Genomic DNA, 99,140 nt, shown 5'->3' on the forward strand with positions numbered 1-99,140 from the left:
CCTGAGGCGCCCGCCTAGGTCCAGGCTTTTCTTTGGTCGCCTTCGCTGTCGTGCTGACTGATGAAGTTACGCCGTTTCGGCTGCGGTGGGTCACCGCCTGTCGGTCCTGAATCTGTAAATCATTGCTGCCCCTCACGGTCGAGGTCAGCCTAAAACCGAAAACTTACTATTGCAAGTTGCGTTGGGCAGCGGGACTTGCCAGTATTGGAAATTGAACATTGGACCAGTGCGCCCATTCAGCACGGCGATTGAGGACGGAGGGACGAACGATGAGCACATTCGCAGAACGGCTCCGACATCTCTTCGACACGGTGCACCCGAGAGATCGTGGTCCGTACACGCAAACAGAAGTTGTGGACATAATCCGGTTCGGCGGCGGCAAGATGACTACCGGGTACATGTCTCAACTGCTGAGTGGTAAGCGTCAGTCGCCAGGCATAGAAACAGTTCGCGATATCTGCAATGTTTTTCATGTTCCGATGGACTACTTCAGTGACGAAGAAACGTATGAGTTGGTCAAGCACACCATCGCCTGGATCCAGGATGTTCGCGATAGTGAAGGTCAGCAGGTTGCAGCACGTGCCTACAACCCGTTTCGGAAGATGATGCAGTCTGACGATGACTAGTTTCTAAGCGATCAACGCATATGCAATCCCCGTTGTGACCGCTCCGGCGATAGCTCCGACGATCACCTGGCCCTTGGTGTGATCTCCCAGGTGAACCCGTGACCATCCGATTAACGGAGTCAATGCGAGAGCAAGTAGCCACCAGGGTGACAGCGCAAGCGCCAAAACTATGGTGACGCCGGCTGAAACTCCAGTGTGCACACTGACTTTCCAGTGGAGAACGCTAGTGATCAATGCAGCCACCACAAGCGCCGATAAGCCGGCAGTCATGAACGCGATCATTTGAATGGGTGCGCTCGCGATAATCTGAATGATCAACCCACCCAAGGCAACTGCGAGCAGTATGACAATGAGAAGGTGTCGTTCGCTGATGCTGGTGACGTGGTGATCGCCGATTTTCGACTTTCGCATCCCGTAGAGGATGACGCCCATCGGGACCACACCTGTGCAGATCGCGACGAAGATTCCCCATCCTGGCGCCCCGATGGAACACCCGAGGATCAATGAGGTCACGATGTTGATGACCCAGGGTGCGCCAATCTCGGTGAGCAACCGCGCGATCCGGTCGTGTCCTGAGGCTTTTCCCTGTACTCGTGTTTCTGTCATTGCTCAAGGACCAACTTTCGCTCGATTTCACGGGCGTACGCATCACCCAGTTCTCGAGCCCAACGGACATCTGAAGTAGCTGCCCGTGCTCGGAGATTGTCCGATCCCAATCCCTCCGGAATCCGATCAGTAATAATCCATTCCGCAACAGCATGTGCCACCTCTGTCCGGCTCAAGGCTGCACCTTGGTTCGGTAGAGCCTGTCTCTTGGCCTCCAAGCTCAGCGCGTCCAGCAGTTCCGCTGCGCGATCGGCGGCCCGATCAGCGGCGCCGCTTCCGGCCTCGGATGGCCGTAGGGCACCAGGCCAACGGGCAAGTAGCTCGGAGCGAAGGTCGTCAAAGGCCCGAAGTTGCGCTCGTGAGACGAGCGTAGTTCCCATCGCTGTAACCAAGACTCCCGCTGCGACAAAGAGAACGCCGACAACGGCCAGGAAGCGCGAGATCGCAAAGGGTGTCGGGGTCGGATCGATCAGTCCCCACCGTGCCGACCCCAGGTAGCCAATTCGGAGTGCGGCGTATGCGCTGAGTGCAGCGGCTCCGGGGGAAATGATGATGAGCCCCCAGCCGGTTGCCGTCCGCCGGTCTGCTTGCCGAATAGCGACGATTGTCACCATCAAGCACAACAGAAACGGATAGGCCATGCCCAGCATCAGGCCCTCTGCGTACCCCGGAAGAAATGCGTATTGGTTGTCGAAAGTCCGGTTGTCGGGGTTCGATGCCGGCCACGGAGTCTTGAAGAAGAAGTAGAACGAGAGCGCTGCGGTGGCAACTGAGAGTGAAATATGTAGCCAAAGTAGCTTTTTGAGATGCCGGGAGCTGGTGACGGTTGTGAACACAATGGCGGTGCCTACGCAGATTCCGCAGACGAGCAGCATTTTGATTGTGCCGGGCATTCCAGCCCCGAGTGTGACTCTGACAGCGCTCTCGACCGTTTTCACGTTGAGCGCCATATGAATCGACATGCACAGTAGAACAATGACTGCGCCTGCCAGAGTCCACGACCTGGAAAACCACCAACGCTGGATCCGGGTGGCCGCTGCAATGGCGAGTACTGCCGCCGCGAGAGCAGTGATCAACCGAGTGCCTCATCCAGTCGTGAACGAACCGAAGGATTCTGCGCGCGACGTGTGACGTGAAGCCGCCGCAGAAGCAGACTCCCGAATGCTTCAGCCTCGGCTTCTTCCGTCGAGACGGTGTCCACACAATCGCGTCGAAGCATCAGAGTTCCAAGATCACGCAACGCGGGTGGGAGGAAGTCGGTGGCCAAATCGATGGCCGGTCTGCCGGAGTGGTTCAACGCGATATGTCCCAACTCATGAGCAATCGTTCGGTCGCGAGCATGAACCCACCCTGCACAGGACACTTCATCGCGGTCGTGGTGTCGGACCCATTGACCAAATACACCGGGCGGGAGGACTGCGTCGTCCAGCACGGACAGTGGGCGTCCGCGGTCGCGCGACAATGCTTCGGCCATACCTTCAAGGGTTCGCGCTTCGTCGCCTACGGCAATGCGGAACAGGCGCTCGACTGCTCGAGCGACGGTTTTGTCTGCCACTTCGGGGCACCTCCTCACCGAGTATCCCCTACGGCCCCAACCGAACACCGTAGTCGTTGTTGTTGGTATCGCTCAACTGGGCGCTCAAGACTAGCGCAGTCACGGGCTCGCGCAGTCGAGCACAAGACACGCTAAGGTCGTCCGAATGTCGCCTAACTTGCGCCCCTCACGTCGACGCGCTGCCTGCGTGGCTATTGCGGCGGCAGGTTTTCTGCTGACAATGAGTGCGTTGGCGCCCACCTATGCCAAGGGTCAGCTGGTGAAAATTCCGTTGAGCATCGATGCGGCAACAGTGTCGACGGGTACTGCAGTATTGCTCGATGCTGCAGCGTTAGCGAAGGGCAAATTGGTTGTGGACAGCAATGTTCCGATCACGGTCCAGCAGCGCGTCACTGCCGAAGATCCGTCGGGATCCGACGTGGTGACCCTGCAGTCGGCGGTTCAGATGGTGCGGGACGATAGGGTCGGTTCGGCAGCGATTGTGAATGCGAGCATCGATCGTTCCACTGTCGACAGGATCTCGGCGATCCCGGTCGAGGAGCCGATAGGCTCGATCCAGACCGTGATGGACAAACCGGCGGAAGTTGTTGCGCATGAGGGACTTCAATTCAAATTTCCGTTCGACACTCAGAAACGAACTTATCCGTATTTTGACTCGACACTGCGGGATAGTTATGACGCGAACTTCATCGCGGAGGGTGAAATTGAAGGCGTTGACGTCTACAACTTCCGTCAGGAAATCGCGCCCGTGGAGATTGGTACGGAGATCACATTGCCCGCCTCCAGTTGGGGGAAACCAGGAACAAGCCCAGTCAGCATGAAGCGTTTCTATGGCATCACGCGCGAACTGTCAGTCGAACCCATTTCCGGCGCCATAGTCCAAGTGCAGCAACACTATAGGCAATATCTTGCGACATCCGCTTTAGCCCCTGAAACCATCACGATCATCGATGTAGCCCCCGAACTCGATTCCCAGACACAGCACGAACAGATCGAACGAGCCGTCATGTATCGAGACCAAATCCGGTGGGGTACGGACTACGGACCGGCAATCGGGGGCTCGGTCGGGCTGTTGCTTCTTCTTGGTGGGATATATCTCGGATGGATATCAACGAGACCCGGACCACAATCTCTGATAGTCCAAAATGAGAAGTCCGGCGATCTTGTGGCTCGATAGGTGCCGGAACTGATCGCGTCGGACCGCACTTTCGCTGTTGCTATTGAGAGCTGCAATCGACATGCATGGCGAGGTTAACCTTTTCGGCTGATTTGATCACCCAGTGTGGGGGTGTTCGCTCGTTGAGTTGGATTTCCACGTCACCTGTTTGGGGGACGTCCCAGGTCACACCCGATAGATACTGCTTGTTGCTGCCGAACTTGTTGTTCCATCCGATGTCGTAGTCGAGCGAGCTCTGCGGAGTGGTGAATTCTTGCGCGGCATAGTTCAGTTGACTGTTTTCGATGGTGACGGTTTGGGATCCGTGGGTGAGGACTGCATGCCAGCCGTTGGGTGCGGTGATGTCGACGGTGAGGTTGTCGCCTTCGCCTGTGCACTGCGCTTGGACCTGGTTGGCGGCGGGGAGGGTGATCTTGTCGTTGGCTTGCTGGTCGCCGACTCCGATTACCAGGTTTCCTCGCCAGGAGGAGGTTTCAGCTGGTGTGACGGTGCCGGCGCGACCGTTGCTTGCGCTGGTGGTGGAGCTGCCGTCCTTGTCGTTGGTGGGTGTCGAGTCCGAGCATGCGGTCAGTATCAGGAGTGCGGCAAGGACCCCGGTGACTGCGATGGCGGTGGTGCGTTTCATGTGTGTTCCCCTCCAATGTGGGTCGCGGGCCTGTTCGGGTCCGCTGACCCTGAAACCTTCTGTGCCTGTGTCTCGTTCGGCGCCCTGTTGGTTACGAACCTAGTCGATCGGTGCGAATCCTTTGTCGTGCAGTCACGGTGGGGATTGGTGGTCAGTAGTGGATGGTGTCGAGTAGCCACTGGTCACCACCTTTCGTGAGGGTCACCCAGACCGTGGTATCGGGTGTGACAGTGCTGGTTTCGTTTTCGGTGATTGCGGTTTGGTGGATGCTGGCGACTCGCTGGATGAGGGCGTCGGTGTCAGGTGGGCAGCCGGAGCATCCCAGGGTCACGTCGGCGACCACTTTGGCGTTGTTGGAGGCCCATTGGTTCCACTGTGCTCCTGGTCCTCGTTCGGTGTGCGTGTCGACGAGCAGGGTCTGTGCCAGGGTGTCGGTGAACCATTCCCGGGCGCGTGCGTATCCGTCGGTGGGGCTGCGGTCCGTTGCCGGGTACCAGGTGAACGCCACGGAAAGTGCCTGGCGAGCAGTGTTTTCGGCCACCTCCGTATCCGGATCCTCGGTGACGTCGATTGTTGTCGGAGCCGGCGAAGTCGAGATGGTCAGCGGCGCCGGTGCTGGGGCGGTCTGTTCGGCTGTCGCGGTTCCGGTCTCGTTGCCCCGGCCGGAGAGGAAGTACACCAGCCCGCCGACGAGGACGACAGTGACGGCGAGCAGAACCAGCTTGCGTGCGTTGCTCACAGAACCCTCCTGGCTTTCATATCGCTCTGCAGTGGAGCGTGTTTGACGACGTCCCCGGTGGTGGGGGCGTGGATCATCTGGCCTCCGCCGATCGCGATGCCGACGTGGCCAGGACCTGTTCCGGCCCACGAACCGAACACCAGATCCCCGGCTTGTGCTTGGTCGATCGGGATCTCGACTCCGACGTTCCACTGCTGTTCGGACGTCCGGGGCAGGGTGATCTTGTTTCCGCTGCCCTTGTAGATGGCGTAGCTGGTCAGTCCGGAGCAGTCGAATCCACCGCCGGTCGTGCCGTTGATGTTGCCGCCGCCCCAGACGTACGGGGTGCCGAGGAATTGGCGGGCAGCTTCGACGACCTGCGATCCGGACGCCGAACTGGGCGAGACCACGAGTTCGCCGCTACCGCCGGGGGACGCGAACTCTGCTTCGTATGCAAGGACTTTCGCAACGTAGGGCTGTGTCTGGGTGGTGTAGTCGCCGCCGCTGGGCATTCCGCGCGCATCCTTCACTGCGCCTTCGCCCGCGTTGTAGGAAGCGATGTAGAGCGATTTGGGATCGCCTTTGACTGATCCGTCGGCGATCCATCCGTCGACCTGGGCCGCGATGGCGCAGAAGTATCGGCCTTGAGCCATGATCGCATCCCCGTCGTCCCAGATCGAGATCTTGCCGTTGCCGTCGTCATCCTGGCCGTAAGAACCAAATGTTCTCGGCATGAACTGCGTGATACCTTGCGCTCCGCTGTCGGAGGCCAGTCCACGGACCAGGCCGGATTCGGCTTTCGCGTCTGCCGCCAGCAGCGAGGGCTTGATCTGGGGGCAGATCGATCCGGCTTTGCGGAACCACGGCTCCATTTCCGGAGGAACGGAACCGGCTTTGAGATCGCCACCACCTGCCACGCCGAAGCCGCCGCAGTCGATCGACGATGACGAGGCGGCCAGCTCGATGGCAGGAGAATCACTGCCCGCTTCGCCGGCGGGGGAGGGCACTCCGCCGAGCTTGGTCATCGGATCGACGGCGGTTCCGCCCTGCAGTCGTCCCCCGTCCCAGTATTCGAAATGCAAGTGTGCGCCGGTGGATTGGCCGTTGTTTCCGATGTTCGCGATGTGGTCGCCGGCCTTGACCTGCTGGCCTTCCGTGACGAGGACACCGTCGTCGAACATGTGGCCGTAGACGGTGCTCACAGGTTTGCCGTTGACGAGCGAGTCGAGCACGATCCAGTTCCCGAACCCGGATGCGGGCCCGGCCTTGACCGCGACGCCGTCGAGTGCCGCGTAGATCGGTGTCCCGACGGGGCCAGCGAAGTCGACGCCTTTGTGTTCGGTTCCCCAGCGAGGCCCGAACGGGGACGTGAACGTCGTCGTTCCGTCCTTGGTTGGCTGGGTGATCGGCCCCGATGCTTTCAGTTCGGTGTTGCCGGGCGCCGAGGTGGCTTTGTCGTCCCCCTCGCTCGACGAGTTTCCGCCGCAACGGTTGTGGGGGATCACCGGCTGCTGGGTGCATCCGGACAGCACCAGGATCGCAGCGGTGGCAGCGGTGAAGATCAGGGCCACCGCCTCACAGCGGCGACTCACAGCGTTCCTGGGAGCGGTGTGTCGAGGTCGGGAATCGGGATGGGGCCGGGAACAGGAACAGGTGCCGGTTCGAGGTCCGCCGAGGGAACAGCGACCGAGGTGGTCGCGGTCGGCGTCGTGGTCGAGGTAGCGCTCGGCGAGGTCGTCGACTTCGGAGCCGTGGTGGTTGTGGGGGCTTCCGAGGTCGGTGCGCTCGCGAGGGAAGGTGCGCCTAGCTTGTCGATCTCGCTGCGGTCCAGGGTGGGCAATGGATTCTGGACCTGCCATGTCGAACCCTTGTCGGTGCCCGACACTTTGAGCGTGATCCGCAGATTCCCCGCCTGCGTCGGGACGATGACCTGCACGGCGCTCTCACCGCCGGTGCCGGCCACGATCTCACTGCGCGTCGGGCCGGTGATCGCGACCGGTACGAGCGGGCGGGCATTGACCACCGTCACTCCGGGCGCTTCTGCGGTGTGCACGCCCAGCTTGGTCTTCCATTCGCTGTTCGAGAGTGACTGATCGATGTAGACGTGCGCGTAGGCCATCGCTGTCGCCGGTGCGCTCTCGGCTACCGAAGCGATCGACTTGCCGGCAATGGAGGATTCGGTCACTTCGATCAACTCGTAGCTCAGATCACCCGGGGTCGCGGACGCTGCTCCTGTCGTTGATGCGGTGGAGGCTGGGATCTTCGAGGCAGTGTTCGACGGGGTCGGGGATTGGCCGAACACTGCTCCCGCCACGAACAGCACACCGAACGCAGAGACGATCGTGATCGTCAGGTTGGTGCGCGAGTACAGCACCCACCGTCGGATCGGTGCGAGTACGGGATTGGCTGCGCTGGAGGGCATCAGCTGAACCTGTCGGTCGAATCGGGCGAAGCACCTGCGGAGGTCAACGACGGTGTCCACAGTCGGGCGGTGGACCGTGGAGGCGTCGACGCGTTCGAGCGCGTCGCACCCGAACGGGGTGTCGTCGACCCGGTGGAGACATCCCGCGAGGTCGGTGTGAACACCTTCATCGGCGCGATACTCGACCGCGGACCTCCGTCCCATGTCTCACTCACCGACGAAGAGCCGCGCGGCGAACCGGCTTCGGTTCCGACCAACTGGCGAGCGAGTGCCTGGCCTCGATTGGCGGCGGTACCTGCGGTTTGCGGCTGATCGGCGACGGGCCGCTTGAGGCCCGTAGAACTCTTCGCGGTACCGGCGAGGCTTCGGCGGCGCACATCGTTTTTGCGTGAATCCGTCAGACGCTGTTGACGATCCATCGTCTTACGCGCATCGACGCGCGACTTGTCGACCTCGTGGCGACGTCGCTGATTCAACTCACGTCCTTCTGGACGCACTGGTGTCACCGAATCCTTGTCGAGGTCACCACCGCGTTTGGTCGCCTTCCGAAGCGCCCCGACACCTTCCTCGACCATCGACGCCGCGGGACCGCCCACAACGGCGCTCCCGGCCTTGAAGAACTTCTGCTTCATCGACGTCTGCGCGTGACGAGCCTTGCGATTGAGTGCGCCCGCCTGGTTCTGGGTGAAGGTCTGAGTCATCCGCTTGAACGGACGCATGATGAACCAGCACACCGCAGTCAAGATGACCATGAACCACAGCCGCCACGTACCGTCGACGAGACCGTTGTCGGTGTCGTACAGCTTGACCAGCGCCATCAGATACAGCGCGATGATGACCGCGCCAGCCACGCCCCACATGTAGGCGGTGGCGATCATGCGGCACACGCGAGAGAGGGTGCCGCCGTGTGCGGCGGCGATCGGAACCCAGATCGGTGCGAAGAGAATTGCGAGTCGAATAGCCAGTAGCGCAGTGAGTTTGAGTATGGATGCGCCGATCCAAAGGATGGAAGGCATGGCGAGTTTGATCATCGCCATGAACCCTGTGCCGGTGCGTCCGGAGTCCTTGCCCTGGAACTGGCAGTACGAGAGGTTCAATCCGTCGAGTTTATCGATGATCTCGTCGTCGAACTTGGCTGCTTTCTCTTCGGCAAGCTTGCTCGCGGCTTCGTTGTCGCCGGCCACTTCTCGCTGCTCCGCGTACGAAAACGCGAGGGTATCGCGGAGCTTTGGTCCGAGTTGCAGTTCCTGGTCGTTGAAGTTCGTCCCGAACCATCCTTTGCGCCAGTCGTCGAGGAAGATCTTGTCGATCAGCACATTGCGGGGGTCTCCGGTGTTTCCGGACACGGACAACATCTGACCTTGTGTGTCGGTGATGACCGAACCGAAGGTGTCGTCGGCGACCTGGATGGCTTTTTGCGGTGCGCCGACGAACAGTGCTCCGATGGCCATTGCAGCGCCGGCGATCGCGACGGTGCGGGTCACGGCCGCGGCATTCGATTTGAGGGCGTTCCAGATGATGATCGTCGCGACCACCATCAATGCCACACCCAGCCACGTTCCGTAGACACCGAGCATTCCGTTGGAGATCGAGGCGACGATCTGATCGAACTGCACCATCGCCGGGGCGATCCCGGCCTCTTCGGCAGCTGCACCGGTCTTCGTCTGGTCGTCGAGCCAGAACGCGGCAGCTGCGAATCCCTTGCCGATTGCGAGGAATGTGTTGCCTAGGGTGGTGTCCGCGACTGCGTCGGGTGCGCGGACCAGGTCGTTGCCGCAGCCGAGGTCGTAGGTGTACCAGCGCAATCCGGCCCATCCGTAGGTTTCGTAGCCGGTGCCGCCCTGTTTTGGTTCGCGGTCTTTGCTCGAGGAATCGAACTCGGCAGCCATGACCGAGTTCGGGAACTCGGGGGAGGGGACGTCTTTGCAGTCGAATCCGCCGGCAGATGCGATCGGCCCACCCGGGGCGACGAGGGGCACCAGCACCAACGCTAGAACAGCGAGAACCCGCGCCAGATTGACGGTCAGCGCCCGAACGCGCGATCGGTGAGGGATTGCCTCATCCAGCTCTGCCGAGGGCGCTCTGAGCCCTCCGCGGGTATTCATGCGGCGCCGCCGAGCGCGTTCTTCGCCGACGAGGAATTCAGCGCCGCGAACACATGCGCGAGATGCACGTAGTGAATCCAGCTCGAACGCACCAGCTCCACGTCGTCGGCCATCCGGATCATCCAGCGCCGCGCTTCGTCCTGATAGGAGGTGTCGGTGTCCTCGTCGAGTGTGTCCTCGCCGCCGCTGCCCAGTTCAGCGAGGAACTGCTCGAACCCTTGCCCGGTGGGAAGTTTGAGCAGTTTCAGGGCACCTTCGATTGCATGCGGATCACCGCCGACGTCACCGACGAACACCTCGTAGGTCAGGGCGGTCTTGTCGTCGCTGCCGTCCAATCCGAGGAAATCATCCGGGAGCTGTGAGCAGACCAGCGCACGGACCTTGAATTTGCGTGAGTCGCGCGCGATTCGGAGGTTGAGGGTGCGGCCGGCACCTGTGGATTCGAGGTATTTGTTTTCGTCGAGGAAGAGCACCTTGCGCACGTGGCGAGGCTTTTCGTAGACGAGTCTGTTCGCCAGCCACGCGGCCATGTGCATCAACGGCGCCGTCATCCGTTGCTGCGGTGTCCACTGTGAGGACGGTGTGCCTTCGGGCGGTAGCTGCAGGCCCGGCATCGTCAGGATCGTCAGTCGGATGTCGGCGTCGAATGCATCCGCTCCACTGCCGATCGTGCCCGCTTCCGGGAACAGCACACGCGCTTCGGTGAGCTCCGACATCAAACTGAGCTGCTGGTACAACCCGTTCGCGCAGGTTTTGACGGCTTGGTCCGGATCGCTCACTCCGATGGATTGGATCGCGGCCAACACTTCTCGGAGGTTGTGGTTGCTGTCGCCGCCTACCATGTTCGCGGCCATGTGCAGCACGGGTTCGGTGTGTTCGAGATGCAGATGCCGTTCGGTGAGCATCATCTTGAGCACCGAGACGGCGACCTCGACACGCTCGGCGGAGGCTGCACGCATATCCGCATCGAACTTCGACTGCGCCGCCGCGAACGGATCTGCATCCCGGGCGTACTCGACGTTGCGGGCGTCGTACTCGGGATCGTCGCGACGTGGATCGGTGATCACGCGGTACGGGTTCAAGGCGCCAGCGCGTGAATCGCGACCGGTGAGGGCGTAGACGCGGGCGATGTCACGAAACTCCGGTAGACCGGCCAACGCAGCGAGCGGACCGGAGGGGTCGAGGACGACGCCGTACGCGCCGGCCCTCACGGCTTGGTAGACGATCATGCCGGCCAGGAACGTCTTACCCGAACCGGGTACCGCGACGATCGGCGTCAGCCCGGACTTGTGCTTGATCTCGTGCGCGGCGAACAGGTCCCAGATCACCGGGCGCGGCGAGATGGATCCGGTCTCGCCCAGTACGACACCGCGGCGGTCACCGATCCGGTCACTGACGGTCGCCATCCCGGCGGCGACTGCTTCGACATCCATGTGCCGTTTGTTGGCGATGTTGGCTTGCGGCTCACCCGGTATGAACTCGCGCAGCAACTGGTATTGACCGTGCTCTTGTTCGAGCGCGATGTGCGGGGAGTACATCTCCTGCAGATCGGAGACTTTCTGCCGCGCATCGTCGGGGTCGGTGCCGACCACCGCGAGGCGGTACCACCCGGTGGTTCGAGTCGAGAGTCCGGAATGGTCTTCTTCGACGTCGGAGATCACGTCCTGTGCGCGGGCGTGCTGCTCCGCCAACTCTTTCGGCGGGACCTGATCGTGTTCGACGGTGTAGTGGTCGAACTGCGATTCGATCTTGCCGGTCAGGGAGCGCATGGTGCGGATCGTTTTCGCTTTGTCGTGCAGCTCGATGCGATCGGACCATTCGAGAGGTTCACCGGACGGATCGCCGATGATCTGCCACGGCAGCATTCGTTCCGGAATCGGTAGGGGAGCCATGCGGCCGATCGTCAGCACGATCACCACGCCGGTGTACTTGCGGCCGTCGACGACGCCGGAGACGGTGGTGTACCCGTCGCCTGGGGTGAGGGAGAGGTCGGTGAGATCTTCCAGGGCGGCGACGTCGGTTTCTTCCCAGTCTCCGGCGCCGGCGATCGCACGGCCTGCTTCCAGTGGTAGACCGATGGTCGCTGATCGGCGTAGCAAGTAGTCGATCGCGGCCGGTGTGGCCGGTGTTGCTTTCACTCCGCGGCCGGACATGATTCGTTCGAGTGTGGCGAGGTGATCGGCAAGGGCCTTCTGCTCGCGTTCGAATGCGTCGTCGGCCCAGTTGTTCACCCCGGTGCACACTCTGCCCAGAAGTGGCCAGTGGGCGAGGTGGCGCAGCATTCGGGCGGTCCAGTCCAAACCTTGGCCGAGTGAGGAGCGTTGCGGCAGTTCGATACCCCAGTAGCGGCCTTTGATCGTCGCGTTGGACCACAACATCGCATGCTGCTGCCCGCGCAGGTAGTCCGCCCATGACAGTGCGCCGGGAACATCGGGAATCGGGGTTGCCCACTTGTCGTGATCGACTGCCCACTGTGCGACGGGGAACGGGGTGCGCACGAGGCGGCGATGCACCTTGTTGACGCCGGCCTTCTGCAGGTTGGTCAGGATGATCGCTTCGTCCTGGATGAAGCGGCGCTGCTTTCCGGTGGTGCGGAAATTCCACGGCCCCTGGCGTTGGACGAACCATGCGGTGGAGGTGATCGCGGTGCGGGTGATGTTCGCTGATGTGCCGGTCAGTTTCAGGCGTACCGCTTTTCGTTCGCGGTCTGCACGTTTCTTCGCTGCGGCCTTTTCGCGATCTGTCGCCGACTTTGCCCGCTTCTTGCCTGTGCGGCGACGCTGACGGCCGAGTACTTTGTCTGCGACGTGCTCCGGATCGGCCACTGGGGAGGTGTGGCCGTCGGTGTCGTCCTCGCCGTGGTCGTATTCAGAACTATCCGGAGTGTGTGCGGGTTCGGCTTTGGACCACGCACGCACCGGATGCGGAGCATACGACTGCACTGCAGCCCACGACGGCGGGAGCGCACCGGGAGGAATGACCGGAACCGGGTCGTCGAGCTTCGGATCGAACAGAGCCGCAATGTCGTTCTCGGGAGAGGTCATCGGTGATCCTCACCGTCGAGGCGAACAGGTACGACGGCACGTTCTCCTGTAGTCAACCGCTCAGGTAGCGAGATGAATACGGGTGCACCGCGCTTCGGTGGGCGCGGTGCAACGAGGTCGTTGAGGGCGGCCTTGAGAACCGACCGCAGTGGGCGGTCCGGGGTGACGAACTTCGCGATCCGGGTCGTAAGCCACACCGTGATCACGGCCATCACCATCAGCGATTTGAACCCGAGCGGGACGTGCAGAATTCCGCGGCCGATCACGAACACCACCACGAAAGCAACCACGCCGACGATGCCGGCCGTGTAGCGGATCCGCACGGGCAGTGGATAACCGGTCGGACCGAGGTAGTGCCGGTCCACGCGGTACATCAGGTCGTCGTTGTCGATCACCGAGCATCCCCTTCGAATGTTCTCTGCGCAGGCATCAGCGGTCAGGTCGAGATACCGACGAGCCCGAGAATCCAATTGCCAATCCCCGTGGCCGCCGATTCCGATGTCGCGATACCGAGGTAGGCAAGCCCGAACAACCCGAGTCCGCCGACGGTGAAGACCCGCGACAAATTGCCCTTGAGCCCGCCGACGAGAACCACACACGCGAGGGCGATGAGGATGGTGAAGACGATGTTGTCCTTGATCCACGCGCGCAGACCACCGGTATTGACGTCCGTCGACTGCGCGAAGGTCACCGCATCTGCGGCGAGCGGTGGATGCGTCGCCGGGATCGACACGTCGATCACGGTGGAAGCAAGAGAAAACATGAGCACTCTCCAACACAGTGGTGGAACCAGACCCCACGAATGTGGTTGTGCGGAAACGTAGAAGAGTGGTGGTAGGAATTTCAATGCGACCTGTGGATAACTTTTCGGCCCCGCGATTGGCGGGTTTGTCGATCAGCGCTGGTGCGTGTCGTCGTGTGGAGTGTGTTCGGTGTCGCGATTCACCCCGTCGGGGATCTTTCGGCGATCGCGGGAACGACCTCGAATGCAGGGGGAGCGCGGCCACGGCATGGTCTTCGCTGCGGGTGTCCGCGGGAGACTTCCTAGGCCTCGACGGGAGCGTTCCTTCAGTAGAGCGGCAGAGAGCTGCGAACGGGCATTGTCGACGGACCCGCCGCAGACCGTGGTGATCGACACGTGTCTCCCTCGTTGTGCTTCGTGGTCTTCGTCCGCCTGAAGAACCTGGCGCAGAACCTTTTTCGGAACGTGTCCGCCAGCTGTGCGGGTGACCCCTGCTAGAGCCTGCTCGAGGCACCCCGGCGTGGCCATGATCTGAAGTTCGAGGAACCGTTCGTCGCCACTGCCTGCGTGGTGTGCATGCTCTGCACGCACAGCGTGTTCAGCACGCATGTGTGGCGGGCTGCGCACCCCGTGCTCGAACAGTCCCGCATTGAGGGTGCCTGCAGAGGGTGTGGACAGCGGTGGAATTCAGAGGTCCGATTCACTCTTCCCCTTCGGGGTCACTCCCCCGGCCCTTCGGGCCTAGGGGGAGTGTACTGCTCAAAATTGCTTCGCGCCAACATATTTCAATTGACTGCTGGTCAGAATTCTGTACGGGGTATCGCCGGATCATCGTGGCGTGGCGCCTGCCGCGGTGTCGTCGACACCGTTCTCGGCTGTTCGTACACCGGGTTCTGTACCTCACGAAGCGAGACGTTCGATGGCCTGAAAGGGGTCCGCGAACAGGGGCGCGGGAAGACACAAACCACCCGAGATGTACATCGTCATCGGGGCCGTGGCGTAGGTCGTTGAACAAGTCTCCAAACGGTGCATCAACGATGCCGTCGCGGGTCCTGCGATCGGTAATGCGCAGCGCCACAAACAGAACCAGCCGCGGGTAGAGGCGATGGGTGTCTATCGCGCCCCGGTATCACCGTTCGGGCATGTGACGCACGCTCCAGCCGCGCGCCCGCGAAAGAAGTTATCCACAGGCGGGTTGAGATTGCTTCCCACGCTCTGTGACAGTGCACCCCACACGCCCCGGCGACGACCGTCGTTGACTGGATTCGAGTGAGAGGAGCGGACGGTGAGCAGAAGCCAGCAGGACCCGCTCAAAGACTTTCTCGTCGACCTCTTCGGCTCCGGCAAACCCCACGCGCGAACAGGCCATGCGGGGGAGTCCGCTATCCGCCCGTACAGGGCGTGGGCGCCTTTCGCCGTCGTCGCAACAACACTCGCGTTTCTCGCGCCGCGACTCCTCGAACTCGCCGAACAATTCTCGAACCCTCAAATGGACAGCGCAGTCTCTGTAGTCCACGAGTATCGGTGGCCACTCGCAGCCCTCACTGTCTGCCTGCTCGCCTGCGATATCGCACGGTTCCTCACCCACCGTCACCGCGCCGGACTCGACGCCCAAATCCGGCAAAGCACCCGCCACACACCGGTCAAGATCACCGTCGGTTACCCGCCCGGCATCACCACCCTGCGCAGCGCCACCATCACACTGGCACGCGGCGCCATCATCCGTCCGAAAGAGCTGGACGAATTCACCACCGCAGTACGGGGTTCCGCGAGCAGGCACACCAGCAAGTGGACCTACGCCGTCGTCCACGACGCCCACCGCGACCGAATACGCATCACCCGCACGCTGACTCAACCCGACCTCCGATCACCGCGGCACAAGGCACTGGCGAACTCCCTCAAAGACGGACCGCTGAAAGAGCCTGCCGTGAGCGTCGCCTCGCTCGACGGCGACGTCGAAACCGCCTTCAAGATCACCTTCACACCCACCCTCTCCAGCGGAGCACGCGGATTCCAGAAGAAGGTCGAGGAAGCCCTCGCCGCCCTCGCCGGCGAGCACGAATCCGGCCGCACCTGGGCCACCGACTGGTTTCCCTCCGAGGGCTACCTCCTGATGAGCCTGCGCGCCCCACTACCCACCCGCGTCGATCACCCTCTCGAACTCGTCGACGAGAACCTGCGCCACCTGCCCTACGCGACGGCAGCATCGGAGGTGAACATGTTCTGGGACATCTCCACCAAGTCGAACAAACCTCACTGCCTGATCGTCGGACCCACCGGCGGCGGCAAGACATCAGTGATCCGCACCCTACTCACCGAAGCATCGCGACGAGGAATCCCGTTCCTGGGCGTCGACCCGAAAATGATCGAACTCGACGGACTCGAGGGCTACCCCGGGTGCGCCGCCATCGTCTACGACGCCGTCCGCTCCGCGATGCTCGTGCGAGCCCTGCACAGCGAAATGATGGCCCGCAACCACTACGTCCACGTGAAGAAGATCGAGCCGTCCCAACTTCCGCTCCTGATCGCCGTCCTCGACGAGTTCTTCATCCTCTCCGGCAAATGGCAGCGCCTCGCCAAGACCGGCGACGACGAAACCCGCGAACTCCTCAAAGAACTCGACCCACTCGGGGCATGGGCAGATCTCGCCGTCCTCGCCCGCTCGGCCGGTATCCGGCTCCTACTCGGTGTGCAACGACCCGACGCGTCCCTCTTCGGCGGCGCCTCGGGCAACGCGCGCGACAACTTCGGCACCCGCATCTCCCTCGGCAACCTCTCGCAGGACGGCGCGATGATGCTGTGGGGCGACTCGCAGATCGGCCGCGAGATCGACACCTCCGTCCCCGGCCGCGGAGTCGCCCTCGGAAACGACGGAGTACCCATCGATGCGCAGATGTGGTGGACGCCGAACGTCGACCCGCACCCCAACAAATGGAATCAACTCTCGACCTCGGAGAAGAAGATCATCGACGGGCTGCGGCCCCAGCAGGAACCGCACATCGCGTTCTACTCGACCGAACTGCGCCACTTCATCGAATCCGAACGCTCCGTCGCCACAGCGGCCCGCGCCTACGGCCGAGCTCCCGAGCCCACCGTCCTCGGCCACCACGACGACAAACCTGCCGCCGACCCAGGGGACGATTTCGCCGACGCGATACCCGCCGCCGCGGTCACCGAAGGAATGACCGTCCTCGCCGACGACAGTCGCGGCAACGAACACCCGGCCACCGTCGCCGCGGTCACCGTCATCCGAGACAAAGACAGCGGCGCCGTCACCGAAACCACCCTGACCTTCCACGGCACCGGACGAATCAAGAACCACATCACCTACGGACCACACGAAGTCGTCCTGCTCCCCGAACCCGACACCACCGCACCCGCGCCCTGACCCCGCGGCCCCCGACTTCGCTGACACACCTGCACAACCCTCACCCGAAAGGTCCACCCATGAGCCGCCGCATCTCCCAATCGATCACCCCCACCGCCGACGACATCACCGTGCTGCGCAACCCCTTCGCAGCCCCCAAAGGCGGCGGCGACCCCGTCATCACCGAACTACGCCGCGTCCTCAAAAACGCCATCCCCACATGGCTACCGAAACTCAGCGAAGACCAGGAACTGACCGCTCCGCGACTCGACGAAATCAAAAGAGCCGTCGCCACCCGCCGTCAGATCATCGAAGTACTCCCCGACGGCAAAGCCCGCGACGACGCTCTGGCCGCCCTCGACAAGGCCGACACCATCGTCCTCGAAATGGACACCGAACTCTCCGGCGTCGGAGCCTTCACCGGAACCACCGCGTGATGTCGACCCTTGCCATCGAAATCACCTCCGAGCGAACCGCACTCGTGAGCGGGGCAGGGGACGAGAAGGTGGAACTGTCCGCCGAAAACGGGCAGTCGATCCACGCGGTGATCGCACAGTTCAGCCGACAGCACTCCGCCGACGCAGGCTCACCCGTCGAGGTCACCGTGCAGGAAGCGGGCCGCTCCCGCCAACTGACCGTCGCACCGGACGGGAAGGTGGCGCAATCGCTGCCCACCGGACCCATCCCTGCACCCTCCGACGCACCACGGACGCGGCCGGATCATCATGTGGACGAACCGGTCACGATGGCGGTGACACCCCTCGGCGACTCACCGCCACCCGGGGGAGTAGACACCCATGCCCGGCCAGTCCCCGCTGCGAGCACACCAACGTCGACATCAGTGCTCGCAGCACCCGAGATCGCGGCCGGCTCGCACGAACCCGCCCGCACCGGACTACGCGGGCGACTCAACACCCTCCTCAACCTCCGAATCGCCCCGAAACCCGAGTCCGCCGAAATGCGCCACCGCGCCGCCATCGCAGCCATCACCGGCCCCCTCCCGAGATTCTCGATCGTGACCATCGCCAACCCGAAAGGCGGCGTCGGCAAAACCCCACTCGCGGTAGGGCTCAACGCGATCATCGCCGAACACCGCGGAGCCGCAACCACGGTCTGCGTCGACGTCGCCGACGTCGGCGGCAGCCTCGCCGACCGAGTCAGCATCCCACCCCGCGACGGACACGACGTGCTCTCACTGATCGCCGCCGAGGCAGCCGAGCCCGGCAGGATCCGACCCTCGGCGCTCTCACAGCATCTCACCCGCCAACCAGGCGGGGACGACATCGTCGCCGGCAACAACGGCGCCCACGGATCCAGTCTCGGCTACGACGACGCCCGCGCGGCGGCGCAGATCTTGTCCCAGCACCGCGAGATCCTCGTCGCCGACACCGGCAACAACCGCCTCGCCGGCAGCTGGCACTGGGCAACCACCCACGCGGACGTCCTCCTCGTGCCCGTCCCGCTCCGCCGCGACGCCGCCGCAGCCGCGCACCGCATGCTCCTCGACCTCGCCACCGCCGCCGGCCCGGCGATGATGGCTCGCACCATCGTCGTCATCACCGACGGACCCGGGGACGCACCGATGGTCGAAATCGACGCTGTCGACGCCTTTCTCGACGCCGGCGTCCATTCGGTCGCCCGGATGCCGTTCGAGCCACTCTTCGCCTCCGGTGAGCGCATCGCGCCCTCGAAGCTCCGGCGCAGCACCACCGAAGCCCTGACCGTCGTTGCCTCGACCGTCATCGATCTCATCGCCCACGCCGCTGACTGACCCCGTATCAGCCGGCGCCGCACACCAGACCCCCGTCCCTGCATCCATCCGTACCCTCCTGAACGAAAGGCGCCACATGAGCATCGACACCACCGCAGGAAACCGAGCCGCCCGCCGCGCACACCGACACGGCCGGCACCGCAGCCCCACCCTCGCCCCCAAGAGCGCCATCGCCATCGCCGTCGTCGCAGCGGCAGCAATGGCCGCCGGAATCACGCTCGCACCACCGGCACTCGCAGCGCCCGGGCAAGCCGGCATCACCGATGGAGTAGGACAAGCAGGCATCACCGACGGCGGCGGACAGTCCGGCGTGACCACCGAACCCACCCCGCCGCCGGCCACGGAACCGCCGGCCCCCACCGAACCCATCTACTGGGTCGACCCACCCGCGCAATACCAGAACATCGAGTACCAGCCGCTACCGAACTGGGACTACGACACCAACACCTACACACCACCCACCTACACCGACACCACCCCGACCGACTACACCCAGCTCCATCTCCCCGGCCCCGTCGATGTCGTCGCACCGATCATCGCCCCCCGTGACACCCTCCGCATCGGAACATTCCACATCGCGCAACCGAACTGGGTCTCCGACGTCGACCTCGAACGGACCAACAACACCACCGCCATCATCGAATCCGGAGTCGCCACCGGCTGGAACTCCTTCGGCGTCCCTGTCGACAAAGCCAGCCGCGACGCAGCCACTCAGGTCGGCGGTGCCGCAGCCGGGGCCCTCGCCGGAGGAATTGGCCTCGCGACCCCGTTCGCCATCGGAGGAGCGCTGATCGGTGGCACCGTCGGCGGAAACATCGGCCGCGGACTGGGCAACGTCTTCGTCCCCGGAATCGGCTGGGTAGCGGGCGGTCTCGCCGGAACCGCCGTCGGCGCCGGTACGGGCGCCCTCCTCGCCGGAGCCCCCGCATTCGTTCTCGGCGGTCTGGGCGGAGGAATAGCTGGATTCACCGCCGCCGTCGCGTACGGCGCAGGTGAACTCGGCGAACCCGTCGAAATCACGGTCCCCGACGTCGACCAACCCGCCGTCACCGCCCAGACCCAGGACACGCTCACCGACTGGGCGAACTCCGGCCCCATCGGTGAGGCCGTGGCCACCACCGTCCGCGATACCGTCGCCGCTGCCCCTGCGATCGACCAGCATGCCCGCGACTTCGTCGCAGCACAGCCCGGAGGCGAGCAGATCATCGAACACGTCGACACCGCACTCACGGAATTCCTCACCAACGCGACCCCTGGCCTGGCGTCCACGCTGATCAGCGACGCAGTCGGAGCGGGTATTCCGGCGTAAAGCTCGCATGATCAGAGCCGTTCAGGGCGGGTGGCAACGCGCCGCCTGTCCTGAACTTATTCATGCGCCACTGCAGAACCAGGCGTGAGCACCGAAAGGACGACAGCGATGAAGAACACGAAAAGGCACCCCGCAGTGATCGACCTACTCGGCGGCACGCCCCACGGCGCAGCCGCCGACACGACTACAACAGTTACTGCACCCACGCCTCCGCCAGCGCCGAAGTTGCCGCGCACGAAGGTTTCTCGATCGTCCCGCCTGCGTTACGTGGCTGCCCTGATTGTCGTGGTCGCGCTGCTCGGTTGGTTCGTCCTGCGTCTTCTCTCCGGCAACGACGAGCGCGCACAGGAAAGAATCGCCGACGAGACAGACACCTCGGAAACGGCACCTACCCTCGCCGTCACCCCGCCAGCACTCGCCACTGCACCCACGACTGAAACCGATCCGACCGCATGCCGCACCGACCCCGGCGACCAGAAAAGCGGCCCCGGAGTCATCGCAGCGTTCGAGCACGCCTACTACGTCACCCGCTCCGGAACAGCCGTCCGTGCACTCACCACCCCCGACACCTCCCTGCCAACGCAGGAGAAGATCCAAGCCGGAATCGACACCGTCCCAACAGGAACCACTCACTGCGTGCTCATTACACCGATCTCGGCCGGTATCTACTCCGTCGCTCTCACCGAAATGCGTCCCGGCCAGCCGCCCACACAGTTCCCACAGACCATCACCACCGAAGAATTCGACGGTCGCTGGTTCGTCGACGTCATCAACTGAAACCGGCACCAGTTCCACACTTGCCAAGGAGATTTCGTGAACACGAGAACACTGATCGCGGGCGATGCATCCTCGCCCGTCATCTTGCACGTCCCGCACGCCTCGCGCGTCATTCCACCCGAGATCCGCCCGTCACTGACCGTCACCGACGATCAACTCGCCGCCGAACTCGACGAGATCACCGACGCACACACCGACGTGATCGCACAGCACGCCGCGCAATCAGTGACACCCCAGCCGTGGACACTGCGCAACGACCTCTCACGGCTGGTGATCGATCCCGAACGATTCCCCGACAAGCGCGAACAACTCAACGCCGTCGGCCGCGGCGCAGTCTACTCCCGAACCTGCAACGGAGACGTCCTGCGCAACACCGACAACACCACACGAGACGCACTGCTCGATAACTACTTCCACCCCTACGCCGACGCGATGTCCGACCTGGTGACGGACCGCATCGCCGCCACTGGCCGCGCCGTGATCATCGACGTCCACTCCTACCCGACATCGCCGTCGGCGTACGAGCTGCACCCAGATGGCCAGCGTCCCGCGCTATGTATCGGCACCGACCCACACCACACGCCGCCTTGGCTTATAGAGGCCGCCTACGCCGCGTTCTCCCCGCTCGAAGACATCGGCACGGATACCCCATTTTCCGGCACGTACGTACCACTCGACCACTACAACACCGATACCCACGTGTACTCGGTGATGATCGAACTGCGCCGTGACCAATACCTCACCGAGAAAGGCGAACTCGTCGACATCGCCGCCGAAAACCTCGGCGCCATGCTCGGCCGCCTCGTCGACGCGGCAGATCGGGGGAGCCGATAGATGTGCCAGAAGTACCCCGGCCCCCGCTGCACCCCGCACGTGCGAGCACGCCTCGACAGCGCCCGCCGACGGCACGAATCCGCCCAGGCAGTGTTCGGCGCGAACCCGGCGATCACCCGTAACCGGCAACGATTGGACACTGCGAAAACAAACCTCGACGCCAGATCCGCCGAATACGACGCCACTCCCGGTGGACAAACCGAGTTGCGCAATCAGCTCGCCGCGGAGGACGATCCAGGTAAGCGAGAAAAGCTGCAGCATCGCCTCGAAACAGGCAAAGCGCTACGGCAACAGCAGATCAGATCAGTCTCAGGATTCACCCACGACGACTCGAAGGACAATAGCCATGACCGAGAACGAGACACCGACCCTGACACAGGAGCAACGCGAAGCGTTCTGGCGTCGCAGAGGATGGACGCCGGAACTGCCGGACAACGCACGGGCGACGATCGAACAGGAATGGGACGACCTGGCGATCGAGGAAGCCGAAGCCCACGGCTTCTGATCGGTGACCGCGAGGTTGTTCCCACGCGGGTCCACACGCTCGATACCGTTCGGGCCAAGCAGCTTCGACGCAGAGGAGACAGCACTCCGGACCTGTACGAGTTGGCGTCCTCCGACGCCGATCTCTACCGACAGCAAATGGAACAGCTCAAAGTCAGCAACCGCTTCGCCTCATCCGTACACATATACAGCGACGACGAGTACGCAAATATGCGGCTGTTCGTGACCGACGACGGCCGTTCCGGCATCGCACTCAACGACGACGAAATCGTCTCTGCTTTCTCACATCGAGACAGCAAATATCCAAGCGCCGCGAAATCCATGCTCGCCGTTGCCGTCCAGCAAGGCGGACGACGACTGGACTGTTTCGACACGGCACTACCGAGGATCTACTCCGAGGCTGGATTCGTCCCTGTGGCCCGCCTGAAGTGGAACGACGATTACGCACCCGACGACTGGAACTACGCCGTCTACAGCCGGTACAACGGGGGACGTCCCGACGTTGTGTTCATGGCCCACGACCCGACATCCGTGGATTTGCGCTACCAGTACGGGTCCGGACGCTACGTCGAATCGTACGACGATGGAATCGATGCGGTCCGTGCCCGACTCAGACGGTGAGAGATCGGCGGCCTCGAAACCGCCAGTCGACTCGACGGTCGGCAAACCATCATGACACCTGAACGAACCGAGCTTGCTGTTGTACTGTGCGAGCAACGAACAGCGTAGACGCCTTTAGGTGCCTATCAGCTAGTCGCGCACATAGAACGGCTGCTCAATAGATCGAATTCTTGCGGCCGTATGTAACCAGCGTCATCGAGCCTTTTCGGTCGATCAGTCTAGACGCGACGCCTACCGAACTATTGCCCTCAGTGCGTGCTCACGAAGCGGCGCCGAATCGTGCGAGATGGCAGCGAGCACGCGAGTGTCCGGGCGGGCGCCGTGGTCTGGTCTGATTACGTCGGCGTTGGCCAGGTTGGAGGCGTTGCCGGCGCCGACCCAAAACACCGACGAATCTTCTTGGTAGGAGCGGAAGAACACCTCTGGAATGTGGAATCCGGCAGCATCCCGACTGCACCTGGGTTGCCCTGCCGCGCCCCGATACCGATCAGGCCGGCAGAGGCCTCTCATGAAAGATTGAGGCTAGTTACGCCCAGGATTGGATCGGTACCCAAACTACCGGGAACTGTAACGAACCTCGGTCATTCCTGGCTCTGATCCATCTGCGCTGCGCGAGCACTACGAAGCTTCTGTTCGGTTCTGGTGATCGATTTCCGGTCAGCGCCGAATGGTTGGCGGATAAATCTCCGTTGATCCGCTCAGCTGGTGTTGTAGTTGATTACCGTCCCCGGAGGAAAGGGGTTGGCGAGGCAAGAACGGGAACGTCGTAGCCGTTGTCGTCGAGGAATCGTGCAGTGGCATTGAGGTCTTCGGCCAGCTCGGTCGGGCTGTTCCGTGGCCCGATGCGTACCGCCATGATCGGTAGGCGGGGAACAGGTTGGTCCGCAGCCAAGATAGCGGCCACTGGCGAGATGGGGTCAGCAGCGACGAGTTCGACGTATTCGATCGTGCGAGGCCCGTATGCACTTTGACGTGTGCGGCGCGTGGTAGATGGTGGATCCTGTGCGGCGATACGGATCTCTTCCTCACTCTCGTAACCTGTGTGTTTGTGCCAGCACAGTTGCCGGAGCGCTTGGTCGAGCGCGTACCGGTGGCCTTGCTGTTCATCGACTGCGCCGTCGCGGCGGCCAACGGCGGCCCGAATAATCTCCTCCATCGCGCGACCGCTCGACGTAGCAAGTGGTCGGGAGAAGGACGGCTCGAACTTCGCGTAGTCGACCTGCTGCCACCTCAGGAACGGGCTAGTGGGTTCGAGCTCCTTGGCAGGCGTCTCGTCGTAGCTGCGCAGACGCCACGTGGAGCTGTCTTGGAAGCAGATCGAATATCCCTGATCGCTCCCGTAGCCCTTCCAGTGCTCGAGCTTGTCGCCGTTCATCGAGCCGGAGGTGAAGAACAGGTCGACCGACTCGATCTCGCTGGCCAGGCGGTCGATGAGATCATCTACCGCCTGGCGGGGGACATCGGCCGCCAATTTTGACGAATCACGGTAGTGCTGCCAGGTGCGCCGCATCTCCTCAAGTGCGTATGTGACTTCGAGTGGATCATTCAGTCCGGCCCTCGCCGTCGACCACAGGCAATGGTTCTTCACGATCCCTTGCAGACCAGCAAGATTGGTGTAGTGCCACGCACCACCTTTCTCGAATCCGTCGAGGACCATCCAATTACGTTTACCGCTCATTCTCACCGCACCTTGCTGACCGCCGGACCTCTGCCTGTGTACTGTAGTTTGTTGCTGCAGTTTCTAACTGGACGAGTATCTGCCATATCACGTAAGTGGCTCGCGGATTCGGACCGAGTCGAGAGCGCGGTGAATTTCGGTGAGATACTTGCAGTCGATGGGTTAAGCCCATGGAGCGGTGCCGTGGAGCCACCTCACGCGGTTGTTTTCGGCATCGTGGAGGGCAACTGCTCGGAGTTGGTGCGGCGTCCATCGGTCAAGAGGGGCAGGATCGTCGAACAGTGCATCCGCGAACAATCTTGTGGACGGGAAATGCATTCCTTCCCGAGTGTTGGCCCCAACGGTGAGGACAAGGACTTCCGATCGTGCGTCGTCGTGTTGCTCGATGATTCGTCTCAACTCGGCGCGGAGCGTAGATCGGGTGTAGGTCTCGTGGTACGCAAGCGCGATGTCGAAACCGATTGCTCGACGGAGCCCGCTTTGGTACTCGTCGGGCAGACCCGCCCACGTGCATCCCACACTTCCCTGTTCGTTATGAGTCATAGCGGTGCCTGTTGGAATGGTTTCAGGTGCTCCTTGAAAGCGGAGTGGATCGAAGAATTCCGGACCCGGTGGCTGGGTGGCCTTCAGGTGATCGACAATCTCTGCGATCTCCCTCCCACGGGGAGGGAGTCGGTTCTCGGTATCGAGGTTGAACCATACGGCGACCATGTATCCGCGATGCTGGCGAAGGCGCGCTTGCAACCTGCCCGATTCCCGAAAAAGTTGATCTCTGAGTTGCTCGAAGAGCTTCCATCGGCCGACTGAGTTTGGTTTCCCGTTGCGCGCCGGAAGCATGAGCTGTGCGGTTTCGATCGTGTATTGACGATTTCGTATGTGGGCAAGGCAATCGGGTGGGTCGTTCTTGTGGTGGCCGGGGATGACTGTGCCGACATCGGATACAGGGACGCATGCTGTCAGGAAGGCGCGGACATCGTCTGTTTCCTGCTGATGTTTGGTGCGTGGTGATTGCTGAGAGGTGGGAGTTTCGGTCGTCAGTATGAATCCGGGTTCATCTGTGTCCGTAGTGATGCCTGCTACGGCGTTGAGGTCGAGGAGGCCCGGAATCATCTGCCTGACGATGACAGATCGAATTGTCATGGGGGTTTCGATCTTCATCGGAAGTAGGGCCATGGAATCGCCGGTCATTAAACGAACTTAGAGCAGAAGCATCGATGGCTGGGAACGATCGTCGAAAACATCGTCGCACGGGCTTTGTTGATAGCGTCTCCGTCTTGGTCTCGGTCGAAAATGAGCGATCCGCTTTCCTGGATCTGTCGACACCTGTCCCCAGCATCTGGGGTCGCGCTCGACTCCAGATCAAAAGGCGAACCGAATGTTGCCGGAGAGTCGAACTGGAGTTGTCTCGCAGTTCGGCCAGATCGCTAACAGCTCTTCAACCACTGAAAGCGCCACATACGTGGGCCGAAACCAATTTTCAGCCTTCGCTAGCATGCGGTAATCCGGTGATGGCATCATTCCTTGGAAAGCGTCGACCCGCTGTGGAGAACTTGTGCCGAAGTATCAAGGAAGATCATGGCTCGCTCACCGAATAAGTGCGTGTTGGAACTGGGACGGAAGTCATGAGTGAGGACCAGAGCCCCGACGGGCAGAAACCTCAAAAGGAATGGCTGTGGAATGAGCAGACCAAGGGGTGGGACAAAAATCCTGCCTATCTCGCTCAGAATGTCCCGCAACCCCCGCCTGCCCAGAAGGTCAACTGGCATGGGCTCGTGTGGCTGGCCGCCGCGGTATTGGTTGCTGTGTACCTGATAAATGCTTGGTCTCCTGCTCGGAACGAGGATCGACACAGTCAGGAGAATTCGTCTTCGCCAACGACTTGGGCAAACGATGACGGTACTGTGCTCGCGGCGCTGGAGCGTGCCGCAGTGACACCGGAGATGGTGACAGCCCTCGGTATCGTCGGTGACGAAACCGGGTACGGAATCAGCAAGTCGACTCCGACGAATCAGGACCAACGGGAGAATTTCGCGTACGCGATCGTGCTGCTGTGTCGTGAAATCAGCGCCGGTGAAACATCGTGGGAAGAATCCGTCAGCAAGGACGTGTTCAGTGGCGCAACAGCATCCGATGCGCAGCGTCTTAACGACTATGCCCGCACCGAGTTCTGCTCACGTGTCCGAGACGAGGTGCCGGCGCGCGCTGTCGAGAAACCTGCAGCGGCTGCCGGCGCTCAACCTGTTGTGTTGACTGCCGATGTCGCTGTGGAGGGACAAACGGTGACCGTATCCGGTGCCGTTCTGCTACCCGACGGAGCGCGGCTGGCGATAGCACTGTCCCGAGTCGAGTACTTCGGCTTGAGTGACGAGAAGCACTACGGGCCTTCTGCATCCGGCAGCGCGGTGGTTACCGGTGGACGGTTCACTGCCGCTCTCGTAGATGACCAACGAAAAGCCCGAGAATTCGCCAATGCCTACAATGTGGGTGAACCCGCGCAACGCCAAATCCGGGTATCCGATCTCGTCCAAGTCCGGATTGTGTTCGATCCGCGTGACAGCCAATCCGCGGCAATAGTTACTGCGGTCGGCGGCGAGGATGCTGCGATGTTGGCGAGTAGTCCGCAAGGCGTTGAATTTGGGACGCGTACTGATGATCCGTACTGGAAATTGGAACTCGAATCCGAACATTTACTGCCGTTCGAGCCCTAAATTTCTCCGGATCAGTTCACACCGGTCGTCACGATGGCGGCAGTTGTTGGTCTGACATGGTTTTGCAGGTGCTTTCTGTTCTCGGACCTGAGGACCCCGCCATTCCTCAGTCGCCAGCCCGACCTGGGCGTAGATCTAGACCCGGAGTTGATGAGCAAAGCTGGCAGATTACTCTGTGTATGTGAACCAACCGAGAAACCGACTACGTTTCGCAGTCGTAGACAAAGGCGTAGCTCCGCCGCTACTGCCCTTCCCGAACGTAGTTCTCACAGCGGATCTCTGGGATGACTTCAAGTTTAAGACGCTGTTCTCGGTGACGTTGTGGATGAGTAAGACCGAAGTGGTCGAGTTGGGCGGAGTCAAAATCCTTGAATACGGTCAAGCGTCTGGCCGACCAAACGTCCCCATGGTATTCGACGAATTGCCCGAGGATTTCTGTTCCCTCGGGCAGGACATTGAATACTATGAAAACCTGAATAACTTACCAAAGGAAATTCGCCAGAACTACTTGCACGCTCTCCGTGACGTCGTACAAAACCCGGCGATCGAAGAGAAATTTGAAGGGCAGTTTGGGTGGAATACATCCTTACTTCGGTTTGGTGAGGCTGCGAATGCCCTGAATGCGGGCAGGAAGCTGCTATCTGGAAACGCGCTCTCTCCCGACAAACTCAGCTTTGAGTTCGATTGGGCGAATACCGACTATGTCACTCAGGTTCCCTTCAGATTCAACGACTCTGGCCAACTTCCAGGAAGATGCCATGTGCTGATCGGCTACAACGGTGTCGGGAAAACGACCATGCTCGCTGATCTCGCGCTGGCCGCGAGCAGCGGAGGCCGTAAGCGAGCCGGTTCGAAGAGCCGGTCGAAAATCTCTGGGAACGATACGACTTTCGGTGCCGTGGTATCCATTTCGTACAGCCCCTTTGATACTTTCTTACTTCCCGAATTTGGGCAGGAAACCGAATTTGGTAGCCAGACGGCCGAATTCGGCTATACATACTGCGGGCTTCGTCGCCGATCAACGAAAATGTCGGGGAAGGCCGATTTGGGCAATAAGAAGTTCGAGTTGAAATCGATTGACGAAATCGAATTCGAATTCGCTGAGGCCCTGGATACTGCCGTGGAGCGAGGGTCCGGCGGGCATCTTCGTGACGCATTCGACGCACTTGGTCGCGAGCCGTCTTTCGGGCGGGCAGGTATCGATCTGGCTGCTCTGAGGTTGAGCGGTAAGAGCATGGTCGACGCATTCAGTCGGCTCAGCACTGGGCACAAGATCGTTCTCAACATCGTCACGCAACTTGCGGCGCACCTTCGCACTCGGTCGCTGGTACTCATCGATGAGCCGGAGACACATTTGCACCCACCACTCGTCGCGGCACTTCTTCGATCAATTCAGTTGCTTCTCAATGCACACAGCTCTTTCGCTGTCATTGCAACCCACAGTCCCGTTGTGGTGCAGGAAATGCCATCTAAATGTGTCAGAATTCTTGAACGCTTTGGCGATCAGGTTGGTCTGCGTGAGCCACAGATTGAGACATTTGCCGAGAATATCGGATTGATCACCAGGCATGTATTCTCCTTGGATAGTAGTTCTACTGACCATCAGGGGATATTGGCTGACTTGTCGAAGGCCTACAGTGATAAACAAATTAATGAAATGTTCCCGCGGGGTTTGAGTTTTCAAGGGAATGCCTTCGTTGCCAACTATCGGGAGTTGCTATGATTGGCGCTACCAAACCGAACTCTGACGATGCAGCCAACTATGCGCACGTGGCAGCACACAGAAAGAAGAATTATGGGGAGTCACTGCCAGTAAGGCTCACGCCGCAGGTGATGATTCACTATGGCTCTTATGGATCTCGCGTCATGGCGGCTGGCGGCCCTCAACCTCATAAATTCGGTGCTGGTGAGCATGATGCCCTCAAAGAGAACGCAAATTTTCTCACGCACGTACAGTTCAGTGACCTGCGTCGTGACGTCATCTCGGCAGCAGTTCAAAAGGGGCGGTGCGCCTACTGTAATCAGCACGACGCGGGTCAAGTTGATCACTATTTACCGAAATCTAAATTTGGTGAATATTCCATATACTCTGAAAATTTGGTTCCAATTTGTTCGATATGTAATTTAAAGAAGCTAAATCGATACAAATGCGAAAAAGGTGAACGTTTATTCCTTCATCCGTATTTTGACCGACTCCCGAGTGGCTCCGTACCATTTGTTAAGGCAACCCTAACGTTTGCGAAGTCTGTTATTATTAAATTCGAGCTAGTTCAAATTCCTGGTATAGGTAACGATATTTGGAAAATATTGAGAAACCAATTCGAAGCTCTTGGTTTGCCTGCGAGATATACTCTTGATGCGACCAGGGAAATGCAATCAATGAAAGATGCATTTTATGTTTATTATTCCCGGGGTGGTGATACTCTGGTTGACTACATTCAAGTCCAACTAGGTACGAAATCAAACGCTTTCGGTCCGAATCATTGGTTGCCGGTTATGCTGAAAGCCATTGCAGAATCTAAAGAATTTTGCTCGGGTGGCTTTAAAAAACTCGGCCCTCCCACGCCGATATAACTAGCCCGCCTAACGTAACGATCAGTGTGCTGCTTCGAATGCATGAGATAGACCTCCGCCGGCAGAGCAGGTTTGAAGCCGCTCATCGTGCAGTGAGGACAGATCGCCCCCTCAGTCATCACGCTGTGAAACGTCGGGTTTACGACTTCCTGACACACCGTGTGGCGAGCCATCCACTTGGCATTACTGCCAGGATAGGGTCCGAGAGGCTCCAGCCCGACTGCACGCATCGATACGACGGCCTCCGGTGCGGTAACCGCCCGATTCGCGCAGTACTTACAGCCCGGCACCCCGGACTTGACGTCATTCCAGTGCTTCGTGGTGTCACGATTACATTTCAGGCACAGGACCCGCCATGAAACCTGACAGCCTGGGTAAACCTCGAGTGGTTCGAGGTCGTGTTGGCGAAGGGGCGCGACGGCCTCTGCCGGGTCGATCACATGTCCGAAGCATCGATTGCAGCCGCCGTTTCCTTGATCAACGCTGGCGTAGCGTGGCGTGACCTCGGCACCGCAGACGCGACATCGGCAAAGCCAGGCGTCTTGCTTCCTGGGTACGGAACGAGCGGCTCGAGCCGTGCCGCGCGCATCACCTGTATCGCAGATTCCGGATGGACGGCCCTACCAGCACAAAATGCACACGGTCCACCTTTGGAAAGCTGGCTCAGCCGAGGTTTGATTTCGAATCCGCACTTTGTGCATGTACACCGCCACGGTATCCCTGCACCGGGGTAAGGCTCCAAGGGGTGGGCGCCCGCCGATTGCATTCGGGCTTCGGCTTCGGCGTCGGACATTCGTGTTGGCACAGTATGGAATCTATCTTGGCCGTAGTGCGCCAAGGCATATCAGATGCTCGAGCAGATAGTTCTCTGCTGTGGTTGGTCGCTCAGCGAAGCCTCACGCCTAGGCCGCTCGGTACGACGATCCCCAAGCCGAATCGACGCAAGCTGCGCCAACTCCGAATTCGGATGTGGCGTCGGTGCATCCCTGTGAGTCTGGAGACTTTAATGTGCCCTCGGTTTCGTGTTATGACGCTACCCATAGGCTGTGCGTTATGGGTGATGCCGAGACTGTTCGCGCGAGCAGGGATGGGGACAGGTTCCACTACTATTGGGCGGCCTGCCGAGCGCTGCGTTTGCTGGATTTCCTTGATGACCTTGAGGTCGTTGGTGTCGAGGGTTTACCTGTTGGAGAAGAAGTCGAGGGTGAAGAGGTCGTCGACGTCGCCGAGTATTACGGGGGCCGCGACGCCGAATCCTGTACAAGGTTTCGATACGTGCAACTTAAGCATTCGACGATGCGGACCGAGAAACAGATCATTCCCTCGGAACTCAAGAACACACTCGAGAAATTCGCCTCGATTTATCGTGAGCAACTGAAGAACGGTCAGGAAGACAAGCTTCATTTCGTCTTCGTCGCAAACCGCACACTGAACGACAAGGCGCAACTCTCACTCGCCGAAATCGCCGCCGGTGCTGCAGCGTTCACCTACACCAAGGAGGCCGCGCTACTGCGTGGCTATATGGGGTTCGGTGACGACACCGAGCATGAAGCCGAATTCTGTGGGCGCTTTGATGTTGACGATGGTGTACCCGGAATCGTCGACATGGAGCAGGTGCTTCGATCCGAATTACAGCAGTTCCTACCCGGCGGAGGGATGGGTACCGAGCTGTCGCAACTGATGGAGACCATTTCACGATGCGCTACCTCCCTCGCGGACAAGCAGACGCTCGAAGCGGGCGACATCCTTTTGGCCCTTCGCACGACTGCGGAGGAGCTGTTTCCGGCTCGCAGTGCGATCGAGCAGCTCGAACCCGCCCTTCACACAATCGATGTCGACAATGTCGCTTCCGAGCTCAGGGACGGCACAGAGAGCAAGATCCTGGTCACTGCTGTGGGCGGAGTGGGTAAATCCACCCTGACCTCAGTATTGAACGAAGCGCTCCCAGTGGGCTCTGTGACCGTCGTCTATGACTGCTTCGCTGGTGGCGACTACCGAAAGGTGTCTTCTCAACGTCACGAACATCGAATCGGGCTAACCCAGATCGCCAACGAGCTTGCAGCAAAAGGGTTGTGCACCCCGCTCATCCCGACGGTCGCAACCGACTCTCTTTACATGCAGGTGTTCATGCGCCGTGTTCAGGCCGTCGCCGCGCAGCTTGCACAGCGAAACCCGGCGGCGCTTCTCACGATTGTCATCGACGCAGCCGATAATGCAGCGATGGCTGCTGACGAACAGCAGCAGCGCACATTCGTTACAGACCTATTTCGCGAAGATTGGCCGGAGAACTCGCGCATTGTGCAGTTGTGTCGCCCCGAGAGGAAGAAGCTACTGAACCTCCCCCGGACCGGGGTGACGGAGATTGCGATGCTCGGGTTCCAGAAACCCGAGTCGTTCGCGCACCTACGGATGCGCTTCCCATCCGCGACAGAGGCAGAGGGGGCCGAGCTACATGCTCTCAGCGACGGTAACCCACGGGTGCAGGCGATGGCGATGGAAAACACGAATTCTGTCGCGCAAACTCTTGCGGCTCTTCAGATCGCAAAGACCGCACCGGGGCAGATACTGAACAGTCTGCTCGAAAGGCAGGTCAACAACGTCGTCGATCAGGGATATCTGCGGGCTGACGAGCTATCTCGACTGTGTGAAGCGCTCGCGACCCTGCACCCCCCGATCCCGTTGACCGACCTGGCCGACATCACCAAGGTGGATGCTGATGCTATCCGAAGCTTTGCGGTCGCGCTCGGACGCGGCCTTCACACGGCGGGCAACACCCTCCAGTTTCGCGACGAACCAACCGAGACCTGGTTCCAGACCACCCATGGTCTAGACACCACACAGAAACGAGTGTTCGCGAAGGCGGTTGAACCGCTCGCGGCGCGGTCGCCGTACCTCGCGAGCACGCTTCCGCAGCTCCTCTTCGAGGCGGACCTGCTTGACGAGCTCGTCGATTTGGCGCTGTCGGACAAAGGCTTGCCAGGCGAGATCGACGAGTTGCAGGCTCTGGAGATAGCTCGCGCCCGAGCGCGCTTCGCGCTCTGCGCGATGCTTCGTGCAGGCAGAAATGCAGACGCTGCGGTGTTGGCGGTACGGGTCGGCGACATGTCGTCTGGACACTCGCGCAAGATGAAAATGTTCAGAACCCATACCGATCTAGCAGGGCGTTTCCTGGGTGCGGACGTTGTTGATGCACTGTGCTCCGGCCGGGAACTTGCTACCAACTGGCCAGGCTCGAGTCTTCACGTCGAAGCGGCGCTGTTGTCGCAGATCGCCCAGTTCCACGACATTGCCCGCGGACGAATGCGATCGGCGTTCAACAACTTCATCGCCATTCTGAGAATGTCGGATACCGAGCGGTCCCGGATGACACGACATATAACGGCTAACGAGGTCGCGGACCTCGCCATGGCCGCTACGAACATTGACGGACCTGAAGGAGCACTTGACTTTTTGTGCCGTTGGCAGCCAGAACGCTTCGTTCGCCGTGTTTCAGCGAAGTTGTGCGCCCGACTGGCGGACACAGGACGTAACGACGACCTTGTGGGGCTCGCAATCGCCGAGAAGCGTCACATGTACGTTCAGTCTGCTGTGGCTGAAACGATGTTCGAATACAGCATCATCCCACCTTATGACGCCACCGAGGCGCTGATCAGCATGCTGCGCACGCGGAGGGATCCATTCCCAAGCGCGCGGGATGCTTTCTCTAACGAACCGGACCTCCGGGGTGTTGTGTGGACACTGGTTCATAGTCTTCGAACTGGCATTGCAAGTGGCGCTCAGGTTCTCAGGATTCTCGATGTCCACCTCCCGGGCAATCTTTCCGATGGTGCCGGCTCTCGCCTGTCCGCGCTTCCGCCCACCAGCCTCATATTGGCCTTCGCCTTGCGTGCCCGCCTCACCGGAACATCGCTCACCCTAGAAAACGTCGCGAGCAAAAAACTGCTCAAAGCGATGGAAAAGAGCGTGTACTCCAGCGACCACAATGCGCGAGACTTCCACGCGAACATTCCCGGGTTGTTGCCCTGGGCTGAATGCTGGCTTGATGCCCTCATCGACGGACACACCACCGAAGTTGCCTCGAAGCTGGATTCGCTTGTCTCACAGCTGAAGCCCGTGGGCGACTACAATACCCCTTTTGTACTCGTCAATACCATCGCCGACATCGCGACTCGAATACTGACCCTCGTGCCACGAGAAGATCTGATCGAGAAGTTCGTGAACTGGCACCAAAGGTCCGACGGGCCGCTTACACGTTCCAGGCGAACCGTCGCGCGGATCGCGGCGCGCTCGCCGCACCTCGAGGCGGTCGCTCTCGACGTGGCCATGCGGGGGATCGAAGCGACGCAGCGCGACCGGACTGACGCGGATACCCGCGTCGAAACGATGATTGACTTTGCACGAGCCCTCCTCGTCGCCAACGAGACCGAAGCACGGGCAATCTTCGAGGAAGCGGTGAATGAGGCCGAGCAGGTCGGCGATGATCTGCCCGCACGCTGGCAATCTTTCACCAACAGCGCGAAGGCACTAGCAACCGGAACCGAAGCTGCGCGAGCCTATCGTCTGTTTCAAATAGGCGAGGCGCTCGACCGCGCACACGGGCAACTTCACACAGTCGAGTTCGCCGAGCGTCTTCGAGTGATGCATGAACCGACCTACCTCGCTGCTACCTCACGCGCACGAGACAGACGCACCCTAGATTTCGCCGCGATGCTCACCCCAGCGTTCGAAGGCGCAGGTGGAGAACCAGGATCAGGACGACTCTCCCTCTTGGCGTTGTACGCGTTCGAGCCACGGACGCACTGGAAGATCCCAATCGCGGACCTGGCATCGACACCTGCAGAACTGGCGACCAGCATCTTCGAGGAATTTACCAGGCACCAACGCACTTCGAGTGACGTGCCGAAACCTCAGCCGGTATGGTCCAGGCTCTTCAACGACGAGGAGGACGAAGAGAAAGAGACGCCGACCGACCTGGCCGTTCGGTTTGCAGATTTCGACTTCACTACCGAGGACGGGTGGAACGAGGCACTCAAAGAAATCGGATGGCAATCCGAAGAAAGGCGCGCGCTAACCGAATTCGTCATCGACAAGCATCCCAATCGGCGCCCAGAGGTGTTGGACGCGCTGACGCGCGCAGCGAGGGCGACCGAGAGAGACTTCGTGAATCTGGCCCAATTGGCGGCACAGCAGCCAAAAACTCCCGCGCTCAAGAAAGCGCTGGAACGGCTCGCAACCAGCCTGGCAACTCGCTTTGCAAGACAGATTTGCACTCGGGCAGAAGAAGATCGAAAGTCAAATGACCTGGCCGACGCTACCGGGACAACAGTCGGTCAGCTGACAAAAACTGCGCTGTCAGAACTCGGACGCAGCGCGCACCAGCTCACCTACGAAGAGTATTTCTATCTTGCCGCAACCCTTGCGAACACGGTAGATCCGGAATCCGCAGGTGCAGTATTCGATGCTCTTGCGGATCTATTCGAGGACATTTCGCCTACGAACACCTCCTCCGACGGACCGCATGCTTCCCTGCCGAGCCTGCCTGATTCTGCGTCCTGCATTGCCGGGACCATTTGGGCAGCATTGGGTGATATGTCTGGCGAATCCCGTTGGCAGGCAGCACATGCGGTCTTACTCTTGGTTCGACTCGGATGCGCAGACGAACTTGATGCGCTCCTCCGGTTCGCGGACGGTACCGAGCAAGTTGCAGTCTTTGTGGATTCACAGTTTCCCTTCTATTCGTTGCATGCCCGTATGTGGCTCTTGCTCGCACTTGCGCGAGCAGTGCACGAGCCGAATGCTGCGATGCTGACGGCATTCGCACCATGGCTGACCAGTGTTGTTCGTGGCCCACGCCACGCCGTAAACCAGGTGCTCGCCCAGCGAACGCTGGCTGGCCTGTCGGAGCGAAAGCTTGTTGCTCTGAGTGACAGCGATACCGAGGTAGTGGCCAGGCGGGTCGTCGCCGACTGGGTCGAGCTCACGTACGAAGAACGACACGCACGGCCGAACCCGCTGTCTACTGAACCCGGTGATGAGGCCGAGTCTAAACCGTATCCGTTCTTCCTCGACTTTCAGCAGTACTGGTGCAGAGATGTCGCCGAGGCCTTTGGAAGTACCGAGCAGGACATCGCACGACGCGCCACCCAAATGGCGACCGAGTTCGATGGGTATGACGTGTACGCGGCTGAGAAAGATCCACGAGGCCGTTCGGACGTTTATACCCAGGGTCGTACTTACTCAGATCACAGCAGGTGGCCGGATGAAGAGACGCTGGAGTTCTACCTTGCATTGCACGCATTGCTGGCTGTCGGCGCTGAACTGGCGGAGACGAATATCGCGTACAAAGAACCTGATTCCGCACAGGACTCCTACACCAATTGGCTGGCCCGCTTCCTACCAAAGCGCCAGGACGGCCGATGGCTCGCGGATCGCCGGGATCCTCCGCCGACCCCCGCCCCAGACGCGGCGCTCAGAGCCCATGCGATAAAGGAAGATTGGCCGTGGACGATTTCAAAACGCAACTTTGAGACGATAGCTGGCATTGGATCCGACTGGGTGACGGTGTGGGCGAACATCGAATCGGCAAGCGACGAACTCTCGGAAGACATCGCTGTAGACAGCGCCCTCGTCCACCATCAGACTGCGCGTGCACTCCTGATCTCATTGCAAACATCACCGACTGGGCCAGCCTCGTTCGCGATGCCAACAACCAACGACCAGTACGAACGTCCACACGACCACCCATTCGAAATCGTCCCGTGGCTGGACACGACGGATTTCCACGACGGGGTCGACAATTTCGACAAACACGGGGGGAGCGTCAAATTTCCTCCGACGGGACCCGGCACGGACATCATCACCCGATTCGAACTCACACCAGATGCCGACCAGCGCATGTGGTTGCACGAGGAAGTCCCGGTCTTTCGCAGCAGGATCTGGAACAACATGACGTCTATCGGCAGGGGTCGCGACACTGGAACTTGCGGCGAACAGTTTGAGGTCCGTCAGGATTTCTTGACGTACATTCTCGAAGAGCTCGAAATGACTCTCGTTCTCCAAGTCAACTTGCGTCGTGACACTCAACGCTCATATTACGAACGACGAAAAGGAGAGGGTGATGGGTTCGACTGGCTCGAAAAGTCCGGAAAGGTGTATCTCATCGATCCGCGAGGACAGTGGCTCGAATATTGACGAGGTCCTCGACCTCGGCCGAATGCTCGTGACTCACTTCGAAGATCACGACACGGTTGGCCAATGGATGGCGCATCACCTGGCGCAACTCATTGTCGCCGCCCAGGACGACACGAGCACGACTGTGGAGCAGAGGCTTCGGATCGTCGAGACGATCCTGGCAGTGTGGGCCAAGCGTCGCTCCTACCCGGCGCGCCGGCCGCTTGAGGAGTACACGAATGTATTCGAGGCGCTCGACCGACTTGGAGATGACAATCCGTGGAAGTTCTCTCGACTGTTCAACTCTGAAACTGAGGTGCCGGAGGCGAGTGCCTTGGGGCTGCCCCTTGTAGTCACAGCGATCAACCTCGAACGCCTCACGCGCCAAACCCTGCTACGCCTCATCTGGATCGAAGCCCAGAAAGCCAAGGAAGAGCATGAGGATTGGCTCAAAGTGGCCGATAAAGTCGCGTCAAATATTGAGAGTGATGTGACCGCAATTATCAGGCGACGCCTCCGTAAAGTTGAGCGCCAACAACGTCTCCGCGCTACGAAAGAGAATCCACCAGACACTTCTGAGATGCCGGATGGAAATCCTGACGACGCCTTGGAGGAGGGTCCGGTTCTGACGGAGGACTTCGAGACGGTCGACATTATGGACAGCGAACCTGCGCATGACGATGACCTTTTCGATGAGGATGATGACGATGACGACCCGCTGAGCGATTCCAATCACGCCAAACACCTTCGTGCGATGGCGGACCTACTTAACAAGATCGCAGACGAACTTCCCGGATCGGACTCTGCGAAGGAGGACGACGGTCCATCGAGGACGAGCTGACGTCGGCTGAAGTGCGACGTCGACTGAGGGTGTACTGGTAAGTGAATAGGAACTTTCGTCGGTCCATCCTTTGAGGGGCTGTGTCTTATCGTTTCGTGCGTCCGCACAGCGCCAGCAGACCGAGGCTGAATCGGACCGGAGTTTCCGGGGACTTCATCCTTTGGGAAAGATGGAGTCATGTCGTCAGGAACGAACAAGAGGTACCCGCCCGAGTTGCGTGAGCGTGCGGTGCGGATGGTCGCCGAGGTCCAACACGAGTACCCGTCGGAGTGGGCCGCAATCGAATCCGTGGCCGACAAACGCGGTATCGGAACAGCGCAAACATTGCTCAACTGGATCCGGAGAGCGCAAACTGATGCCGGCGAACGACCTGGTGTGACGAGCGAAATGGCAGCGGAGACGCGCAAGCTTCGCGCTGAGAATCGGGAACTCAAGCGTGCCAACGATATTCTGAAGTCGGCATCGGTTTTCTTCGCAGCGGAGCTCGACCGCAACAACAAGTGATCGTCGACTACATCAACCGATTCAAGAGCGAGTACGGCGTCGAGCCGATTTGCAGGGTGCTCAGCGAGCGCGGCTGTTCAATCGCGCCGTCCACCTACTACGAGGCCCGCAACCGCGCCGCATCCAGGCGGACCGTGCGCGACGAAGAGCTGAAGATCGAGGTCAGCCGTGTTCATGCCGAGAACTATTCGGTCTACGGCGCACGCAAGGTGTGGCTGGAAATGCGTCGAGAGGGCATCGACGTGGCCCGGTGCACGGTCGAACGGTTGATGGGCGCCCTCGGCCTCGAAGGGGCACGTCGAGGCAAGAAGAAACGGACCACCATCGCAGATCCGCAAGGCCGTCGCGCGGAGGATCTGGTGCAGCGAAATTTCAACCCGGTTGCGCCAAATATGTTGTGGGTAGCCGACTTTACATACGTTTCGACGTGGTCGGGCTGGGTGTACGTCGCATTCGTGATCGATGCGTATTCACGCCGAATCCTCGGGTGGCGAACCGCGACGACGATGACGACACCGCTGGTGCTCGATGCGATCGAGCACGCAATCTGGACCCGCCGCCGAGAAGGGATTACCGACCTGTCCGGGCTCATTCACCACAACGACCGCGGGTCGCAATACACGTCAATTGCGTTCACCGACAGGCTCATTGAGGTCGGAATCGATGCCTCGATCGGGGCTACCGGGTCGAGCTACGACAATGCTCTCGCCGAGACGATCAATGGTCTCTACAAGACCGAGTTGATCAAACCGCGCGGGCCGTGGAGAACGGTCGAACATGTGGAAATCGCCACGTTGGAGTGGGTGGACTGGTTCAACCACCGACGACTCTACGAGCACTGCGGCGATGTGCCGCCGGCCGAACTCGAGGCGTTCTACTACGGTGAACACAGAACTACGCGAATCGCGGAGTTCTCAAATCAGTAAGTCTCCGGGCTCGCCGGTGCGATTCACTCCCGGCCAGCCGGTCTGGTCGGTCGCAAACTTTCAGGAGTTGAAAGCGATCTACGTCGATAGTCCTGACGAGGGAGGTCGGGATTTTTGGGACAAGTTGGCAGATCAGTTCGACGGAGCCAGCGACGGAGCGATTCAACTCTTTGCCGAGATCTTCCTGACCAACATGTTGCCCTTGTCCAGTCTCCTGGGGCGGACGAAGATCGGATATCTCCGCAGGGTTCTCGAGATGATGGAAGAACCTGTTGCCGTTCCCGATGACGTCGTCGCAGCAACTGCAGTGGGCGCTTTCCACGGTGGTCCCGGGTTCAACTTCGGGCGCTATTCGCAGTTGTGGTTGCTGATCAACTTCGGGCTGCATCTACACACACTGTCCCCGGCGGAACTGACGGAGATCGGCGAGGACCCGCTTGCGTTTCGTGCAGCTTTGGCCGCAGTGAAGACACCGAATCAGCCCATGCAACGCGGTGCCTTGCGCTACCTCGCCTTCCCGAAATTCTTTCTGTCGATCGTTAACCCTGTGCACCGCAGATTGATTCGAGACACCTTCGTGTCCTATCTGCCGCGGCAGGTTTCGGACGACGTGGATGCCGACCTCTTTGAGATCAACCGCGCTTTCGAGCAGGAACAACTCGGCCCCGTCGATTTCTACCAAGAACCGTGGGAGCCGATGTGGAAGCCGCCGAAGCCCCCGAAGGGCAAGGGATTTGGAATAAGTGCACGTGATGACGACGTGGACGAGGAGTTGGACGACGAAAACGATTCTTCCGTAACGGAATTCTCCATCGTGGATCCGGACCAAGAGCTAGCGGACTCGTTGCATGTGGATCTCGACTGGCTGGCCCGGTGCACCGACCTGCTGCGTGATCGCCCGCAACTGATCTTCTACGGGCCGCCCGGTACCGGGAAGACGTACATCGCGAAGACGTTGGCTCGGCATCTCGCCGGCCCGGACAACGTCACCATCGTGCAATTCCACCCTGCCTACAGCTACGAGGATTTCTTCGAAGGCTTCCGGCCCACCCCGCGCAGCGAAGGTCAAGTCGGCTTCGAACTCAAACCGGGCCCGATGCGCCGCTTGACCGACCGCGCCCGCACGCATCCTGATCAGTTGTTCGTGCTGGTCGTCGACGAGATCAACCGCGGAAACCTCGCCAAGATTTTCGGTGAGTTGTACTTCCTGCTCGAATACCGCGACGAGGCAATCGATCTGATGTACTCCACGGACAACGCCGAGCCGTTCACACTGCCACGCAATGTGGTCATCATCAGCCGCGATGATCACCACGGACCGCTCGATCGCCCTCGTAGACACCGCCATGCGCCGCCGCTTCGGATTCATTCCGCTGCACCCAGCGCAGGAGCCCACGAAAACTTCTCCTGAGACGCTGGCTCACCGCCCGCAAGTACCCGCAGCGCGTCGCGGACCTGCACCACGCCTTGAACGCGGCAATCGACGACCCGGACGCACCTGTTCAGGCCCTTGTATTTCATGCGCCCGGCGGTCGACAGTGATGGGGGATTGGCGCAGGTATTTCGGCAGCGCGATCATCCCGTTGCTCGAGGAATTCCACTTCGGTGACTCCCGCCGTGGATCTCGAAGCCCGATACGGCCTTGCTGCTCTGGAGAAGAGCCTGACCACCGGTGAATGATCCAGTTACGGTGACCCTCTTCGAGCGGCCACCCTGCGGTTACGGCTGCGCCGGCTGCCTGGTGTGCCGCCCGCAGGTGGCGTTGACGCCGGAGGGAGCTGCCGCGTTCGCGGCCACAGGACTGGTCACGGTCACACCCACGACCACTCCCGGAGTGTTCACACTGACCGCCACCGAAGAAGATCGGCGCCGTGACCATCGATGCTCTCACGGTGAGGGTGGAACCGAAAACACCGATCAGCCGTGTGATCTTCGATGTTGGGATACGTCCGTGACCCCGCGTGGTGGTCGCAGCACACCGCACTCGCCGACACGGATACGGACCTGGTTGCGGCGTTGGCCGAAGCGTTCGTCGTCGCCGCCGAGCGAGCGACCGCCCGCGGGCTGCTCTCCGGCTACCGCGAAGTCGAAGACTCGGGCCCGGTCTTGCGCGGACGGCTACGCGCGGGCGATCAGATCACCCGACGATTCTTCGCTCGCACTGCCGGCGGGTGATCCGCTACGACGAATACGGGCGAAGACATCGCCGAAAACCAGCTGCTGCTCGCCGCCACCGTGATTCTGCTCGATTCCGCGGTAGTCCCGCCCCGTCTGCAGACGCGGCTGGCCAGGCTCCGCCGCGCCCTCGCAGACGTCACACCGCCCACCGCTGGTGCCGAACCGTCCCCGGCGCGAACGAGATTGAACGAGCGCTACCACTGGGCATTGCAGTTGTCGGAGCTGATCACCGCGCATCGGTCCATCGAGCACCGCATCGGGACCGTCGTCGTGCGAGGCTTCGTCCTCGACATGTGGAAAGTGTTCGAGGATTTCCTGATGACCACCACCGCTGCTGCGATCGCCCGCCGCGGAGGAACCGGAGTGCGCCCCGGATGCGGCCCGACACGCTACCTCGATCACGGTCGCACCGCCCGCGATCGAACCTGACCTGACCTGGTACGACAACGACGACAAGCCCGTGGCAGTGATCGACGCCAAGTACAAAACAACCGCGGCCGGCAAGAGGGGACCGAACGCGGACATGTACCAATTGACCGCCTATTGCACCGCCCTCGGACTACGGGAAGGTCACTTGATCTACGCGAAAGGCGACACCGCTTCCCATGCGGTCGAGGTTGTCGGCGCCGACATCACCATCTACTGCCACGCCCTCGACCTGACCACGCCGCCAGCGAAGTTGCTGGCCTCGATCGACACGCTCGTCGAGACTATGAGGGCTCGGCACGGTGATGAATTCTCGGTGGCCGGACACAGCTCGTAGTCGTTGCAGGCAAGCAGCATTGGACGATCACGGAAGTGCTCGACGAGTGACGTGCTCCGCGGGCACCGCAGTGCTCCCATAGCCGCCGACTTTTGTCGTTTTTTCGTCCGGTATGCGCTCCAGCGTTGCCTTTATCAAGCGATGGTCGGTAGCCGGGCGACCTGTGGGTAGCGCGGGGGTATACGGGATACCTGATATGGCTTCGGCACGTCGTACCCGAACAATTTTTCATATGGGTTCGGCGTGTCAATTACGATTGAGTTTCTCAGGCTGCGCGAATCGGACACTTGTCTCGTGTCCGTGCAGCAAACCCCGGGCGAAGGTCGTCAGTGTGCAGGGATGGGCATTGGCGTCCCGTTGGTATCGGGCGGCGCCGGTGTGTGAAGAGGCGGACGGATAGCGGGTTTTTGCGTGGTGTGACCGAGGTCGGCGGAGGCTCGGGTTTCCTGGGCGAGGAAGTTGCCGAGTTCACCGATTGCGCTCATCAGGGGGGCAGGGAAGACGATGGTGGTGTTTTTCTCGACTCCGAGTTCGACGAGGGTTTGCAGATTGCGGAGCTGTAGCGCGAGGGGATGCGCCATCATCGTGTCCGAGGCGTCCCCGAGGGCTGCTGCTGCCAAGGATTCACCTTCTGCGGCAATGATTTTCGCTCTCTTTTCGCGTTCGGCTTCTGCTTCGCGGGCCATGGCGCGTTTCATGCTGTCGGGTAGTTGGATGTCTTTGAGTTCGACCAGTGTTACTTCGACGCCCCATTCGAGGGTTGCGACGTCGAGGATCTTTCGGATGTCGGCGTTGATGGTGTCGGTTTCGGAGAGCGCTTGATCGAGGCTGTGTTGTCCGACGATGTTGCGCAGGGTGGTTTGTGCGATCTGGTTGATGGCTGTGTCGACATTTTCTATGGCGACAACGGATTTCACGGCGTCGACGACGCGGAAGTAGGCGACGGCGGCGATGTCGACGCTGACGTTGTCACGGGTGATGATTCCTTGGGATTGGATCGGCATTGTCACGATGCGCAGTGATACGCGGGTGAGGCGGTCGACGAGCGGGATGATTACGGTCAGGCCGGGCGTCCGAACGTTTTGGACTTTGCCGAACCGCAGCAGTACTCCGCGTTCGTATTGGGTGATGACGCGAATCGACATCGCGAGCGCCCCGAGGATCACGACGACGATCACCGCGATGATGATCACGGCGGTCATGACCGCACCGCTTCCGGGGTAGCGCGGTCCTCGAGTGCCGAGGGATGCGGTTGTTGCAGGTGTCGGTCCATGTCGGCGCCAGTCTTTGCGATCGAGAGCAGCTCGGTCACGGGCGATTCGTTTCCGGCTTGGGCAGCGACAGTGAGGGCGCGATGCGCAGCATCAGGATCGCAGTGCGGCGGGACGACGAGTATCACGACTTCTCGCCCGTCGACGCCGGTGACGTACACGGTGCCGTGTGGTTGAAATCTGTAGCCGTCCAACCGGACCGAACGACCTGCGAAAGGAAGTCGAGTGGGGCGCGAATCCCATCCGTTCAGATCGTAGGCAACCCGATCGATCGGCCCCAGGCGTGTGATGACTGCGGTGAGCAGTTCGGGAAGCTCGGCTTCGAGGTCGGTGGAATACGGCCACCAGGCGCCGTCGACGCTACCGATCGGCGCCGAGGTGGAGTTCTGGGGTTCGGGCTTGAGCCTGAGCCGCGGAATCCGCGGCTCGTTGATGCCGTGATCGGTGTCTTTGGAGGGGATGACGGTGGACTCGTGCGTCATGACGACGCTCCTGTCTCGACCTGAGGTGGCCGAAGTAACTGCAATTCGGTGGCGACGTGAAAACGGCGATCACGTGCGGTGTGCATCCGATACCTTCGACGATACGCCCGCGAGGCTGCCGAAGCTGGTTGACGAGGGCGTACTCGACACGTTCACTGCCCACGAACCGGGGCGCGTTGGGAGCGAGAGCCTTTCGGTCCTACCGGCCGTCAGAACAATCGGATAATTCTCGAGAAAGCATGTCCTGTCTCTGGTCAGTGCGTTGTCATGTGCAATCGCCAGTTCGTCCGGGCGCCGACCCCGCAGTAGGCCGACACTGCGGTGAGCGGTTCACGAATGAAGCAGATTCTGCTGTAGCGATGTTCAACCGCGCAGCGGAAGGAGTCCGAGCTTTGGCGCGCAGCGGAGTGAAGCGTTGAATCATGGCGCCTTCGGCGAATGGACGATCAGAACGGGACAGTTGGTGGAGTGCATCAGCCGTCTGCTGGTCGAACCCAACATCATCGAGGTGAAACCACCTCGACCGCGACTGCCTACGACCACGAGTTGAGCATGTTGCGATTCGGAGACCAGAGCGTGGACCGGCCTGTCGCGTACGACGACATGTTTGACCTTCACGTCGGCGAACTTCTCACTCCATCCGGCCAAGCTTTCGGACAACACGGCACGCTCACCTGATTCGATTGCGCCCCAATTCAATGCGACCCCGTCCGGGTCGGATTGGAAGACGGTGGCGAGGTCGACGTCGGTCCATGCGTGGACGGCGACGAGTGCCGCGCCGCGCAAGGATGCACTTTCGAAGGCTTCTGCGATCGCTGGTTCACTGTTGGCGGTTCCGTCGACACCGACAACGACCGGCCCGGTCATCACCGCTTTTCCCGGTCGGCTTGTTCCGCGAATGATCGCGACGGGCACACGCGCGTGTGCGGCGACGGCGGAACTGACCGACCCGAGCAGCTCGCCGGCGAGCTGCCCGGACCCGTGGGAGCCGACTACGAGAATCGAACAGTCGCTACCTTCTTTGAGCAGAACATCCACGGCGTGCCCGTATCCCAGATGCTCGGTGACCGGGACCTTACTGCCGCTGCATTCGTCGGTGACAGCGGATCTGGCGGCGGAGAGGCGTTGTTGCCCTTCGTGATCTTGGTTCGGGAAGTTCGCGACCAGACGAAAGGCGTTACCGAAGGTCTCTGGGGTACCGAGCATGGCGGTGACGAGATGCAGTGGCAGGGACCGTAGAGAGGCTTCACGTGCTGCCCATCTCACGGCAGCAATGGAGCTGGCTGATCCGTCGACTCCGACCACGATGGGTGCTCGCGGCATCATGACGGCTTCCCTGAGGTCTGAGGAAATCCGCTCTGGTGTGCGAGCCGAATCTGCTCGGCCCACTCGTTCACGGATTCCCAGTCCCGGAAATCTCCCTCCGGTGCTCGGACAGCGCGAACCATCATCCGTTCCCCGAAACCGAGGGTGGTGCGATCGAGTTTTCCGGCGAACATTCGGTGCGCGCGGGCGCCCGTCGCCTCCACCTGAGCGCTCACATCGGGGGGATCGTTGACGGGTCGTCCGTTGTTGCCGACCGGCCCGGAGGAAAACAGCCATACCTGGCGAAGTAGCAGTGCTTCCCGGAAACGTGCGATGAACTCTTTTGCCGGCGGCAACCACCGCCCGGTGTAGATCGCACTGCCGATGACGACGGTGTCGTAGTCGGTGATCTCGTGCACGTCCTCGGGCTCGAGGAGGTCCACGTCGGCGCCGCTCCTCCTCAGCGCGTCGGCGAGTGCGCCAGCGATCTCGTCGGTCGATCCATGGCGACTTGCAGCTGTGACAAGCATCTTCATGAGCGCCTCCTCAGCGATGACCACGGATGTGTGGCTTCCCTTCGCACTGTGCCGTGTCGGAGAGTTTTCGGACAGAGTCGGGTGGTTCCCATTCGAGGGTCTTTCGGCGACGCATGCCTTGGTTCGAACGAGACCGCAAACGTCCGTCAACCCGGCGGTAGTCACCTGGTACAGACACGGCGGGGCCGCCGGTCACCGCGGCGGTGACTCCGAGGGCGGAGGCGGTTCCCGATGTGTGATTGCCGAATCGGCGGCGAGTTCGTAGGCGGTGTCGTGGATCGAGAGGGCAAGTGCTGCCGCCGAGCTGTGGCCGGAGGAAACAGAGGTCGAGGTGTGTGTGCACGTGATGTGAAGCCAGTGCCCTCGGTAATAGATGTCGAACGCCAGGGAGTCCAGTTCGGGTGGGAGCTGCGGGTGCAGCCATACCGTATCGGCGCGGAAGTCCAGTCCGGTGTAGCAGCGTTGGAGGATATCGATGCTTCCGGCCATCGCCCCCAGATGGATTCCCTCTCGGGTGGTTCCGCCCTGGCTGTCGGATAGGTCCGTCGACAACGCCTGGGTCAGCATTTCCCATGATTGTGATCTGTTTCCGCGGGCAAGGACCCAGGTGTGTGCCACTCGGCTCAGGGTTGATCCGTGCGAGGTTCTCTGCACGTAGTAGTCGACGGTGCGAGGTATGGACATGGGGTCGAACGGATAGCCCAGCCGTGTGATCAGGTCGGTCAGCACTTCCGCGGGGAACAGGTACAAGAGCATGAGAACATCGGCCTGTTTGGTGGCTTGATAATTGATGCACGAATCGCCCTCGGCTTCGAGGATCAGGTCGAGCCTGCCGATGTCGCCGTAGCGTGCGCGGTAGTCGGCCCAGTCGAGTTCTTTCAAGGATTGGAAGTTCTCGAACTGACTGAGTATTCCGTTGTCGAGGAAGGTCAGCCGGAGCCGTCGGCTGATATGTTCCCAGTGTGCGAGCTCGCTGTCGGCAATGCGCAATCGCCGCCCGGTGGCGGAGCCGTTTGCACCTCCGATGATCGCGATGGTCTCGAGCGTTCTCACCAGAGTCCATGCGGTCATGATGTTGATGTAGCTGTTGTTGTCGATCCCTGCGCCCGCGTGTCCTGGGTAGCCGTCGTGGAATTCGTCCGGTCCCATCACTCCGCGGATGTCGTAGCGATCGGAATCAGCATCGTATTCGGCGAGACTACTCCAGAATCGGGCATTGTCGACGAGGATCTCGGCGCCGAAATCGGTGAGAAATCCAAGATCGGTGGTGGTCTGCCAGTATCGCCAAACATTATAGGCGACAGCGAGATTGACATGATGCTGGCGCCGAGAATTATCAGGCATCCACCGTCTGGACCGCGGATTGAACAGTTCCTGCGGTGTTTCTTCGCGGCCGTCGCTGCCGCTCTGCCACGGAAACATTGCACCTTCGAGGCCGGCGTCGCGCGCGCTGCGCCGGGCGTGGGGGAGTCTGCGATGGCGATAAAGCAGCAACGAGCGCGCAAGTTCGGGCAGGCGTGTGGTGAGAAGAGGCAGGACGAAGAGTTCGTCCCAGAACACGTGTCCTCGATACGCTTCGCCGTGAAGGCCCCGCGCCGGCACCCCGACATCCAAGGGGCTTGTGTGCGCCGAGAGAGTCTGAAGGACATGAGCCATCTGGACGTTGGTTGCCAGTGCTGTCATCCCATCCCCTTCCAAGATGGTGGAAAATCGTTGCCACAGTTCGTGCCAGGCCTCGCAATGGCGTTGTGAGAGTTCGGCATTGCCGGGGGAATCCTCGAGGCATTGCCGTGCGGCGAACTCGGGTTCGGAGATGGAGCGGTCATGGGAGGTGAAAATGGTCGCTGTCTTCTCGAAGTTCAAGGCGTGACCTTGCTCGATGCGGCACGAGAGGATCTGGAACGTGGTCGAATCGACGATTTCGACTCGGCGCGTGTGCTCGACCGCTGCACCGTCGCTGCGCCGAACGCGCAGGCGTTCCGCTTGGGCGATGCGGATCTGTGATTGTCGGGTGTGCACGGTCGACGAGATCGATTCCACGCCAATAGACTTCGCACTGACCTGATCGAAATGATATCCGTCGAGCAGTGCATATTCCGGAACATTGGAATTGGTGACACCGGCATCGATGCCCGAGCGGACTTCGACGGATCCCGACCAGTTCTCGGCGGTGAGCGTGGTCGTCAGTGCTGCCAGATGAGGATCGTCCATCGACACCAGTCGGTGCTGAGTGATGCGTGTGATCCGGCCTGCGGAATCACCGACCACACTTTCCCTCCGGAGGACGCCCCGGCGGAGGTCGAACGATTCGTGATGATGATGCACGGCATGAGTGTGGGCGCCCAGCCACGTTCCGCCAGTAGCGCGGAAGGTGAAGTGGGCCCAGTTGGGGAGGTTGACGATGCTTTCGTCGGTGCGGCTTCGATCGTCGATGTGGGAGGTCAATCTGTTGTAGCACCCTGCCACGTACACGCCGGGATAGTGGATTCCGTCAGCTGTCGTCTCTGCCAGGGCGCCCCGGGTGGCGAAGTACCCATTGCCTTGGGTCAGCAACGCCTCGCGTGTGCCGGCGGTGTCGGGATCGATTCCGCGGTATTCCAGTGACCACTCGTCTTCGCCGGACTCCTGGCACAGGGCGCATTCGGAATCGACGTTGTCCCCTGCCCTCGGTGCGGTGGGAGTAAGTTGCACATCCAGAAGATCGAGATTGTCGACGACGACATCGGCTCCGTTCGACATCAGAGCCGCGTGGTCGTTCCCCAGCCCGACGGAGAGCCCGAATCCACCGTCCTTCGCGGCGCGGACCCCGGCCTGAGCGTCTTCGATCACCACGCATTGAACGGGGTGCAATTTCAGTCGGCGCGCGGCTTCGAGGAACATCTCAGGGCTGGGCTTGCCGTCCAACGACAGCGTGGCAGCATCGATTCCGTCGACACGAACGCAGAAGTAGTCGCTGATTTCGCCGCGTTCGAGGACCAGGCCGGCGTTTCGGCTTGCTGACACCAGTGCCGTCGGGATACGGGCGGAATGAAGACGCTGCAGCAGCCGGACGGTGGGGGCGATGGTTTTCACCCCGATCGCCGCGATTTCGTCCAGAAAGTATCTGTCCTTGTCGTGCGCGAGTGACTCGATCGTTGGTCCTTGCGCACCGCACTCCGATGCTTTCGCAGGGAGGGTGACGCCGCGGGAGAGCAGATATGCTTCCAATCCGGCGGCGCGTTCCCTCCCGTCGATGTACTCGAGGTAGTCACCTCGACTGAGGTCGACGGTGCCGAACCGTCCTTCACCGGACAGCTGGTGGAACAGTCGCCGCCACGCTGCGAAATGCAGTGAGGCTGTGTCGGTGACGACGCCGTCCATGTCGAAGAGCACACCTCGAAAGCTTCCGGTACCGATCGTCAGGGACATCGGACACTCGTCCTGCCAGATAGTCACTACTGTGTTCTCGGCAGTGGCAGGGGCGTGCTGAACCTGGACGCTCGGCGATGGATACGGTGCATGGTCCCGCGTACACGTTCGTGCGACGTCGGATGCACAGGTTCGCTGTAGAACATCTTCTTCGCGAACTCGACGAACACGAGATACACCGCCACCATGAGGACCAAAGCGACGAAAAAGTCCAGCGGGAGGGCGGTGAACCCGAGATCGTCGGCCCACGGCGAAACAGTGAGCGCAACACCGATGGCCATGACCGCGGCCGTCGAGATGACCAGGGCCGCGCTGGGCCGGCTTCGGAAGAACGGTGTCCGGCGGGTCCTGATCGCGAAGATGATCAACGTCTGTGTAGCCAACGACTCGACGAACCAACCCGTTCGGAACAACTCGGGACCAGCATGAAAGACGCCCAACATCACGGCGAACGTCATGAAATCGAACAGTGAACTGATCGGACCGAATGTCAGCATGAACTTGCGGATGAACGCGATGTCCCAGTGCGATGGTGCCTGAAGTTGTTCGGCGTCGACGTGGTCGGTGGGGATGGTCAGTTGGCTCGAATCGTAGAGCAGGTTGTTCAGGAGTATCTGGCTCGGGAGCATCGGAAGGAACGGAAGAACCGCCGACGCTGCTGCAGCGCTGAACATGTTGCCGAAGTTGCTCGAGGTTCCCATGAGGACGTACTTGATCGTGTTCGCGAATATTCGTCGACCTTCGGACACTCCGGTGGCCAACACTCCCAGATCCTTTTCAAGCAGCAGAACATCGGCAGCGTCCTTCGCGACATCTGTCGCCGTGTCGACCGAGATCCCGACGTCGGCAGCGTGCAACGCGAGAGCGTCGTTGACGCCGTCGCCGAGGAATCCCACCGCCCGGCCCCGTCGGCGCAACAGGCGGATGACCCGTGCTTTCTGTTCGGGGGACACCCGCGCGAAGATCGTGGCCAGTTGGGCATTTTCGGTCAATGATTGATCGTCCATCGCGTCGATTTCGGCGCCGAGAAGAGTTCCACCGGAAGCTAATCCGAGATCGCGACAGACTTTCTCCGCCACCTGCGCGTTGTCGCCCGTCGCCACCTTGACGGCAATGCCGAGTGCGCTCAGTTCCTTCAGCGAGGCTTCGGCCGCGGCCTTCGGTTCGTCGAGGAAGACCAGGAAACCGACGAGCGTCAGGGCCGCTTCGTCCTCTGCGGTGATCTGGGTGAGACCGGGCGCGGATTTGGCGGCGACCGCGACCACACGACTGCCGTCAGCGAAAAGGGCAGCCAGAGTCCTGTGCGCCGCAGTCGACACATCGAGACATCGATCCAAGAGAACTTCCGGGGCCCCTTTGACCACCACTTCCGGACTGGACGCCGACGGGCCGCGCACCAGCGCTGATGTCATCCTCCGCTCGTGATCGAAGGGATGAATGCCGAGGGTGGTGAACCCTGCCACGAGGCCTCGTTCCGAGTCGGACGCTTGCCACAAGGCCGCGTCCATAGGGTTCGCGCCAGGTCCGATCTGAGCGGCGTGCTCGGGGCGAGACTCGGTGGCGAGTAGTCCGTACCGCAGGACTCGGTCGTCGGCGAGGCCGTCGGGGGTCAGTGCATGTGTGAAGGTGATCTGACCGTTGGTGAGCGTGCCGGTTTTGTCGGTCACCAAGACATCCAGATCACCCAGATCTTCAATGCAGACAAGCCTTTTGACCAAAACCTTGTGTTTGGCGAGTTGGCGGGATCCCGAAGCCAAGCTCGAACTGACCACTGCGGGAAGCAGTTGCGGGGTGATACCGACGGCGATTGCCAGCGCAAAGAGTAGTGACTCGATCACAGGGCGCTCGAGAACCAGGTTGATGATCAAAATCATCGACACCAAAGCGAGCGCCACCTTCAACAACAGCATCGAGAATTTCCGCAGGCCGATCTGAAAGTCCGTCTCCGGGTGTTTCTGGCCGAGCGCGGCAGCGATTCGGCCGAACTCCGCATGATTCCCCGTTGCAATGACGACACCGTCCGCGGTGCCGGCCCGAACCACGGTACCCATGAATGCGCAGTTGACGAGGTCGGCCTGTGCGCTTCCCGGAGGTAAAGGAGACAACGATTTCGGTGCTGGAAGCGACTCCCCGCTGAGCATGCTCTCGTCGCACTCGAGTCCGTTGACAGCAATCAGCCGCAGGTCCGCGGGAACCACCGACCCCAAGGTGAGACGAAGGATGTCGCCGGGTACCAGATCGGCGACGTCGACCTCCGTCGCGGATCCGTCTCGTAGTGTCACCGCCGTGTGCCGTACCTGCGAATGGAGCGCTGCACTTGCCCGCTCAGCCCGGTATTCGTTGGTGAATCCGAGCCCGATGCTCGCCGTCAAGATGATGCCGATGATGACGGCATCGTTTCGGTCGCCCAGGAAGAACGAGATGACCGCAGTGACAGCGAGGAGCGCAAGGATCGCGCTTTTCAGTTGACGAGCCAGGACCGCTGCGGCACTGACGCGGTGTGAACGGACGGCATTGGGGCCGTACTCGGCGAGCCGCCGTGATGCTTCTGCGCTAGTCAATCCAGCCGAGGTGGTATCCAACAACGCGAGTACGTCCGCGAACTCGGCGATGGACGCCTCAGCCGCACCGTATTCGTCGGGCGCCTTCGACGGATCGAGCGAGGTAACGCGTAACGCGGACCGGCTCATCAGTACACCAGCACCGCAGCACCGGTGACACGATCGTCAGCCAGGTCCATGAGCGCACGATCCGCGTCCGCGAGCGGATACCTCTGCACCCTGACATCCAGATGGTGGTGGCCCGCAAAATCAAGGAACTCGACGGCATCGATGCGGGTGTTGGCTGTCACCGAGCGCACTTGGCGTTCGTAGAAGAGGTGCCGCTGATAGTTCATCGGCGGGATGTTCGACAGGTGAATACCGGCGATCGACAGAACACCCCCTCGATCCAAGGACTCGAGCGCAACAGGAACCAGGTCGCCGACAGGGGCGAACAGAATCGACGCATCGAGCGGCACGGGCGGTCGGTCGTGTGAGCCTTGAACGGAGGCCACGCCCAACTCGAGTGCGAGTGTGCGCGCCGAAGGACTGCGCGTCATCACGTGCACTTCGCATCCTCGCGCCATCGCGATCTGCGCTGCTAGATGCCCGCTACCTCCGAAACCGTAGATCCCCAGACGCCCACCTTCGGGCAGATCGGAGCGTTCGAGAGCGCGGAAGCCGATGATGCCAGCACACAACAACGGCGCCAACTCGACGTCGCTGTAGCCCGAAGGCAACGCAAGCGCGAATGCTGCAGCAACGGAAATGTATTCGGCGTATCCGCCGTCGACGTCCCAGCCCGTGTACGTGGAATTCGGGCACAGATTTTCGGCCCCGCGCACACAGAATCGGCAGCTGCCACATGTGGAGTGCAGCCATGGCACCCCGACTCGATCACCGAATGCGAATCCGGATACGGAATCTCCCACTTCCTCGACCAACCCGACGACCTCGTGACCGGGGACCACACCGGATTTGTGGATGGGGAGGTCCCCTTCGCTGACGTGAAGATCGGTCCGGCAGACCCCGCACGCGACGACTTTGACGAGAAGCTCGTCAGGCAGAATCGTGGGCCGCGGAATGCGTCCGAACGTCATAGGGTGCGCATGGATCGACGTGGGTTCAAGGACGCGCCAGCCCAGCATCGGGGCCGGCCCAGACGCCGACGTGTCGGCGCGTTCAGTTCCCGCTCGCGCTCTGTCCATCCTGTGATGATCGCCGGTTCAGTGACCCGGTCATAGGGTCACTGGTCACCATGACGACCAGCGGGGCCGAGTGGTGCGGACTGCCGAAAGACCCTGCCACTGCGAGGAGGTGCCCACGGTCTGGGCGAAGGCCATCATCCGTTCGAGAGCCCCGAGCTCACTATTGCTGTGTGGGCGCTCGACATCTGCATCCGTAAAGAACTGCCCCGCAGGTACAAAGACTCTACGCACGCGATGTTCCGCCCCCGACACTGATGACGGGTAGTCGATCGGCTACCCGGCGCCCCGATATCGCACCGCGTCCACATCGTGCGTTGGTATAGAACGGAATGTCGACTATGCAGGGACAGGGAAATTCAGTAAACGGATCCATGGGCGCCGCTCCTCCGACGAACAGCTTCCAGGTTCAGGGAGCTGAGGTCACTGATGCGGTGAAGAAGCTGCTACATGATGGCAACGTCCGACGAATTGTGGTGAAAAACGACCATGACCACACCATTTTCGAGATTCCGGTCACGGTTGGCGTCGTGGTCGCCATAGCGGCACCTGTTCTGGTCGCAGTTGCTGCCGTCGCCGCTGTGGTGAAGGACTGTCGAATCGAGGTTCATCGCGCGACCGAAGAGGTGCCGGTCTCCTGACAGCGTTGCCGATGACTACAGACCCTGTCCGCTCCCTCAGGTCCATCCCTCTGACGAAGGAACCCATATGCGTAGGCTTGCAGCAACTGCGGGAGCCGAGGGGATGCGCGATCGCGGTCCGCAATTTCACGTGAGTGCCGGAGATGGGGAACGCGAGGCGGCGGCCTGTGTGATCGATACATGGCCCGGAACGATCTGCACCGCACCGTCAGCGTCTGCGCAACCGAATTCTGGTAGGCCGTGATGAGCCACACGATCGAAGTTCGAGAGCTCAGCAAGAGTTACGGCGACAAGCTTGTGATCGACGACCTGTCTTTCGACGTCGAATCCGGTTCAGTGACAGGGTTTCTCGGGCCGAACGGGTCAGGAAAGTCCACCACGATGCGATTGATCGTCGGGCTCGACCACCCCAGTCATGGACATGTCCACATCAACGGCGTGAACTATGCCCAGCTCCGTCAGCCCTTGCGTGAAGTCGGCACACTCCTGGATTCCGAGGCTGTTCACGCAGGTCGATCGGCGTACAATCATCTGCTTTATCTCGCTCAAACACAGTCTATTTCGAGGAACCGGGTCGATGAGGTCCTCGATCTCGTCGGCCTCCGTGACGTCAAGGGAGAACGTGCGGGTTCCTTTTCGCTCGGTATGCGCAAGCGTTTGGGAATCGCAGCGGCACTCTTGGGGGATCCGACGACCTTCATCATGGATGAACCGATCAACGGATTGGATCCAGACGGCATCTTCTGGATGCGCTCCATGATGAGGCACCTCGCAAGCGAGGGAAGAACTGTGTTCGTCTCCAGCCATCTCATGGGCGAAATGGCGCAAACCGCTGACAACCTCGTCGTGATCGATCACGGAAAACTGATAGCACAGTGCACCACCAAGGAATTGGTCGCTCGAAGCAGCCACACCTCCGTGTTGGTGAGGTCATCCGATTCGCCGGCACTCGCCGAACGTATCGCCTCGGCCGGCGGGCATACCGGCGCGCGTGATGACGGCGCACTCACCGTGCGTGATATTTCCGCTCAGCGTGTCGGCGAACTCGCCAATCAGCATCACATCGCGATCTATGAGCTGACACCGGAAGTGGCTACGTTGGAGGAAGCGTTCATGAACCTCACCCACCCTGCAATGACGCCCCACGAGCGGTCGCTGATGCCTCTCGCCACAGAAAGTGCCGCGAGATGAGTATCTCCGCGTTTCATGACGAACCCGCTGCGCCTGCGCAGCACCTCAGCAGCCTGAATTTTGTGGGATTGCTGAAATCGGAGTGGACCAAACTCGTATCGCTCCGCTCGGCGATCTGGTCCCTGTCGCTGATGGTTGTCGTCACTGTCGGTTTCACTGCGCTGTTCACGTGGTTTACCGTGGCGTACTGGGACAGAGTCGATCGGCTGGCCCAAATGCAGATTGTGGCCGACCCTACTCGCCAGATTCTCGGCGCCGGTTTTCAGCTCGGACAGCTGGCGGTGTGTGTCCTCGGCGTTCTCGTCATGACCAGCGAGTATGCCAGCGGAACGATCAGAGCGAGCCTGCTGGCGGTTCCTGCGCGGATACCGGTCCTGGCCGCCAAGTCCGGATTGTTCATGGTTGTGGTCTTCGTGGTCGGCGAGCTCGCGGCCTTTCCGGCGTTTTTTGTCGGATCGGCGGTGATGGGGTCGCGTGTATCGGTGTCGTTGGGTGATCCGGGTGTCCTGCGAGCCGTAGTCGGTGCGGGTCTGTACCTTTCGGTGCTGGGAGTGATGGCGATCGCGATCGGCGCTCTCGTCCGCCACACAGCGGGAGCCGTCACCGGCATCATCGGTTTCGTTCTCGTTTTGGCGCCCCTGGCTCAGCTGCTGCCCGGCAGTATCGGGCAGCACGTCCACGCCTATTTACCCTCGCAGGCCGGGAGCTTGATCGCCTCACCGAAGCAAGCCCCCGGAGATCTGCTCTCGCCGTGGCAAGGTTTCGGCGTCGCGGTGATCTGGACCGTACTCTTGATCGGCTTCGCCGGTTACATGCTCAGACGTCGAGACGCGTAGACCGCACCTAAAACTGGTGTCGAACCGATTCGAAGACAAAACAATTGAGGCTCCCGTGACGACCATCGACCACAGTCCTGCACATGTGCTGCCAATCGTTGTGACCACAGTATTCGCTGCCGGCCCAGAAGCGCTCCACCCGCTTGCCTGGTCGAATGCCGCTTTCGTGGCAATCGGTGCGGTCGCGGATCCGACGACCACCTATGCAGAGGCGTGGCCGAAAGTCGCGTCGACGACAGCGGGGTGCACCGGCGAGTTCGGTGCCCGAGGGGCCTGGAGCGAAACCGGCCGCATCTCGCTGGGCAGCACGAGGATGTGGACGCGGAATGAATGAGGCTGCGGAATCGATCGGCGGTGCTGGTCTCATTGCTTTTCACATACTTGCATCGAGGCCGTTGCGTCGGTGGAGAACTGGCTGGGGCGCAACGGCATCGGAGATCGCAGAGACGCTTCCCGGCGATGAGTTCGTCCCGAACGCGGCATGGTCGTACACACACGCGATCACTGTCGATTCCGCAGCAGATCAGTTGTGGCCGTCGCTGATTCAAATAGGCCAACAACGTGCGGGTTTCTACAGCTATCGCGGGCTGGAGAACATGGTGGGATGCAACATCACGAGTGCAGCAGGTATCAATCACGACTTCCAACTCCTCGAAGTGGGGGACAAGGTAGCTCTGCACCCGAAATCACCCCCTCTGACCGTGACGATGATCAAGCGCGGCACGACAATGGTTCTTCTCGGCGAAGGCCCGGACATAGCCGATCATGCTCTGTGGTCGTTCCATTTACGTCCCATAACCTCGGACAGAACACGACTGATCGAGCGGGGGAGATACTCACATGGACGGTCAGTGGCCAGCCGCCTTGCTTTCGGATGCTCGATCATCGAACCGATAGGTTTCGTGATGAGCAGGAAAATGTTGCACACACTCCGCGCGAACGCCGAAGCGATGCCACGCTAGATCGAGCCCGCTGCTCAGCTGGTACGGGCCTCGAACCTGTCGACGAGAGGACCTAGCAGGCAGGGCGCCGTCAGGGAGAGTGCCCTGCAGACTCGTCGCTGGCCTACCACCATCTATGGCAATTGGCCGGCCAGTGGCGGTGTCGAGAGCTTTCCGGTTGCGAATCATGCGAGGGTGGTTACCCGCGGAAGCGGGCAGCGATCACCTCGCGCGGGAACTGCGTCGGGCTCGGATATGCGATGACGATTCTGATTCCGTCGGGGTCCCGTCCGTCGAGAAGCGTCAGCCCGTCGGACGTCGAGACTGATGCCGACGCGTCGTGCACGCGCATGCGTTCCGCTATCTGTGTGAACTCGTCTTCGCTGTCGGTGGACCACATGATGTAGAGGACTCCGGTGACGCCGGCATCGACGGGACGAAATGCAGACTTCGCGTGCATGTAGATCTGAAATCCGTCAGGGGTCAGGAGCAACGCCGAGTCCGGTGTGCGCAGGCCCGTAGTGCAGGAGAACACATCACGATAGAACTGCACAGAACGATCCAAGTCTCGTACATGCATCATCGACGACGACACCTTCATCTCGGTCCCCTTCCTCGGACATGATCCACCAGCGGCAACTGCGGGTCACTGTCCTGTGTGAACCTTCCCTCGTCTCGCACCCGAGGGCGTGAACACAGATTCTTTGCTCCGCCAACGGTGACCCAAAAAATTGTGGCTCAATGTTTTTCGGCTCGGCACCAAATGGACTGCCGCGCTTCCGCTCCGCGACGGCTCTCACCGCAACCCAGCGATCTCGCGATCGTAGACACCGGTGAGCGCCTTCGTAAGGTGGGCCAGCGCGTGGGTAAACGGATTGTGTTGCATGGCATGGGTGCTCGCACGCCAACGGGGGTGTGGGAGATGTCCATCCGGGATTCCTCATCGCCGTTCTGTCGTCGTTCATCGCGTGACCGCCGTGTTCTTCCAGTGTGCTCGGTTGCTGCTTAAGTCGAGTAGGGCCGAAAGACCGCCATGGACACATACGCCCGGAAGTGCACCGCGGTTCCGGTGAAACACTGGTGTCGGCACCGCCGCACCAGTGGCAACATGCATGGCCGCACCGCCGAAGCGGCAGTGCACCTCATCGCACTTACAGTGATGCCAGTGCTCTCCTGAGGCGATTCCAGCGAGAGATTCGACGATAGGCAGTGCGGAAATGGGAATCATCGGTAAATGGACGGCCATGACTGCAGGAAATCACGGGCCCGAACCCTTTTGGGGTGTTCAGCATTCGGGGTCCTTCGACCTGCCGGGGTGACCTCTGACCCTACTTGAGCTGTGCTTGGTCGCGGGAGCATCAGTAGGTGCGGCGCCGAGATCGGCTGTCGGCTTTTCGAGTCCACCCCAATCTGAGGATGATCGCGATGAGAGCAGCAGTAGTGACAGAGTTCGGAGCACCCCTGGTCGTCCAGGACATTGCGATCCCAACGCCTGGACCGGACCAAGTTCTGATCAAGATCGAAGCCTGCGGACTGTGCCACACCGATATCCACGCAGCGAAGGGCGACTGGCCCGCCAAACCCACCGTCCCCTTCGTGCCCGGTCACGAAGGTATCGGAGTGATCGAAGCGGCAGGAGAGAACGTTTCCCACGATCGTATCGGTCAACGTGTCGCGATCGCATGGCTCGGTTCCGCGTGCGGTGAGTGCGACCACTGTGTCTCCGGATGGGAGACTCTGTGCGAGAAGCAGCAGAACAGCGGATACTCCATCGATGGGGCTTACGCCGAATATGCTGTGGCGCAAGCGCAGTACGTAGTTCGTGTTCCCGATTCGATCTCGTCGTTCGATGCTGCCCCGCTCACCTGCGCGGGTGTGACGACGTACAAGGCGGTCAAGGTCGGTGGGGTGAGGCCAGCGCAACGGGTCGCGATCTTCGGTGTCGGCGGGTTGGGGCACATGGCAGTTCAATACGCCAGGATCGCCGGAGGTTTTGTCACGGCAATCGACATCGCGGACGACAAGCTCGAGCTCGCCGCAACATTGGGGGCGGACCATACTGTCAACTCACTGACCGAAGACCCTGTCGAAGCGATCCAGAAGCTTGGCGGTGCGGATGTCGCGATCGTGTTGGCGGTCGTTCCGAGCGTCTTCGACCAAGCGTTCCGCTCACTTCGGCGCGGGGGCCGACTGGTCTGTGTCTCGATGCCTGCGCATGGTGTGTTTCCGATCCCGATCTTCGACACCGTCGTCGGGGGTATCTCCGTTCTGGGATCGATTGTCGGCACACGTGAGGATCTGCGCGAGGTGTTCGAGCTTCATGCCGCGGGAAAAACCACCGTGTCTGCAGTTTCGCGAAAACTCGACGATGTCAACGAATGCTTCGACGACATTCTCGCCGGCCGTGTCACCGCGCGTCTGGTATTCGAATTCTGATGATGGCGAAGCCGGTTCGGGCTGGCGTTCTGCTGACCAGGTAATCGGTGTGCGTTTCGGAGAGGTGTTCCACAGGCCACACACCACCTCGACGACAACGGTCGGGTCGGAATGCTGTCAGACCCCTGCCACTCCGAGTAACTGGCCGACGGCGTAGGTGATGATCATTGCCAGGGCCCCTCCCACGATCACACGAACCACCGCGCGTCGGCGACTGGCGCCGCCCAACTGTGCACTGACTGCGCCGGTCAGAGCCAACGCAAGCAGAACAGCGACGAACGTCACCGGCACCCGCACCCCGGGCGGTGGGTTGAGGATCGCGATCAAGGGAAGCATCGCTCCGACGGTGAACGATATTGCTGATGACAGGGCCGCCGAGATCGGGTTGGACAATGCATCGGGGTCGATTCCTAGTTCGATGTCGACGTGCGCGGCGAAGTCATCGTGAGCAGTCAATTCCCCCGCGACCCGGCGGGCGGTTTCTTCGCTCAGGCCTTTGTTCTGGTACATCGCGATCAGTTCGTCGAGTTCGGCGTCCGGGGTGTGTTCGAGTTCGTGGCGTTCTGTGGCTAGCAGTGCGCGTTCGGTGTCGCGTTGGGTGCTTACCGAGACGTATTCGCCGAGTGCCATCGATACTGCGCCGGCGACGAGGCCTGCGACTCCGGCGGTCAGGATCGGGCCGCGATCGGTGGAGAGGGCAGCGACTCCGACGACGAGGCCTGCGACGGAGACAATGCCGTCGTTGGCGCCGAGTACGCCCGCACGTAGCCAGTTCAGCCGTGACGACACGCCACTGGTGTGCGGCTCGTCGTGGGGCGGGCCGCTACTGTCGTTGTCGGGTCCGTCCGGGTTCGCGGGCTGGGGCGAGGCCGTCATGATCGTGGGGGTTTCGTGAAGTGCGCGCTGGCACAGGTTTCGTCGCCGCACACGAACCACTCCGCGCTGGCTTTTGTGTCGTGCGAGGTCGAATCTCGACGATCACTTATGCTGCCGCAGGCCAATTCACGGATAGTCCAGGGCAGTCGTGTCACCTGAATCCTCTGTTCTTGCTGTGGCAGTAGCTCGAGATGCGTTGACGGGCCAACCGTTCGCTCAACTCGGGCATCGCTGCGTAAGACACCCACGAAAGGTCGAGAATGCACCCGTCGAGGACGATTTCCACTCCTTCTAGGGAAAACTGGCCCGCGAACTCCAACGCCAACCGTGCGACCGTCACAGCACGACGGGGGCCGTATGGATCTGTAGTCGCTTCCTCTTCGACGATTCGCGAAGCGATGGGGCTTCTTTCCCTTGCCGATCGGGTCACGGTGTGCGTCATGTGCATCGAACTTTCCTTTACAGGTGAAGAGGTGAATTCAATTACCCGCCAAGGATGCTCGGCCGATCGGACGATCAGGTAGGGCCGAACGGCCACCGAAAGCCACTGTTGTCCCAAAAGTGGACTTAGTAGTAGTCCTCGAGATGCTCGTCTGTCGACATCGAAGGTCCGAGGGGAGCGGCCGTCCGGAGCCCTGAAGTTTAGGGACGGAACAAGTGACGAAAGACCTCGAATATTCAGCTTCAGGGCGCCGATCGCCGGTGAGAGATCCGTAGGCTGGTGAGGGGCGGGGAAGAGGAGAACAGTTGTGATCTCGGTGTTTCTCGTTGACGACCACGAAGTGGTCAGACGTGGTCTGGTCGACTTGATCAACAATGATCCCGATCTCACCGTGATCGGCGAGGCAGGAACTTACGCGCACGCTCTGGCTCGAATCCCAGCGTTACGCCCGAACGTGGCGGTGCTGGACGTGCGATTGCCCGATGGTGACGGCATCGAACTGTGCAAGAAACTGCATTCGAAACTCCCCGACGTCAAGTGCCTGATTCTGACGTCGTTCACCGAAGACAAGGCCATGCTCGACGCGATTCTCGCCGGCGCGCACGGCTATATCGTCAAGGACATCACCGGCATGGCACTGGCGAAGGCCATCAAAGACGTCGGCCACGGAAAGTCCCTGCTGGACAATCGCGCCGCCGCTGCTCTGATGAGCAAACTCCGAGCCGCTGACGAAGCGAACAACGAGCTGAGCGACCTGACCGATCAAGAATGCAAACTTCTCGCCCTCCTCGGGGAAGGTCTGACCAATCGTCAGATCGCCGAGCGCATGTTTCTCGCTGAAAAGACGGTCAAGAATTACGTGTCGCGGCTCCTGGCCAAACTGGGTTTGGAACGTCGAGCCCAAGCAGCGGTGTTCGCATCGAAACGCGCACTGGAACTGAACCGCCGATGACGGAACCCACCGTACCCGCGGAGCCAGAGCAAACCGACGCCAGCGCGCACTCGGAGCTGCCCATCGATCACATCGAAAGTCGAACTGCTCGCGAGAGGACCGACGGGCTACTGAAGGCAATGCTTGTCGTCGGTGCCGGCCTAGATCTGGAACAGACGCTGCGCTCGATCGTGCATGCTGCGATCGAGCTCGTCGGCGCTCGCTACGGCGCGCTGGGAGTCCGCGGACACGACAACCAGCTCACACAATTCGTCTACGAGGGCATCGACGAACTCACTCGCGCCCGCATCGGTCCGCTGCCGACGGGTCGCGGCCTTCTCGGGTCTATCGTGACCGAGTCGCAGCCACTACGAATGACGACACTGTCCTCGCACCCTTCCTCCGTGGGATTCCCGCCCCACCATCCGCCTATGAACACTTTTCTCGGCGTGCCTGTCCGGGTCCGTGAGACCGTGTTCGGAAATCTCTATCTCACCGAGAAATTCGGGGGAGGCCCCTTCTCCGAGGAGGATCAGGCGGTCGTCGAACTGTTGGCGTCCGCTGCCGGGATCGCGATAGAAAATGCACGACTGTTCGAGGAATCCACTTCGCGGCAACTCTGGCTCGAGGCAACTCGCGAAATAGGTGAAGCACTGCTCTCGGGAGTCGCTGTCGAGGACGTGCTCCGCCTGATCGCGTGGCAAACTCGTCAACTCACCGGCGCGGACCGCACCTTCATCGCCGAACCAGTCGACGCACTCAGCCCGGACTCCGACCTGGTCGTCACCGTCGCGGACGGCAATTCGCCGGAGGAAGTTGTCGGGCACGTGATTCCGGCGATCGGCTCGACGATCGGCAGGTCCTTCCTCACTCGTACATCTATCCGCGGCGAACATCTCGAGTTCGACGTCAATCGTGGCTCTCATATGCGGTATGGGCCGGCGTTGGTGTCCCCACTACGGACGCCCGACTCGGTGTCGGGTGTGCTGGTGGCGCTGCGAGAGCGAAACGCTGAGCCCTTCAGCGAACAACAACTTGCATTGCTGACCACTTTCGCCGACCAGGCCGCTGTGGCACTTCAAATGGCGTATGCGGCGAGGCGATTACGTGAACTCGACGTGCTCAAGGATCGTGATCGGATCGCACGCGACCTGCATGACAGTGTGATTCAACGTATCTTCGCCGCCGGCCTCTCGTTGCAGGTCACCGCCCAGCAAAGCCCTTCCGAGACTACGAAAGCTCGATTGGCGGCCACGATCGACGACCTTCAGGAAGTTGTCCAAGATGTTCGCAACGCCATCTTCGACCTGCAGGGCAGCACGCTCTCGGAGTCGACACTGCGAGCCAGACTGCACGATGCCGTCGACGAAATGTCCGCGGATTCATCCGTGCGCACCACTATCCGCGTGAACGGGCCTCTGTCGGTCATCGACCAGACCATGGCCGATCACGCGGTGGCGGTGATCAGGGAGGGAGTCAGTAACACCGTTCGCCATGCCCGAGCACGGACTGTGAAAGTCGCGCTCTCGATCAGCGACGATATCCGGATAGACATCACCGACGACGGCATCGGCATCGCCGACTCGGTGGCGTCGAGTGGACTCGACAACCTCCGCAGTCGCGCCGCCGAGTGCGGAGGTTCATTGACTGTCGACAAGATGCCCAGCGGTGGGACCTCACTGGTGTGGGCGGTTCCGCTGCCGTAGTCGGCACTGCGTCCCTACTACTCCTGGCGTCGATTCGGTAGAAACAAGTACAGGTCGGGCTACCCGTCGCCGAACCCAACTTCGGGTACCCGCATTGGTGGTAAGAGTACCCGAATCCGGATTGCTCCGAGCGGTTCCTTCAAGGACCGTCGCCGACACGTCGATCAGCGCTAAACGATCGGTCAACTCCACGCCCAATCCCGGACCTCCGGCATGTCTTCGAAATGCTCGACGATGTACTGCTTGTGCCGAGCCAACTGCGATGTGCAGTATGCGGAGAGCTCGATACTGTGATCGGTGACGCGTCGCGCCCGTCGTAGAGCTTCGAGAACGAGGTGGTACCGGCTCATTTCGTTGAGGACAACCATGTCGAACGGCGTTGTCGTAGTGCCCTGTTCGCTGTACCCGCGGACGTGGAACCTTTCGGCGCCGGTACGGCCGTGCAGTAACTGGTGTACAGCTCGTGAGTATCCGTGGAAGGCGAAAATCACATCGACGCTGCGGGTGAACGTGTCGATGAACGAGGCTTCTGAAAGTCCGTGAGGATGTACCTCGCGGGGGAGAAGCGCCATCAGGTCGATCACGTTCACCACCCGCACACGAAGATTCGGTATCCACCGGCGGAGAAGGTCAGCCGCAGCCAAAATCTCCTGTGTTGGGACATCACCTGCAGCGGCGAGTACGACATCCGGGTCGGTCGTGTAATTACTGTCGACAATTTCGGTGCCTGCCCACTTCCACACGGAGACACCGGCAGCGCATTGCACCCGGGCTTCGGTGAGGGTCAAGTACTGCAGATGCTCCTGTTTGTCCGCCACGATCAAGTTCACATGGTCACGGCTCACGAGGCAATGCTCCGAAACAGCCAAGAGTGTGTTCGCATCCGGGGGAAGCCATACTCGGATCACTTCCGGCGAAAGTGGGATGACGGCATCTATCACCCCAGGACCCTGATGACTGAAGCCGTTGTGATCATTTCGCCAGCATGTACTGGTCAGGAGCACATTAAGTGATGAAACAGGCTCTCTCCACTCCAACCCAGCTGCGTGCTGAAGCCATTTCGAGTGTTGAACGAGCATCGACACGCTCGCCATCGCGAATGCCTCATAGCTGGCGAAGATGCCGTGCCTACCGGTCAGAAGATACCCTTCGAGCCACCCCTCACAGAGGTGCTCACTGAGCACTTCCATTACTCGTCCGTCCGATCCGAAGCTCTCATCGAAGTCCGCTACCGGTAGTTGCCAGCAGCGATCGGTTGCCTCGAACACGGCCCCGAGCTTGTTGCTAGTGGTCTCATCCGGACAGAACAATCTGAACGTTCCCCCGCCGTCACTATCACCGGTATCGAGGCGGTAGATGTCACGGATCAACTCGCCCAGTGGTTTCGTCGTGGCGTGCAGAGTAGTTCCCGGTAATTCGATGTCGAGAGCGTAGTCCTCGAGCGGCGGAACCCGCAGCGGCACACTCAGCCGCCCACCATTCGCATAAGGGGTGGCACCGAGCCTCAGATCCCCCTCGGGCGCAAGGTCTCTCAGTTCCTTCACGAGTGAACCGTTGGCGTCGAACAACGTCTCAGGCTTGTACGAGCGCATCCATTTTTCGAGCTGTCGAAGGTGGTCGGGGTTCATACGCACCTGCGCGATCGGCACTTGATGTGATCGATTTGTGCCTTCGATCAGGTGTCCGTCGACGATGTGCGGGCCGGTCCACCCCTTGGGGGTGCGCAGGACGATTGCGGGCCACATGATGTCAGGGGCCGGGTGACCGGATCGCGCGCTTTCCTGAATGCGGCGGATCTCCTCGTGGGACTGACGCACCGCCGCTTGCAATTTGGGGAATACAAGTTCAGGTTGATCGCCCTCGACGAAGATCGGCGACCACCCCTGGCTCGTGAGAAACCTCGAAATATTTTCGTCATCCGTGCGGCCGAGTACGGTCGGTCCTGAAATCTTTGCCCCGTTGAGATGAAGTATCGGGAGCACCGCTCCATCGCGGCGTGCGTTCAGGAAAGCCGGCAACTTCCACGAGCCGGCGAGCGGAGCAGTTTCTGCCTCGCCATCGCCGATCACGCACGCCACTGTCAGGTCTGGATGATCGAATGCAGCCCCGGCTGCGTGCATCAACGCGTATCCGAGCTCGCCTCCCTCATGCACACTCCCGGGTGTCTGAACACTGACGTGGCTCGGTATTCCTCCGGGCGTGGAGAACTGACGGCACAGCAGGCGTATGCCTGCGCTGTCGGACGAAATGCGGGGATAGACCTCGCTGTACGTGCCCTCGAGATAAATCGATGCCACAATGGCGGGCCCTCCGTGGCCAGGACCGGTCACCAAAAGCCAGTTCGAATCAGTGTTCTTGATCTGACGATTCAAAATCGCATAGATCATGGACAAGCCAGGGCTGGTGCCCCAATGCCCAAGAAGTCGCGGCTTGATGTGTTCGACTTGCAGCGGCTCCTGAAGAAGTGCGTTCTCTTGCAGGTAGATCTGTGCGACCGTCAAATAGTTGGCTGCAGACCACCACCGAAGATCCAAGTCCAACTCGTCAGCTGTGTACGCGAGATCTGTCGACACCGAGGTCATTCGCCGTCACCGCCGATGCCACCGGTGGTCGTACAGGGGCGATGCCCTTGCCGACACCCGCGGCTCGGGGCGGATGACCCCTTGAGGAGCGGAAACCCCTTGAATGCCAAGAGGTTGAACGAAACGGTGCGCATGAGAGTCCTTTGAGTCCGAGGCGTGTGGCGTTGATTCAGCTTGGCCTGTATTCTTCGCGGCGGTAAGGGGAGGAAGTCACCGAGATTTTCCGAAAGACCATTCGTCCGGCCATGTCCACTCACCACGAGTTTCATATCGGCCGTCGCCAGGGTGGAAAGCTAGCGACGCAGTCGTCACCTGGCGTCGATACTGGAAGACAGTTCTCACCGATATGGATGACTTCGGACCCTGCATACCAGCACGATCTGCGCATACCGTGGTGCTGAAGTGTTCATCCATCGATGAGGCGCTGCAGTGCATGATAACGAGAGCAGGACCAATGTCCATCAGATTCGCCGATCCGCAGACGCTGATTCCGGACACGGCACATACAGGCATCGATTCTGTTAGTAGAGTGCGTCTTTCGGTCCGCGATTGGAGAGGCCGTCCAGGAAACGTGGATGGCGGGTGGTGGCCACGCACAGCGGATCTGGCGGTAGAGGCAGGCCCGTTACTGTCGACGCTCCTCGTCGCCACCGGGCCCATCGAGCGGGTTAGTTACAACAGTGCCGAATGGGAATCGTCGACAAGCCGGCTTTCGTGTCACCAACGGCGAGTAATGCTGGACGGCTGCCACTTTCATCCCAGGCATACGATCTCGTTGATCGGATTGGATCGCACGCGATGGGTGTTCCTCGTCGTTCCCCCATCCACCGATTCCGCCATTGCGGCAGTACTGCTGGACGCTGCCTCGAACCCTTGCTGCCATGGTGAGACGGTCCCCGAACTTCTAGGCCTTGTCCTTGGGGATGCAGCTCCCTTCACCGATCCACGCCGAGCCCTGCAACGATGGGACACCGACGGCGGCGCGTAAATCCCGCCACGATCTCGAAGGAAACGCGTTGTTTGTCGGAGATCGCCTACGATCAGCGCCACGGACGATTTAGCAGTGAACACGTGACCGATCGAGAGCGTAACAATGCGTCTCTGGGAATTACTGTTGCAAATGAGGGGTGCGTGTTCGAGAAATTCGCATTTCACGGAATCCGTGAGCACTGTGCCCGTCGTTGTGACCGAACCTGGACGCGTCCGTATCCAGCGCAGCAGTCCGCTGTTGATCACCGTGCTCGATTCGGATTCGCCGCTCGACCACAGACCGAGCTGGATCAACGATGCGACGGAAAGCGATCAGCTGCGGGAGCCTGTGAGGCGGGAACATTGGCGGCAGGAAAGCGGCGGCCCAGTTACTCGATGAGAGCATGCACCCGATGAAGGTCCTTGCGCAGAGCCGCCGCATCGGTGCGCGCCACCAACGCCACCGCTGGTGCGACCGGGCGAGTACCCCGCACGAGCCGCAGCGCGGATTCGATACGCTCCGTTAGTTCGTCGATTTCCGAATTCAACAGGGCCAGAAACACTCTCGCTTGCGCGAAGTCGGACTCGTCTGCCGCGGACATCTTGGCTAAGACGAGACCAGCGAGGAAAGTCTCTCTCCCACCATGCGCTCGACGAGCAGAGGAACGAAATCACGCACCTTGTGGCCGTTGACATGAGCGTGCACCGATGCCACCACCCGGGCGACATCGTCAGCGGGTACCGACGGATACTTCGCGGACAACCGCGTCACCGCGTGAGCGATGAGTCGCTCTTCCTCTTCGGTCTTCATCTGTAAATACTGCGCCCCACCTGCCCATAGTTCAACAGCAACCCCGTCCGCCACGATTCCCCATCGCGGTTCGGATGTATCGAAAGTGTCGGGTGGGTCTCAAACACTGTCGGCGCGGCATTCGGGTCCCACTGCACCCCAAGAATGGACGCATTCGTTTACGCGGGAGTGAAGCCGACGCGGCCGCGCGTGGCAGGAGTGAAGCCGAGTCGGCCACGCGTGGCGAGGGTGAGGCTCAGTGCGGCGGCGATGTAGACACTGAGGATTATGAGATCGACCGAGTGGACCAGACCCTTGCCGACTGAACCTGCTGGCGTGGTCTCGAGGACTAACAGGTTCTGTGCCGGAGTGAAGCTGGCGTGCAGGAGAAGACATATGAGGACGCTGCCCGTGCGGTTATAGAGCCAGGTATAGAAGAAGGCGAGAATCAGGGGCACGACGAACCCGGCTGGGCCATACAGGGGAATGTGCCAGATGCCCCAGGCGAGGCCGAGGAGCAACGTCGACGCTACGGGGGAACGGCGGTCCTGCAGTCGGGGAAGGGCGAAGCCTCGCCATCCGGGTTCCTCGAAGCCGCCGCCCACGGTGGCGACCAGCAGGAATGTTCCGAGATAGCCCGGCGCAAGGTCCAGCAACAGGTTGAAATCGAGCTCGTGTCCGAGGGCGAACAAGGCCAGGTTGATCAAGGCGTAGATGGCCGCGGGGAAGAGGAGTGCGATGGCGTAGTAGCCCGCTGATACCCGCCATACCAGAAGGGAGCGCAGCCATTCGCGCACGGACCTCCCCGAGAAGCGCGTGATCAGGAGCGCTGAAACAAGCGGACCGAGTCCGCCCAAGAGGAAAACGACGCGACCTCCGCCTAGCGCGGCGATTCCCCAGAGAGACCATGAAAGCGCATAGGAAAGCAGGAAGAAGGAAAAGATCTGGTGACCCACAATCCAGCTCCGCAGCGTTCCGTAATCGGTCGAATCCTGAATTTCGCTCATGCCAGCCGGCTCCTGTCGTGGGTGTTCAGTTCCACGGCTGTGCGGCTTCCGCTTGTAGTTCGGCTTTCGTCTTCGTCACATCTTCCAGTGTCGTCCTCACGGCACCTCCCTCGCCGAGCATTTGGTCAGCCAGTCTGGTCGAAACACCGTTCTAGAGACGGTTCCCACGAGAACACCCCGATAACTCATCGGTGCAAGCACCCGATGAGTTATCGCTGCATCCGGCGTGTTGATGGGATCGTGTGATCAACGAACCGGTCGTTTGTTTGGCGGTATGGCCCGCGCCGGAGTCAGACCACTACCTTTGTCGGTGGCGTCCGACGGACTGCTGAAGATCCCCACCAACGGGATCCGGATCGGTTGGTGCGGGAGGAATCGTGGGATCGGGCTCTCCCAGTTCGAGGGCCCTCCGTCGAGCTGAGTTGACTGCGAAAGTGTCCGCGGGGGTGTAGTCGTCGCTGTGGCGACCCGGTGTGACCGCAGGAGTGAACAGTTTTTGATGCTTCTTCCTGAATGTGGCGGCGTCGGGTTGATTCAACAAGTAGGTCACGGCCGCGGTGACCGCTGCTGAGGGGGTGACGCGATTCTTCATCTTCACTCCGTGTTGGATGCGTGAATGCATGTATTCCGGTGGCTGGCGGTCCGCTATATCCGATCGGCGCCGGGGATGTTGTTGTCTCGGTTTCCTTCTACAGGCGTAGAACTGGGGTCTATGGGAGAGGCTCAGGATCATTCTCATCGCGGGCGCGTATCGAGAACGTCTCGATGCTCTCATCTTGACAATCACGTCCGCGTGACGTGTTCGTGCACTTCGACGTGATATTCCATTGTGAGAGTGGCACTTTGGAGGATGGATTGTGTGCGAATATCGGAAGCTGCGCGCGTATCGGTCCAGGTTCCACTCTCGTCCGACCTCTTCTCGACCGTCATGATCTGAGGTGTCACGACAGCGTCTGGGGTGACGGACTTACGGTGTCTTCCCGTCCAGTTCTGGGTTCGCTTCGAGGGGTTCGAAATATCGAGGTTTGGGGTTGGTGGGGGTTTTGACGATGTCCCCGAATCCGAGAACGCGCGCCGGCGGACCTTGGTAGATCATTTCCTCTGTTCCGATGTAGCGATATCGCATGACACGGGCTCCTGCAAGTGAGGTATTTCGGATATGGATTGGTGATCTGACTGTCACTGTGTGCTGGCATACGCGGGCTTCTGAATTGCCGATTTTTTGGGTTCATGAATCCGCACCCTCGATAATTCGGTGAAGAGTCGGTTGTCGGATTCTCATCATTGCGACCTCGTGTGAAGTTCGGATGCCGTAATGGCGACTCCGACGTGTTCGGAGACCGTTCGTACGAGACCGCGATCGGTGATGTCCGGTAGAAAGCGATGCGCTGCGGTACGTGAATGCATGGCCAGGGCTGAGGCGGCGATCAGGTCCGGTGTCATCACGGTGATGCGGTGCCCGCATCCTGCGCTGAGAAGACCTGCGAGCGGTAGGGACGCGTATTCGAACGGATCCGCGGGCAGGCGAATACACCGTAGCGGGGAGGTCGATTTCTCCGTGGTGGACAAGTCGATCACGGCATCGCACTGTTCGATGAGGTGGCGTTTGTCCTCGCGCGTCGAGTTGGCGGTGTCGATGTCGGCGACGGTGCCGATGCCGCACCGGGTGAGTACGTCGTCAAGTAGTGGCGCGTGTCTGGACTCCGAGATGTAGACGGTCGCCATCCACGGCCACACGCCTTGCCGGTCGAGGGCGGTCAGGGTCAGGGCCGCAAGTGAAGCGGTCATGGTTTCGTTGTCTGCGATGACGAGGGGTCCGTGGTGGGCGGCTACTTCGTGCTGAACGAGGGCGGTCCCGTAGGGCGGCAGCCCGATCAGGAATACCGTCTCGACGTGGTCGGGGAGCGCGAGGATGGTCTCGATCAACCTCGGGACATCGTTGAACGAGAGCGCAGTGTGCTCCGCGCGCAGGGCGGTGCGGTAACGGATGAGTGCGGCATACCCCTCACCCCACGTTCGACGATTGCGGTGCAACCGGCGCAGGGGAGACCACATCGGATCGGCCGTGATCACGGCAACTTTCCCGCCGGCGGGCAGCGTCGGATTCGTGGCGTGTTGTCGGGCGGGTGCGTCGAGGTCGGGGTGATCAGCGGTCATGTGGTCCTGAGGTGGTGTGTTCTCGCCGCGTGCGGGCAGTCGCTCGCGGCGGCAGGGAAGGTGCCGGTCCGTCATGGCTGCTGCGGCAAGGGCCGGCCGTGGAGGAACGCGATCAGCAGCGCGTTGACCTCCTCGGGTCGCTCGAGGTAGCCGAAGTGACCGCACTGGGCGATTTGTTCGTATCGGGCGCCCGGGATGGCTGCGGCTACTTCGATGCCCTGCGCCGGCGGGGTCAAGCGGTCGTCCCTGAATCCGATGACAAGGGTCGGTGCTTGGATCGCGGCGAGATCGGTCAGCCGATTGTGGGATCGATCCATCGCGGTCTGGGCGCGGACCCCGGCAGAGGTGGTGGTGGGGGCGGAGTATTCGAAGATGTCGAGCCATTCCTGGGCCTTCTGCGGATCGGCGAGGGTGTGCGGGGAGAGGTTCAGCACCGCGCTGATGGCCGCGGTGTAGGAAGGGGGCAAGTCGATCCCTGCCTGGTGGAGAGCTCGTTGTCCGCGGTTGAGGGCGGCTTCGACGGGGTGCGGTCGGCCGGTGGCGGCGAGCATGATCGCCTTGGCGAGCAGTTCGGGGCGGGTGATCGCCAGCTCTTGTACGACTCGTGAGCCCAGTGATGTGCCGATCACGTGGGCGGGTCCGCCGAGATGTTCGATCAGGGCCGCTGCGTCGGCGGCGAGATCGGCGATGCTCATCCCCTCGATCCCGGCCATGCTCGTGATTCCGCGGTTGTCCATCGTGACGACTTCGAAGCCGGCCTTCACCAGCGCCGGAACCTGGTACGTGTTCCATACTCGGCCGGGGCTGCCGGCGCCCATGATCAGCAGTACACGCGGGCCGGCGCCGGTGACGACGTAGTTGACGGGGACGTGGTTGAGGGTGAGGGTGAGGGTCGGCATGGGGTCCTGTTTCGTGAGGTGGGTCAAGGGCGAGCGAAGACGAGAGCGGTGTTGTGTCCTCCGAAACCGAAGGAATTGTTGACGGCGTAGTCGACGGGCCCGATGCGCGGCGACGTCGTGACCACGTCGAGGTCGATCCTCGGGTCGAGTGTGTCGAGGTTGAGTGTGGGGGGGATGACGCCGTCGCGGACGGCGAGGACGGTGAGAACCGCTTCGAGCGCCCCGACGGCTCCGACGGAGTGCCCGAGGGCAGATTTCGGGGCGTAGATCGCCGCGTGTGTGCCGACCGCTGTGGTGATGGCCTGTGCTTCGGCGATGTCGCCGGCCGGGGTGGCGGTGGCGTGGGCGTTGACGTGGGTGATGTCGGCGGGTGTCAGCCCGGCTCGCTGAATGGCGTGGCTCATCGCGCGAGCGGCTCCGCGGCCGGTGGGGTCGGGAGCGACGAGATGGTAGCCGTCGGAGGTGGTACCGCAGCCGAGCAGACGCGCATGGATCGTCGCACCGCGTGCGAGGGCATGCTTCTCGGTTTCGAGGACCATCAGCGCTCCGGCCTCGCCGAAGACGAAACCGTCCCGATCCTTGTCGAACGGACGCGACGCACCGGCAGGGTCGGCATTGTTCGAGCTCAGCGCGCGCATCGTGGCGAAGCTGGCGATGGAAAACGAATCGATGCGGCCTTCGACTCCGCCGGCGACGACCATGTCGGCATCGCCCATCGCAATCATCCGGTAGGCCTGCGCGATGGCTTCCGCTCCTGACGAGCATGCCGACACCGGGGTCATCACCCCGCCGCGGGCGCCGAGTTCGAGGCCCACGGTCGCGGAGGGGCCGTTGGGCATGACCATCTGCACTGCGAAGGGGGACACTTTGCGGTAGCCGCCGGTTCTGAGCCGCTCGACCGCATCGATCAGGGCGTCGCCGCCTCCGAGTCCGGTGCCGATGACCACAGCCAGACGATCCTTGTCGACGTCGGGCGAGCCTGCGTCGATCCATGCCGTGCGAGCGAGTGTCAACGCGACCCGCGCCGGCCAACTCATCCGCCGGATCTCCACCCGGGTGAGGGCATCGTCCGGAGAGACCTTCAAGTGACCGCCGATACGGACCGGCAGGTCGAATTCCTCGACGAACGAATCGTCGAGAAGACCGATTCCGCTCTCCCCCGCGAGGAGCGCCTTCCATGTGCCGGCGACGTCACCGGCGACCGACGTGGTCGCTGCGAGGCTGGTGACGACGACGTTGGGTGCGCGGCCGAGCCAGGAGCGTGCCTCGGTGGTGTTCACCTGTCGCTGCTCGGCGCGGCGAGTTCGAGCGCTGCTGCGGCTTCGAGGGTGTGGATGTAGTCCACGACGTCGCCGACGGTGCGCAGACCCATCAGATCCTCGTCGGGAATTTTCACGTTGTACTTGTCTTCGGTCTGTACCGCGATTTCCACCATGGACAGTGAGTCGATACCGAGATCGTCGACGAAGGACGTGCCGATGCCGATTTCGGACGGCTCGATTCCGGTGACCTCTTCGATGATCTGTGCGTGCTCGGTGACGATGGTTTCCTGCGTGCTGGCCATCAATGACGTCCCTTCGAATGAACGGTGGTGTTCGGCTACTGGTGCTCTCGGACAGGTAGGGCTAAGCTCACGCCATCTTGCCATAATATCTAGTTAAGAATATTAGCAAGTAGCTGTTGTCAGGGATGCTTGCGACTCCCCGTGACCAACTCGGTCGCATGGGCTTGCGTGAGCTCCGCGGGAAGTCGGGCACCTCGCCGGCTGATGGATGAAGGAACACACAATGCGCGATGCAGTGATCGTCGAAGCCGTACGAACCCCTTTGGGTCGCCGTAACGGAGTGCTCTCGACCATTCATCCGGCCGATTTGTCGGCCCAGATTCTGGTGGGACTGGCCGATCGCACCGGCCTCGATCCCGCAGTCGTCGACGATGTCATCTGGGGATGCGTCAGTCAGGCCGGTGAGCAGACCGGTGATATCGGGCGGACCGCCGTATTGGCGGCAGGGTGGCCGCACACCGTCACCGGGGTGACCATCGACCGGCAGTGCGGATCATCGCAGCAGGCGGTGCATTTCGCTGCCGCAGGGTTGATTGCCGGACAGTACGACGTGGTGGTCGCCGGTGGCGTCGAATCCATGAGCAGAGTTCCGATGGGATCCTCGTCCGGCGGGATGAATCCCCTGGGAGATTGGTTCTTGGCGCGCTATCACGGCGTCGCCCCCTCGCAAGGGGTCGGTGCGGAAATGATCGCCGAGCAGTGGGGTCTGTCGCGCCGTCAATGTGACGACTTCGCGCTCGCCTCGCATGCGAAAGCCGCGCACGCGCAAGACGACGGATACTTCGACGACCAGATCCTGCCGATCGTGCTCGCCAACGGCACCAAGATCGCCCGCGACGAGGGGATCCGCCGCGGCGGAACGCCGGAAACCCTGGCCGGGATCAAGACCGCGTTCTCCGACACCGGGGTGGTGACGGCGGGAAACAGTTCCCAGATTTCCGACGGTTCGGCCGCCCTGTTGATGATGACCAGCGAGAAGGCCACGCAGTTGGGGCTGACACCGATCGTTCGAGTCCATACTGCCGTCCTGGCGGGCGCCGATCCGGTGATCATGCTGACCGCACCGATTCCGGCCACAGAGAAAGCCTTGTGGCGCAGCGGTTTGAGGTTGTCCGATATCGGAGTTTTCGAGGTCAACGAAGCCTTCGCCACGGTGCCCCTTGCCTGGCTGGCCGAAACAGGGGCAGACCCGAAGCGGCTCAATCCGCACGGCGGCGCCATCGCACTCGGACATCCCCTCGGTGGTAGTGGCGCACGCCTGATGACGACGATGATCCACCACATGCGGAGCGCAGGAACGCGTTACGGATTGCAGACCATGTGTGAGGGCGGTGGTCAAGCGAACGCCACCATCCTCGAACTTCTCTGATCCAGTCGTATCCACGGCGGTGATCCTCGCCGAGCTTCTCGCGTGAGGATCGCCCGAGCCGTCCCGACGTTCAGTGGGGGTATGTGAGCGGTGAAAAGGGCTAGAGGAGAGAGGAATACGAACATCAGACACGTCATCCGTCGTACGGTATTCGTCACGATATCGACCGCGGCGTTGGCGGCGCCGGCGGTGAAAATTCCTACTCTGGTCCTGGTCTACGTCATCATCGGTTCGCTACTGTTCTTCTCTCGATACCTCGACGACGATACCGACGCGCACCCACGCGACAAGCGTGATTCCGGAAGGGGAAAAGACCGTACCGACCGGACAAACCACGTTCGTCGCCGTGCGCAAAATCTTCGAAGATAATGGCGCGCACGTTCGTCGGTGAATATCTGGTGGCCGTCGAATTTTCCAGGCCGCACTCGTATCGAGACGACCCGATGTGTCAGCGCAAGGAATGCGGCGGGCTAGATGTCGGTGACGACAATGCCGATCGCCGCGACAGTGATCATCACGAACCCGAAACACGCGAGCACCCACCGCCGTTCACCGCCCACGGCATCGGTATGGCGATGCCGTGCAAGCCAGAGAGCGTAGGGCACGGCAACTGCGAGACCCAGGACCGCGAGAACGGCGAACGCCACATGCACCCGGATCATGGACACGAGAATTCCTCACCGCCCTGGGACATCGACGGAGCTGTCATGCTTTCTTGACGAACTCGGATTTCAGTTGCATCGACCCGATTCCGGCGACTTTGCATTCGATATTGTGGTTGTCGGCACCGTCGACCAGGCGTATTGTGCGCACCTTGGTTCCAGCTTTGATTCCTGTCGGACTGCCTTTGACCTTCAAGTTCTTCACAACAGTGACCGCGTCCCCGTCGGAAAGCTCATTTCCGACGGAGTCGACAACGATGGACCGGTCGACCATCTGCGATCCCTGGTGAGATGTCCATTCGTGAGCGCATTCGGGGCACACGAAGAGCGCCCCCATCTCGTAGCTGTATTCGCTGGCGCACTGTGGGCACGGCGGCAGTGCATTGTTCACGGGTCCACCCTTTTCATTGTTCGGCATACTGGTTCTTCGATTCGTGAAACGTCTCGCAGGTTCACTGAACAGAGGGCGTGGCGATGAGTGCGTCGCCTTCTCCGCCGCCGCAGAGTCCGGTGGATGTGTTCAACGCGTTCTCCAGTCTGTACGGTCTGGTGCGCCTGGTCAGGCAGTGAGGACGTAGAACACCGCGGCCATCGCCAGCACCACAGCGGCAGCGGATGCCATCGCCGCCGTCAGGGAGGCCGGGGGCGGATTCATCGGATCTGTTCCTGACGTCGACCGCGCCGTCATGGGCGGTAGCGGGATTCGTAGGCCTGCTTTTCCTCGTCCATTTTCTTTTTCTCGTGCACGTCGAGGAGCGCCGGACTCAATCCGTGGCTGACCAGACGGTGCCGCAGGTAGATCTTTTTCAAGGCGAGAAGAAAATAGACGAAGGGCAGGAAGAGTAAGAGCACCATGCTGATCCGGATGATCCAGGGGCCGGGGATCAGCAACAGCCCCACCAGGATCGGCAGCAAGGGCACGATGCACCGTGTCGCGTAGCGGCGGGCGGCGCCGGGGCCGGTGATGTCCTCGATCACCCACGGAATGAACTCGTCCGGCAGGGTGCGTCCGGCGAGGTACTTGAGGTGCTGGGCGAAGGTGGGATGTGCGATGGTTCCGTTCTGGGACATGGTGTTTCATTCCTCGATGTTCATCGATAGGTACTGGTTCCTCGGAAGCACCAGCATGCGGGCGTATTCGATGGCGCGTGGTGTGTCGGAGAAGATGTGTCGGCGTTCGCTGTCGGAGGTGGTGAAGACACCGAGGGCTTTCAGTGGCCGGAGGTGGTCCGGTTTCATACCGGAAATCAAGACGGTGATATGGCGGTGTTCGAGTTTGTCGATGGCGTCCTTGAGGACGATGGCGCCGGTGGCATCGATCGCGGTCACCCGTGACATGCGCAAGATGACGACCTTGACGTCGGAGACGTCCGCCAATTCGAGCAGGAAGCGGTGAGCGGCGGCGAAGAACAAGGCGCCGTCGATGCGGTAGGCGACGATGTGTTCACGGAGCAGTTCGTGTTCTTCGCTCTGGTGCCCGTCGTCATCGAGTGGGACTTGTTCGATCTTGGCCGATTTCGCCACTGCGCGCAGTGCCAGGATCGCGGCGAATGCGACACCGACCGCGACCGCGGTGACGAGGTCGAGTGCGACGGTGACCAGGAACGTTGCGCCCATGACCGCGGTGTCGGCTCGGGTGGCGCGCGCGATGGCGATGATCGAGGCTGTTTCGACCATGCGCACGGTGGTGGCCAGCAGTACCCCGGCGAGAGCGGCCAGGGGTATCTCGGCGACCAGGGTCGATGCCAGGTAGACGATCGCGGCCAAGATGACGGCATGGGTGAGTGCGGCGAGGCGACTGCGCGCGCCGGAGCGAACGTTGACGGCCGTGCGAGCGATGGCGCCGGTGGCCGGGACGCCGCCGAACAGGGGTGCGGCGATGTTCGCCAACCCCTGTCCGAACAATTCCCGGTCGGGATTGTGGCGGGTCCCGACTCCCATCGAATCCGCCGCGGTCGCCGACAGAAGTGATTCGAGGGCGGCCAGCGCGGCCACTGCCAGGGCCGGGGCCACCAGCGAGGTCAGATCCCCTAGATGCAGAAAGTTCAGTGTGGGTGCGGCGATGCCGGAGGGGATTTCACCGATGCGGGCGATGTCGAGGTGCAGCAGTTGCGCGGCCAACGTCGCGACAGCCACGGCGACGAGCGAGAACGGAACCTTGGGGAAGTAGCGTCCGCCGACGAGGATGGCGACGGCCACCGCGAGCGCTGTTGCCGGGGTGAGAATCGAGGGGTGCGCGACGAATTTGGCGACCGCGTCCGCTGCGCTGCGCCACACCTTGTCCCCTTCGGCGTCGGTGATACCCAGAGCGGCCGGGATCTGTTGGAGGGCGATGACCACGGCGATACCAGCGGTGAACCCTTCGATGACCGGTGCCGGCATGAAACGCACGGCCCGCCCCACTCCGGCGAACGCCAACACCACCAGCACGATGCCGGCGATCAACCCGACCGCCAGGACACCGGATCCGCCGTATTCGTGAACGATGGGAACCAGGACCACGGTCATGGCCCCGGTCGGCCCGGACACCTGGAACCGGGAGCCGCCGAAGACAGCGGCGACGGCGCCGGCGACGACAGCTGTGGTCAGCCCGGCCGCCGCCCCGAGCCCGGTGGAGATGCCGAATCCCAAGGCCAGCGGAAGAGCGACCAGTGCCACGATCAGGCCGGCCAGCAGATCCGCGCCGGGTGCGCGCAGCGACGAACTCCATTCGCTCCATCGCGGCAACAGGTCCCGTACGGCCTGGGCAGCGCGGCCGAGCGAGTTCTGCGGGGACGGAGTGGAATTCGGTGCGGGCGTAGCGGTCATAAGGTTCCTCGGTACTGCGAGAAGAAAGTGGAAGCCTGTCTGGTTACTTGCTAATATTAGCAAGTAACCAGATGAAGGGAGCGGTGATGCGTGTAACACCACTGCGCGGACTGCTGAGCGCGCCGTTGCTGCAGTGCCGCGAATGTGCCAGGTTGTGCCGTCGGTCCGCGGTGACGCCGGGCGGAAACGTGTGCCCATGGTGTGGGGAGCGGGCGTTGTCGACGGCTGTCCTGGGCTCCCCGCTGCGCTCGTCGAGTTGACGGCGCTCTGGGTGGGAGATCACCACGTTCGGTCTCACGTCAGAAGATCCCGATCCGGGAGGTTGAGGGGCAACTTGACCGGATCGGGACCTTCGGTGAGGGCCCCCAGCGCGAGAGACTCGACGTGAGATGCGCTGGCAGCCCTGCTCGGGGGTCAGCAGTCGTCGGCGCGGGTGCGCACACGCCGGAAATGCGTGTCGCGGGACGGGGCCTCGTCGGTGAGTTCGTAATCGAATGTCGACAGTCGTTGACGCAAGGCACGCAACTCTTCACGCAGCGCGTCGGGGAGTCTGTTGCCGCCGATCGTGGCGTACCACTGATCGATGAGGGGAAGTTCGGCCGCCCACTCCGCCGGGTCGACCTTCAACGCAGCGGCAATGGTGGGGCGATGAAGGTCGAGTCCGGTCAGATCCAAGGCATCGAGGGTCGGAACGTGACCGATCGGGGTCGCCTCGGAGTCACCGGTTCCGTCGACGCGTTCGAGCGCCCACTTGAGAATCCGCGAGTTTTCTCCGAAGCCGGGCCACAGGAACTCGTCGTGGTCGCCGCGGCGAAACCAGTTCACGTAGAAGATCTTCGGCAACTTCGAGGAATCGGTGCGCGCGCCGATATCGAGCCAGTGCTGGAAATAGTCCCCGACGTGGTAGCCCAGGAACGGCAACATCGCCATCGGGTCGCGGCGTACCACCCCGACGGCGCCGGCTGCGGCGGCCGTGGTCTCCGAGGAGAGTGTCGAACCGAGGAAGACGCCGTGCTGCCAGTCGAAGGATTCGGTGATCAACGGCATGGTGGTGGCGCGCCGGCCTCCGAAGAAGATCGCCGAGATCGGAACCCCTGCCGGGTCGTTCCATTCCGGCGCCACTGTCGGGCACTGTGCGATCGGGGTGCAATAACGTGAATTCGGGTGTGCGGCCGGTGTTCCCGATTTCGGAGTCCACTCGCGCTGTTGCCAATCGAGGAGATGCGCCGGGGGCTGTTTGGTCATCCCTTCCCACCACACGTCGCCGTCGTCGGTCAGGGCGACGTTGGTGAAGATGGAGTTCCCTTTCTCGATCGTCGCCATGGCATGTGGGTTCGTCGCGGTGCTGGTACCGGGGGCGACACCGAAGAAACCGGCTTCGGGATTGACGGCGTAGAGCCGGCCGTCGTCACCGAACCGCATCCAGGCGATGTCGTCACCGATCGTTTCCGCGGTCCACCCCTCGAGCGTGGGATCGAGCATCGCCATGTTCGTCTTACCGCACGAGGACGGGAATGCCGCGGCGATGTAGTGCACCACCTCGTCCGGGGAGGTGAGCTTGAGGATGAGCATGTGCTCTGCCAGCCAACCCTCGTCTTTGGCCATTTTCGACGCGATCCGCAAGGAGTAGCACTTTTTCCCCAGCAGCGCGTTGCCACCGTAGCCCGAACCGTAGCTCCAGATGATGCGTTCTTCGGGGAAGTGGGAAATGTACTTGGTGTGATCGCACGGCCACGGGACGTCGACCTGCCCGTCGTAGAGGGGTGCGCCGACCGAGTGCAGGCATTTGACGTACTCGACATCTGCGGCCAGCGCTTCCCAGACCGGTGTCCCGGATCGGGTCATGATCTGCATCGACACGGCGACGTATTCGGAGTCCGTGATCTGGATCCCGAATTTCGGTTCCGGGGCATCGAGGGGCCCCATACAGAACGCGATGACATACATCGTGCGCCCCGACATCGCGCCGCGGTAGTGCTCGGTCATGACCGTTTTCATGTCGAGCGGGTCCATCCAATTGTTCGTCGGACCGGCATCCTCGCGTGACTGGGAACAGATGAACGTCCTGTCCTCGACCCGGGCGACGTCCTCGGGATCGGAGACACACCGGAACGAGTTCGGCTTGCGGTCCAGGCGCACGAACGTGCCTTTGTCGACGAGCAGATCGGTCAGGCGATCCCATTCGGCGCCGGACCCGTCACACCAGACCACCTCTCGCGGTGAGGTCAGGTCCTCGACCTCGGCCACCCAGGCCGCGATGTCGGCACGAAGCGCGCCGAGACGAATCGGGTCGGAGTCGATATGGGTTGTCACTGTGTTCTCCTGACATGTGTTCGGTGCGCGGTACGCACCTGTCCGAGCGGGATAGACGGGAAATTCGATCAGTGCAGATGGGTGCTGTATGGAGGGGCGTGGCCGAGAGATTTGGTGACCTGCCTGGCGATGGAGGAGAGCAGCATCCGCTCGTCCGCGGACGGGAGAGTGCACCCCACAGGGGTGATCAACGCCAGTGAGCGCGCGCAGGCAGCGATCATCTCGGCGGTCAGAACCGTGACGCCATGGCCGCAGAGGACACCGAGCAATCCGGGAAGAACGACCGCGCCGTGATCGAAAGTGTCACCAGGCATGCTCACCACTTGCCGCGCGGGCACCGAATCGCCCACGCAGCCATCGAGATCGACGAGAACATCGTTGTGTTCCATCAGTCGGCGCAGCGGAAACTGGTGCGCATCACTGGCACGCCAGCCGCTGATACCGGCGACACCGGACATCAACAACGTCGGCCCGAGCATCGGAGCTCGATGGGCCCCGGTGATCACCACTTGCCCTACCCGCGGCCCCACGACGAGGTTCCGCAGCGCCGAAATCGTCATCGCGGTCAATGTTGCTGTCACGACGTCGATCTCGGTGACGACCAGCGGGCCGCCACGCTCGGCGACCCCGTGCTGCACGGCTGTGGCAGCATTCGCGTCCAGTCCGACGACGAAGGCAGCGGAGATCCGCGGTTGCAGGCTCAGTACACGGGCGATCACGGTGTTGACGTCCGCCGTCGCCAAGGGCAACCGAACTGCGTGCAGTGCAGTCCGGTCGCAGATCATGGCGGCGTAGTCCTCCATCGCCTCCCACGGTGACCGCGTCCTGACCGCGGCGCGATGCGATCGGGCCGCCGCAACTCCCACCACCGCGACATCGACGCGGCTCAAGACTGCACTGTCCGGATGGACGTCGTTGATCGTCACCGCCCGCCACCTCTTTCGAATCGATCAGCCGGTTGTCCGGTTACCAGTTCTACAATGTACGTACTTTAGCAATTTCGCAACTAGTGGATAAGTGCAGGAACTAGTCCTGCATGATGTGTGCCCTACCGTGCCTTACCGGCCAGAGCGGGCGGCTCCGGAATCTCCTCGACCAGCATTTCGGCCTGGCCGGCGACCATCCCGGTCAAGATGGCGCGCGCCGTGGTCAACAAATCGGCGACACGCGGCGACGTCAGAGCGTACGAGACGGACAACCCTTCCCGCCGCGCAGTCACCAGACCTGCTCGACGCAGAATGGACAGTTGCTGCGACAGATTGGCCGGCTCGATCCCTACCTCGGGAAGCATCTCCGAGACGGCATGCTCACGCTCGCTCAAGAGCTCGAGGACGCGAATACGTGCGGGGTGTCCCAGCGTCTTGAAGAAATCGGCCTTCATCTGATAAAGCGGCTGGCGCGAGTTCACAACCACGACGCCTCCTGTCACTCGAGTCGGATCGTCGGCATGCGCGTAGGTGTGGCGCGCCGCTGTCCTGCCCCTGCGAATCGAGCGCAGAAGCTCCCACCGGTTGTGGTACTTGCGAATCTTAGCAATTTGCGTGGGTATTCGTCGGCGCAGAGCGGGAAGTGTCGGCCATGGCGAAGATTCAAAGCGCAACATGTTTCAGAATTGGGCGTCAGTGATTTGAAACATGTTGTGGTATAGCTTTATTCGTCGCCCTGAAAAGGACAAACACGTTCTAATAATTTTTGCTACTCGAGGAGGTACGACAACACATGGGAAATCCTGTGATCGTGGAAGCGGTACGCACTCCCATCGGAAAGCGCGGAGGATGGCTCTCGGGTCTGCACGCCGCCGAACTGCTGGGAGCCGCTCAACGAGGGCTACTCGATCGTGCGGGACTCGATCCGATGCTCGTCGAACAAGTCATCGGGGGGTGCGTCACGCAGGCTGGCGAACAGTCCAACAACGTGACGCGGACCGCATGGCTGCATGCCGGTCTTCCCTGGCAGACCGGGTGTACCACCATCGACTGCCAATGCGGTTCCGCCCAACAGTCGACCCATCTGATCGCCGGTCTGATCGCCACCGATGCGCTCGACGTCGGGATCGGCTGTGGCGTCGAAGCGATGAGCCGGGTGCCCCTCGGCGCCAATGTCGGTGTGCATGCCGGACCTCGTCGTCCTGCCTCCTGGAACATCGACATGCCCGATCAATTCGAGGCCGCCGAACGCATCGCCCGTCGTCGCAATCTGACCCGGGCCGACATCGAAGCCTTCGGTGTGCACTCGCAGGTGAAAGCGCACCGCGCGTGGGCGGAGCACCGTTTCGACACCGAAGTGCTGCCCGTCACAGCACTGGTCCCCTCATCCGGCTCGGAACCTACCTACGCGCTGGTCGAGAAAGATCAGGGTCTGCGAGAGACCACTGCGGAGGCACTTGCTGCGCTCGCCCCGATCATCGCCGGCGGAATTCACACCGCGGGAACCTCGTCGCAGATTTCCGACGGCGCAGCTGCGGTCCTGCTGATGGACCACACCCGCGCCGAGCAACTGGGCCTGAGGCCGCGTGCCCGAATCGTCGCGCAATGCCTCGTCGGCGCCGAACCCGAATTCCACCTCGACGGACCGGTACAGGCAACCAGTCGGGTGCTCGACAAGGCAGGAATGAATATCGGTGATCTGGACTTGTTCGAGATCAACGAGGCATTCGCCTCCGTCGTCCTGTCCTGGGCCAGCGTGCATGACCCGGACATGGACACGGTGAACGTCAACGGCGGTGCGATCGCCCTCGGGCATCCCGTGGGGAGTTCCGGAGCCCGACTGATGGCCACCGCGCTGCACGAACTCGAACGACGCGACGCCTCAACAGCATTGATCACCATGTGCAACGGAGGAGCGCTCGCCACCGCCACGATCATCGAACGCATCTGAGAGCGGGGTCGGTCGAGTTGACGCTTGGGTGAACCGACCGACCCCACTGTCAGCGACTCCCACTGTCAGCGAAGAAGCGAACACCGGAGAACAGGCGTCATCCCAAGCGCTCGATGATCGTCACGTTCGCCGTCCCGCCACCTTCACAGATCGTTTGCAAGCCGAAGCGCCCGCCTGTGCGTTCGAGTTCGTTGAGCATCGAGGCGAACAATTTCGTTCCGGTAGCGCCGAGCGGGTGCCCGAGGGCGATCGCACCGCCGTTGACATTCACCCGGGCCGGATCGGCGCCGGTTTCCTTGATCCACGCCAGCACCACCGGCGCGAAAGCCTCGTTGATCTCTACCACGTCGATGTCGTCGATACTCAAACCGCACTTGCCCAGCGCGTACTTCGTGGCCGGTATCGGCGCGCTGAGCATGAAGATGGGATCCGCGCCCCGCGCGCTCAGATGATGAATGCGTGCTCGCGGAGTCAAGCAATGACGGGCCACCGCCGCCGCCGACGCCACGAGAACCGCGCTCGCTCCGTCACAGATCTGGCTCGCCGAGGCCGCGGTGACAACGCCGCCCGGCAACAACGTCGGAAGAGCCGCCATCTTCTCGAGACTGGTCTCTCGCGGGCATTCGTCGACCCGAAAATCGCCCACCGGCACGATTTCGTTCTCGAACCGCCCGTTCTCGATCGCCGATCGAGCCCGGGCATGGCTCTGCAACGCCCACTGTTCCATCTCGATCCGACTGATCTGCCAGTTCCGAGCAATCAACTCCGCGCCGCGAAACTGGGAAACCTCCTGATCGCCGTACATCCGGCGCCACCCGATCGACCCGTGAAACGGTGTCTCGAAGCCGAACTGCTGCCCCACCGTCATCGCCGAGGCGATCGGTATCGCGCTCATGTTCTGCACTCCACCTGCAACAACGAGATCCGCCGTACCGCTCATCACTGCCTGAGCGGCGAAGTGCACCGCCTGCTGACTCGAACCACATTGGCGATCGACAGTCACCCCCGGCACCTCCACCGGAAGCCCCGCCGCCAACCAGGACGTGCGCGCGATATTGCCCGCCTGCGGCCCGATGGCATCGACACACCCGAAAACGACGTCGTCGACGCCGTGCGGGTCGATCTCGGTGCGTTCGAGCAGATGAGTGAGAACGCTCGCCCCCAGATCTGCCGGGTGGTTGGCAGAGAGCGAGCCCCCCTTTTTTCCGATTGCAGTGCGCACCGCATCGATGATGTATGCCTCGGACATCGAGAACTCCTCCAGCCTGGCCCGCGCGGCTACGACTTCGAGCACTGACGCGAGACGTCGTCGCACAGCGACGAAACCCTTCATGTACCAAGCAGATGCTTGGTACATGAAGGGTAGTACCGCACGCAATCGACGCGAGCAGGCACCCACAAAAACCGCTCACCCCAGCAGGTTTCGGCTCTTCACAAGGTGATGGGCGTATTCTCTGCATCATCGACTGCGTGGCCCGCGATGCAGTCGAACACGTTCACGACCCGCTATCGACCCCGGCCCGTACTCCGAGGGCGACATCAGAAAGAGCCCAGCAGTGACGCATGAGCCTCCCACCGATCCTGTGAGTGCGAGTCCCTTTCTGCACTCTCCGGCGGACATGGCGATGAACCTCTACGTCGGCTTCCTCGACTCCTTCGCCGTCTTCCTCATCGGCGGGATCTTCATCTCGTCGGGCAACGCCGCTATCACCCCCATCGACACATGGACGATCAACATCCCCGTCCTGGCCGGCACCATCGCCAGTGCCCTGATCGGATTCGTTCTCGGCGTCGTGATCGCAACACTCCTCACACCACATCGCGGGCGAGTTTTTCTGACAGCGACTCTTCTCCTGGCCGGCGCCGGATTGACGATGCTGTTCATGCCCGGACCTGTCGTCGTGGCGTTCCCCGTCACGCTCGCCGTCGGCGCTGTCAACGTACTTCTCGGTGCGCGCGGGCAACTCGCGGACACCACCCACGAGGTGACCCAGAAATTGTTGTCTCACAATACAATCCAACCCACCGGGCGAAGGGTCCAAAGCTCGGCCGGGTTCATCGGCGGGGTGGCGATGGGAGCGCTCAGCTATCGGCTCCTTGCCGAGGCAAGTCTGTGGTTGGCGCTGGCCGGTTCGATAGCCATGATGGCACTGACCCACCGGAGGCCACCAGAAAACACGGCGACCACCAACATGTGACCACTCGCTGCGAGCGACCCTGCAGGCGAAAATCCGCAAGCCGCAGAATCTCGCCAACAGGGTCTACACGTCCCCGTCACAGTCCAGGAAACGAGAACGTGACTCGGCCGACCCTACGCCTGACCGGAACCCGACACGTTCACCGGCAGGCTATCTACCCTGGTGGCGAAGCCGGACAGTGAAGTGGAGAGCAAAAGCTGGAGGGTGTCGCCGGGACCGGTGTCAGCGCCGTCTCGATAGACGGCGTCCGCCATGCTCTTCCGTGGAAACAAGACGGTCGGACCCACAATCTTCGCCATCGTTCGGGACGCGAATACGCTGTCCCCCAATACAAGTAGAGCAAAGCTGGGCGTCTCACCGCAGCCTGTGTCGCTTATCGGGGCCATGAGGTTCGCTCTGACCATGAGCTTGTGCAGTCCGGACTCAAGATTGACGTATCGGAGCCTGAACCGATGTGCACTGCTCGAATGGAACGACCGAGCGCCTAACCGAAACGTGTCTATTCCCACCCGAACGCGCAGTGTCCAAAAATTCTGTGATGGGACCTCAGATATCTAACAGAAACCCTGGAATAGTGCAGACATCGAATACCTACCGTGCACCGGTTTTCACTGGCGGTAGCCTGCGGCACCCATCCTTTCGAGGGCTGCGCGACGACAAGACCGCTGATGAGGTCGACCTCCCCGGTCGTCACTGATCTGGATCAGGAACGTATTCGAGGAGGCTTTCAGATGATCGCAGGTGGTTGGATCTGGTGGCTTCCATTGCCGTGGGAATGGCGGATAGCTCTCTCCGAGGTGACTCCGTGCGAGTTCGGAGGCACGCAGTGTTACTGAAGCCCTGGTAGATATGACGAAACCGCCGGAACCTGAAGGTGTCCAGCGGCTTCACAGGGTCGGTGCCCGTCTTGCGCCTCTCGGCAAGTGGCCGCTCGAAGCGGCATTTCTGGGGTGGTACCCGGGGCAAAGAACCGAACACCGACAGCCTTTACAACGAACCTCTGTGCAAAGATATTCCGGTGCGGCCTGCATCGAGATCAGTCGTCACTGCCGGCAACGAAGGTCGACGTCGACAAGAATTCGGGGGTGACTTGCACGCCGGTGTAGTTCGCTGCCATCGCAGCGAAGTCACCGGAAAGCCAGTGCCGGCGGTGCTCGCCACACTGGCATATGAATTCATTTTCTGGGGGCGACGCCGATGGCTGTCAGGATCTTGTCCAAGATCGACGTCGTAGAGACCTCCCCGTCGATCCACCTATCTAGTTGAGCTTTCTCGGGCACGTCGGAGTCGTCGTTGTTCAGCTGGTTTGAGTTGTCACCGTTGTTCGACATCTTCGGCACCCATCCCCGTCATTCGTTTGATCAATGAACCGAACAGTCTAACCTTCGCACCTAGCAGTTAGGGTGCATGAACTGCGACGATTCCCTCATTTCCGGGTGATGATCGTCCGAAGTACGAAGCGGAAGACAATAGCGGTGCCAGCTCCGACCGCGAGACCGGCCACCACGTCGGCCAGGAGAACCCCGACGGTGACACCGAGGACCGTTGCGGCCACGATCGCCAACGCGACATCCGTGGGCGCCGGCCGAGGGCTGGTGATCGCACTTCCCCTTCCGAGACAGTCGACGACGTACTCGCAGAGATCATCACACGCCGTTGGAAGCGGAAGTCGGACCCACGCTGTTCAATGGGACAGGAACCGGTTACGAGGAGGTCAGGCCATGTGTGGGCGCTACGCAAGCAAAAGCTCGAGCAAGGAATTGCAGTCGTTTTTCGACACGATGCAGACTGTCGGCGACGAACTGTCCCCGTCCTACAACGTCGCCCCCACCCAACCTGTCCGTGTGATCTCGAACGACCCCCACACGAGGAACCCGACGCCGAGTCCCAGCGCCAGCTCAGAACTGCCAAATGGGGTTTGCTGCCTGCCTGGGCCAAGGATCGGAAGATGGCGTCCAAACTCATCAACGCCCGCAGTGACCGTCACGGAGAAGCCGTCATTCAGGAGTAGTGCATCCAAACGGCGGGCCATCGTTCCTGCGAACGGTTACTACGAATGGATGAAAAGTGAAGAGGGAAAGAAGATTCCGTATTTTCTTCACGGAGAGGGCGACGTGATCGCGATGGCTGGACTCTACGAGTTGTGGCCCGATCCTGAACTGCCCGAGGATGATCCGAGCAAGTGGGTATGGACCTGTACTGTCTTGACTCGGCCAGCTACGGATTCCACGGGACACATACACGACAGATCGCCGCTGATCCTGCCCGAATCGTTCTGGGAACACTGGCTCGACCCGACACTCACCGACAAAGGCGAGGTCCAGGCGATGATCAATTCCGTTCCGGAGCCGCATCTCGAACCGTACGAAGTCTCGACTGCGGTCAATAGTCGGAGGAACAACGACCCGAGCTTGCTCGAACCGGTCCACTGACTGACGCCGTGGGCCTTCGCGCTCGACGAGAGGTCAGGATTCCCGCAGCGTCACGCGGGCGAGCATCTGTTCCATCTGCGGCCATCCGAGGGCGAGGTTCGATCCGGTCATCTGGATGCGTGTGTTCCATTCCGGAGCGAAGGCATCGAACATGATCCGGGCAGCGGGAGCGAGTACGTCCCGCTCGATGGTGTCAACGGTGTTGGCATCCCAACGCAGCTCCCCGTCGACGGAATCGGGTTCGCCGAATACCGACGTCAGACGCTCTGGCACATAGCCCAGAGCCGCTAGTTCCGGCGCAGTGTAAAAATCCTTGCTCATTTCTTCCTCCGAATCGCCGATCGACCCTGCACTTCATCGTGCCGCAACACCGCGGGCCTCACGGACGCGTGAAGTGGCCGGGAGAGGGGTGTGTGACCCCGTGGGTCGGATCCGGGCAGGTGTGGTTCTCTGACGCTGACAGATGCACTGCGCCGGAAGGCGAGACGACTCCAGGAGCGGCTATGTTGGCGATGGAAACAATGTGCGAGAGGTGCCGCACCTGCCTCGACAACGCCTCCGCCGCAACAATATGCAGCTATGAATGCACCTTCTGCGTCGACTGTTCGGCGGCGATGGACAACGAGTGCCCGAACTGTGGCGGCGAGTTGACCGCGCGTCCTGCTCGCGTCGCGCAAGCACCGGCGATTCGTCGGGGATGGGGCAGGTCGAATCGGTAGCTACTTCGCCCGACGCAAGCCTTCCGGAGTCCGCGAGCTCTCCGATGCCGAGCGGGATCTGATTTCGCAGATCAAGGACACCGACGGGGAAAGGTTGGCAGCGATCGAGGTGCGTCACATGCGTCCCGACTGCACACCGCGAGAAGCTCTTATCACCGTTCTTGCACTTCGCGGGGAAGACGTTCCGAACCCCTGCGGCCACATTCTCGACGAGAACGCAGGTCGCGCCGACGGGAAACCGCAGACGCTGTGACCGACGAGCACACCATGCCCGCACGCTCCAGATTCCGCGCAGCCGGGGACTGGGCAGCAGCGCGTCTGCGGAAACGAGCCGAGTGGGCTGCCGTCGCGGCGCAGCGCCGAGCCGCCCATGACCTGGCTTACGAACAGTGGGCCGCCGGCGCGTTGGCCCCGTACCGGATCACCCGCGCACTCGACGCCGCCGAGCTGTACGGCCCCGACGTCGACATTGCATGCGGGGCGCAGGAGCAGGCATGTGGCGATTGGGAGGCCGGCACCCGCTACCGCTCGTTCGGGCAGCTTCTCGCCCTGGCCGCGCTGACTTACCAATCCCCGGACTCGTTCATCGCACGCGACGGCGACGAGGACCTCGACCTCTTCGGACACCACGATGTGGTGCCACATCAGCAAAGCCGAGCAGCCGCGTTGGCGGCCCCCGATCACCGAATTTACCGCCGCGGCCGTCGAAGAATGTTCTGGCACCAACGATTACCGCGCCACCCACCTGTTCTGACATGCCCACAGGAAACGGAGGCAGACGCGTCCCGGCGCGGCCCGGTTCTCAGCTGCTCGGCAACAGCCCGTACGCCTCGTCGGTGACCGGCGCGAGCCATTCGTTGCTGACATCTTGGCTCGGGGGTGATGAGGGCGAGGTGGGAGAACCACGCGGCGGCCTTCGCGCCGTGCCACCCAGCTCGAATCCGAGTCTGGCCTCGATGCCGCCGCCGTCGGATCCGCAGGCCAGGCCGGAGCAGCGCAGCGCCGGTCGGGCCGGTCCCGCGCCGGTCAGCACGAACGTAGACATCACGCACTGCTGTCCCGGCCTAGCGAATTCTCGCGCCCGAGAGCGTCGATGACGAGGTCGCGCACCGCGAGGACCGGCGGCTCGACCTCGGTTGTTCGCCACGTGAGGAACAGTTCCACGGGCCGCGCCTCGATTCCGTCGATCTCGCGCAGTTCGACGCCGCGCACTTCCATGGCGGTCGCCGCGGCCGGCACGAGCGCGATTCCCAACCCTGCCTTGACCAACGCGAGGATCGTGTGGACCTGGCTGATGTGCTGCACGTAACGGGGTGCGATGTGCGCATCTAGGAATGTGCTGACCAGCAGCTCGTAGAAGTAGCGGGCTTCGGCGGGGGAGTACATGACCAGCGCCTCGCCGTCGAGGTCGGTGATGGTGGGATTTCGGGAACTGTCGGCGAGCCGATGGTCTACCGGAACTGCCAGCATCAGGGGTTCGCGTTGCAGCAGGCGGGTTTCAAATGCACCGGCGGGCACAGGTGGGCGCAGCAATCCGAGATCCAATGCGCCGGAGCGTAGTTCTTCGACCTGGGTTCCCGACACCCGTTCGCGCAGAACGAGGTCGATTCCCGGCAGCCGAGCGCGGGTGGCTTCGACGATCGAGTCGAGCACCGAATGGGCCGCCGATCCGGTGAATCCGAGCTTTACCGTGCCCGTCTCGCCGGTGGGTACACGCCGGGCCGACAGCGCGGCCTGATCCGACATTCCGAGGATCTTGCGTGCGTCCCCGAGAAAGGCACGACCGGCTGGTGTGAGCTCCACGCCCCGCCCGGTCCGATCGATCAACTCCACGCCGAGCTCTTTCTCGAGGGCCTGTATTCGGCGCGACAACGGTGGCTGCGTGATCGACAGCCGCTCGGCGGCGTGGCCGTAATGCAACGTCTCGGCGACTGCAATGAAGCTCTCGAGTTGATTCAGCGTAAACATGATGCAAATTATGCATCGGTGGATACAAAATTGGAGTTGGACCGGCATTGAAAACGCTCGTACTGTGACTTCAGTCGCAATCCCTAGTTGAGGAGAACCTCTTGACAACATTTGCCCCAGACCATCTTGCCGGACACCTCGGATCTGGACTGCTGTCGTTCCCGGTTTCGCACTTCACCGAAAATCTCACGCTGGACGAGTCCTCTTACAGGGACAACATCGCGCGGCTGGCCGACTACGAGGTGGCTGGACTCTTCGCGGCAGGTGGAACAGGCGAGTTCTTCTCGCTCACCGGATCGGAGATCAGCACGTTGGTCCGTGCTGCTGTGGCCGGAGCGCCGGAGGGAACTCCGGTGCTCGCGCCGGCAGGCCTGGGAACCAAGCAAGCCATCGAGATGGCCCGGGATGCGCAGGCGGCCGGGGCCGATGGCCTTCTTCTCTTTCCTCCGTACCTGACCGAGGCGTCATCTGACGGGCTGCGCGACTATGTGAAGGCAGTCTGCGACAGCACCGATCTCGGCGTTGTGGTCTACAACCGGGCCAACGCTGTCTACCGAGCAGAAGCCCTGGCCGCGGTCGCAGAGACCTGCCCGAACTTCATCGGGTTCAAGGACGGGGTGGGCGATCTGGAAGCAATCACCCGTATCCACGGTGCGCTCGGTGATCGACTGGTCTACATCGGTGGCCTGCCGACCGCGGAACTGTTCGCGCTGCCCTATCTCGAGTTGGGGGTGAGCACTTACAGCTCGGCCATCTTCAACTTCCTCCCCGAGTTCGCGCTCGCCTTCTACCGCGCCGTCCGCGCCAAGGACAGAGCAACGGTGCGCACTCTGCTCGACGAGGTCGTGCTTCCCTACACCGACATCCGCGACCGCAAGCAGGGATATGCGGTCAGCATCGTGAAGGCCGGGATGCGCCTCACCGGTCACTCTGCTGGTCCGGTCCGTCCCCCGCTGACCGATCTGACGGAGGCCGAGGACGCACTGCTCGCAGACATCATCAACGCCGCTCACCGCCTGACACCGGCCCTGACGGCTCCCGTCGGATCGTAGAAAGGAGCAAGCATGACGAGGACCGCACGCACCGTCGATGGCCGGAGCACCGAAGATGGGCAGGCGTCGACCGGTAACGTACCTCTCGGTCGGATGCTGATCGGTGGCCGTCAGGTCATCGGTGAGGGGGAGGCCCTACATTCGAGCGACCCGGTCACCGGTAAAGACCTGGAGCCCGCATACCACTCGGCATCTGCTGCTCAGGTGGCGTACGCGTGTGCCTTGGCTGCCGACGCGTACACCGTCTATCGAGATCTCGCCGCGGAGCAGCGCGCGATCTTTCTCGAGTGCATAGCCGATGAACTCGACCAAGCGCGTGACGAACTGGTCGACCGCGCTCACACCGAAACTGCACTTGCCCGGCCGCGCCTCGAGAGTGAGGTCGGCCGTACCAGCGGTCAGTTGCGTCTGTTCGCCACGGAGCTGCGCACAGGCCTGTGGCAGGGGGCGCGTGTCGACCCCGCGATCCCGGAGCGCGCCCCGGTCCCTCGCCCGGACATCCGTCAGCGAAGGATCGGCGTCGGTCCGGTCGCCGTATTCGGTGCAAGCAACTTCCCGTTGGCCTTCTCCACTGCCGGCGGTGACACGGCATCCGCGCTTGCCGCAGGCTGTCCGGTCATCGTGAAGGCGCACCCGGCTCATCTCGGCACAGCCGAGATCGCCGGACGGGCCGTCGCGAGGGCAGCCGCGGCCACGTCGATGCCACGTGGCGTGTTCGCGCAGTTGGTCGGTGGGATCGACGTGGGGCAGAGCCTCGTCGGCGATCCACGCATCTGCGCAGTAGGTTTCACCGGTTCACGGCACGGAGGCCTGGCGCTGGCCGCGACCGCTGCGTCCCGCCGAAGACCGATCCCTGTCTACGCGGAGATGAGCAGTATCAATCCCGTCGTCATCATGCCGGACGCGCTGAGAACCCATGGTGCGCGCCTTGCATCCGAGTTCGCCGCCTCACTTACCCTGGGCGCCGGACAGTTCTGCACCAACCCGGGACTCGTCCTTGCCCTCGACGGCCCCGGCTTCGACGAATTCGTCGACACCGCATGCGAAGTCATCAACGGTTCGTCCGGTGCCACGATGCTCACCACCGGGATTGCCAACACCTATCGGGCCGGCGGCGGCGAACTCGCAGCGCACGACGGCGTGACCGAACTGGCCGTAGGCAGCGCGCCCGACACCGCGGCCGGTGCCGCTGCCAGACTTCTGCGCGTGGACGCCGCGGATTTCGTCGCGAACCCCGAATTGCAGGCCGAGGTCTTCGGCGCGACGTCACTCCTGGTGGTGTGCGCCGACCTCGACGAACTGCGCTCGACGTTGCAGTCGCTGGAAGGGCAATTGACGGCGACCGTTCACGCAGAGCCCGGCGATCACGAAGCGGTCGCCACCTTGCTTCCTACGCTGGAGAACCTGGTCGGCCGTATCGTTTTCAACGGCTGGCCCACCGGCGTCGAGGTCGGCCACGCCATGGTCCACGGTGGTCCTTTCCCTGCTACCACCGACGCCCGCACCACCTCTGTCGGCAGCGCCGCCATCGAGAGGTTTCTCCGCCCGGTCGCGTACCAGGACATGCCCGGCGACCTGCTGCCCCTCGACCTCGCCGATCCGGCACCGGACGGTGTTCGTCGCCGCGTCAACGGGATGCTCACAGACCCCGCCCCTTCAGGCAAGGAACAACAGCCATGACCGTTCCCGAACTCAAGTCCAGGCACGGCGCCACTCCCGTCGTCGCGGCGCCGAGCGAGCAGGCACACGCCACCCGACGACCCCTGGTGCGCCGCGACTCGTTGGTTAGCGCCGCCAAGGCCGTCGTCGGAATCGTTGGGCTCCTCGCTCTCTGGCAGATCGCAGTGTGGGTGTTCCGTCCCGCCGAGTACATTCTCGTCGGACCCCTCGCGGCCTTCGACGAGTTGTTCACGCGACCGGAATACTTTGCCTCCAACGCCTGGGTCACTATCGGTGAAGCACTCGCCGGATTCGTAGGCGGTACTCTGCTCGGTGTGCTCTGCGGCGCACTACTGCACTATTGGCCGACTCTGCGCACCTTTCTCTACCCCGCGCTGGTCGCTATCGATACGATCCCGAAAGTGGCTCTGGCCCCGCTGTTCATCGTATGGTTCGGATTCGGTTTCGAGTCGAAGGCCTTCGTAGCCATGGCAATCGCGTTCTTTCCATTGGTCATCAACACCTTCGACGGACTGGGTTCGGTGCCGCACGAGCTCAAGGAACTGGCCCGGATCAACAAGGCATCGACGTGGAAGCGGCTCTCCAAGATCGAGTTCATCTATGCCCTTCCATCCATCTTCTCCGGAGCCAAGATTTCGATCTCACTCGCCGTCGGCGGTGCCGTAGTCGGCGAGTTCATCGCTGGATCGAAGGGACTCGGCTACGTGATCATGCTCGCCAACAGCCAGGTCGACCTGGCGTCGATGTTCGCCGCCTTCCTCGTCCTCGCCGCGATCGCACTCGTGCTGTTCTTCATCGTCGACTTCGCCGGCAAGAAGCTCATGCCGTGGAAGTCGCACGCGAAGTGACCCGGGAGACTGTCATGAAACGAACAAAGAGGTGGAGCCTTGCACTCGCGGTGGCGCTCGTACTCCCGATCACCGCGGCGTGTGGGTCGTCGAACTCCGAGAACGCGATGACCGTCATGGTCGACGTCGGTTATCTGCCGAAGCACGCCCCGTTCTTCGCCGGCGTGGACCGGGGATTCTTCGCAGAGGAGGGACTCGATGTGACAATCATGCCGGGTTCCGGCTCCGGCAACACCGTTACGGCCGTGGACACCGGGAAGGTCGATGCCGGTTGGGCCGACTTCGGCGTCACCGTACTCAGTCAGGGTCGCGGCGCGGCCGTCAAACAGGTCAATCTGCTACAGGCCCGGTCCGCATACGCCGTCGTGGGTATGTCGGACGGGTCGATCCAGGGCTGGGACGATCTCAAAGGCAAGACCGTGGCCACCGAGGGAGCCGGTGCGATGACGGCGATGTGGCCGTACGCGCTGAGCCGGCTCGGCCTGTCCGACAGCGATGTCAAGGTCGTTCACGCGGCCAGCAGCGCCAAGCTTCCCGGGCTGCTCGCCGGGCAGTGGGATGCCAACCTGGCCCTGTCGGTGTCGGACGGGCCGGCGATCCACGCGATCGGCAAGGAACCGGTGATTCTGAACTGGTCGGACATCGGTATCGACGTCTACGGCAACGGCATCGTGTTCTCCGACAAGCAGCTGGCCGAAAAGCCGGAACGCGTCAAGCGATTCAACCGGGCAATACAGCGGGCTTACCTGTGGTCGTGCGAGAACCCGCAGGAGGCAGCCGAATCATTCCACAAGAACGTGCAGGGATACGAGACCGAGACCGTGGTCCTTGCGCTCGCCGAGCAGTGCGGCCTGAACTGGCGCCTCGGCCGGGAGAACGAAGCTTTCGGGCTCATGACCGACGAGGGCGTTCAGGAGATGATCGACGTGGCAAGCAAATTCTTGGGCCTCGATCCATCTGTGGAGATGACTCCCGAGCGGGTGTACAGCAACGACTACCTCAGCGGGGTGCCGTCCGACAACATTCAGGCACCCAGCGTGCCCTGAACCCACCGACGAAACAGGCCAATCATGAACAGCCACAACGCTATTTCCGTCAACAATGTCGGCGTGACCTTTCGCTCCCGCGACGGGGACACCAACCCCGTCCTGAAAGGCGTGAACTTCGACGTCGAACATGGACAGTTCGTGTCGATCGTCGGCCAATCCGGCAGCGGCAAGACAACACTGCTCAAGACGATTTCGGGACTGCAACCGCCCACCGAGGGGGAGGTCCTCATCAAGGGCAGCCCCATCGCCCAGGGGGTCGAGGAGATCGGAATGGTCTTCCAAGGCCCGGTCCTGCTTCCGTGGCGGAACAACCTCGACAATGTGCTGCTGCCATTGGAGTTCCGTGGCACGCGAGACAAGAAGGCCGTGGCGTACGCCAAAGAGTTGCTCGCGATGGTCGGGCTCGAGGGCAAGGCGAAGCGCTACTCCTACGAGCTGTCCGGAGGTATGCAGCAACGCGTCGCCATCTGCCGCGCACTGGTCTCCGATCCGGAACTGCTCCTCATGGACGAGCCGTTCGGCGCACTCGACGCCATGACTCGCGACAGTATGAACTTCGAGATCCAGAGGATCTGGCAGCAGGCCGGCTGCAGCGTCCTGTTCGTCACCCACAGCATCTCCGAAGCCGTATGGCTGGGTGACCGCGTGATCGTGGTGGGAGGGCGACCCGGGCATATCGTCGCCGACATCACCATCGACATTCCTCGCCCACGCGCCAAGGAGCACCGGTACTCACCCGAATTCGCCGAATACGTCAGCGAAGTCGAGTCACACATCGGGGTCACGGCCGGGATCAGCTGACCGCCGGCGCACATCGACCCATCCCCCCATATCGACGAAAGGACCGCAATGTTGCGCCTCTCCGCAGACCAGTCCGCCCTCGCGACCGAGTACGGCCTCTACCCGCAGCAGAGTTTGTTGTTCTCCGCCATCCGACGCGACTCCCATCCGCTGGTCTCGCCGTTGATCGCATCGCATGACGGATCCGACCCGGTGCTGCTGGTACGTCAGCAAGAACAGGGCAACGTGCTCTCCGCCGGCGTGCCTGCCGAGCGCATCCGCTTCTACGCACCCTGGGTCACCCTCGATCCGCGTCCCGTGGCCGATGTCGAAGTCGCCTCCTCGTTGACGGCGCTGGTGTCCGACCTCAGTGACGATGGAGCCGTGACCCTAGCCGCAGATGTGGTCTACGCCCACCAGCTCGCCCTGTCGACGACGTTGTCGGTCACCACCGAGAAGGCCGCTTCACAGCCTGTGCGTGTCCGCCGGATCCCGGTCGCCGAGATCGTCGACCGCTTCGTCGGATGGCGTCGGCACGGCGCCGAGGTGGCCACGAAGCTGATCTCCGGGATCGAGCACCTGAAGGGGCTCGAGGCCGAGTTCGGGGCACCCGACACCCGGTTCGCGCGACTGGGCACCATCGCCGCAGAGAACCGGCTCGACGCGATGCTCGTCACCGCGCCGCCGAACTTCTCCGAGATCACAGGCCGCGCATCTACGGAACAAGCTTTCGCGCTGTGGATTCCGGGCGCCGAACACGTTCTTATCATCACCCCCGCCGACGCCGACGCCGACCACCACGGCACCCCGGTGGGGGAGCATTCCTCTTTGGGTGAGGCGGTCGCTGAGCTCGCACTCGGTCCCCGTGTCGGTGTGGAAGAGGAGTTCATCTCGGTCGGCACTGCCCGAGAGTTCACCGATCGGGGTCTCGAGCTCGTACCGTCGTCGATGGAACTCGGCCACTGGCGCGATGTTCGCGACAACGAGGACCTGCCGTTTCAGGTGATCGCAGCGCGCGCCAGTGTCCACGCCATCGAAGATGCCCTAGAATGGGCGTCGAAAGAAATCGAGTCGGGAGCGGAATTCACCGAGCGCGACATCTATGCCCGGTATCTCGAATTTCTCGCGAAGTTCTTGAGTGACAAAGAGATTCCGTTCGAGGTGAAGCCCTACTTCACCAATCTGCACTCGTCCAACCGCATGCTCTTCCCCGGCCCGCCGGTCGATTATCCGATCAGCGACGAGACTACGTGCATCCAGCTCGATGCCGGTGTTGCGGTATCCGTCGACGGCGTCGTGGTGGCCACCTCGGACATGGCGCGTTCGCTTCCGCGGACTGCTGCGGCCATGGAAGCCTACGAGTTTTTCTTCACCGTCGTACGGGAAGGCATCATCGGGCAGCTACGTCCGGGAGTCGTCTGCGAGGACGTCCACGAGGGCACTATGCGGTTCCTGGCCCCGCACCTGCGCCGCATGATCGAAATCGGGATGCTCGGTGAGCACACCGATTTCGACACGATCTACCGCCGTCGCAACGTCGGACACTTGATGGGTAAGCAGGAGTCGTTCGCCAACGAGCTTCGCCCGGGATACAAGCATGCCCTCGATATCGGGTCCTTCGGGGCAGCGGAGATCCCTTGGCGCTACAACGACGCCGCGATCGGCACGGAGGACCTCTGGTACATCGGCGCCGACCGTACCTACATCCTCTCCCAGCGTTGAGGAGGCAGAAACCGATGACCGACATCAACATCGAGAGTCCACACGCCCGGCTGGCCCGTCGCAATCTCGTTCTGCCGAAACCAGGCGCACCCGCCTACTCCTACGAGGCATTCACCCGGCACCGCGACACCCTTTACCTGTCCGGCCAGATATCGCGGGCTGCGGACAGCCGCGTCCTCAGTGGCCGGGTCGGCGTCGATGCCGGCGTCGACGAGGCAGCGGCAGCCGCCGAGATCGCCGCACTGAACCTGCTGGCCCGCCTGGACCAAGCGGTAGGACTCGATCGCGTACGCCAGTTACTGAAACTCAACGTGTGGGTCGCCAGTGGCGTCGACTTCACCGATCAACCGGCCGTCGCCGAGGCCGCGTCGACAATTCTGCGCGATGTCCTCGGCGACGCCGGGAGACATGCTCGGACCGCGCTGCCTGCGCATGTCCTGCCCAAGAACGCTTTGGTCGAACTCGACGCCGTGGTCGCCGTCGAGGAATGACCCGGAGATCGTCCGTTGCAGCTGACCGGACGAGCCCGAGCGCCGGCATCGTCGACCCTGCTGGGGGCATACGATGTCGGCGCTTTTCTCCGGTCCAGCACATGTCTGCCTACCATCGACCACATCGAACACCGTCTGGACGTGCCGGGGCTGTTACGTTGACTCGACCGCTGTACTATTCGACTTCCTCTTTCGGACTGTCCTGTTTGACGATCCGTCGGTTCGCGCGGTGATCGCAACACCACTGATCAGAGGTGCTGCGCATGGACAACTATTCTCACCGGATGGTTCCGGAGGTCTTCGAAACGTTCTGGTCGGGTATCGCCGTTGCCGGTCCCGGCTTGACGGCAGTCAACGGTGCGTGGCGTTGGTCATCATTTCGGCGACCAGATCGAGGTCGCCAGTCGTGTGTCGTGTCCGCCTGCACGTCGCGGTCGCGGCTTGACCTGCCTAGGAAGAAAGGACGAGGACCGAATGCATTTCACTTTTCTACGACGGTGCGGCGGAGCGCACAGCGGAGTACCCGACCTTGGAGGAAGCCTTTCGGAGTATCGAATTGGGGCAGGTGGATCGCACGCTTTGGAGCATTTAATACATGGATCGGGAGGGGGGAATTCAGGTCTACCGATTCCCCACGAACCGCGACGACAGCAATGAAAAATGAACCCGCAGAGGTGAATACAACAAACCAGACCGGGGCGTAGCGCCCCTCGGCGCAGTGTGGCTCGTCCCACCACACTGGCAACGGGTTCCGTTGCCCGAAGGAGTGGGAACTCTTGGACCGTTGGTCGACGGCCACGGGAGGATGAGTCGCCGGGTCTTTCAGGTCTGATTGTTCTTTGCGGGTGGCGCGGTGTTGCCGCCGCGTACGAGCAGCTTTCCGTGCGCGGGTGTTGCCCGCATGCCGGTGTTGCAGACGTATCAGACCAGCAGCGGTGCCTGCCGCGACGATTGCCCAGGCGAGGGCGGAAATCCACGCCATTTGTGTCAGGCTCACGGTGATGCCGACGACGGCGATGAGCAGGATGGCCCACAAGAACGTGGCGCTGAAGCTGGCGATTGGTTTCACGGGAGCTCGGCCATGACGGTTCTGGCGGATCCCCGAAGGAATCGACGGCCGTGTCATGGCCGAACTGGCAAGTGCGCGTTTTGACGCATGGTCTTCAGGTGATGTGCCGACTCCAGAAGTTGTCGTTCGCCCAGCCGTCCGGGATTCCCATTCCGGCTAGGTTCATCTGCGGACGGGTGTGGAGTAGTCCGTGGAGCCGCTGCGCCCAGCTGCTGCGTGGGGACACGGAGTCGAGTACGGATT

87 protein-coding genes and 3 pseudogenes (1 of these 90 only partly in view) are annotated in these 99,140 nt (G+C 61.6%); 42 read left to right on the top strand and 48 right to left on the bottom strand.

Going from position 1 to position 99,140, the window contains the following annotated elements; translation table 11 throughout:
• Together GJB56_RS29840 and GJB56_RS29845 are read left to right on the top strand one after the other, a co-directional pair.
• A protein-coding gene (locus GJB56_RS29840) for a helix-turn-helix domain-containing protein (protein WP_080666669.1) crosses the window boundary here: on the top strand, positions 1–18 show its 3' end. The gene continues 447 nt to the left of window position 1, outside the view; the window shows 18 of its 465 coding nt (coding positions 448–465); its start codon lies off the left edge, out of view; it ends in the stop codon at positions 16–18.
• A 251-nt stretch (positions 19–269) separates the two neighbouring features.
• Positions 270–626, top strand: a complete 357-nt coding sequence (locus GJB56_RS29845; protein ID WP_019749738.1) for a helix-turn-helix domain-containing protein — start codon at positions 270–272, stop codon at positions 624–626.
• Positions 627–629: 3 nt separating this feature from the next.
• On the opposite strand, the gene GJB56_RS29850 is transcribed toward GJB56_RS29845, so the two are convergent.
• From GJB56_RS29850 to GJB56_RS29860, 3 genes are all read right to left on the bottom strand, one after another.
• Complete coding sequence (locus tag GJB56_RS29850; protein WP_019749737.1) at positions 630–1,232, bottom strand: hypothetical protein; 603 nt, start codon at positions 1,230–1,232, stop codon at positions 630–632.
• The gene (locus tag GJB56_RS29855; protein ID WP_195849638.1) at positions 1,229–2,125 is read right to left on the bottom strand and encodes a hypothetical protein; all 897 of its coding nucleotides are present in this window, start codon (positions 2,123–2,125) and stop codon (positions 1,229–1,231) included. The genes GJB56_RS29850 and GJB56_RS29855 overlap by 4 nt, the downstream gene beginning before the upstream one ends.
• 179 nt (positions 2,126–2,304) lie before the next feature.
• The gene (locus GJB56_RS29860; RefSeq protein ID WP_019749735.1) at positions 2,305–2,787 is read right to left on the bottom strand and encodes a hypothetical protein; all 483 of its coding nucleotides are present in this window, start codon (positions 2,785–2,787) and stop codon (positions 2,305–2,307) included.
• Positions 2,788–2,974: 187 nt separating this feature from the next.
• On the opposite strand from GJB56_RS29860, the gene GJB56_RS29865 reads away from it, so the two are divergent.
• Entirely contained in the window at positions 2,975–3,964 is a 990-nt protein-coding gene (locus GJB56_RS29865; protein WP_162793438.1) for a DUF3068 domain-containing protein, read from the top strand.
• A gap of 40 nt (positions 3,965–4,004) precedes the next feature.
• On the opposite strand, the gene GJB56_RS29870 is transcribed toward GJB56_RS29865, so the two are convergent.
• The 9 genes from GJB56_RS29870 to GJB56_RS29910 form a co-directional block, all read right to left on the bottom strand.
• On the bottom strand, positions 4,005–4,589 hold the full coding sequence (locus GJB56_RS29870) for a hypothetical protein (protein ID WP_019749733.1): 585 nt from the start codon (positions 4,587–4,589) through the stop codon (positions 4,005–4,007).
• A 151-nt stretch (positions 4,590–4,740) separates the two neighbouring features.
• A complete protein-coding gene (locus GJB56_RS31810; protein WP_230091237.1) occupies positions 4,741–5,328 on the bottom strand; it encodes a hypothetical protein in 588 nt (195 codons plus the stop codon).
• Positions 5,325–6,899: a peptidoglycan DD-metalloendopeptidase family protein gene (locus GJB56_RS29880; RefSeq protein ID WP_113683835.1), complete on the bottom strand. Its 1,575-nt coding sequence runs from the start codon at positions 6,897–6,899 to the stop codon at positions 5,325–5,327. The genes GJB56_RS31810 and GJB56_RS29880 overlap by 4 nt, the downstream gene beginning before the upstream one ends.
• Positions 6,896–7,729 carry a hypothetical protein gene (locus tag GJB56_RS29885; protein ID WP_064689686.1) on the bottom strand — a complete coding sequence of 278 codons (834 nt, stop codon included), beginning with the start codon at positions 7,727–7,729 and terminating at the stop codon, positions 6,896–6,898. Before GJB56_RS29885 ends, GJB56_RS29880 begins: the two co-directional genes overlap by 4 nt.
• The gene (locus tag GJB56_RS29890) at positions 7,729–9,834 is read right to left on the bottom strand and encodes a hypothetical protein (protein WP_113683834.1); all 2,106 of its coding nucleotides are present in this window, start codon (positions 9,832–9,834) and stop codon (positions 7,729–7,731) included. Before GJB56_RS29890 ends, GJB56_RS29885 begins: the two co-directional genes overlap by 1 nt.
• Positions 9,831–12,878, bottom strand: a complete 3,048-nt coding sequence (locus tag GJB56_RS29895) for an ATP-binding protein (RefSeq protein ID WP_113683833.1) — start codon at positions 12,876–12,878, stop codon at positions 9,831–9,833. The genes GJB56_RS29890 and GJB56_RS29895 overlap by 4 nt, the downstream gene beginning before the upstream one ends.
• Positions 12,875–13,273 (bottom strand): hypothetical protein, encoded by a 399-nt coding sequence (locus tag GJB56_RS29900; RefSeq protein WP_019749729.1) that lies wholly within the window; start codon positions 13,271–13,273, stop codon positions 12,875–12,877. Before GJB56_RS29900 ends, GJB56_RS29895 begins: the two co-directional genes overlap by 4 nt.
• Before the next feature lie 41 nt (positions 13,274–13,314).
• Complete coding sequence (locus tag GJB56_RS29905) at positions 13,315–13,641, bottom strand: hypothetical protein (protein WP_113683832.1); 327 nt, start codon at positions 13,639–13,641, stop codon at positions 13,315–13,317.
• Between the two features lie 132 nt (positions 13,642–13,773).
• Positions 13,774–14,229: a hypothetical protein gene (locus tag GJB56_RS29910; RefSeq protein ID WP_113683831.1), complete on the bottom strand. Its 456-nt coding sequence runs from the start codon at positions 14,227–14,229 to the stop codon at positions 13,774–13,776.
• 676 nt (positions 14,230–14,905) lie between these two features.
• Here GJB56_RS29910 and GJB56_RS29915 point away from each other — a divergent pair.
• From GJB56_RS29915 to GJB56_RS31815, 7 genes are all read left to right on the top strand, one after another.
• A complete protein-coding gene (locus GJB56_RS29915) occupies positions 14,906–17,008 on the top strand; it encodes an FtsK/SpoIIIE domain-containing protein (protein ID WP_113683830.1) in 2,103 nt (700 codons plus the stop codon).
• Positions 17,009–17,067: 59 nt separating this feature from the next.
• Entirely contained in the window at positions 17,068–17,424 is a 357-nt protein-coding gene (locus GJB56_RS29920; protein ID WP_019749726.1) for a hypothetical protein, read from the top strand.
• The gene (locus GJB56_RS29925; protein WP_113683829.1) at positions 17,424–18,758 is read left to right on the top strand and encodes a ParA family protein; all 1,335 of its coding nucleotides are present in this window, start codon (positions 17,424–17,426) and stop codon (positions 18,756–18,758) included. Before GJB56_RS29920 ends, GJB56_RS29925 begins: the two co-directional genes overlap by 1 nt.
• 76 nt (positions 18,759–18,834) lie before the next feature.
• Positions 18,835–20,067 (top strand): insoluble domain protein, encoded by a 1,233-nt coding sequence (locus GJB56_RS29930; RefSeq protein WP_113683828.1) that lies wholly within the window; start codon positions 18,835–18,837, stop codon positions 20,065–20,067.
• A 108-nt stretch (positions 20,068–20,175) separates the two neighbouring features.
• Positions 20,176–20,844, top strand: a complete 669-nt coding sequence (locus GJB56_RS29935) for a hypothetical protein (protein WP_113683827.1) — start codon at positions 20,176–20,178, stop codon at positions 20,842–20,844.
• Between the two features lie 36 nt (positions 20,845–20,880).
• Positions 20,881–21,678, top strand: coding sequence for an N-formylglutamate amidohydrolase (locus GJB56_RS29940; RefSeq protein ID WP_113683826.1), 798 nt, complete (start codon positions 20,881–20,883; stop codon positions 21,676–21,678).
• Positions 21,679–22,803 carry a hypothetical protein gene (locus GJB56_RS31815; RefSeq protein ID WP_230091238.1) on the top strand — a complete coding sequence of 375 codons (1,125 nt, stop codon included), beginning with the start codon at positions 21,679–21,681 and terminating at the stop codon, positions 22,801–22,803. It abuts the gene before it with no gap.
• A 231-nt stretch (positions 22,804–23,034) separates the two neighbouring features.
• On the opposite strand, the gene GJB56_RS31510 is transcribed toward GJB56_RS31815, so the two are convergent.
• The 3 genes from GJB56_RS31510 to GJB56_RS29955 all read right to left on the bottom strand — a co-directional run bounded on the left by GJB56_RS31510 (position 23,035) and on the right by GJB56_RS29955 (position 25,024).
• Positions 23,035–23,190: a hypothetical protein gene (locus GJB56_RS31510; protein ID WP_195849649.1), complete on the bottom strand. Its 156-nt coding sequence runs from the start codon at positions 23,188–23,190 to the stop codon at positions 23,035–23,037.
• 331 nt (positions 23,191–23,521) lie between these two features.
• The gene (locus GJB56_RS29950; RefSeq protein WP_154606724.1) at positions 23,522–24,481 is read right to left on the bottom strand and encodes a hypothetical protein; all 960 of its coding nucleotides are present in this window, start codon (positions 24,479–24,481) and stop codon (positions 23,522–23,524) included.
• A gap of 162 nt (positions 24,482–24,643) precedes the next feature.
• The gene (locus GJB56_RS29955) at positions 24,644–25,024 is read right to left on the bottom strand and encodes a hypothetical protein (protein WP_154606725.1); all 381 of its coding nucleotides are present in this window, start codon (positions 25,022–25,024) and stop codon (positions 24,644–24,646) included.
• A gap of 1,079 nt (positions 25,025–26,103) precedes the next feature.
• Between GJB56_RS29955 and GJB56_RS29960 the strand changes: the two genes are divergently transcribed.
• The 9 genes and pseudogenes from GJB56_RS29960 to GJB56_RS31960 all read left to right on the top strand — a co-directional run bounded on the left by GJB56_RS29960 (position 26,104) and on the right by GJB56_RS31960 (position 42,145).
• A complete protein-coding gene (locus tag GJB56_RS29960) occupies positions 26,104–27,189 on the top strand; it encodes a hypothetical protein (protein WP_154606726.1) in 1,086 nt (361 codons plus the stop codon).
• 181 nt (positions 27,190–27,370) lie between these two features.
• Positions 27,371–28,912 carry an AAA family ATPase gene (locus GJB56_RS29965; protein WP_154606727.1) on the top strand — a complete coding sequence of 514 codons (1,542 nt, stop codon included), beginning with the start codon at positions 27,371–27,373 and terminating at the stop codon, positions 28,910–28,912.
• Entirely contained in the window at positions 28,909–29,763 is an 855-nt protein-coding gene (locus GJB56_RS29970) for an HNH endonuclease (protein ID WP_113683820.1), read from the top strand. The genes GJB56_RS29965 and GJB56_RS29970 overlap by 4 nt, the downstream gene beginning before the upstream one ends.
• Positions 29,764–30,816: 1,053 nt before the next feature.
• Positions 30,817–36,954 carry a hypothetical protein gene (locus GJB56_RS29980; RefSeq protein ID WP_154606729.1) on the top strand — a complete coding sequence of 2,046 codons (6,138 nt, stop codon included), beginning with the start codon at positions 30,817–30,819 and terminating at the stop codon, positions 36,952–36,954.
• The gene (locus GJB56_RS29985; RefSeq protein WP_154606730.1) at positions 36,881–37,774 is read left to right on the top strand and encodes a hypothetical protein; all 894 of its coding nucleotides are present in this window, start codon (positions 36,881–36,883) and stop codon (positions 37,772–37,774) included. Before GJB56_RS29980 ends, GJB56_RS29985 begins: the two co-directional genes overlap by 74 nt.
• 177 nt (positions 37,775–37,951) lie before the next feature.
• Positions 37,952–39,204, top strand: a protein-coding gene (locus GJB56_RS29990; RefSeq protein ID WP_113683816.1) for an IS3 family transposase whose coding sequence is annotated in 2 segments (ribosomal slippage) — positions 37,952–38,240 and positions 38,240–39,204 — 1,254 coding nt in all. Because the reading frame shifts where the segments join, the coding sequence is not laid out codon by codon here.
• Positions 39,205–39,220: 16 nt separating this feature from the next.
• Complete coding sequence (locus GJB56_RS29995; protein WP_162793436.1) at positions 39,221–40,615, top strand: McrB family protein; 1,395 nt, start codon at positions 39,221–39,223, stop codon at positions 40,613–40,615.
• A 524-nt stretch (positions 40,616–41,139) separates the two neighbouring features.
• Positions 41,140–41,811: pseudogene (locus tag GJB56_RS31820) on the top strand (5-methylcytosine restriction system specificity protein McrC).
• A gap of 31 nt (positions 41,812–41,842) precedes the next feature.
• Positions 41,843–42,145: a 5-methylcytosine restriction system specificity protein McrC gene (locus GJB56_RS31960; protein WP_268248332.1), complete on the top strand. Its 303-nt coding sequence runs from the start codon at positions 41,843–41,845 to the stop codon at positions 42,143–42,145.
• Positions 42,146–42,471: 326 nt separating this feature from the next.
• On the opposite strand, the gene GJB56_RS30015 is transcribed toward GJB56_RS31960, so the two are convergent.
• From GJB56_RS30015 to GJB56_RS30045, 7 genes are all read right to left on the bottom strand, one after another.
• Complete coding sequence (locus GJB56_RS30015) at positions 42,472–43,347, bottom strand: slipin family protein (RefSeq protein ID WP_113683812.1); 876 nt, start codon at positions 43,345–43,347, stop codon at positions 42,472–42,474.
• Positions 43,344–43,898, bottom strand: a complete 555-nt coding sequence (locus tag GJB56_RS30020) for a DUF5994 family protein (RefSeq protein WP_021344819.1) — start codon at positions 43,896–43,898, stop codon at positions 43,344–43,346. The genes GJB56_RS30015 and GJB56_RS30020 overlap by 4 nt, the downstream gene beginning before the upstream one ends.
• A 420-nt stretch (positions 43,899–44,318) precedes the next feature.
• Complete coding sequence (locus GJB56_RS30025; protein WP_113683810.1) at positions 44,319–45,224, bottom strand: universal stress protein; 906 nt, start codon at positions 45,222–45,224, stop codon at positions 44,319–44,321.
• Entirely contained in the window at positions 45,221–45,739 is a 519-nt protein-coding gene (locus GJB56_RS30030) for a flavodoxin domain-containing protein (RefSeq protein WP_024487698.1), read from the bottom strand. Before GJB56_RS30030 ends, GJB56_RS30025 begins: the two co-directional genes overlap by 4 nt.
• Before the next feature lie 192 nt (positions 45,740–45,931).
• Positions 45,932–49,147, bottom strand: coding sequence for an HAD-IA family hydrolase (locus tag GJB56_RS30035; RefSeq protein WP_113684003.1), 3,216 nt, complete (start codon positions 49,145–49,147; stop codon positions 45,932–45,934).
• Positions 49,148–49,173: 26 nt separating this feature from the next.
• A complete protein-coding gene (mgtA, locus tag GJB56_RS30040) occupies positions 49,174–51,837 on the bottom strand; it encodes a magnesium-translocating P-type ATPase (protein WP_113683809.1) in 2,664 nt (887 codons plus the stop codon).
• The gene (locus tag GJB56_RS30045; RefSeq protein WP_113683808.1) at positions 51,837–52,835 is read right to left on the bottom strand and encodes a zinc-binding alcohol dehydrogenase family protein; all 999 of its coding nucleotides are present in this window, start codon (positions 52,833–52,835) and stop codon (positions 51,837–51,839) included. Before GJB56_RS30045 ends, mgtA begins: the two co-directional genes overlap by 1 nt.
• A gap of 431 nt (positions 52,836–53,266) precedes the next feature.
• Here GJB56_RS30045 and GJB56_RS30050 point away from each other — a divergent pair, with 431 nt between their 5' ends.
• The 5 genes from GJB56_RS30050 (at position 53,267) to GJB56_RS30070 (ending at position 56,522) form a co-directional block, all read left to right on the top strand.
• On the top strand, positions 53,267–53,533 hold the full coding sequence (locus GJB56_RS30050; protein WP_113683807.1) for a DUF4342 domain-containing protein: 267 nt from the start codon (positions 53,267–53,269) through the stop codon (positions 53,531–53,533).
• Between the two features lie 243 nt (positions 53,534–53,776).
• The gene (locus GJB56_RS30055) at positions 53,777–54,724 is read left to right on the top strand and encodes an ABC transporter ATP-binding protein (protein ID WP_113683806.1); all 948 of its coding nucleotides are present in this window, start codon (positions 53,777–53,779) and stop codon (positions 54,722–54,724) included.
• Positions 54,721–55,560, top strand: coding sequence for an ABC transporter permease (locus GJB56_RS30060; RefSeq protein ID WP_113683805.1), 840 nt, complete (start codon positions 54,721–54,723; stop codon positions 55,558–55,560). Before GJB56_RS30055 ends, GJB56_RS30060 begins: the two co-directional genes overlap by 4 nt.
• A gap of 100 nt (positions 55,561–55,660) precedes the next feature.
• Positions 55,661–55,894, top strand: coding sequence for a hypothetical protein (locus GJB56_RS30065; protein WP_154606732.1), 234 nt, complete (start codon positions 55,661–55,663; stop codon positions 55,892–55,894).
• On the top strand, positions 55,887–56,522 hold the full coding sequence (locus GJB56_RS30070; protein ID WP_113683803.1) for a hypothetical protein: 636 nt from the start codon (positions 55,887–55,889) through the stop codon (positions 56,520–56,522). Before GJB56_RS30065 ends, GJB56_RS30070 begins: the two co-directional genes overlap by 8 nt.
• A 178-nt stretch (positions 56,523–56,700) precedes the next feature.
• Here GJB56_RS30070 and GJB56_RS30075 read toward each other — a convergent pair whose 3' ends face one another.
• Complete coding sequence (locus GJB56_RS30075; RefSeq protein ID WP_326839315.1) at positions 56,701–57,084, bottom strand: VOC family protein; 384 nt, start codon at positions 57,082–57,084, stop codon at positions 56,701–56,703.
• 842 nt (positions 57,085–57,926) lie between these two features.
• Here GJB56_RS30075 and adhP point away from each other — a divergent pair.
• Positions 57,927–58,937 (top strand): alcohol dehydrogenase AdhP, encoded by a 1,011-nt coding sequence (adhP, locus tag GJB56_RS30080; RefSeq protein WP_113684002.1) that lies wholly within the window; start codon positions 57,927–57,929, stop codon positions 58,935–58,937.
• 117 nt (positions 58,938–59,054) lie between these two features.
• On the opposite strand, the gene GJB56_RS30085 is transcribed toward adhP, so the two are convergent.
• Positions 59,055–59,813 carry a VIT1/CCC1 transporter family protein gene (locus GJB56_RS30085; RefSeq protein ID WP_113684001.1) on the bottom strand — a complete coding sequence of 253 codons (759 nt, stop codon included), beginning with the start codon at positions 59,811–59,813 and terminating at the stop codon, positions 59,055–59,057.
• Between the two features lie 749 nt (positions 59,814–60,562).
• Between GJB56_RS30085 and GJB56_RS30090 the strand changes: the two genes are divergently transcribed.
• Together GJB56_RS30090 and GJB56_RS30095 are read left to right on the top strand one after the other, a co-directional pair.
• Positions 60,563–61,207, top strand: coding sequence for a response regulator (locus GJB56_RS30090; RefSeq protein ID WP_113683801.1), 645 nt, complete (start codon positions 60,563–60,565; stop codon positions 61,205–61,207).
• On the top strand, positions 61,204–62,892 hold the full coding sequence (locus GJB56_RS30095; protein ID WP_113683800.1) for a sensor histidine kinase: 1,689 nt from the start codon (positions 61,204–61,206) through the stop codon (positions 62,890–62,892). The genes GJB56_RS30090 and GJB56_RS30095 overlap by 4 nt, the downstream gene beginning before the upstream one ends.
• Before the next feature lie 182 nt (positions 62,893–63,074).
• Here GJB56_RS30095 and GJB56_RS30100 read toward each other — a convergent pair whose 3' ends face one another.
• A complete protein-coding gene (locus GJB56_RS30100; protein WP_113683799.1) occupies positions 63,075–65,474 on the bottom strand; it encodes a phosphoketolase family protein in 2,400 nt (799 codons plus the stop codon).
• Between the two features lie 454 nt (positions 65,475–65,928).
• On the opposite strand from GJB56_RS30100, the gene GJB56_RS32155 reads away from it, so the two are divergent.
• On the top strand, positions 65,929–66,462 hold the full coding sequence (locus GJB56_RS32155; RefSeq protein WP_442792732.1) for a DUF5994 family protein: 534 nt from the start codon (positions 65,929–65,931) through the stop codon (positions 66,460–66,462).
• Between the two features lie 370 nt (positions 66,463–66,832).
• On the opposite strand, the gene GJB56_RS30105 is transcribed toward GJB56_RS32155, so the two are convergent.
• From GJB56_RS30105 to GJB56_RS30140, 8 genes are all read right to left on the bottom strand, one after another.
• A complete protein-coding gene (locus tag GJB56_RS30105; RefSeq protein ID WP_195849639.1) occupies positions 66,833–67,045 on the bottom strand; it encodes a hypothetical protein in 213 nt (70 codons plus the stop codon).
• 5 nt (positions 67,046–67,050) lie between these two features.
• Complete coding sequence (locus GJB56_RS30110; protein ID WP_113683796.1) at positions 67,051–67,254, bottom strand: three-helix bundle dimerization domain-containing protein; 204 nt, start codon at positions 67,252–67,254, stop codon at positions 67,051–67,053.
• Positions 67,255–67,412: 158 nt separating this feature from the next.
• Positions 67,413–68,240: a CPBP family intramembrane glutamic endopeptidase gene (locus GJB56_RS30115; protein ID WP_113683795.1), complete on the bottom strand. Its 828-nt coding sequence runs from the start codon at positions 68,238–68,240 to the stop codon at positions 67,413–67,415.
• Between the two features lie 967 nt (positions 68,241–69,207).
• The gene (locus GJB56_RS30120) at positions 69,208–69,366 is read right to left on the bottom strand and encodes a hypothetical protein (RefSeq protein ID WP_154606733.1); all 159 of its coding nucleotides are present in this window, start codon (positions 69,364–69,366) and stop codon (positions 69,208–69,210) included.
• Positions 69,367–69,521: 155 nt separating this feature from the next.
• On the bottom strand, positions 69,522–70,472 hold the full coding sequence (locus GJB56_RS30125) for a hypothetical protein (RefSeq protein WP_113683793.1): 951 nt from the start codon (positions 70,470–70,472) through the stop codon (positions 69,522–69,524).
• Positions 70,469–71,296, bottom strand: coding sequence for an alpha/beta fold hydrolase (locus GJB56_RS30130; RefSeq protein WP_113683792.1), 828 nt, complete (start codon positions 71,294–71,296; stop codon positions 70,469–70,471). Before GJB56_RS30130 ends, GJB56_RS30125 begins: the two co-directional genes overlap by 4 nt.
• Before the next feature lie 23 nt (positions 71,297–71,319).
• Entirely contained in the window at positions 71,320–72,576 is a 1,257-nt protein-coding gene (locus GJB56_RS30135; protein WP_113683791.1) for a KasA/KasB family beta-ketoacyl-ACP synthase, read from the bottom strand.
• The gene (locus tag GJB56_RS30140) at positions 72,573–72,860 is read right to left on the bottom strand and encodes an acyl carrier protein (protein WP_113683790.1); all 288 of its coding nucleotides are present in this window, start codon (positions 72,858–72,860) and stop codon (positions 72,573–72,575) included. Before GJB56_RS30140 ends, GJB56_RS30135 begins: the two co-directional genes overlap by 4 nt.
• A gap of 223 nt (positions 72,861–73,083) precedes the next feature.
• On the opposite strand from GJB56_RS30140, the gene GJB56_RS30145 reads away from it, so the two are divergent.
• On the top strand, positions 73,084–74,229 hold the full coding sequence (locus GJB56_RS30145) for a thiolase family protein (RefSeq protein ID WP_113684000.1): 1,146 nt from the start codon (positions 73,084–73,086) through the stop codon (positions 74,227–74,229).
• Positions 74,230–74,699: 470 nt separating this feature from the next.
• On the opposite strand, the gene GJB56_RS30150 is transcribed toward GJB56_RS30145, so the two are convergent.
• The 4 genes from GJB56_RS30150 to GJB56_RS30165 form a co-directional block, all read right to left on the bottom strand.
• Complete coding sequence (locus tag GJB56_RS30150; protein ID WP_154606734.1) at positions 74,700–74,897, bottom strand: hypothetical protein; 198 nt, start codon at positions 74,895–74,897, stop codon at positions 74,700–74,702.
• 37 nt (positions 74,898–74,934) lie between these two features.
• Entirely contained in the window at positions 74,935–75,282 is a 348-nt protein-coding gene (locus GJB56_RS30155) for a zinc ribbon domain-containing protein YjdM (protein WP_113683999.1), read from the bottom strand.
• 293 nt (positions 75,283–75,575) lie between these two features.
• Positions 75,576–75,962, bottom strand: a complete 387-nt coding sequence (locus GJB56_RS30160) for a DUF5313 family protein (RefSeq protein WP_019747229.1) — start codon at positions 75,960–75,962, stop codon at positions 75,576–75,578.
• 6 nt (positions 75,963–75,968) lie between these two features.
• On the bottom strand, positions 75,969–77,699 hold the full coding sequence (locus GJB56_RS30165; protein ID WP_113683787.1) for a SulP family inorganic anion transporter: 1,731 nt from the start codon (positions 77,697–77,699) through the stop codon (positions 75,969–75,971).
• 86 nt (positions 77,700–77,785) lie between these two features.
• On the opposite strand from GJB56_RS30165, the gene GJB56_RS30170 reads away from it, so the two are divergent.
• On the top strand, positions 77,786–77,959 hold the full coding sequence (locus GJB56_RS30170; RefSeq protein ID WP_154606736.1) for a hypothetical protein: 174 nt from the start codon (positions 77,786–77,788) through the stop codon (positions 77,957–77,959).
• 154 nt (positions 77,960–78,113) lie between these two features.
• Here GJB56_RS30170 and GJB56_RS30175 read toward each other — a convergent pair whose 3' ends face one another.
• From GJB56_RS30175 to GJB56_RS30185, 3 genes are all read right to left on the bottom strand, one after another.
• Positions 78,114–80,012 carry a phosphoenolpyruvate carboxykinase (GTP) gene (locus GJB56_RS30175; protein WP_113683786.1) on the bottom strand — a complete coding sequence of 633 codons (1,899 nt, stop codon included), beginning with the start codon at positions 80,010–80,012 and terminating at the stop codon, positions 78,114–78,116.
• A gap of 68 nt (positions 80,013–80,080) precedes the next feature.
• Complete coding sequence (locus GJB56_RS30180; protein WP_113683785.1) at positions 80,081–80,938, bottom strand: hypothetical protein; 858 nt, start codon at positions 80,936–80,938, stop codon at positions 80,081–80,083.
• Positions 80,939–81,060: 122 nt separating this feature from the next.
• Positions 81,061–81,426, bottom strand: coding sequence for an ArsR/SmtB family transcription factor (locus GJB56_RS30185; RefSeq protein ID WP_019747233.1), 366 nt, complete (start codon positions 81,424–81,426; stop codon positions 81,061–81,063).
• Positions 81,427–81,731: 305 nt separating this feature from the next.
• Between GJB56_RS30185 and GJB56_RS30190 the strand changes: the two genes are divergently transcribed.
• Positions 81,732–82,889: a steroid 3-ketoacyl-CoA thiolase gene (locus tag GJB56_RS30190; RefSeq protein ID WP_113683784.1), complete on the top strand. Its 1,158-nt coding sequence runs from the start codon at positions 81,732–81,734 to the stop codon at positions 82,887–82,889.
• A gap of 97 nt (positions 82,890–82,986) precedes the next feature.
• Here the strand turns inward: GJB56_RS30190 and GJB56_RS30195 are convergent, their stop codons facing one another.
• Positions 82,987–84,138: an acetyl-CoA C-acetyltransferase gene (locus tag GJB56_RS30195; RefSeq protein WP_113683998.1), complete on the bottom strand. Its 1,152-nt coding sequence runs from the start codon at positions 84,136–84,138 to the stop codon at positions 82,987–82,989.
• Between the two features lie 307 nt (positions 84,139–84,445).
• On the opposite strand from GJB56_RS30195, the gene GJB56_RS30200 reads away from it, so the two are divergent.
• Entirely contained in the window at positions 84,446–85,087 is a 642-nt protein-coding gene (locus GJB56_RS30200) for a DUF1275 family protein (RefSeq protein ID WP_154606737.1), read from the top strand.
• Positions 85,088–85,200: 113 nt separating this feature from the next.
• Here GJB56_RS30200 and GJB56_RS30205 read toward each other — a convergent pair whose 3' ends face one another.
• Together GJB56_RS30205 and GJB56_RS31515 are read right to left on the bottom strand one after the other, a co-directional pair.
• Entirely contained in the window at positions 85,201–85,386 is a 186-nt protein-coding gene (locus GJB56_RS30205; RefSeq protein WP_154606738.1) for a hypothetical protein, read from the bottom strand.
• Between the two features lie 1,127 nt (positions 85,387–86,513).
• Positions 86,514–86,651, bottom strand: a complete 138-nt coding sequence (locus tag GJB56_RS31515) for a hypothetical protein (RefSeq protein ID WP_195849640.1) — start codon at positions 86,649–86,651, stop codon at positions 86,514–86,516.
• A 157-nt stretch (positions 86,652–86,808) separates the two neighbouring features.
• On the opposite strand from GJB56_RS31515, the pseudogene GJB56_RS30210 reads away from it, so the two are divergent.
• Positions 86,809–87,519: pseudogene (locus GJB56_RS30210) on the top strand (SOS response-associated peptidase).
• Positions 87,520–87,552: 33 nt separating this feature from the next.
• Here GJB56_RS30210 and GJB56_RS30215 read toward each other — a convergent pair.
• On the bottom strand, positions 87,553–87,840 hold the full coding sequence (locus GJB56_RS30215) for a hypothetical protein (RefSeq protein WP_113683781.1): 288 nt from the start codon (positions 87,838–87,840) through the stop codon (positions 87,553–87,555).
• Between the two features lie 191 nt (positions 87,841–88,031).
• On the opposite strand from GJB56_RS30215, the gene GJB56_RS30220 reads away from it, so the two are divergent.
• Together GJB56_RS30220 and GJB56_RS30225 are read left to right on the top strand one after the other, a co-directional pair.
• Positions 88,032–88,238 (top strand): DUF1272 domain-containing protein, encoded by a 207-nt coding sequence (locus GJB56_RS30220; protein ID WP_275887745.1) that lies wholly within the window; start codon positions 88,032–88,034, stop codon positions 88,236–88,238.
• Between the two features lie 267 nt (positions 88,239–88,505).
• A complete protein-coding gene (locus tag GJB56_RS30225) occupies positions 88,506–89,078 on the top strand; it encodes a hypothetical protein (RefSeq protein ID WP_154606739.1) in 573 nt (190 codons plus the stop codon).
• Here GJB56_RS30225 and GJB56_RS30230 read toward each other — a convergent pair.
• Positions 89,041–89,182, bottom strand: a pseudogene (locus GJB56_RS30230) (cupin); the annotation flags it as partial. The gene GJB56_RS30225 and the pseudogene GJB56_RS30230 overlap by 38 nt on opposite strands.
• A 100-nt stretch (positions 89,183–89,282) precedes the next feature.
• The gene (locus tag GJB56_RS30235) at positions 89,283–90,206 is read right to left on the bottom strand and encodes a LysR family transcriptional regulator (RefSeq protein WP_113683778.1); all 924 of its coding nucleotides are present in this window, start codon (positions 90,204–90,206) and stop codon (positions 89,283–89,285) included.
• A 101-nt stretch (positions 90,207–90,307) separates the two neighbouring features.
• On the opposite strand from GJB56_RS30235, the gene kdgD reads away from it, so the two are divergent.
• The 7 genes from kdgD to GJB56_RS30270 all read left to right on the top strand — a co-directional run bounded on the left by kdgD (position 90,308) and on the right by GJB56_RS30270 (position 97,828).
• The gene (gene kdgD / locus GJB56_RS30240) at positions 90,308–91,258 is read left to right on the top strand and encodes a 5-dehydro-4-deoxyglucarate dehydratase (RefSeq protein WP_113683777.1); all 951 of its coding nucleotides are present in this window, start codon (positions 90,308–90,310) and stop codon (positions 91,256–91,258) included.
• A 93-nt stretch (positions 91,259–91,351) separates the two neighbouring features.
• Positions 91,352–92,938, top strand: a complete 1,587-nt coding sequence (locus GJB56_RS30245) for an aldehyde dehydrogenase (NADP(+)) (protein WP_240190422.1) — start codon at positions 91,352–91,354, stop codon at positions 92,936–92,938.
• Positions 92,935–93,786: an ABC transporter permease gene (locus tag GJB56_RS30250; protein ID WP_230091239.1), complete on the top strand. Its 852-nt coding sequence runs from the start codon at positions 92,935–92,937 to the stop codon at positions 93,784–93,786. The genes GJB56_RS30245 and GJB56_RS30250 overlap by 4 nt, the downstream gene beginning before the upstream one ends.
• Positions 93,787–93,800: 14 nt before the next feature.
• Complete coding sequence (locus tag GJB56_RS30255) at positions 93,801–94,832, top strand: ABC transporter substrate-binding protein (protein WP_113683996.1); 1,032 nt, start codon at positions 93,801–93,803, stop codon at positions 94,830–94,832.
• A gap of 24 nt (positions 94,833–94,856) precedes the next feature.
• Positions 94,857–95,636 (top strand): ABC transporter ATP-binding protein, encoded by a 780-nt coding sequence (locus GJB56_RS30260; protein ID WP_113683775.1) that lies wholly within the window; start codon positions 94,857–94,859, stop codon positions 95,634–95,636.
• A 48-nt stretch (positions 95,637–95,684) separates the two neighbouring features.
• A complete protein-coding gene (locus GJB56_RS30265; RefSeq protein WP_113683774.1) occupies positions 95,685–97,337 on the top strand; it encodes an aminopeptidase P family N-terminal domain-containing protein in 1,653 nt (550 codons plus the stop codon).
• A gap of 14 nt (positions 97,338–97,351) precedes the next feature.
• Positions 97,352–97,828 carry a RidA family protein gene (locus GJB56_RS30270; protein ID WP_113683773.1) on the top strand — a complete coding sequence of 159 codons (477 nt, stop codon included), beginning with the start codon at positions 97,352–97,354 and terminating at the stop codon, positions 97,826–97,828.
• Positions 97,829–98,309: 481 nt separating this feature from the next.
• Here GJB56_RS30270 and GJB56_RS31520 read toward each other — a convergent pair whose 3' ends face one another.
• On the bottom strand, positions 98,310–98,897 hold the full coding sequence (locus tag GJB56_RS31520; RefSeq protein ID WP_195849641.1) for a hypothetical protein: 588 nt from the start codon (positions 98,895–98,897) through the stop codon (positions 98,310–98,312).
• Between the two features lie 94 nt (positions 98,898–98,991).
• The gene (locus tag GJB56_RS31965; RefSeq protein ID WP_268248334.1) at positions 98,992–99,123 is read right to left on the bottom strand and encodes a hypothetical protein; all 132 of its coding nucleotides are present in this window, start codon (positions 99,121–99,123) and stop codon (positions 98,992–98,994) included.
• Between the last annotated feature and the right edge of the window lie 17 nt (positions 99,124–99,140).

Origin of the sequence: Rhodococcus sp. AQ5-07 (assembly GCF_009707305.1) — a bacterium.
GTDB lineage: Bacteria > Actinomycetota > Actinomycetes > Mycobacteriales > Mycobacteriaceae > Rhodococcus_F > Rhodococcus_F erythropolis.

What these genes read in the sequence shown, in the direction of transcription:
- GJB56_RS29845 (WP_019749738.1), top strand. Translation starts at nt 270, where the DNA reads ATGAGCACATTCGCAGAACGGCTCCGACATCTCTTCGACACGGTGCAC.
- GJB56_RS29850 (WP_019749737.1), bottom strand. Translation starts at nt 1,232, where the DNA reads ATGACAGAAACACGAGTACAGGGAAAAGCCTCAGGACACGACCGGATC.
- GJB56_RS29855 (WP_195849638.1), bottom strand. Translation starts at nt 2,125, where the DNA reads ATGCCCGGCACAATCAAAATGCTGCTCGTCTGCGGAATCTGCGTAGGC.
- GJB56_RS29870 (WP_019749733.1), bottom strand. Translation starts at nt 4,589, where the DNA reads ATGAAACGCACCACCGCCATCGCAGTCACCGGGGTCCTTGCCGCACTC.
- GJB56_RS29885 (WP_064689686.1), bottom strand. Translation starts at nt 7,729, where the DNA reads ATGCCCTCCAGCGCAGCCAATCCCGTACTCGCACCGATCCGACGGTGG.
- GJB56_RS29890 (WP_113683834.1), bottom strand. Translation starts at nt 9,834, where the DNA reads ATGAATACCCGCGGAGGGCTCAGAGCGCCCTCGGCAGAGCTGGATGAG.
- GJB56_RS29895 (WP_113683833.1), bottom strand. Translation starts at nt 12,878, where the DNA reads ATGACCTCTCCCGAGAACGACATTGCGGCTCTGTTCGATCCGAAGCTC.
- GJB56_RS29905 (WP_113683832.1), bottom strand. Translation starts at nt 13,641, where the DNA reads ATGTTTTCTCTTGCTTCCACCGTGATCGACGTGTCGATCCCGGCGACG.
- GJB56_RS29910 (WP_113683831.1), bottom strand. Translation starts at nt 14,229, where the DNA reads ATGCGTGCTGAACACGCTGTGCGTGCAGAGCATGCACACCACGCAGGC.
- GJB56_RS29920 (WP_019749726.1), top strand. Translation starts at nt 17,068, where the DNA reads ATGAGCCGCCGCATCTCCCAATCGATCACCCCCACCGCCGACGACATC.
- GJB56_RS29925 (WP_113683829.1), top strand. Translation starts at nt 17,424, where the DNA reads ATGTCGACCCTTGCCATCGAAATCACCTCCGAGCGAACCGCACTCGTG.
- GJB56_RS29930 (WP_113683828.1), top strand. Translation starts at nt 18,835, where the DNA reads ATGAGCATCGACACCACCGCAGGAAACCGAGCCGCCCGCCGCGCACAC.
- GJB56_RS29935 (WP_113683827.1), top strand. Translation starts at nt 20,176, where the DNA reads ATGAAGAACACGAAAAGGCACCCCGCAGTGATCGACCTACTCGGCGGC.
- GJB56_RS31815 (WP_230091238.1), top strand. Translation starts at nt 21,679, where the DNA reads ATGTGCCAGAAGTACCCCGGCCCCCGCTGCACCCCGCACGTGCGAGCA.
- GJB56_RS29950 (WP_154606724.1), bottom strand. Translation starts at nt 24,481, where the DNA reads ATGAGCGGTAAACGTAATTGGATGGTCCTCGACGGATTCGAGAAAGGT.
- GJB56_RS29955 (WP_154606725.1), bottom strand. Translation starts at nt 25,024, where the DNA reads ATGACTCATAACGAACAGGGAAGTGTGGGATGCACGTGGGCGGGTCTG.
- GJB56_RS29960 (WP_154606726.1), top strand. Translation starts at nt 26,104, where the DNA reads ATGAGTGAGGACCAGAGCCCCGACGGGCAGAAACCTCAAAAGGAATGG.
- GJB56_RS29970 (WP_113683820.1), top strand. Translation starts at nt 28,909, where the DNA reads ATGATTGGCGCTACCAAACCGAACTCTGACGATGCAGCCAACTATGCG.
- GJB56_RS29980 (WP_154606729.1), top strand. Translation starts at nt 30,817, where the DNA reads ATGGGTGATGCCGAGACTGTTCGCGCGAGCAGGGATGGGGACAGGTTC.
- GJB56_RS29985 (WP_154606730.1), top strand. Translation starts at nt 36,881, where the DNA reads ATGGGTTCGACTGGCTCGAAAAGTCCGGAAAGGTGTATCTCATCGATC.
- GJB56_RS30015 (WP_113683812.1), bottom strand. Translation starts at nt 43,347, where the DNA reads ATGACCGCCGTGATCATCATCGCGGTGATCGTCGTCGTGATCCTCGGG.
- GJB56_RS30020 (WP_021344819.1), bottom strand. Translation starts at nt 43,898, where the DNA reads ATGACGCACGAGTCCACCGTCATCCCCTCCAAAGACACCGATCACGGC.
- GJB56_RS30025 (WP_113683810.1), bottom strand. Translation starts at nt 45,224, where the DNA reads ATGATGCCGCGAGCACCCATCGTGGTCGGAGTCGACGGATCAGCCAGC.
- GJB56_RS30030 (WP_024487698.1), bottom strand. Translation starts at nt 45,739, where the DNA reads ATGAAGATGCTTGTCACAGCTGCAAGTCGCCATGGATCGACCGACGAG.
- GJB56_RS30035 (WP_113684003.1), bottom strand. Translation starts at nt 49,147, where the DNA reads ATGTCCCTGACGATCGGTACCGGAAGCTTTCGAGGTGTGCTCTTCGAC.
- mgtA (WP_113683809.1), bottom strand. Translation starts at nt 51,837, where the DNA reads ATGAGCCGGTCCGCGTTACGCGTTACCTCGCTCGATCCGTCGAAGGCG.
- GJB56_RS30045 (WP_113683808.1), bottom strand. Translation starts at nt 52,835, where the DNA reads ATGCTGGGCTGGCGCGTCCTTGAACCCACGTCGATCCATGCGCACCCT.
- GJB56_RS30050 (WP_113683807.1), top strand. Translation starts at nt 53,267, where the DNA reads ATGGGCGCCGCTCCTCCGACGAACAGCTTCCAGGTTCAGGGAGCTGAG.
- GJB56_RS30055 (WP_113683806.1), top strand. Translation starts at nt 53,777, where the DNA reads ATGAGCCACACGATCGAAGTTCGAGAGCTCAGCAAGAGTTACGGCGAC.
- GJB56_RS30060 (WP_113683805.1), top strand. Translation starts at nt 54,721, where the DNA reads ATGAGTATCTCCGCGTTTCATGACGAACCCGCTGCGCCTGCGCAGCAC.
- GJB56_RS30070 (WP_113683803.1), top strand. Translation starts at nt 55,887, where the DNA reads ATGAATGAGGCTGCGGAATCGATCGGCGGTGCTGGTCTCATTGCTTTT.
- GJB56_RS30075 (WP_326839315.1), bottom strand. Translation starts at nt 57,084, where the DNA reads ATGATGCATGTACGAGACTTGGATCGTTCTGTGCAGTTCTATCGTGAT.
- adhP (WP_113684002.1), top strand. Translation starts at nt 57,927, where the DNA reads ATGAGAGCAGCAGTAGTGACAGAGTTCGGAGCACCCCTGGTCGTCCAG.
- GJB56_RS30085 (WP_113684001.1), bottom strand. Translation starts at nt 59,813, where the DNA reads ATGACGGCCTCGCCCCAGCCCGCGAACCCGGACGGACCCGACAACGAC.
- GJB56_RS30095 (WP_113683800.1), top strand. Translation starts at nt 61,204, where the DNA reads ATGACGGAACCCACCGTACCCGCGGAGCCAGAGCAAACCGACGCCAGC.
- GJB56_RS30100 (WP_113683799.1), bottom strand. Translation starts at nt 65,474, where the DNA reads ATGACCTCGGTGTCGACAGATCTCGCGTACACAGCTGACGAGTTGGAC.
- GJB56_RS32155 (WP_442792732.1), top strand. Translation starts at nt 65,929, where the DNA reads ATGTCCATCAGATTCGCCGATCCGCAGACGCTGATTCCGGACACGGCA.
- GJB56_RS30105 (WP_195849639.1), bottom strand. Translation starts at nt 67,045, where the DNA reads ATGTCCGCGGCAGACGAGTCCGACTTCGCGCAAGCGAGAGTGTTTCTG.
- GJB56_RS30110 (WP_113683796.1), bottom strand. Translation starts at nt 67,254, where the DNA reads ATGAAGACCGAAGAGGAAGAGCGACTCATCGCTCACGCGGTGACGCGG.
- GJB56_RS30115 (WP_113683795.1), bottom strand. Translation starts at nt 68,240, where the DNA reads ATGAGCGAAATTCAGGATTCGACCGATTACGGAACGCTGCGGAGCTGG.
- GJB56_RS30120 (WP_154606733.1), bottom strand. Translation starts at nt 69,366, where the DNA reads ATGCGATATCGCTACATCGGAACAGAGGAAATGATCTACCAAGGTCCG.
- GJB56_RS30125 (WP_113683793.1), bottom strand. Translation starts at nt 70,472, where the DNA reads ATGACGGACCGGCACCTTCCCTGCCGCCGCGAGCGACTGCCCGCACGC.
- GJB56_RS30130 (WP_113683792.1), bottom strand. Translation starts at nt 71,296, where the DNA reads ATGCCGACCCTCACCCTCACCCTCAACCACGTCCCCGTCAACTACGTC.
- GJB56_RS30140 (WP_113683790.1), bottom strand. Translation starts at nt 72,860, where the DNA reads ATGGCCAGCACGCAGGAAACCATCGTCACCGAGCACGCACAGATCATC.
- GJB56_RS30145 (WP_113684000.1), top strand. Translation starts at nt 73,084, where the DNA reads ATGCGCGATGCAGTGATCGTCGAAGCCGTACGAACCCCTTTGGGTCGC.
- GJB56_RS30160 (WP_019747229.1), bottom strand. Translation starts at nt 75,962, where the DNA reads ATGTCCCAGAACGGAACCATCGCACATCCCACCTTCGCCCAGCACCTC.
- GJB56_RS30165 (WP_113683787.1), bottom strand. Translation starts at nt 77,699, where the DNA reads ATGACCGCTACGCCCGCACCGAATTCCACTCCGTCCCCGCAGAACTCG.
- GJB56_RS30170 (WP_154606736.1), top strand. Translation starts at nt 77,786, where the DNA reads ATGCGTGTAACACCACTGCGCGGACTGCTGAGCGCGCCGTTGCTGCAG.
- GJB56_RS30190 (WP_113683784.1), top strand. Translation starts at nt 81,732, where the DNA reads ATGGGAAATCCTGTGATCGTGGAAGCGGTACGCACTCCCATCGGAAAG.
- GJB56_RS30195 (WP_113683998.1), bottom strand. Translation starts at nt 84,138, where the DNA reads ATGTCCGAGGCATACATCATCGATGCGGTGCGCACTGCAATCGGAAAA.
- GJB56_RS30205 (WP_154606738.1), bottom strand. Translation starts at nt 85,386, where the DNA reads ATGGCGAAGATTGTGGGTCCGACCGTCTTGTTTCCACGGAAGAGCATG.
- GJB56_RS30215 (WP_113683781.1), bottom strand. Translation starts at nt 87,840, where the DNA reads ATGAGCAAGGATTTTTACACTGCGCCGGAACTAGCGGCTCTGGGCTAT.
- GJB56_RS30220 (WP_275887745.1), top strand. Translation starts at nt 88,032, where the DNA reads ATGGAAACAATGTGCGAGAGGTGCCGCACCTGCCTCGACAACGCCTCC.
- GJB56_RS30225 (WP_154606739.1), top strand. Translation starts at nt 88,506, where the DNA reads ATGCCCGCACGCTCCAGATTCCGCGCAGCCGGGGACTGGGCAGCAGCG.
- GJB56_RS30235 (WP_113683778.1), bottom strand. Translation starts at nt 90,206, where the DNA reads ATGTTTACGCTGAATCAACTCGAGAGCTTCATTGCAGTCGCCGAGACG.
- GJB56_RS30245 (WP_240190422.1), top strand. Translation starts at nt 91,352, where the DNA reads ATGCTGATCGGTGGCCGTCAGGTCATCGGTGAGGGGGAGGCCCTACAT.
- GJB56_RS30250 (WP_230091239.1), top strand. Translation starts at nt 92,935, where the DNA reads ATGACCGTTCCCGAACTCAAGTCCAGGCACGGCGCCACTCCCGTCGTC.
- GJB56_RS30255 (WP_113683996.1), top strand. Translation starts at nt 93,801, where the DNA reads ATGAAACGAACAAAGAGGTGGAGCCTTGCACTCGCGGTGGCGCTCGTA.
- GJB56_RS30260 (WP_113683775.1), top strand. Translation starts at nt 94,857, where the DNA reads ATGAACAGCCACAACGCTATTTCCGTCAACAATGTCGGCGTGACCTTT.
- GJB56_RS30265 (WP_113683774.1), top strand. Translation starts at nt 95,685, where the DNA reads ATGTTGCGCCTCTCCGCAGACCAGTCCGCCCTCGCGACCGAGTACGGC.
- GJB56_RS30270 (WP_113683773.1), top strand. Translation starts at nt 97,352, where the DNA reads ATGACCGACATCAACATCGAGAGTCCACACGCCCGGCTGGCCCGTCGC.